Annotated in this window: 93 protein-coding genes (2 of these 93 only partly in view); 48 read left to right on the forward strand and 45 right to left on the reverse strand. The window is 71.6% G+C overall.

Translation table 11 applies throughout. The annotated features are described in order from the left end of the window. Positions 1–1269: the 3' portion of a lysyl oxidase family protein gene (locus ACFRKB_RS10310; protein WP_383104904.1), read on the forward strand. 423 nt of this gene lie to the left of the window's left edge; 1269 of the gene's 1692 nt are visible here — the last part of the coding sequence; its start codon lies off the left edge, out of view; its stop codon occupies positions 1267–1269. A gap of 65 nt (positions 1270–1334) precedes the next feature. Here ACFRKB_RS10310 and ACFRKB_RS10315 read toward each other — a convergent pair whose 3' ends face one another. Beyond that, a complete protein-coding gene (locus ACFRKB_RS10315) occupies positions 1335–4202 on the reverse strand; it encodes a glycoside hydrolase family 3 C-terminal domain-containing protein (protein WP_383104906.1) in 2868 nt (955 codons plus the stop codon). A gap of 339 nt (positions 4203–4541) precedes the next feature. Here ACFRKB_RS10315 and ACFRKB_RS10320 point away from each other — a divergent pair, with 339 nt between their 5' ends. From ACFRKB_RS10320 to ACFRKB_RS10345, 6 genes are all read left to right on the forward strand, one after another. Then, positions 4542–6215 carry an extracellular solute-binding protein gene (locus ACFRKB_RS10320; RefSeq protein WP_383104907.1) on the forward strand — a complete coding sequence of 558 codons (1674 nt, stop codon included), beginning with the start codon at positions 4542–4544 and terminating at the stop codon, positions 6213–6215. Positions 6216–6243: 28 nt separating this feature from the next. After that, on the forward strand, positions 6244–7281 hold the full coding sequence (locus tag ACFRKB_RS10325) for an ABC transporter permease (protein WP_383104909.1): 1038 nt from the start codon (positions 6244–6246) through the stop codon (positions 7279–7281). Further along, positions 7278–8255 carry a carbohydrate ABC transporter permease gene (locus ACFRKB_RS10330; RefSeq protein WP_383104911.1) on the forward strand — a complete coding sequence of 326 codons (978 nt, stop codon included), beginning with the start codon at positions 7278–7280 and terminating at the stop codon, positions 8253–8255. Before ACFRKB_RS10325 ends, ACFRKB_RS10330 begins: the two co-directional genes overlap by 4 nt. A 79-nt stretch (positions 8256–8334) precedes the next feature. Beyond that, on the forward strand, positions 8335–10542 hold the full coding sequence (locus ACFRKB_RS10335) for a sialidase family protein (protein ID WP_383104913.1): 2208 nt from the start codon (positions 8335–8337) through the stop codon (positions 10540–10542). Then, positions 10542–12539 (forward strand): beta-galactosidase, encoded by a 1998-nt coding sequence (locus ACFRKB_RS10340; RefSeq protein WP_383104915.1) that lies wholly within the window; start codon positions 10542–10544, stop codon positions 12537–12539. Before ACFRKB_RS10335 ends, ACFRKB_RS10340 begins: the two co-directional genes overlap by 1 nt. Before the next feature lie 72 nt (positions 12540–12611). Beyond that, entirely contained in the window at positions 12612–13319 is a 708-nt protein-coding gene (locus tag ACFRKB_RS10345; RefSeq protein ID WP_383104917.1) for a GH12 family glycosyl hydrolase domain-containing protein, read from the forward strand. Positions 13320–13336: 17 nt separating this feature from the next. Here the strand turns inward: ACFRKB_RS10345 and ACFRKB_RS10350 are convergent, their stop codons facing one another. The 3 genes from ACFRKB_RS10350 to ACFRKB_RS10360 form a co-directional block, all read right to left on the reverse strand. Continuing rightward, complete coding sequence (locus ACFRKB_RS10350) at positions 13337–14365, reverse strand: LacI family DNA-binding transcriptional regulator (RefSeq protein WP_383104918.1); 1029 nt, start codon at positions 14363–14365, stop codon at positions 13337–13339. Positions 14366–14550: 185 nt separating this feature from the next. Then, complete coding sequence (locus ACFRKB_RS10355) at positions 14551–15768, reverse strand: NAD(P)/FAD-dependent oxidoreductase (protein WP_383104920.1); 1218 nt, start codon at positions 15766–15768, stop codon at positions 14551–14553. A 14-nt stretch (positions 15769–15782) separates the two neighbouring features. Further along, on the reverse strand, positions 15783–15929 hold the full coding sequence (locus ACFRKB_RS10360; RefSeq protein WP_383104922.1) for a ferredoxin: 147 nt from the start codon (positions 15927–15929) through the stop codon (positions 15783–15785). Positions 15930–16278: 349 nt separating this feature from the next. Here ACFRKB_RS10360 and ACFRKB_RS10365 point away from each other — a divergent pair, with 349 nt between their 5' ends. Then, positions 16279–17106: a M23 family metallopeptidase gene (locus tag ACFRKB_RS10365; protein ID WP_383105128.1), complete on the forward strand. Its 828-nt coding sequence runs from the start codon at positions 16279–16281 to the stop codon at positions 17104–17106. Positions 17107–17114: 8 nt separating this feature from the next. Here ACFRKB_RS10365 and ACFRKB_RS10370 read toward each other — a convergent pair whose 3' ends face one another. Both ACFRKB_RS10370 and ACFRKB_RS10375 read right to left on the reverse strand, forming a co-directional pair. After that, on the reverse strand, positions 17115–17558 hold the full coding sequence (locus ACFRKB_RS10370; protein WP_383104923.1) for a DUF6114 domain-containing protein: 444 nt from the start codon (positions 17556–17558) through the stop codon (positions 17115–17117). Positions 17559–17560: 2 nt separating this feature from the next. Further along, positions 17561–18202, reverse strand: coding sequence for a DUF6230 family protein (locus ACFRKB_RS10375; protein ID WP_383104925.1), 642 nt, complete (start codon positions 18200–18202; stop codon positions 17561–17563). Between the two features lie 520 nt (positions 18203–18722). On the opposite strand from ACFRKB_RS10375, the gene ACFRKB_RS10380 reads away from it, so the two are divergent. Beyond that, on the forward strand, positions 18723–19424 hold the full coding sequence (locus tag ACFRKB_RS10380; RefSeq protein ID WP_383104927.1) for a Tat pathway signal sequence domain protein: 702 nt from the start codon (positions 18723–18725) through the stop codon (positions 19422–19424). 105 nt (positions 19425–19529) lie between these two features. Here ACFRKB_RS10380 and ACFRKB_RS10385 read toward each other — a convergent pair whose 3' ends face one another. Further along, entirely contained in the window at positions 19530–20345 is an 816-nt protein-coding gene (locus ACFRKB_RS10385; protein WP_365971293.1) for an SAM-dependent methyltransferase, read from the reverse strand. Between the two features lie 261 nt (positions 20346–20606). On the opposite strand from ACFRKB_RS10385, the gene ACFRKB_RS10390 reads away from it, so the two are divergent. Next, on the forward strand, positions 20607–23852 hold the full coding sequence (locus tag ACFRKB_RS10390; RefSeq protein WP_383104929.1) for an alpha-L-rhamnosidase: 3246 nt from the start codon (positions 20607–20609) through the stop codon (positions 23850–23852). Positions 23853–23923: 71 nt separating this feature from the next. Here the strand turns inward: ACFRKB_RS10390 and ACFRKB_RS10395 are convergent, their stop codons facing one another. Next, positions 23924–25336, reverse strand: coding sequence for a hypothetical protein (locus ACFRKB_RS10395; RefSeq protein WP_383104931.1), 1413 nt, complete (start codon positions 25334–25336; stop codon positions 23924–23926). 340 nt (positions 25337–25676) lie between these two features. Here ACFRKB_RS10395 and ACFRKB_RS10400 point away from each other — a divergent pair, with 340 nt between their 5' ends. Beyond that, positions 25677–27212, forward strand: a complete 1536-nt coding sequence (locus tag ACFRKB_RS10400) for a helix-turn-helix domain-containing protein (protein ID WP_383104932.1) — start codon at positions 25677–25679, stop codon at positions 27210–27212. A 225-nt stretch (positions 27213–27437) separates the two neighbouring features. Here the strand turns inward: ACFRKB_RS10400 and ACFRKB_RS10405 are convergent, their stop codons facing one another. Both ACFRKB_RS10405 and ACFRKB_RS10410 read right to left on the reverse strand, forming a co-directional pair. Continuing rightward, positions 27438–27653: a ferredoxin gene (locus ACFRKB_RS10405; RefSeq protein WP_365971297.1), complete on the reverse strand. Its 216-nt coding sequence runs from the start codon at positions 27651–27653 to the stop codon at positions 27438–27440. A gap of 3 nt (positions 27654–27656) precedes the next feature. Next, positions 27657–28856, reverse strand: a complete 1200-nt coding sequence (locus ACFRKB_RS10410; RefSeq protein WP_383104933.1) for a cytochrome P450 — start codon at positions 28854–28856, stop codon at positions 27657–27659. A gap of 195 nt (positions 28857–29051) precedes the next feature. Between ACFRKB_RS10410 and ACFRKB_RS10415 the strand changes: the two genes are divergently transcribed. Next, positions 29052–29720, forward strand: a complete 669-nt coding sequence (locus tag ACFRKB_RS10415; protein ID WP_383104935.1) for a TetR/AcrR family transcriptional regulator — start codon at positions 29052–29054, stop codon at positions 29718–29720. A gap of 32 nt (positions 29721–29752) precedes the next feature. Here the strand turns inward: ACFRKB_RS10415 and ACFRKB_RS10420 are convergent, their stop codons facing one another. From ACFRKB_RS10420 to ACFRKB_RS10435, 4 genes are all read right to left on the reverse strand, one after another. Then, positions 29753–30130: a toxin Doc gene (locus tag ACFRKB_RS10420; RefSeq protein ID WP_249953644.1), complete on the reverse strand. Its 378-nt coding sequence runs from the start codon at positions 30128–30130 to the stop codon at positions 29753–29755. Further along, positions 30130–30369 carry a hypothetical protein gene (locus tag ACFRKB_RS10425; protein ID WP_383104937.1) on the reverse strand — a complete coding sequence of 80 codons (240 nt, stop codon included), beginning with the start codon at positions 30367–30369 and terminating at the stop codon, positions 30130–30132. The genes ACFRKB_RS10420 and ACFRKB_RS10425 overlap by 1 nt, the downstream gene beginning before the upstream one ends. 77 nt (positions 30370–30446) lie before the next feature. Beyond that, positions 30447–31817 carry an SLC13 family permease gene (locus ACFRKB_RS10430; protein ID WP_383104939.1) on the reverse strand — a complete coding sequence of 457 codons (1371 nt, stop codon included), beginning with the start codon at positions 31815–31817 and terminating at the stop codon, positions 30447–30449. 92 nt (positions 31818–31909) lie between these two features. Then, entirely contained in the window at positions 31910–32695 is a 786-nt protein-coding gene (locus ACFRKB_RS10435) for an IclR family transcriptional regulator (RefSeq protein ID WP_383104941.1), read from the reverse strand. 98 nt (positions 32696–32793) lie between these two features. Here ACFRKB_RS10435 and ACFRKB_RS10440 point away from each other — a divergent pair, with 98 nt between their 5' ends. Further along, a complete protein-coding gene (locus ACFRKB_RS10440; protein WP_383104943.1) occupies positions 32794–33960 on the forward strand; it encodes a pyridoxal-phosphate-dependent aminotransferase family protein in 1167 nt (388 codons plus the stop codon). Between the two features lie 28 nt (positions 33961–33988). Continuing rightward, complete coding sequence (locus ACFRKB_RS10445; protein WP_383104945.1) at positions 33989–36955, forward strand: FAD-binding and (Fe-S)-binding domain-containing protein; 2967 nt, start codon at positions 33989–33991, stop codon at positions 36953–36955. A gap of 69 nt (positions 36956–37024) precedes the next feature. On the opposite strand, the gene ACFRKB_RS10450 is transcribed toward ACFRKB_RS10445, so the two are convergent. Genes ACFRKB_RS10450 through ACFRKB_RS10475 form a run of 6 tightly spaced genes read right to left on the reverse strand, consistent with a single transcriptional unit; the run spans position 37025 to position 43088 of the window. Next, positions 37025–37882: a phosphogluconate dehydrogenase C-terminal domain-containing protein gene (locus ACFRKB_RS10450; protein WP_383104947.1), complete on the reverse strand. Its 858-nt coding sequence runs from the start codon at positions 37880–37882 to the stop codon at positions 37025–37027. Between the two features lie 2 nt (positions 37883–37884). Continuing rightward, complete coding sequence (locus tag ACFRKB_RS10455; protein ID WP_383104948.1) at positions 37885–38682, reverse strand: sugar phosphate isomerase/epimerase family protein; 798 nt, start codon at positions 38680–38682, stop codon at positions 37885–37887. After that, on the reverse strand, positions 38682–39467 hold the full coding sequence (locus ACFRKB_RS10460; RefSeq protein ID WP_383104950.1) for a triose-phosphate isomerase family protein: 786 nt from the start codon (positions 39465–39467) through the stop codon (positions 38682–38684). The genes ACFRKB_RS10455 and ACFRKB_RS10460 overlap by 1 nt, the downstream gene beginning before the upstream one ends. After that, positions 39467–39955, reverse strand: a complete 489-nt coding sequence (locus ACFRKB_RS10465) for a ribose-5-phosphate isomerase (protein WP_383104952.1) — start codon at positions 39953–39955, stop codon at positions 39467–39469. Before ACFRKB_RS10465 ends, ACFRKB_RS10460 begins: the two co-directional genes overlap by 1 nt. A gap of 27 nt (positions 39956–39982) precedes the next feature. Continuing rightward, positions 39983–41713 (reverse strand): dihydroxyacetone kinase family protein, encoded by a 1731-nt coding sequence (locus tag ACFRKB_RS10470; protein WP_383104954.1) that lies wholly within the window; start codon positions 41711–41713, stop codon positions 39983–39985. Position 41714: 1 nt separating this feature from the next. After that, positions 41715–43088: an MFS transporter gene (locus ACFRKB_RS10475; RefSeq protein WP_383104956.1), complete on the reverse strand. Its 1374-nt coding sequence runs from the start codon at positions 43086–43088 to the stop codon at positions 41715–41717. Between the two features lie 266 nt (positions 43089–43354). Here ACFRKB_RS10475 and ACFRKB_RS10480 point away from each other — a divergent pair, with 266 nt between their 5' ends. Then, on the forward strand, positions 43355–44125 hold the full coding sequence (locus ACFRKB_RS10480) for a FadR/GntR family transcriptional regulator (RefSeq protein ID WP_383104957.1): 771 nt from the start codon (positions 43355–43357) through the stop codon (positions 44123–44125). Between the two features lie 67 nt (positions 44126–44192). Here ACFRKB_RS10480 and ACFRKB_RS10485 read toward each other — a convergent pair whose 3' ends face one another. Further along, positions 44193–45485, reverse strand: coding sequence for an amidohydrolase (locus ACFRKB_RS10485; RefSeq protein ID WP_383104959.1), 1293 nt, complete (start codon positions 45483–45485; stop codon positions 44193–44195). A 167-nt stretch (positions 45486–45652) separates the two neighbouring features. Between ACFRKB_RS10485 and ACFRKB_RS10490 the strand changes: the two genes are divergently transcribed. Next, the gene (locus tag ACFRKB_RS10490) at positions 45653–45829 is read left to right on the forward strand and encodes a thiazolylpeptide-type bacteriocin (protein WP_365971312.1); all 177 of its coding nucleotides are present in this window, start codon (positions 45653–45655) and stop codon (positions 45827–45829) included. A gap of 146 nt (positions 45830–45975) precedes the next feature. On the opposite strand, the gene ACFRKB_RS10495 is transcribed toward ACFRKB_RS10490, so the two are convergent. From ACFRKB_RS10495 to ACFRKB_RS10555, 13 genes are all read right to left on the reverse strand, one after another. Next, positions 45976–47928, reverse strand: a complete 1953-nt coding sequence (locus ACFRKB_RS10495) for a TOMM precursor leader peptide-binding protein (protein WP_383104961.1) — start codon at positions 47926–47928, stop codon at positions 45976–45978. Further along, on the reverse strand, positions 47925–48680 hold the full coding sequence (locus tag ACFRKB_RS10500; protein WP_383104963.1) for an ABC transporter permease: 756 nt from the start codon (positions 48678–48680) through the stop codon (positions 47925–47927). Before ACFRKB_RS10500 ends, ACFRKB_RS10495 begins: the two co-directional genes overlap by 4 nt. Further along, entirely contained in the window at positions 48677–49684 is a 1008-nt protein-coding gene (locus tag ACFRKB_RS10505) for an ABC transporter ATP-binding protein (RefSeq protein WP_383104964.1), read from the reverse strand. Before ACFRKB_RS10505 ends, ACFRKB_RS10500 begins: the two co-directional genes overlap by 4 nt. Before the next feature lie 29 nt (positions 49685–49713). Further along, positions 49714–50829, reverse strand: a complete 1116-nt coding sequence (locus tag ACFRKB_RS10510) for a peptidase M50 (RefSeq protein WP_383104966.1) — start codon at positions 50827–50829, stop codon at positions 49714–49716. Further along, positions 50826–51917, reverse strand: a complete 1092-nt coding sequence (locus ACFRKB_RS10515) for a lantibiotic dehydratase C-terminal domain-containing protein (protein WP_383104968.1) — start codon at positions 51915–51917, stop codon at positions 50826–50828. The genes ACFRKB_RS10510 and ACFRKB_RS10515 overlap by 4 nt, the downstream gene beginning before the upstream one ends. Continuing rightward, positions 51905–54763, reverse strand: coding sequence for a lantibiotic dehydratase (locus ACFRKB_RS10520; protein WP_383104970.1), 2859 nt, complete (start codon positions 54761–54763; stop codon positions 51905–51907). The genes ACFRKB_RS10515 and ACFRKB_RS10520 overlap by 13 nt, the downstream gene beginning before the upstream one ends. A gap of 20 nt (positions 54764–54783) precedes the next feature. Next, positions 54784–56403 (reverse strand): SagB/ThcOx family dehydrogenase, encoded by a 1620-nt coding sequence (locus tag ACFRKB_RS10525; RefSeq protein ID WP_383104971.1) that lies wholly within the window; start codon positions 56401–56403, stop codon positions 54784–54786. 73 nt (positions 56404–56476) lie between these two features. Beyond that, complete coding sequence (locus tag ACFRKB_RS10530) at positions 56477–58432, reverse strand: TOMM precursor leader peptide-binding protein (RefSeq protein WP_383105130.1); 1956 nt, start codon at positions 58430–58432, stop codon at positions 56477–56479. 28 nt (positions 58433–58460) lie between these two features. Beyond that, positions 58461–60740: a TOMM precursor leader peptide-binding protein gene (locus ACFRKB_RS10535; RefSeq protein ID WP_383104972.1), complete on the reverse strand. Its 2280-nt coding sequence runs from the start codon at positions 60738–60740 to the stop codon at positions 58461–58463. Positions 60741–60805: 65 nt separating this feature from the next. After that, a complete protein-coding gene (locus tag ACFRKB_RS10540; protein ID WP_463291728.1) occupies positions 60806–62644 on the reverse strand; it encodes an AfsR/SARP family transcriptional regulator in 1839 nt (612 codons plus the stop codon). 502 nt (positions 62645–63146) lie between these two features. Then, positions 63147–63941, reverse strand: coding sequence for a DeoR/GlpR family DNA-binding transcription regulator (locus tag ACFRKB_RS10545; protein WP_383104976.1), 795 nt, complete (start codon positions 63939–63941; stop codon positions 63147–63149). 35 nt (positions 63942–63976) lie between these two features. Continuing rightward, positions 63977–65008 (reverse strand): 4-hydroxythreonine-4-phosphate dehydrogenase PdxA, encoded by a 1032-nt coding sequence (gene pdxA, locus ACFRKB_RS10550; protein ID WP_383105132.1) that lies wholly within the window; start codon positions 65006–65008, stop codon positions 63977–63979. 23 nt (positions 65009–65031) lie between these two features. Then, the gene (locus ACFRKB_RS10555) at positions 65032–66339 is read right to left on the reverse strand and encodes a four-carbon acid sugar kinase family protein (protein ID WP_383104977.1); all 1308 of its coding nucleotides are present in this window, start codon (positions 66337–66339) and stop codon (positions 65032–65034) included. A 231-nt stretch (positions 66340–66570) separates the two neighbouring features. Here ACFRKB_RS10555 and ACFRKB_RS10560 point away from each other — a divergent pair, with 231 nt between their 5' ends. From ACFRKB_RS10560 to ACFRKB_RS10620, 13 genes are all read left to right on the forward strand, one after another. After that, positions 66571–68193 carry an ABC transporter substrate-binding protein gene (locus ACFRKB_RS10560; protein WP_383104979.1) on the forward strand — a complete coding sequence of 541 codons (1623 nt, stop codon included), beginning with the start codon at positions 66571–66573 and terminating at the stop codon, positions 68191–68193. A 3-nt stretch (positions 68194–68196) separates the two neighbouring features. Further along, positions 68197–69126, forward strand: coding sequence for an ABC transporter permease (locus ACFRKB_RS10565; RefSeq protein WP_383104981.1), 930 nt, complete (start codon positions 68197–68199; stop codon positions 69124–69126). 3 nt (positions 69127–69129) lie between these two features. Beyond that, complete coding sequence (locus ACFRKB_RS10570) at positions 69130–70122, forward strand: ABC transporter permease (protein ID WP_383104982.1); 993 nt, start codon at positions 69130–69132, stop codon at positions 70120–70122. 3 nt (positions 70123–70125) lie between these two features. Then, on the forward strand, positions 70126–71001 hold the full coding sequence (locus ACFRKB_RS10575) for an ABC transporter ATP-binding protein (RefSeq protein ID WP_383104984.1): 876 nt from the start codon (positions 70126–70128) through the stop codon (positions 70999–71001). After that, positions 70998–71891: an ATP-binding cassette domain-containing protein gene (locus ACFRKB_RS10580; protein WP_383104985.1), complete on the forward strand. Its 894-nt coding sequence runs from the start codon at positions 70998–71000 to the stop codon at positions 71889–71891. The genes ACFRKB_RS10575 and ACFRKB_RS10580 overlap by 4 nt, the downstream gene beginning before the upstream one ends. Continuing rightward, complete coding sequence (locus ACFRKB_RS10585; protein ID WP_383104987.1) at positions 71888–72868, forward strand: aldo/keto reductase; 981 nt, start codon at positions 71888–71890, stop codon at positions 72866–72868. Before ACFRKB_RS10580 ends, ACFRKB_RS10585 begins: the two co-directional genes overlap by 4 nt. 76 nt (positions 72869–72944) lie before the next feature. Continuing rightward, on the forward strand, positions 72945–73742 hold the full coding sequence (locus ACFRKB_RS10590) for an HpcH/HpaI aldolase family protein (protein WP_383104988.1): 798 nt from the start codon (positions 72945–72947) through the stop codon (positions 73740–73742). Positions 73743–73744: 2 nt separating this feature from the next. Then, on the forward strand, positions 73745–74953 hold the full coding sequence (locus tag ACFRKB_RS10595; protein WP_383105134.1) for a sialidase family protein: 1209 nt from the start codon (positions 73745–73747) through the stop codon (positions 74951–74953). A 69-nt stretch (positions 74954–75022) separates the two neighbouring features. Further along, positions 75023–75715: an NADPH-dependent F420 reductase gene (locus tag ACFRKB_RS10600; RefSeq protein ID WP_383104990.1), complete on the forward strand. Its 693-nt coding sequence runs from the start codon at positions 75023–75025 to the stop codon at positions 75713–75715. Between the two features lie 197 nt (positions 75716–75912). After that, the gene (locus ACFRKB_RS10605; protein WP_383104991.1) at positions 75913–76653 is read left to right on the forward strand and encodes a class I SAM-dependent methyltransferase; all 741 of its coding nucleotides are present in this window, start codon (positions 75913–75915) and stop codon (positions 76651–76653) included. After that, complete coding sequence (locus tag ACFRKB_RS10610) at positions 76650–77714, forward strand: pyridoxal-phosphate dependent enzyme (protein WP_383104993.1); 1065 nt, start codon at positions 76650–76652, stop codon at positions 77712–77714. The genes ACFRKB_RS10605 and ACFRKB_RS10610 overlap by 4 nt, the downstream gene beginning before the upstream one ends. Beyond that, positions 77711–78943 carry an ATP-grasp domain-containing protein gene (locus ACFRKB_RS10615; RefSeq protein ID WP_383104994.1) on the forward strand — a complete coding sequence of 411 codons (1233 nt, stop codon included), beginning with the start codon at positions 77711–77713 and terminating at the stop codon, positions 78941–78943. The genes ACFRKB_RS10610 and ACFRKB_RS10615 overlap by 4 nt, the downstream gene beginning before the upstream one ends. 31 nt (positions 78944–78974) lie before the next feature. Beyond that, the gene (locus tag ACFRKB_RS10620) at positions 78975–80246 is read left to right on the forward strand and encodes an MFS transporter (RefSeq protein WP_383104996.1); all 1272 of its coding nucleotides are present in this window, start codon (positions 78975–78977) and stop codon (positions 80244–80246) included. A gap of 46 nt (positions 80247–80292) precedes the next feature. On the opposite strand, the gene ACFRKB_RS10625 is transcribed toward ACFRKB_RS10620, so the two are convergent. Both ACFRKB_RS10625 and ACFRKB_RS10630 read right to left on the reverse strand, forming a co-directional pair. Then, entirely contained in the window at positions 80293–80916 is a 624-nt protein-coding gene (locus ACFRKB_RS10625) for a sigma-70 family RNA polymerase sigma factor (RefSeq protein WP_383104998.1), read from the reverse strand. A gap of 326 nt (positions 80917–81242) precedes the next feature. Further along, entirely contained in the window at positions 81243–81917 is a 675-nt protein-coding gene (locus ACFRKB_RS10630; protein ID WP_383104999.1) for a hypothetical protein, read from the reverse strand. Positions 81918–82073: 156 nt separating this feature from the next. Here ACFRKB_RS10630 and ACFRKB_RS10635 point away from each other — a divergent pair, with 156 nt between their 5' ends. Further along, positions 82074–83093: a ferric reductase-like transmembrane domain-containing protein gene (locus ACFRKB_RS10635; protein WP_383105136.1), complete on the forward strand. Its 1020-nt coding sequence runs from the start codon at positions 82074–82076 to the stop codon at positions 83091–83093. 124 nt (positions 83094–83217) lie between these two features. After that, positions 83218–84585, forward strand: a complete 1368-nt coding sequence (locus tag ACFRKB_RS10640) for a CAP domain-containing protein (protein WP_383105001.1) — start codon at positions 83218–83220, stop codon at positions 84583–84585. A gap of 30 nt (positions 84586–84615) precedes the next feature. Here ACFRKB_RS10640 and ACFRKB_RS10645 read toward each other — a convergent pair whose 3' ends face one another. Next, entirely contained in the window at positions 84616–85260 is a 645-nt protein-coding gene (locus tag ACFRKB_RS10645) for a DUF4232 domain-containing protein (RefSeq protein ID WP_383105003.1), read from the reverse strand. Between the two features lie 266 nt (positions 85261–85526). Between ACFRKB_RS10645 and ACFRKB_RS10650 the strand changes: the two genes are divergently transcribed. Further along, the gene (locus tag ACFRKB_RS10650) at positions 85527–86783 is read left to right on the forward strand and encodes a PP2C family protein-serine/threonine phosphatase (protein WP_383105004.1); all 1257 of its coding nucleotides are present in this window, start codon (positions 85527–85529) and stop codon (positions 86781–86783) included. Here ACFRKB_RS10650 and ACFRKB_RS10655 read toward each other — a convergent pair. From ACFRKB_RS10655 to ACFRKB_RS10670, 4 genes are all read right to left on the reverse strand, one after another. Beyond that, the gene (locus ACFRKB_RS10655; RefSeq protein ID WP_383105006.1) at positions 86695–88059 is read right to left on the reverse strand and encodes a glycosyltransferase 87 family protein; all 1365 of its coding nucleotides are present in this window, start codon (positions 88057–88059) and stop codon (positions 86695–86697) included. The two genes, ACFRKB_RS10650 and ACFRKB_RS10655, sit on opposite strands and share 89 nt — an antisense overlap. Then, positions 88056–89483 (reverse strand): polyprenol phosphomannose-dependent alpha 1,6 mannosyltransferase MptB, encoded by a 1428-nt coding sequence (gene mptB, locus ACFRKB_RS10660; RefSeq protein ID WP_383105007.1) that lies wholly within the window; start codon positions 89481–89483, stop codon positions 88056–88058. The genes ACFRKB_RS10655 and mptB overlap by 4 nt, the downstream gene beginning before the upstream one ends. A 170-nt stretch (positions 89484–89653) precedes the next feature. Then, positions 89654–92386: a ThuA domain-containing protein gene (locus ACFRKB_RS10665; RefSeq protein ID WP_383105009.1), complete on the reverse strand. Its 2733-nt coding sequence runs from the start codon at positions 92384–92386 to the stop codon at positions 89654–89656. A gap of 20 nt (positions 92387–92406) precedes the next feature. Next, positions 92407–95307, reverse strand: coding sequence for a carbohydrate-binding protein (locus ACFRKB_RS10670; RefSeq protein ID WP_383105010.1), 2901 nt, complete (start codon positions 95305–95307; stop codon positions 92407–92409). Between the two features lie 417 nt (positions 95308–95724). Between ACFRKB_RS10670 and ACFRKB_RS10675 the strand changes: the two genes are divergently transcribed. Then, positions 95725–96870 (forward strand): inorganic phosphate transporter, encoded by a 1146-nt coding sequence (locus ACFRKB_RS10675; protein ID WP_383105012.1) that lies wholly within the window; start codon positions 95725–95727, stop codon positions 96868–96870. A 14-nt stretch (positions 96871–96884) separates the two neighbouring features. After that, entirely contained in the window at positions 96885–97136 is a 252-nt protein-coding gene (locus ACFRKB_RS10680) for a hypothetical protein (protein WP_383105013.1), read from the forward strand. On the opposite strand, the gene ACFRKB_RS10685 is transcribed toward ACFRKB_RS10680, so the two are convergent. Next, positions 97130–98710 (reverse strand): PstS family phosphate ABC transporter substrate-binding protein, encoded by a 1581-nt coding sequence (locus ACFRKB_RS10685; protein ID WP_383105014.1) that lies wholly within the window; start codon positions 98708–98710, stop codon positions 97130–97132. The genes ACFRKB_RS10680 and ACFRKB_RS10685 overlap by 7 nt on opposite strands. Positions 98711–99028: 318 nt before the next feature. On the opposite strand from ACFRKB_RS10685, the gene ACFRKB_RS10690 reads away from it, so the two are divergent. The 8 genes from ACFRKB_RS10690 (at position 99029) to ACFRKB_RS10725 (ending at position 106613) form a co-directional block, all read left to right on the forward strand. Further along, on the forward strand, positions 99029–100117 hold the full coding sequence (locus ACFRKB_RS10690; RefSeq protein WP_365971448.1) for an NADH-quinone oxidoreductase subunit B family protein: 1089 nt from the start codon (positions 99029–99031) through the stop codon (positions 100115–100117). 108 nt (positions 100118–100225) lie between these two features. Further along, positions 100226–102010 carry a nickel-dependent hydrogenase large subunit gene (locus tag ACFRKB_RS10695; RefSeq protein WP_383105016.1) on the forward strand — a complete coding sequence of 595 codons (1785 nt, stop codon included), beginning with the start codon at positions 100226–100228 and terminating at the stop codon, positions 102008–102010. 52 nt (positions 102011–102062) lie between these two features. Then, complete coding sequence (locus ACFRKB_RS10700) at positions 102063–103001, forward strand: NifU family protein (RefSeq protein ID WP_383105017.1); 939 nt, start codon at positions 102063–102065, stop codon at positions 102999–103001. After that, a complete protein-coding gene (locus ACFRKB_RS10705) occupies positions 102998–103714 on the forward strand; it encodes a DUF5947 family protein (protein ID WP_383105019.1) in 717 nt (238 codons plus the stop codon). The genes ACFRKB_RS10700 and ACFRKB_RS10705 overlap by 4 nt, the downstream gene beginning before the upstream one ends. Further along, complete coding sequence (locus tag ACFRKB_RS10710) at positions 103711–104349, forward strand: DUF6084 family protein (RefSeq protein ID WP_383105021.1); 639 nt, start codon at positions 103711–103713, stop codon at positions 104347–104349. The genes ACFRKB_RS10705 and ACFRKB_RS10710 overlap by 4 nt, the downstream gene beginning before the upstream one ends. Next, positions 104346–105881, forward strand: coding sequence for a hypothetical protein (locus ACFRKB_RS10715; protein WP_383105023.1), 1536 nt, complete (start codon positions 104346–104348; stop codon positions 105879–105881). Before ACFRKB_RS10710 ends, ACFRKB_RS10715 begins: the two co-directional genes overlap by 4 nt. A 1-nt stretch (position 105882) precedes the next feature. Continuing rightward, a complete protein-coding gene (locus ACFRKB_RS10720) occupies positions 105883–106449 on the forward strand; it encodes a hydrogenase maturation protease (protein WP_383105024.1) in 567 nt (188 codons plus the stop codon). Between the two features lie 5 nt (positions 106450–106454). After that, entirely contained in the window at positions 106455–106613 is a 159-nt protein-coding gene (locus ACFRKB_RS10725) for a DUF6893 family small protein (protein ID WP_383105026.1), read from the forward strand. 22 nt (positions 106614–106635) lie between these two features. Here ACFRKB_RS10725 and ACFRKB_RS10730 read toward each other — a convergent pair whose 3' ends face one another. Beyond that, positions 106636–107034, reverse strand: a complete 399-nt coding sequence (locus ACFRKB_RS10730; protein ID WP_383105027.1) for a helix-turn-helix transcriptional regulator — start codon at positions 107032–107034, stop codon at positions 106636–106638. Positions 107035–107188: 154 nt separating this feature from the next. On the opposite strand from ACFRKB_RS10730, the gene ACFRKB_RS10735 reads away from it, so the two are divergent. The 6 genes from ACFRKB_RS10735 (at position 107189) to hypE (ending at position 113557) form a co-directional block, all read left to right on the forward strand. Continuing rightward, entirely contained in the window at positions 107189–107611 is a 423-nt protein-coding gene (locus ACFRKB_RS10735; protein WP_383105029.1) for a hydrogenase maturation nickel metallochaperone HypA/HybF, read from the forward strand. Next, positions 107595–108413 carry a hydrogenase nickel incorporation protein HypB gene (gene hypB / locus ACFRKB_RS10740; protein ID WP_383105030.1) on the forward strand — a complete coding sequence of 273 codons (819 nt, stop codon included), beginning with the start codon at positions 107595–107597 and terminating at the stop codon, positions 108411–108413. Before ACFRKB_RS10735 ends, hypB begins: the two co-directional genes overlap by 17 nt. Beyond that, a complete protein-coding gene (hypF, locus tag ACFRKB_RS10745; protein ID WP_383105032.1) occupies positions 108410–110830 on the forward strand; it encodes a carbamoyltransferase HypF in 2421 nt (806 codons plus the stop codon). Before hypB ends, hypF begins: the two co-directional genes overlap by 4 nt. Before the next feature lie 51 nt (positions 110831–110881). After that, positions 110882–111241, forward strand: coding sequence for a HypC/HybG/HupF family hydrogenase formation chaperone (locus ACFRKB_RS10750; protein ID WP_383105034.1), 360 nt, complete (start codon positions 110882–110884; stop codon positions 111239–111241). Positions 111242–111306: 65 nt separating this feature from the next. Continuing rightward, positions 111307–112449 carry a hydrogenase formation protein HypD gene (hypD, locus tag ACFRKB_RS10755; RefSeq protein ID WP_383105036.1) on the forward strand — a complete coding sequence of 381 codons (1143 nt, stop codon included), beginning with the start codon at positions 111307–111309 and terminating at the stop codon, positions 112447–112449. A 118-nt stretch (positions 112450–112567) separates the two neighbouring features. Continuing rightward, positions 112568–113557 (forward strand): hydrogenase expression/formation protein HypE, encoded by a 990-nt coding sequence (gene hypE, locus ACFRKB_RS10760; protein ID WP_383105138.1) that lies wholly within the window; start codon positions 112568–112570, stop codon positions 113555–113557. A 93-nt stretch (positions 113558–113650) separates the two neighbouring features. Here hypE and ACFRKB_RS10765 read toward each other — a convergent pair whose 3' ends face one another. Next, a complete protein-coding gene (locus tag ACFRKB_RS10765; protein WP_383105038.1) occupies positions 113651–115099 on the reverse strand; it encodes a GH1 family beta-glucosidase in 1449 nt (482 codons plus the stop codon). A gap of 77 nt (positions 115100–115176) precedes the next feature. Continuing rightward, positions 115177–115343: the end of a carbohydrate ABC transporter permease gene (locus ACFRKB_RS10770; protein ID WP_383105039.1), read on the reverse strand. The gene runs 760 nt beyond the window's last position; 167 of the gene's 927 nt are visible here — the last part of the coding sequence; the start codon falls outside the window, past its right edge; it ends in the stop codon at positions 115177–115179.

The raw sequence follows: 115343 nt of genomic DNA on the forward strand, positions 1-115343 counted from the left end.
ACGTTCTGCCCGAACAACGCCTCGGGCCGGCTCCGTCCGGACGCTCCGTCCGTCTCGAAGTATCCCGAGAGCTGCTCCACGAACCCCTTCACGCTGGGTTCGGTGTGGGGCGTCGAGAAGGGCTGGGCGACCAACACCAACCTGGGCTACTACTCCGAGCCGGTCGACCTGCCGGCCGGGGAGTACACCGCCAAGGTGTCCGTCGCCAAGAAGTACCGCGAGCTGTTCGGCATGCCCAACACGTCGAAGTCGGTCAAGGTGACGGTGCGCGACCGCAAGTGGGACGAAGGAGGCGGGGTCGGAGCGGCGCCCTCGGCGGCCAGGGCCGCCGGTCACGGCGGTGGCCATGGCGGTCATGGCGCCCCGGCCGGGCATCCGGGCGCCTCGGCGCACATGAGCAGCAACGGCCGCGGGGCGGATGCCCCGGCGCCGCCCGCGCTGCCGAACGCGCTCATGTCCGGCAAGGCGGCGGCCCATCTGGGCGACGGCCCCGGGCACACCGACGGTTCGCGGATCGCGCCCGCTCTCAAGCCCAACTCGAAGCGTCCGGCCGGCCGCGCGAGCGTGCCCGACGTACCGAAGCCCGATCTGCGCGCGCTGCCGGCGTGGGACATCTCCATCACCGACGGCGAGGACGGGGACATCCCGGGCAAGGACTATCTGGCCTTCAGCGCCAATGTGTGGAACGCCGGTCCCGCGCCGCTGGTCGTGGACGGCTTCCGCGGTCCCGGCAAGGACCTGATGGACGCCTATCAGTACTTCCACGACGCCAAGGGCAAGCAGGTCGGCTACGCGCCCGCCGGCACCATGGAGTGGGACGCGCGACAGGGCCACGAGCACTGGCACTTCACCGACTTCGCCAGCTACCGGCTGCTGAGCGCCGACAAGAAGGAGGCCGTGCGCAGTGGCAAGGAGGCCTTCTGCCTGGCCAACACCGACGCCATCGACTACACCGTGAAGAACGCCAACTGGCACCCGAACAACACCGATCTGTCCACCGCCTGCGGTGTGCAGAGCTCGGTCTCCGTACGTGAGGTGCTGGACGTCGGCTCCGGCGACACCTACACCCAGTACCGCCCCGGCCAGTCGTTCGACATCACCGACCTGCCGAACGGTACGTACTACATCGAGGTGCTCGCCAACCCCGAGCGCCGGCTCCACGAGACCAGCCTGGCCAACAACACCGCGCTGCGCAAGGTGGTGCTGAGCGGCACGACCGGCGCCCGCAAGGTGACCGTGCCGCCGCACGATCTGATCAACGCTCCCTGATTCGCGGCTCTCCGGCGGCGAGGGGGTCCGGGCGGTGCGAGCCGTCCGGGCCCCCGTGCGCGTGTTCATCCGGTGATGTCGATCCGCGCGAGGCGCACCGGGCCGCGCAGGGTGACCCGCAGGTCGTGCACGCCCGAGAGCGTGATTCCGGCGCGCGCGGTGGTGCGGTAGTCGTACGGTCCGCCGGTCGCCCGCACCTCGATCACCGCGAGTGTGCCGCCGTCGGCGGTGGTCAGGGTGACCTCGCCCTCGCCCGCCGCGTCGAGGGTGACTCCGCTCGCGCCGTTCCCGAAGTCGCAGTCACGGAAGAGCAGTTCGCCCGCCTTCCGCTCACCGCCCGGGCCGAGCGGGGTCACCGCGTCGCCCGACACCTTGGTGCGGTCGACGATCTCGGTGCCGGTCTGCTCGTCGTAGTCGGCCGCGGCCAGCCCGTTCCGCCGCGGATCCCTGGCGCGCGGGGTGTCGCCGGGGACGGTGAGCCGGACGGAACGGCGGATGTCCGCGCTGGAGGCCGCCGCCTCGAAGACATACGTGCCGCCCGGTACGGTCCAGACGCCGTGCGCCACGTCGTAGTGGCCCAGTTCCTCTCTCCTGACGGCCAGTTCGACGGTACGGGACTCCCCCGCCGCCAGGGATACGCGGGCGTGGGCGACCAGCTGGCGGTGGGGACGCGGGACGCGCGGGGCGTCCTGCCTGGCGTACAGCTGCACCACCTCGTCGGCGGCGCGGGAGCCCGTATTGACGAGCGTGACGTGTGCCCGCAGATCCGGGCCGACCTCCAGTCCGTCGTAGCGGAAGGCCGCGTACGACAGTCCGTGGCCGAAGGCGTACAGCGGGGTGCCGTCGAAGTAGAGATAGGTCTGCCGCGAGCCGATGATGTCGTAGTCGAGCAGGCCGGCCGGATCCGCGTCGTCCGCGTACCAGGTCTGGGGCAGCCGTCCCGCCGGTGAGATATCGCCGGCCAGTACGCGCGCCAGCGCGGTGCCCGCCGCCTGGCCGCCATGGGCGGTCCACAGCAGCGCCGGGAGCCGGGCCTGCGCGTCGGCCACCGCGTAGGGATAGCCCGAGGTCAGCACGAGCACGGTGCGCGGATTGGCGGCGTGGGCGGCCCGCCACAGCCGGTCCTGGTGCGCCGGGAGGGCGAGGGTGCGGCGGTCCTCGGTCTCCCGGCCGTTGATGTGCGGGTCGTTGCCCGCCACCACGACGACCACCTCGGCGCCGGCCGCGGCGCGGGCCACCGCGTCCTCGCCGCGCTCCCTGACGACGATCTCGAACGATGTGCCGTGGCCGGCAACCTTCAGGCCGTCGGCGGCGACCGATACGTACCCGCCGGTCCCCGCGTGTGCAAGGAGGTGCCCGCTCTCGTGCTCTTCGAGCCGGAAGGTCTCCTGGACCACCCAGCCGCCGGGCTGGTCGGCGGAGGCCCGTACGTACCCGTCCTGGGCGACGGACAGATAGCGGCCGTCGGGCGCGCGCAGGGTGATGAGCCCGTTCCCCCAGTCGGTCAGGGCCAGTTCGGTGGCCTCGCCGGCCTCGTCGGCGTCGCAGGTCAGCGGTGCGAGATCGGTGCGTCCCGCCAGCAGTGCCGGATCGAGCGCGCCCTCGGCGCCGCGTGCCCCGCTCGCCGTCCCCTTCGCCGCCTCGTCCGCCCTCCCGGACGGGGGCACCCGGACCCAGCCGCCCGTCATGGCCCTGAGCGTGACCCGGTCCGCGCCGTCGGCGAAGGTGACGCGCTCGGCGCCGAAGCGTTCACGGAGCCCGTCGAGCGGGGTGTGGCGGCGGATCAAAGTGCCGCTGTACCAGTCGAGTTTGCACTCGTCGGCGAGCGGACCGACCAGCGCGACGCGGCGGCCGGGCGCGATCGGCAGCAGGCCGTCGTTCTTGAGCAGGACGACGGCCTGCTCCGCCGCCTCCTGGGCGAGCGCGCGGTGTCCCGGGGTGTCGAAGGCCGAGATCTCCCGGTGCGGATCGCGTTCCGGGTCGAACTCCCCGAGCGCGAACCGCACCGTGAGCTGACGTCGTACCGCCGTGTCGATATCGGACTCACCGATCAGGCCCCGCTCCAGGGCGCCCCGGATCCGGCCGGTGATCACGGACGCGTCGGTGCCGTGGTCGGTGAAGCTGTCGACGCCGGCGCGCAGTGCCGCCGCGGTCGCCTCCTCATGGGTGTCGAAGTACGCCTCGGCGTCGACGAGATTGCTGGGCGCGCCCGCGTCGGAGCAGACCAGCAGCTCGTGTTCGGTCCAGCCGCGCAAATGCTCCCGCAGCGCGGGCGAGAGATGGTTGGGACGCCCGTTGACCAGGTTGTACGCGGGCATGACCCCGGCCACCGCGCCCGCCTCGACGGCCCCGCGGAACGCGCGCAGATCGTATTCGTGCAGGACGCGGGGGCGGATGGACGAGGAGGTGGTGGCCCGGTCCGTCTCATTGTTGTGCGCGAGCCAGTGCTTGAGCACCGGAGCCGTACGCCAGTAGTCGGGGTGGTCGCCGCGCAGGCCCCGGGTGTAGGCGGTGGCGAGGACGGAGGTCAGCCGGGCGTCCTCCGCGTACCCCTCCTCGTTGCGTCCCCACAGCGGGTTGCGGAGCAGGTTCACCGTCGGGGCCCAGACGTTGAGCCCGACCCGGCCGTCCCGCCCGCGCATCGTCCGTATCTCGTGGGAGACGGCCTCCCCGACCCGGCGCACCAGTTCCTCGTTCCAGGTCGCGCCGAGCCCGACGGCCTGCGGGAACACGGTCGCGGGCCCCATCCAGGCGACACCGTGCAGCGCTTCCTGTCCCGTGCGGAACGCCGCGACGCCCAGGCGCTCGACCGCCGGGGCGAACTGATGCAGCAGGGCGGTCTTCTCATCGAGTGTCAGCCGCGCGAGCAGATCCTCGACACGCGCGGTACGGGTCAGCCCGGGGTCACGGAAGGGCGGCTGGTCCTCGGTCACGGGCGGTTCTCCCTGGAGAAGGTCGGTAAGGCCGAAAGAGCCGCGAGAGGCCCCCGATCGACTTTCGAAGCGCTTCGATGCTCCGAGTCCACCGGTCCGCTGTCAAGACATCCCGAGGTGCCGGTCACCCTACCCACACCCCGACAACTTCCCTTCTTCTGCGCCTTGTTGAACGGGACTGACCCTGCGGTAAGGAATCTTGAGAGTGGAGTCTTGTGCCTCCTGAAGGGTTCATTTAACCTCGCAGCAACATCGAAGCGCTTCGACAAATCTTCGACTCCGCAGCTGACCGGTGGGCTTCCGCCGGATGTTGCTGCGCACCACGAAGGGTTTGACGCAATGACGCCGAAGTCCTCCTCCGTACCGAGCAGGAGAAGCTTCCTCGCCTCCACCGCGGTCGCCGCCACCGCCGTGGCCGGCGGCGCGCCCCTGCTCACCGCCTGCGGTGGTACGCGGAGCGGCAAGAAGGAGGGCACCACCTCCGGGAAGGAGGCGCGGAAGATCCTGCCGGCCTTCGTGGCACAGAACGTCGTGGCGCCGGACATCCCGCCCGAGAACGGCTCCTCCGCCGGATTCACCCGGGCGGTCGCCGCCGCGGATCTCAAGGACTCGGTACCGGAGAAGCTCGGCACGGGCAGCCGCATCACGATCATGTCGCCGTACTGGGGCACCCCGCCGGCCGGTGACAACCCGTACTACGCGGCCATGAACGACGCCATCGGGGTACGGACCGTCTGGCAGAACCAGGACGGGAACACGTACGACGAGAAGCTCGGCGCCGTGCTCGCCTCCAGCGGGATCCCCGATGTGGTGGTCGTGCCGGGCTGGAATCTGACCGGCAAGATCCCGGGCGCCGTGAACGCCAAGTTCGAGGACCTCGGACCGTACCTCTCCGGTGACAGGGTCAGGGACTTCCCGAATCTCGCGGCCGTACCGACCGACGCGTGGCAGCGCTCGATCTTCGGCGGCGCGCTCCGCGGCATCCCGATGCCCGCCTCGTACGTGGTGAACATCGCGCCCTTCTACCGCGAGGACCTCTTCGAGAAGCGGGGATACGAACCGCCGCGCACGGCCGAGGAGTTCCTCGCGCTCGCGAAGGAGATCACCAGCGCCAGAGCGAAGGTCTGGGCCTGCGACGACATGAAGTGGACCGCCTTCAGCCTGTTCGGGGTGTTCTCCGGCAACGACAAGGCCCTGGGCTGGGACCTGGTCGACGGCAAGCTGGTCAACCGCGTGGAGACCACCGAGTATCTGGAAGCCCTGGAGTGGACGCGCAAGCTCTACGCCGCCGGGGTCGTCCACCCCGACGCCAAGGCCGTCCAGGGCGACGCCGGCAACCGGTTCACGGCCGGTCAGGTCCTGATCTACAACCAGGACCTCTCCCACTGGTACATGAAGACCGTCGAACAGGCGGCCACCCCCGGGTTCGCGATGGGCGCCCTGGACCTCTTCGACCACGCGGGCGGCGACCCGACGCTCTACGCCGTACAGCCCGCGGGCATCTGGGCCTTCGTCAGGAAGGGCTCCTCGGAGAAGCTGGTCAGGGATGTGCTGGCCATGGCGAACTTCACGGCCGCGCCGTACGGCACGAAGGAGCGCATGCTCACCGACTACGGCGTCGAGGGCACGCACTACACGGTGGAGAAGGGGCTGCCCGTCAAGAACGACAAGGGCACCATCGAGGTCGCCGGCACCTTCGACTACACCGGTGACCCGGCCGCGTATGTCGCCCACCCCGACCGTCCCGACATCGCCAGGGCGCAGGTGGAATGGCAGCAGCGCATGGGGGCCTTCACCAAGAAGACCGCCTTCTACGGGCTGACCGTCACCGAGCCCACCCGCTGGACCAACCTCGCCGACGACTTCGAGCAGCTGGAGGACGACATCGTCCGCGGCCGCAAGAAGATCGGCGACATGCAGCGGGCCGTCTCCGACTGGAAGAGCGGGGGCGGCGACCAGCTGCGCGACTGGTACAGAAAGCTGCTCGACGAGTCCGGACCGGCCGCGAACTGACACACGGCACACGAAACAGGGAGTTCAGGTGTCGCAGAGCACGGTTCCGGACGCGGACGTACGCGAGCGGGCGCGGAGCGCACCCCGGCCGCCGCGGCGGAAGGGCGGGAAGCCGCCGCCGAAGCGGAAGCGGGGCCCCGGACTGTCCCTCCGGGTCCGGCTGCGCCGGGACCGGGCGCTGCTCCTGATGACGCTGCCCGCGGTGCTGCTGGTGCTGGTCTTCAGCTATCTGCCGATCCTCGGCAACGTGGTGGCCTTCCAGGACTACGACCCGTATCTCAGCGACAACGGCTTCGTCGCGATGCTGGAGAGCCCCTGGGTCGGCTTCGAACAGTTCGCGCGGATCTTCGGCGACTCCGCGTTCTGGGCGGCCGTGCGGAACACCCTGGTGCTGTTCTTCCTCCAGCTGGTGCTCTACTTCCCGGTGCCGATCCTGTTCGCGCTGCTGATCAACAGCGTCGTACGGCCCAGGGTGCGGGCGGTCGCCCAGGCCGTGCTGTATCTGCCGCACTTCTTCTCCTGGGTCCTGGTCGTCACCGTCTTCCAGCAGATCTTCGGCGGCGCGGGCATCATCGCCCAGACGCTGCGGCGGCACGGCGTCGAGGGCTTCGACCTGATGACCGACCCCGGCCTCTTCAAGTTCCTGCTGACGGCCGAGGGCGTCTGGAAGGACGCCGGGTGGGGCGTCATCGTCTTCCTCGCGGCGCTCGCCTCCGTCAACCACGAGCTGTACGAGGCCGCGGCGATGGACGGCGCGAACCGGTGGCGCCGGATGTGGCATGTCACTCTGCCCGCGCTGCGTCCGGTGATCGCGCTGCTGCTGGTGCTGCGCGTGGGCGACGCGCTGACCGTCGGCTTCGAGCAGATCCTGCTCCAGCGCGACGCGGTGGGACGCGACGCGGCGGAGGTGCTGGACACCTTCGTGTGGTGGACGGGCATCCGGAACCAGGACTTCGGTTACGCGGCCGCCGCCGGTCTGGTCAAGGGCGTCATCGGACTGGGGCTGGTCCTCACGGCCAACAAGGTCGCCCATCTCATGGGCGAGCAGGGGGTGTACAAGAAGTGAGCGCCACCGACACCGCCACCGACGCGGGCACCGCCGCCGACGCGGGTGCCACCGCCGCGCGCGGGCGCCGGCGTGGTCATTGGGTCGCCCCGCCTCGTCCGGTCTGGGAGGAGAAGCCCACCAGGACCGGACTCGCGGGCAAGGCCATCGCCCTCTCCGCCGCCTGTCTCGCGATCCTGTTCCCGCTCTGGATCGTCATCGTCACCAGTCTGTCCTCGCGGAGCGCCATCGACGCGGCCGGCGGTCTGGTGATCGTGCCCAGGGACCTCACCCTCATCGCGTACCAGGAGCTGCTGAGCGGTGGTCAGGTGCAGCGTGCCGCGCTGGTCAGCCTGGGGGTGACGGTCGTGGGCACGGCGTTCAGCATGGTGGTGTCCGTCCTGTGCGCGTACGGACTCTCGCGTACGCACTCCCTCGGCCACCGCTGGATCCTGATGACCCTGCTGGCCACCATGTTCTTCGGGGCCGGTCTGATCCCGACCTATCTGCTGGTCCAGGCGCTGGGGCTGACCGACACCTATCTGGCGCTGATCCTGCCGGGCGCGGTGAGCGTCTTCAATGTCCTGGTCCTGCGCTCCTTCTTCATGAACATCTCCCCGGAACTGCTCGACAGCGCGCGGATCGACGGCGCGGGCGATCTGCGGATCCTGTGGCAGATCGTCATACCGCTCTCCCGTGCCGTGATCGCGGTCATCGCGCTCTTCTACGCGGTCGGCTACTGGAGCGCCTGGTTCAACGCGTCGATATATCTGACGGACCAGCAGATGATGCCGCTCCAGAACGTCATGATCCAGCTGGTGCAGAAACAGGAACCGCCGACGGGTCTCGGCCAGCAGATCAAGACCGGCCGGCTCTCCCCCCTCTCGGTGCAGATGGCGGTCATGGTGCTGGCGCTGCTGCCGGTCGCCGTCGCCTCGCCCTTTGTCCAGAAGCATTTCAGGAAGGGCATGCTCACCGGCGCTGTCAAGGGCTGACGCGTCCACGGGCCTGCTCGCGCACGACCTCACCAGGTGCCGCCCCGGCGCGCACTCCCCCACGACGGAAGGTGACGTCATGTCCGATCCGACGCATGGACCCCGTAGACGAACGGTGCTCAGCACGGCCTCGGGGGCTGCGGCGGCCCTCGCGCTGACCGGCTCCCCGGCGATGGCCACGCCCCGGCACTCCCCCGCCGCCGCCGGCCGGGCGTCGGCGGAGCAGCCCTACCGCTGGCGCTCGGTCACCATCGGTGGCACCGGCTTCCTCACCGGCGTGCTCTTCCACCCCGCGGTGAAGGGGCTGGCCTACGCCCGTACCGACATCGGCGGCGCCTACCGCTGGGACGAGGCGGTCCGCGGCTGGACACCGCTCACCGACCATCTCGGCTGGGACGACTACCATCTGCTCGGCGTCGAGGCCATGGCCGTCGACCCGAACCAGCCCGACCGGCTGTATCTCGCCCTCGGCGCCTATACGCAGTCCTGGGCCGGCAACGGCGCCGTGCTGCGCTCCGCCGACCGGGGCGCCACCTGGAGCCGTACCGCTCTGTCCGTGAAGCTCGGCGGCAACGAGGACGGCCGGGGCGCGGGCGAGCGGCTGCTCGTCGACCCGCGTAACGGTGACACCCTCTATCTCGGCACCCGCCACGACGGGCTGCTCACGTCGACGGACCGGGGTGCGACCTGGAAGGCCGCCGCTTTCCCCGCCGCCGCGAGCGCCACCGGCCAGGGCATCACCTTTTTGGTGGCCGCGGGGCGCGTGGTGTACGCGGGGTGGGGCGACGGCGGCAGCGCGCTCTACCGTACGGGCGACGGTGTGGCGTGGGAGGCCGTCCCCGGCCAGCCGTCGGGCGCGGCGGCGCGGCTGCCGGTCCGCGCGGCCTTCGACGCGAACTCCCGTTCCCTGTATGTCACGTACGCCAATGGGCCGGGCCCCAACAACCAGACCGACGGGTCCGTCCACCGGCTCGACACCACCACCGGCGTCTGGACGGAGGTGACGCCCGTCAGGCCCTCGGGGGGCGATCCCTTCGGCTACGGCGGCGTGGCCGTCGACGCCCGGGTCCCCGGTACGGTCGTCGTCTCCACCAACAACCGCTGGGGACCGGTGGACACCCTCTACCGGTCCACCGACGGCGGCGCGCGCTGGACCTCGCTCAAGGACACCGCCACGCTCGACATCCGGGAGACGCCGTATCTCGCCTGGGGTGCCACGCCCAAGTTCGGCTGGTGGATCCAGACCGTCGCGATCGATCCGTACGACTCGAAGCATCTGGTGTACGGCACGGGCGCGACGCTGTTCGAGACCCGCGATCTGGTGCGCTGGGCACCCTGGATCAGGGGACTGGAGGAGTCCGCGGTACGGCAGTTGCTCTCGCCCGCCACCGGGACCGCCCCTCTCCTCAGTGGTCTCGGCGACCTCGGGGTGATGTACCACGAGTCGCTGACCGTCTCCCCGTCCCGGGGCATGGCCACGAACCCGGTCTTCGGCTCGGCGACCGGTCTGGCGCTGGCCGCGCTGAAGCCGTCCTATGTGGTGCGCACCGGCTGGGGCGACCAGGGGAACGGCGCGTCCTCGACGGACGGCGGCCAGAGCTGGCGCCCCTTCGCCGGACAGCCCGCGATCGCCTCGACCGCTCCCGGGCCGATCGCGGTGAGCGCCGACGGTGCCACGCTGCTGTGGTCGTTCGTCCACTGGGACGGTACGCGCCATCCCGGTTTCCGCTCCACCGACGGGGGCGCCACCTGGAGCGAGGTGGCCACCTTCCCCAAGGGCGCGGTGCCGGTCGCGGACCCCGTCGACCCGCGGCGTTTCTATGTGTACGACACGGACGGCGGCGCCGTGTGCCGCTCCACCGACGCGGGCGCGACGTTCGTGCGCGGCGCGGGCGGACTGCCGTCCGGGGATGTCCAGTTCCGGATCGCGGCGGCGCCGGGACGGACCGGTGACCTCTGGCTGTCGGGCAAATGGAACGGGCTGTTCAGGTCCACCGACGGCGGCGTCTCCTTCACCAGGGTCACCAGCTGCTGGGCCTCCTACGCCCTCGGCTTCGGCAGGGCGGCCCCCGGCGCGGCCTATCCCGCGGTCTTCCAGACCGGCGCGACGGAGAACTTCGTCGGGGTGTACCGCTCCGACGACGCGGGGGCCGGCTGGATCCGGATCAATGACGACGCCCATCAGTGGGGCTGGACCGGTGAGGTGATCACCGGCGATCCGCGCGTCCACGGCCGGGTCTATCTGGGCACCAACGGCCGCGGTGTCCAGTACGGGGACCCGGTCTGATGCCGTCCCTGGACGACGCCACGCGCGGTCGCGTGCTCTTCGGCGGCGACTACAACCCCGAGCAGTGGCCCGAGGAGACCTGGCCGGAGGACGTGCGGCTGATGAAGGAGGCCGGGGTCACCTCCGTCACCCTGGGCGTCTTCTCCTGGGCGCGGCTCGAACCCCGTCCCGGCGCACGGGACTTCGGCTGGCTGGACCGGCTGATGGACCTCATGGCGGAGAACGGCATCGGGGTCGTCCTGGCCACCCCGACCGCCTCTCCGCCGCCATGGATGGGCTCCCGCCATCCGGAGACGCTGCCGCGTGACGAGGACGGCCGGATCGTGTGGTGGGGCTCGCGGCAGCAGTTCTGCCCCAGCTCACCCGTCTACCGCGGGTACGCCGCCGCGCTCACCCAGGATCTCGCGGCGCGGTACGGCGGCCATCCGGCGCTGCGCATGTGGCATATCAACAACGAGTACTGCACCCACTGCTGGTGCGACGGGACGGCCCGGCACTTCCGCGACTGGCTGCGCGCCCGGCACGGCACTCTCGACGCGCTCAACGAGTCCTGGGGCACCGCCTTCTGGAGCCAGCGCTACGACAGCTGGGACGAGATCATCCCGCCCCGGCGCGCCCAGTACCTGCGCAATCCCGGACACACCCTCGACTTCCGCCGCTTCACTTCGGACGCGCTGCTGGAGTGTTACACCGCGGAAGGCGACATCGTCGTGTGGCACACCCCGGACACCCCGGTGACCAGCAACTTCATGCCGTTGTGGAGCGGCCAGGACGGCTGGGGGTGGGCGGAGCGCGAGGATGTGGTGTCCGTCGACATCTACCCCGACCCGAGGGATCCGTACGGCGGTCAGTACAACGCGATGCTCGGCGATCTGACGCGCTCCCAGGCGCGGGGTCCCTGGGTACTGATGGAGCAGGCTGCGGGACCGGTCAACTGGCGGGGCGTCAACCACCCCAAGCCGGCCGGTCTCAACCGGCTCCAGTCCTGGCAGTCGGTGGCACGCGGCGCCGACGCCGTCTGCTACTTCCAGTGGCGCCAGTCCCGGCAGGGCGCGGAGAAGTTCCACTCCGGGATGCTCAGCCACGCGGGCGAGCGGGGCCGTACCTTCCGGGAAGTCAAGCGGATCGGCGCCGAACTGGCCCGGCTGGGGCCTGAGATGGCGGGTACCCATACCGCTGACGAGATCGCGCTGCTGCACGACTGGGACTCCTGGTGGGCGGACCAGCAGGACGGCCGGCTCTCGTCGCGTCTCGACTACCCGGCGGTCCTGCGCGCCTGGCACCGGGCCCTGTGGGAGTCGAACCTCCGCACCGGCTTCGCCCGTCCCGACCACGATCTGAGCGCGTACCGGCTCGTGGTCGTACCGCACTTGTATCTGCTGACCGACGCCGCGATCGACAATCTGGTCCGGTACGTGCGTGACGGCGGCACCCTCGTGTCCGGCTTTCTGACGGGCGTCGCCGACGAGGACGACCGGGTGCGGGCGGGCGGAATGGACATCCGGCTGCGTGAGCTGTTCGGCATCGGCACGGTCCACGAGTGGTGGCCGCTGGACGCGGACGAGACCGTGGAGTGCGACGGCTTCCGGGCCACCCTGTGGTCGGAGGAGCTGGAGGCGTCGACGGGCGAGACCATCGCCTCGTACAGAAGCGGGGAACTGGCCGGGCTTCCGGCCGTCCTGCGCGACGGCCGCGCCTGGTACGTCTCGACGCTCCCCGAACCCGGCGCGCTGCGTGCGCTGCTCGCCCGGGTGGCGCGGAGCGCCGGGGTCCGGCCCGTGCTGGAGGGGCTGCCGGACGGGGTGGAGGCGGTGCGCCGAGGCGGGCTGCTCTTTCTGTTCAACCACGGCGCGAAGGACGTCACCGTCGCGGCCGGCGGCCGGTACCGGGAGCTGCTCGGCGACCGGACGGTGGACGGCCCGGTCGAGCTGGGCCGCCACGGTGTGGCGATCCTCCGCGAGCTGAGTCACTCGGCCACCGAGTCACCGAACCACTGAGCCACCGAGCCACCGATGAATCGCCGACCCGCTGCACCACCGGCTCACTCCAACCCTCATGGAAGGGACGCCATGAACCTCCGTACACCGGGCAGGCTGCTGCTCGCCCCCGCCGCCGCGTTCGCCGCGCTCATCGGCTTCGCCGCCGCCCCCGCCCACGCGGCCATCTGGTCCTCGTCCGACCAGTGGGGCTCGTACACCACCTCCGACGGCTACACGCTCTACAACAACATCTGGGGTCCGGGCGCGGGCTCGCAGACCATCTGGGCCAACTCGTCCTCGAACTGGGGAGTCTGGGCCGCCCACCCCAACACGGGCGGCATCAAGTCGTACCCCAACGCGAAGAAGGTGATCAACAAACCCCTGGACTCCCTGTCCTCGCTCCGGAGCGGCTACAACGTGTCCGTGCCGTCCTCGGGCGCGTACAACACGTCGTACGACATCTGGGACACCGACTACGACTACGAGGTCATGCTCTGGGTGAACCACAACGGCGCGGTCGGCCCGCTCGGCACCTCACAGGGCACCGCGACGCTCGGCGGCCACACCTGGAACGTCTACAAGGGGAACAACGGCGGCAACGAGGTCTTCTCGTTCCTGCGCACCTCGGACTCCACCTCCGGCACGGTCGACATCCTGCCCATCCTGAAGTGGATCAAGAACACCAAGGGCTGGTGGGGCAACGAGACCATCGGGGACGTCCAGTTCGGCTACGAGATCACCTCGTCGTCCGGCGGTCTCGACTTCCAGACGAACAGCTTCTCGGTCACGGGTGGCTGACGACGCGTCAACACGGCCTATCCAGCCAGCGGGTCCCCGGGGACGGCCCGGGGGCCCGCGCTCTCCCGTACGGTCAACTCGGGCCGCAGCAGTACGACTTCGTCCGTGCCCCGGCCCGCGAGTTTGGCGACCACCTGCTCGACCGCGTGCCGTCCCATCTCCTGTGCCGGGACGGCGACCGAGGTGAGGGGGACGGAGGCATGGACGGCGACCTGATCGGGGCAGATGGCGACCACCGAGATGTCCTCGGGGACGGCACGCCGCTGCTGGCGCAGCAGGGCCAGCAGCGGGTCGGTGGCGGCCTCGTTCTGGACGATGAACGCGGTGGTGCCGGGACGTTCGTCGAAGATCCGGCCGACGGTGGCGGAGACGGCCGCGTAACTGCCCTCGCAGGGCCGGTGCAGCAACCGCAGCCCCAGCTCCCCGCTGCGCTCGCGCAGCCCGCTCAGCGTGCGTTCGGCGAAGCCGGTGAGGCGCTCGTACACCCCGGGGGCCTCGCCGATCACCGCTATCTCGCGGTGGCCGAGCCCAGCCAGATGATCCGCGCACACGGCGCCGGCGGCGGCGAAGTCGAGGTCCACACAGCTGAGTCCGGTGGTGTCGGCGGGCAGCCCGATGAGCACCGAGGGACGCCCCGCCTCCCGCAGCAGCGGCAGCCGGTCGTCATGCAGCTCCACATCCATCAGGATCATCGCGTCGGCGAGGGCGCTGCCCTCGATCCGGCGCACCGCCGCGGGACCCTCCTCGCCGGTCAGCAGCAGCACGTCGTAGCCGAAGGTACGGGCCGTGGTGGCGACCGCGATGGCGATCTCCATCATCACCGGTACGTACATGTCCGTACGCAGCGGCACCATGAGCGCGATGATGTTCGACCGGCTGCTGGCCAGTGCGCGGGCACCGGCGTTGGGGTGGTAGCCGAGCTGTTCGATGCTGCGCTCGACCCGTTCCCGGGTCGAGGCCGAGATGGACCGCTTGCCGCTGAGGACATAGCTCACCGTGCTGGCGGAGACTCCGGCATGCTGAGCGACATCGGCGAGGGTGACCATTCAGCTCTCCAGGCAGGCCGGTTGAGAAGTGAAGCGCTTCGACGGATGCGCCTTCGAGGCTAGAGGGTATGTCTATGACCTGTCCATAGTCGGATCGAAGCGCTTCGACAGCCTTCGACACCCGGCCCGCGAAAAGCGGGTCCGGCCGACCGGCCGGACCCGCTCGCGGGAGAGTGCGGCTCCTTCTATGTCACCAGCTCCGTGCGCGCCCCGACCGCGGTCTCCCAGTCGGTGCCCTCGGCCACCAGCGCGCGGTAAGGACGGGCCGCCCGCGCCATGTTGACGGAGACCGCGCCGCAGACCCGGCCGTCGCGCCCGTAGAGCGCGATGAGCTTGCGGTCCGCGACGGCGCCCTCGACGACGCTCATCCGGTCGGCGTCCCGCGTGCGGCCGAAGATCTGCACCTTCAGGTCGTACTGGTCGGACCAGACATAGGGAACGGGCGCGAACGGCACGGCGTCCCGGGGCCCGGCCAGGATGTTCCTGGCGACGGCCAGTCCCTGTTCCGCGGCGTTCGTGCGGTGCTCGATCCTGGTCGGCGCGCCGGTGCGCGGGTGCAGCCAGCAGGCGACATCGCCGGCCGCCCAGACCCCCGACCCCGCGTACAGGGTGGGATCGCACTCCACACCGTCGCCGACCGGAAGACCGCTCCCCTCCAGCCAGCCGGTGCTGGGGCTGGCACCGATCCCGACCAGCACCGCGTCCGCGGGGAGCGTACGGCCGTCGGCCAGCCGCACCCCGGTGACACGGCCGTCCTCGGAGCTGATCCCCTCGACGAGCACGCCCGTCTCCAGCCGTACTCCGTGCTCGCGGTGGACCTCGGAGAGCATCGCGCCCAGTTCCGGACCGAGTACGTCGGACAGCGGCATCGGGACGTCGCTGACCATGGTGACCTCGGCGCCCAGATCGCGGGCGACCGCGGCGGCCTCGCAGCCGACGAAGCCCGCCCCGACGATGACCAGCCGTGGCCGGCCGCGCAGGGCGTCCCGCAGACCGAGGGCGTCCTCCAGGGTGCGCAGCACATGCACGCCCGCGATGCCGTCCGTCCCGGGCAGCCGCCGGGCGGCGGCGCCCGTCGCCACCACGAGGGCGTCGTAACCGATCCGTTCACCGTCGGCCAGGACGACCTGGCGCGCCGTCGTGTCCAGGGACGCCGCCCGGACACCGAGCCGCAGATCGAGCCCGAGGTCCGTCAGCACGTCCTCGCCGCGCAGCCGCAGCCGCTCGGGCTCCCAGGCGCCCGACAGCAGTTGCTTCGACAACGGTGGTCTGTCATAGGGGAGATGGACCTCCTCGCCGATGAGGGTGATCCGCCCCTCGAAGCCGGCCCGGCGCAGCCCTTCGGCGGTGGACACACCCGCCGCCGAGGCGCCGACAACGGTCACATGCCGGACTTCGCTCACTCCCGCTCCGCTCACTATGGCTCCAGTCGGATCGCGGCGGCCGGACAGAGGAGCGCGGCCTCGCGTACCTGCTCGTGCGGCGCGGCCGGCGGCCGCGCGTCGCGTACGAATGCTATGCCGTCCTCGTCGCGCTGGTCGAACACCTCGGGGGCGACGAGCACGCACTGTCCAGCTGCGTCCGGGGGTGAGGAAGGGGAACCCGGGGCGGGTGGCCTCGGCGCTGAACCTCGGGTCGCCGAGGACCGCGCGGAAGGGGAGGGAGGCGCGGGTTCCACATTGGCCGAATCCCGAGGGAAGGGGCATTCGGGAAGCCGGCAGGTCCACACCATGGCATTCTTGTCGTGAACATGGCGTGACCGGATCGCCGTGGCGCCGCGGATCGCGCCGCATGACCGCCCCGAGTCCCCCATGCTGAACGCCCGTACCGCGCAAGCCCACTTCGGCAGAGGAGCCCGTATGCGTCGCAGACGCCCGTTGTCCCTACAGTCGGCGCAGCCCTTGGTGTCCTTGCTGTCCCGGCTGACCCGGCTGTCCGTACCGGCCGTGCTCGTCGCCGCACTCCTCGCGGCGACCGGCCTGACCGCCGCCTCCGCCCAGGCCCTGGACCAGTCGCCGCGGCAACGCCAGGACGCCCCGCTCGCCGCCCCGAACTTCAAGGCCCCCTATCCGTGCGGCCAGCGGTGGACGCTCAGCCACCACTCCGCCGAGGTGCGCCGGGCGCTGGACTTCGTACGGGCCGACGGCGGTTCGACGGCCGGCACGCCGGTCCTGGCCTCCGCCGCCGGTACCGCCACCCGGATGTCACAGCCCAGCGGCGCGGGCAACTACATCGTGATCGACCACGGCGCGGGCTGGAAGACGTACTACTTCCATCTGGCCTCGTACTCCGTGCCCAGCGGCGCCTCGGTCGGCCAGGGACAGCAGATCGGGGTGACGGGGTCCTCCGGCAACTCCTCCGGCGCCCATATCCACTACGAGCAGCTGCTCAACGGCGTGGGCCAGAACATCGTCATCAACGGCGCCGGTCTGCCCTACCCCTCGCAGTACAACCAGTCGTATCTGACCAGTGACAACGGCTGCGGTGGCGGCGGAAGCAACTTCCGTACGTGGGGGTCGGACATCCGGGTGCGCGCGGACGCCTATCTCAATTCGGCGGTGGTGAACGTGCTCGCGGGGCCGACCGCTGTCACGGTGGTGTGCCAGAAGCAGGGCAGCACCGTGACCGCCGAGGGCTACACCAACAACTGGTGGAGCAAGCTCCGTGACCAGGGCGGCTTCATCTCCAATATCTATATCGACCATCCCGCGGCCCAGCTGCCGGGCGTCCCGGTCTGCTGACCCCTCCGTCACGCCGTCTCGCGTGGAGCCCGCCGCCGCCGGCGGCGCGGCTCCTGGTCGGGCAGCCAGCCGAAGGCCAGCGAGCTGCCGATGACACCGAGCAGCAGTCCGACGAAGAACCCGCCCAGGTTGGACGTGACCCACGTACCGAGGGCGACCAGCACACCGATGACCGAATAGAACAGCCGCTGACCCGGGTTCAGCAGCACCAGCAGCCCGCATACGGCCATGACCAGCGGAAGCAGATAGGCGGCGACGCCTCCCGCGCCCGCCTGCAGGACGACCGAGACCGAGGCCTGTTCGGTGATCAGGATCTCGACTCCGCCGAGCAGCAGGAGCGTCCCGCCCCAGAAGGGCCGGCGTCCGCGCCAGGCGGTGAAGGCACGCAGCGGGTGGCGGCCCCCGGCCGGGACGGCGGTCCCGGCCGGGGGGTTCGTTCCGAAGGGAGCCACGGTCAGCAGCCCTTCGAACTGAAGCTGAGATGGAGGTTGGGCAGCCGGAACCTGGCGGCGGTGGTCGCCCAGTTGGTCTGCCGCAGGTTGGTGATGGTGACGGTGTCGGCCTGCTGGCCGAAGACACCGAGGGGACCCTTGACGCCCGCCTTGGTGAAGGTGCTGGCGTCTCCGCCGATCTCGATGTTGTCGAAGTCCGCCTGATCGCCCGACAGGACGGTGGAGTCGGTGGCCAGATCGGTCGCGGACACCGGTGTGCCCTTGTCGCCCGCGGTGATGCGCAGATAGGTGCCGCCGATTTCGACGCTCTGACAGAGCTTGGTGAGTCTGGCCTTCTTGATGGCGGAGACCACCACCAGGACCTGGCCTCCGGTGTCACCGGCGTTGGGGCTGCCCTCCGCCATGTTGTCCATCCCGCCGAACTGCTCGAAGCCCTCGCCCTCCAGACGGTCGGCGGTGACCGTGAAGGGCATGCCGGAGATGGCGAACTGGGCGGCGATGGCGCCCTGCGCCGTGAGAATCACGAGGGTGGCGGCAGCGGCGACCGCCGGTACGCCCATGAGCGCGGCGCGGCGGAACCGCACTCTCCCCCGCCGTTCGGCTCTCTCCGGCGCTTGACCGCCGGATATTTCGGACGTGGCCATGAGCTGCTCCTGAGGGTGTGATGACCGGAACGAGCTTGCGCGGCGATGTCCTGGCGCGGACGGCTCCCGGCGCCGGCTGGGTTTCCCCGGGGCGAGGCGACGGCGCGGCCATGGGAGTCGACCGGAAAGTTACTCCCAGGTATCCCATCGGGTCAACCACCGTGTGAACATTGGGTGTTGATCATGTGTGCGAGCTGGGCCGGGTCTGCCACCGCTCGGCCCCGCGGCCGGTGCGCGACCCCGACGCACCCCTCTGACGTCCGGGTACCGTGGGTAACATTCCTCGGCGACTTCGCTCTCGGACCCTTGACTCCGTGCACCGGACAGGCTTACAACCCTCTTGGGTTTCCTTCTGCGCCGCGCTCGTTCGCGGCGCGGTGCGGGTTCCGTGGCGCCGGTCCCGCACCCGCAACCGTCCACCCCCCACCCTCTCCCGGCGCTGCCCCGCGGAGGCGCTCGGCCGAGCCGCCACAGCGCGTACGTACACACCTCACCTCACCGCTCGCGAAAGGGACTTCGCATGGGTACTCGCACGGGCTTACGGCGCACCGTTCTCGGCGCCGCCGGCGTCAGCGCCGCCGTCGCTCTCCTCACCACCGGAACCGCATCGGCCACCGGCACGGCGCCCGCCGCCGGGGCCGCCGCCGGCAATGTGCTCACCTACGGCAGCGCGGCGGGCTCCGCCGTCGCGGCCGGGGATGTCCTCACCTCGTCGCTGAGCAGCGGCGCGAGCGTCGCGATCCGTACCACCGCCGGTGGATCCACCGGAATCACCTGCACGGCTTCGCAGTTCACCGCGACCGTCACCGGCAATCCGGCCGCCCCGGGCACCGCCACCGAGTCGCTGACGGCGCACACCTTCGGCGGCTGCACATCGAACATCCTGGGTACTACCGGGGTGCAGAGCATCACCGTCGACCGGCTGCCCTACACCACCACCGTCACCTCCGGGGGGCCGCTCACCGTCGGCGCCGGAGCGGCCGGCGCGGTGCAGACAACCGTCAAGCTGAACACCCTGCTCGGCCTGACGACCTGCGTCTACACCTCCACGGGGCTGAGCGGCGCCACCTCCAACGCGGACAACTCCATCACCTTCACCAACCAGTTGTTCAGCAAGTCGTCGGGGCCGGCCACCTGCCCGGGCTCCAGCTACTTCTCCGCGAAGTACGGCCCGGTCAAGGACACGAGCCAGTCCGGCAGCCCGTCCGTCTTCGTCAACTGACGTATAGCTATGACGCGTTGACAGGCTGACACGCAGACGCACTGACGCACCGATGCCCATGCGAGAGCCCCCGCATGGGCATCGGCCGCCGACCGCGCCGGAGACTCAGGCGTTCTTGCGGGCGACGCCTCCGTACATGGCGATGTCGCGGTCGTCGATGTCGTCCTGGTCGGCGTCCGGCCGCCAGTGGTGGACCTGGGTGACCCCCGGCTCGACCAGGTCCAGACCGTCGAAGAACGCCTCGGCCTCGGCGTGGGTGCGCAGCTGCATGGGCATGCCGCGGCGCGCGTACTCGGCGGCGACGCGGCCCACCTCCTGCGGGGCGAAGTCGGCGGTGCCGATCGTCATGGCCAGGAAGCTGCCCGCGGGCAGCGGGTCCAGCAGACGCCGGACGAGACCGTGGTCGTCGTCGGTGTCGAGGATGAAGTGCAGAATGCCGATGATCAGCAGCCCGACCGGTTCCCGCAGATCGAGCAGCTCCTGGAACTGGGGCGAGCCGAGGATCGCCTCGGGGTCCCGCATATCGGCGTCGACATAGGCGGTGCGGCCCTCGGGGGAACTGGTCAGCAGCGCCCGCGCGTGCGCGAGCACGATCGGGTCGTTGTCGACGTAGACGATGCTCGCGTCGGGGCGTACTTCCTGGACGACCTCGTGCACATTGGGCGAGGTGGGCAGGCCGGTGCCGATGTCGAGAAACTGCCGGATGCCCTCCTCCCGCGCGAGATACCGGGCCGCGCGGTGCATGAACTCCCGGTTGGCCCGCATATGCACCGGCAGCGCCTGCCACTCACGGCACATCGCGTCTCCGGCTTCCTTGTCCACCGGGTAGTTGTCTTTCCCGCCCAGGATGTAGTCGTAGACGCGGGCGGAGTGCGCCTCGCCCGTGTTGATCCGCCGTACTGGATTCTCCTGCTGCGTCATCTTCACTCCAGGTCCCGATCGAAGCCTTGGCCAGGAGTCTAGGCACTGAGACATCCCAAGATCACGTGACCTGCGGACATGAAAGGTTTCAACCGACCCTCCAGGGAAGTTAGAGCAACGCCAACCACCCCGTCAATAGGGGAACTTACCCCTTCTCACGACTGCGCCGAGATCGTTCCGGAACCCTTGACAGGTCACACACGTCTCCCTACTTTCGCAAAAGTGAAACGATTCATCGTCGAGTCGTAACGGAGCCGCATTGTGATCAGCAGAAGACGACTGCTCGGCACGTCCGCCACCGCCCTGGGAACAGCGCTAGTCGCCGGTACCGTTCCGGCCGCCGGAGCCGATGCGTCCGTGGCCCCGGCCGTGGGGCCGGGCGCCCCGGCGGGCGCCCGCGTCACCGAACCGACCGTCGAGTACGTGCGCCATCCGCTCGGACTCGACACCCCACGCCCCAGGCTGAGTTGGCCCGTCGTGTCCGACCGGCCGGGACAGGAACAGAGCGCCTATCAGATACGCGTCGCCACCACCCCGGAACGCCTCGCCAAGCCCGACGTCTGGGACAGCGGGCGGATCACCTCAGCGCAATCGGTCCTGGTCCCGTACGCGGGTCCGGCGCTGACGGCACGTACGCGCTACCACTGGTCGGTACGGGTGTGGGACGCCGACGGCGCGGCGTCCGGCTGGAGCGCGCCGTCCTGGTGGGAGACCGGACTCACCGACGCCTCGGACTGGTCGGCGCGCTGGATCGCCGCGCCCGCCGCGCTTGTCGGCGCCCCCGCGCTGGACCGCGCCTCCTGGATCTGGTTCCCCGAGGGGGATCCGGCGAGCAGCGCCCCGGCGGCGACCCGCTGGTTCCGGGGCCGGGCCGACATCCCGGCCGGCGTCATCCGCGCCCGGCTGGTCATGACCGCCGACGACGGCTACACCGCCTCGGTGAACGGCGTCCGGGTCGCGCACACCGAGCCGGACGGTGCCGCCCAGAACTGGAGACGCCCCGTCGTCGTCGATGTGACCGGCCGACTGCGCCCGGGCGCCAATGTGATCGCCGTCGCCGCCACCAACGCGACCACCGGGCCCGCGGGTCTGCTCGGCCTGCTGGAGCTGACAACGGCGGACGGCACCACCGTCTTCGCCACCGGCGGCAACTGGCGGGCCACCGACCGGGAGCCCTCCGGCGACTGGCAGGGCACCGACTACGACGACACCGCGTGGCCCGCCGCCAGGACACTCGCCGCCTGGGGCTCGGGCCCCTGGGGCACGGTGCGGGCCTCCTTCTCCCCCGCCGCGCAGCTGCGCCACGAGTTCCGGCTGCGGCGCGGGGCGAAGGTCGCGCGCGCCCGGCTCTACTCCACGGCCCTCGGGCTGTACGACGCGTATCTCAACGGCGAGCGGATCGGCGAGGACCGGCTCGCGCCCGGCTGGACCGACTACCACAAGCGCGTCCAGTACCAGACGTACGACGTGACGGGGCTGCTGAAAGCCGGTGCCAACGCGCTCGGGGCGACGGTCGCGGCGGGCTGGTACGCGGGGAACATCGCCTGGTTCGGCCCGCATCAGTACGGTGAACGGCCCGCCCTGCTGGCCCAGTTGGAGGTCACATACACCGACGGCACGGTCGAGCGGGTGCTGTCGGGCACCGACTGGCGCGCCACGACCGGACCCGTCACCAGCGCCGATCTGATGGCGGGCGAGGAGTACGACGCCCGGCTGGAGACCGACGGCTGGACGCGCGCCGGGTTCGACGCGACCGGCTGGGTGCCCGCCGAGGCCATCGACAAGGTCGGCGCCGAACTCGTGGCGGAGGTGGACGGCCCCTCGCGGGTGGCGGGCGAGCTGCCCGCGAAGAAGGTGACCGAGCCCAGCCCGGGGGTCTTCGTCTTCGATCTCGGCCAGAACATGGTCGGCGCGGTCCGGCTGACCGTCTCCGGCGCGGCGGGCACCACCGTACGGCTGCGCCACGCCGAGGTGCTCAACCCCGACGGCACGCTCTACACCGACAATCTGCGCACCGCCCGCGCCACCGACACCTACACCCTCAGGGGCCGCGGCGAGGAGGTCTACGAGCCGCGCTTCACCTTCCACGGCTTCCGCTATGTCGAGGTGACGGGCTATCCGGGGAAGCCGCCGCTCGGCGCGGTCGTGGGGCGGGTCATCCACACCTCGGCGCCGTTCACCATGGACTTCAGGACGAACGTCCCGATGCTCAACCAGCTGCACAGCAACATCACCTGGGGCCAGCGCGGCAACTTCCTCTCCATACCCACCGACACCCCGGCACGCGACGAACGGCTCGGCTGGACCGGCGACATCAATGTCTTCGCCCCCACCGCCGCCTACACCATGGAATCGGCGCGCTTCCTCACCAAGTGGCTGTGGGATCTGCGTGACGCGCAGGAGGACGACGGCGCCCTCACCCATGTCGCCCCGGACATCGCCGGGGTCGGCAGCGGCGCGGCCGGCTGGGGAGACGCGGGGGTCACCGTGCCCTGGGCGCTGTACCAGGCGTACGGGGATGTGCGGGTGCTGGAGCAGTCCTGGACCTCCATGCTGAAGTGGCTCGACTATCTGGAGGCGCACAGCAGCGGCTATCTGCGTCCCGCCGACGGTTTCGGCGACTGGCTCAACATCCAGGACGAGACGCCCAAGGACGTCATCGGCACGGCCTACTTCGCGCACAGCGCCGACCTCGTCGCCCGGACCGCCGAGGTCCTGGGCAAGGATCCGGCGCCGTACACCGCGCTGTTCCGTGCCGTACGCGACGCCTTCCGCGCGGCGTATGTCTCCGCGGGCGGACGGGTGAAGGGCGACACGCAGACCGCGTACGTGCTGGCGCTCTCCATGGACCTGCTGGCCGACGCGGACCGCGGGCCCGCCGCCGGCCGGCTCGTCGAGCTCATCAGGGCCAAGGACTGGCATCTGTCGACGGGCTTCCTCGGCACGCCGCGACTGCTGCCGGTCCTCACCGCCACCGGCCACAACGATGTCGCCTACCGGCTGCTGACGCGGCGGACGTTCCCGAGCTGGGGCTACCAGATCGACCAGGGCGCCACGACGATGTGGGAGCGGTGGGACTCCATCAGGCCGGACGGCAGCTTCCAGGACGCCGGGATGAACTCCTTCAACCACTACGCGTACGGCTCGGTGGGCGAGTGGATGTACGCGAACATCGCCGGTATCGCCCCCGCGGGCCCAGGGTTCCGCAAGATCCTCGTCCGGCCGCGGCCCGGTGGCGGGGTGACGGAGGCCGAGGGGCGTTACGACTCGCTCTACGGCCCGGTCACCACCCAGTGGAAGACGGACGCCGACGGCTTCCGGCTCACCGTCTCCCTCCCCGCCAACACCACCGCCGAGGTATGGATCCCCGAAGGTGGCGGGGCGACCGGGGCGGGTGCGCGGGGCGGCACGGACGTACGGAACGGAACCGCCACGTTCCTGCGACGCGAGGACGGCTGCGCCGTGTTCGCCGCCGGTTCGGGGAGGCATCACTTCACCGCTGGGTGAGCCGACAGGCCGGCACGGCCGGGCAGGGGGGAGCTGGACGAGTACGTCCGAAGTCCCGTCTGCCCGGGGCGTCAGCGCGGTCCGCTCCACCGGACATGACCGTCGAGCAGATAGGCGGCGCAGTCGCGCACCAGCTCCAGCAACGGACGCCGGGCGGACGCGGTTCCTGATGGCCACGGTGCGTGGAGGAGCGCGCCCAGGGCGCGTACATCGTCCGGGGTCAGCGCGGCGAGCGGCAGCCTGAGCGCGGCCGACGGATGGCGCAGATCGTGCACGGTGGTGGCGGACCGGGCGGGGCGCTGTCCCGGCGGCGCGTCGCCGCGCGACCGGTCCGGCCGGACGAGGTAGCGGCCGTCGGGCGACGCGGTGATCCACTGGCCCGCCGCCCCGGCGAGGGCGGCGGGCACGGGTACGGCGGAGAGGTCCGCGCTGTCGAAGAAGTACGGCCGGCCCCGCTCCGCGGCCCAGCCGCCGACCACGCGCAGAGCGGGGACGGAGAACAGCTCCGACAGAGGCGCGGCGTCCGTCCTGGCCACCGGCAGGAGGCGCCCGCCCGCCGGCTCCCACATCGACAGCCCGCCGCGGACACCGGAGGTGACCAGCCGCTGCGGCCCCGCGAAGGCCAGGGCCAGGATGTCGCCGTGCGAGCCGGGGAGGGTGGCCCCGGCGAGCACCGCCGACACCCGGGCGTCCGTCACGACGAGCCGGGCCCGGTCCCCGAACGCCAGACGGCCGCCGGTGGGGCCGATGGCGAGGAGGTCGCCGCGCCCCAGTCCGAAGGGGGCGAGACCGGCACGCTCGACCGGTCCGGCCGGGGTCCCGGTCAGCGCGACCGGCGCGGTCCGCAGCCCGGTGACGAAGCCGTGGGCGGTGGCCACGGCCCGACCGCCGGTCAGTTCCGCACCGTCGGCGAGGATCCGAGTGGTACCGGAGGTGTAACGGACGAGTTCGGCCCCGGCCGCGCCGGCGCGGCGGAGCGCTATCAGATCGCGAGGGCCCAAGCAGCTGACCGACTCGTGTCGCCGCGTACCGGAGTACACCGGCGACAGCCCGGTGCCGGGAAGGCCGGCGAGGGCCAGACGTTCCCCGTCGCCCTCGGTGGAGAACAGGAGCGCCACGGCTCCCCCGCCCGGCGCGAAGGACACCTGGCCCGCGCGGGCGACCGCCTCCGGGAACACCCGGCTCGCGTCGTTCCACGCGTCGTCGGTGACCCGGTCGGCCGTGCGCGGATCCTGCGCCGCGAGACGCCCGGCGAGAGCCCTGCCGTACTGGTCGGGCGGGCTCCAGCGGCCAAGACGCAGCCGGCGCGCCGCCCGTACGGCGTCCGCGACCGGCACCGAACAGGTCAGCGCCCACAGGGCGGGCCAGGCTCTGGTACGGGCGAGCCGTGCCGCGGCCCGGTCGATCTCCTTCGACGTGCCCCAGGGCAGCCGCGCGCCGTCGTCGCGGCCGGCCGGATCCCGCCGCGCGTCCCGCCCGGTCATGGCAGCTCGGTGGCGGGCCTCACCGTCCGAGGTCCTGTCCGGTCGGTCTTCGCGGGCCCCGCCTGGGCCGCGGACATCGGCGCTCGCGTACCGGCTCAGTCATGATCCCGCCCACCCCCGTGGCACAGCCTGTGACCAGTCTGGCACGCCCGGTGGGGAGGGGGAAGCGTCCGTCCCGAGCCGGGGAAGCGTCCGTCCTGCCCCCCTCCGGATGGGGACATCGGCGACACTCCCTGGAGCCGGCGCACCCGTAGACTGAACGCCGTTCCGATCCGCCGGCCGGATCCAGCACCGCACACCAGTCCCGTACGGACCGTACGGACTCGGAGGGAAGGACCAGATGGAGCGGGACCCGGAGAGACGGGCGCCCGACGGCCGGCTCGATGAATTCCTCTACGTGATCGCGCAGTTGGCATGGCGGCCGGACGCCGGGATGCAAGGCGTGATCGACTGGCTGCACCGCCAGCTGGGCACGGAGATCGCGCTCATCGACGGCGCGGGCGCGGTGGAGCTGTCCACCCCGCGCTTCCCCGAGGAGGTCCTCGGCCCGCTCGGACCGATTCTCGGCAGGCTGGCCACCGGCCGGATGGCCTCGGCCGTCACGGAGATCGGGCCGGCGCATCTACGCCTGGAGGCGGTCGGGGCCGAGTCACCGCGCCGGGTGCTGGTGCTCGCCGGGCCGGCCGGCCTGAGCCGCCGGGCGGCGTCCCTCGCGTCGCACACCGGAAGCGTCATCGGCATCCTGCACCGCGCCCGCGCCGCCGACTCGGCGCTCCACGGGTATCAGGAGAAGGCGCACCAGCTGCGGGTGGCCCTCTTCATGGCGTTGATGGCCGGGGATCCGGTGCTGGCGCGGCGGATGACGACCGGGGCCGTACCCGCGCTGCTGGACTGCGACCGGATCCGGGTCCATCTGCTGCGCTGCCCGCCGGAGGACCGGGACCGGCTGGTACGTGCCTATCAGGACCCCTCGGGCTACCACGGCCGGGGCCTGATGGTGCGTTGCCCCGTCTATGACGAGCATCTGATCTGCCTGGTCGCCGAGGACGACGGACCGCATGACCGCGACACGGGGGCTCCCGGCGGTCCGGCCGGTCTGGGCGCGGCGCTGCGCGAGCTGGCCGGGGAGAGTCCGCGTTACGCGCTGGGTATCAGCGGCGCGCATCCGCTCCGCGCGACGGCCGAGGCGTACGAACAGGCCAGGCACGCCCTGGCGGTGGCGGGCAACGCCCCCGGCAGGGTGGCCGGTTACCGGGGTCAGGAGCCGCTGGAGCGGCTGCTGCCGCGCGACGCGGCCGTCGGCTGGGCCCGTTCGTTTCTCCGGCCGCTGCGCTCGCTGCCCGGACTCACCCTCGAAACGACCCGGCTGGCGATGCACTTCCCGCGATCCGGTGTGGCGAGTCTGCTGGGCATCAGCCGCAACACCGTCACCGCCCATCTCACACGCGCCGAGAGCGCACTCGGTGTCGACCTCCGGGAGGTCCGCCACCGCGCCACCGTCGCACTGGCCCTCGCCATCACCAGCCTGTATCCGGACGCCGGGCCCGTCACCGGGGACCCCGCCGTTCCCGGCGCGGAGGCGCTGTTGCGTACCCGGACCGCCGCCGCGTGGGCCGAGGACTTCCTCGCGCCCCTGGACGGCGCCGGACATCGCCGGGTGCGGACCACCCTGCGTACCTGGGTCGAGACGAACACCGACGCCCAGCGGACCGCGCGACGCCTCGGCAACAGCCGCACCACGGTCGCGGCCCATCTGCGTACCGCCGAGCGCCTGCTCAACCGGGATCTGCTGACGACCGGTTCCGGCGTCCACGATCTCGTGTACGCGTTCGGTCTGCTGGGCGAGATCGCGCTCGCCCCCGACCGTGCGCCGTGACCAGCGCGCCGTCCCCCCGGCCGCGCACGACGCACCGCCCGCGCGCCGCCCTGTGCGTTGTGCACACCCCCACCGGGGAGACCGGGCACCGTGACCAGTGACCCGGCCTGTCATTCGTCCGGGTGAAGTGATCTCCTTCCGGTGTCGAGTCCGGCCGCCCCGCTTCGGGGGACGGGGTGGCCGGAACGCACGGGGATTACGCGGGTCCCGGAGCACGGGGCGGTCTCAGGGACGCGGGGCGATCTCGCGTCCTCCGTCCACGACGGTGATCGCGAGCGCCGGACAGGAATCGGCCGCGTCCAGCACGGCCTCATGGGGATCGACGCTCCCGGCGAGGGGCCGCGCCCGGTCGTCCTCCAGGGTGAAGTGGTCGGGCGCCATCCCCGCGCACATGCCCGACCCCATACAGCGTTCTCCGTCGACGCGCAGCTGCCAGGCCATCGGTCACCACCCGACCGGCATGGTGCGCGGGCCCCGGACGATCATCTGCTGCTTCCAGACGATGTCCCCGGCCAGTCGCAGACCGGGCAGCCGGGTCAGCAGCGCGCGCAGCGCCTCCTGGAGTTCCACCCTGGCCAGCGGCGCGCCGAGGCAGTGGTGGACTCCGTGTCCGAAGCCCAGATGCTGGTTGACCTCGCGCTCGACGTCCAGCACACCCGGTGAACTGAACCTGAGCGCGTCCCGGTTGGCCGCGCCCACCGCGACCAGTACCGGCTCCCCCGCGTGGACCAGCGTGCCGCCGACCTCGATGTCCTCGGTGGCGTAACGGGGGAACGCCGCGCCCGCGCCGAGCGGTACGAAGCGCAGCAGCTCCTCGACGGCGCCCGGGATCAGCGCGGGCTCCTCGCGCAGCCGCCGCAACTGCTCCGGGTGTTCGAGCAGCGCGTAGACGAAGTTCGGGATCTGGGTCGCCGTGGTCTCGTGGCCGGCGATCAGAATGCCGACGCACAGATCGACGAGCTCCGTCTCGGAGAGCCGGTCGTCCACGTCACGCGCCTGGATCAGCGCGGACATGAGATCGTCGGCGGGCTCCTCCCGGTGCCGGGCGATCAGCCCGCCCATATACGCGCGCAGCTCCTCGCGCTTGGTGGTGAACTCCTCGGGGGTGAGCCCGCTGGTGGACAGCGCGGCGTCGCTCCACTCGCGGAACAGCGGGCGGTCCTCCGCCGGCACACCGAGCAGCTGGCAGATCACGGCCACCGGGATCGGCAGCGCGAAGTCCTCGACGAGGTCCGCGGGCGGCCCGGCGGCGATCAGATCGTCCACGAGCCCGTCGGCGAGCCGGGCGATGTCGGGCCGCATCTTCTCGACGCGGTGGACGGTGAACGCCTTGGCCACCAGGGTGCGCAGCCGGGTGTGGTGCGGCGGGTCCATGCTGAGGATGCCGCCGACGCGCTGCTCCGCCCACTGGCGGGGACCGTCGTGCCGCTGCTCCTCCGCACGGCTGAACCGGCGGTCGCCCAGCACGAGCCGGGCGTCGGCGTAGCGGGTGGCCAGCCAGGCCGGTTCCCCGTACGGCAGCTGGACCCTCAGCAGTCCCGGGAGGTCACGGGCGTGTGCGTATGCCTCGGACAGCCCGATCCCGTCGGTCCGGTTGAAGGGGTAGCTGACGGGTCCGGGGGGTGCGTTCTGTACGTCGGTCATCGGAGAGCCCCGATCACGAGTCGTTGACGCGGCTCGTTTCACGCACGGTCGACGCGTGCACGGGCCGCAGAATGTAAGCGCTCGATTACAAACGGTAGGAGGGGCGTCCGGCTCCGTCAACTGGGCCTCATGACCAGTGGATTCGGCCGGTCACGGCACTACCGTGTCCGGTGCACGGAGTACGGGAGGTGCGACATGGCCCACCAGGGGCCCGAGCGACGGCGCAACGCCGCGGAGACGAGACGGGCGCTGCTCGACGCCGCCACCACGCTTTTCGCCGAGCGCGGTTTCGACAGCACCACGGTGCGGGACATCGCCGGCCTGGCCGAGGCGAACCAGGCGCTGGTCTTCCGCTACTTCGGCTCGAAGGAGGCGCTCTTCGAGGAGGTCATGGCGGGGGTGGGGCGGGAGCAGCTGGCCAGCACGCCCGCGGAACGCCTGCCGGCCACGGTGCTGCGCGATCTCCTGGCGCCCGCCGCCGACCGGGACCGGTCCCTGGAAGCGTTCCTGCGGTCGGGGGGCGGCGGCGGGGCGGTCTCCGCCGTGCGCGAGCAGCTGGGCGAGGAGTACGCGCGGGTGCTGCGTACGCTGACCGCGGGCCCGGACGCGGCGTTGCGCGCGGATCTCGTGCTGGCCTGGCTGCTGGGCATCGGTCTGCTGCGGGTGGTGGCGCCCAAGGAGCCGCTGTCGACGGCGGACGCCGCCGAGGTGACCACGCTGGTGCTGGGCGCGGTGAGCACACTGCTGGAACGGGTCGACCGGGCCCCGGCACCCGCACGGGCTCAGGTCACCGCGCCCGCACCGGCCGCTGTTCCCGCCCAGGCTCCCGCTCCGGCTCCGGGGCGGCAGCCACAGGGGACCTGATCGCGGACCTCCCGCTCGGGGCGCCGCGCGTGTCAGATGCGCCAGCCCCGGATCTGGTCCGCCGCCTGGTACACGCTGGCCTTGCCGGACTGGATGGCCCGGACGAGTTCGACGAGCGCCCCGTACGGCGGATCGATCCCCTCGCCGGACGCGTGCATGTACGCGGCGGCGACCTGGCAGGCGTACAGGCTGTTGCGGTACGGCAGGGGCTCCAGGCGCACCAGCGTGTGAATGAGCGCCGCCGCGCGCCAGGCCACATCCGGCTCACTGGTCGCCGGGCGCGGGATGCGGGTCTTGTGGCGGGCCACGGCGGCGACCAGCGCCGAGTAGTCGGCCACCGAGACATCTTCCGGAACGGCCTGTTCCTGCACGTCCAGGAGCCAGGCCACGTCGATGTACAGCACCGGCATCAGGCGGCTTCCGCCCGCCTCCCGCGCCGCGTTGGTGGGACCTCGTTGGCGAAGGCCTCGTCGAACTCGCTCCGGTGCTGCTCGCCCCAGCTGACGGCGTAGCGGACGAACTGGAGACGCTGCTGCTCGCGGAGGGGCAGGTCATGGACGTACTGCTTGAGCGACTTGCCCTCGGCGGCGGCGGCTGCGCGGACCGCCTCCAGCTCGTCGTCGGTGAAGCTGATGTTGAGTGACGGCATATCCGTACGGTACCTAACTGGTACCGAACAGGGAAGCGGCGTGTTCACGGCGTATTCACCGGGCTCCGGCGCCGCCCTCAGAACCAGCCCGGGACGACGAACACTCCCCAGGTCACGGCGGGCACCACCACGGCCATCGCGAGACCCCAGACCATGAGACCGCGGAAGACCGTGTCCCGCCGGGCCTCCGGCGCATTGGCGACCACCAGGGCGCCACTGGTCGAGAACGGCGAGGAGTCCACCACCGACGCGGAGATCGCCAGCGCGACGATCAGCCCGACCGTGCCGACCTGGCCGCCGAGCAGGAAGGGCACCGCCAGCGGGATCAGCGCGCCCAGGATGCCGGTGGTGGAGGCGAAGGCGGAGACGACCGCCCCGATGAGACAGATGAGCAGGGCTCCCAGCAGTGGGGTACGGACCGACGCGACGCCCTCGCCGAGGTAGTCGATGGTGCCGATCCGCTCCATCAGGCTGACGAACGTGACGATGCCGCAGACGAGCAGGACGGTCGACCAGGCGCACTTGTCGACGGCTCCCTTCGCCGACTCCGGTGAGACGAGGGAGAGGACGACCGTCACGGTGAGGGCCATCAGCCCGACGTTGAGGTCGAAGAAGAGGGCTCCGACGACCAGGCTGAGCAGGCCGAGGAGGGTGAGCACCCGGGCACGGTCGAGGGTGGGCGGCGGCTCCTCGACGGGCTCGTCGACGACCGCGACGGCCGGCCCGCCGCCGCTCGCCGGCGCCACCGCCGTGGCCGGCGCCGAGGACCCGGATGAGGAGGAGGGGCCGGAGGACGGGGAAGACCCGAAGGACCCGGAGGGCTCCGGGGACGCCTCCCGCCGCCCCAACAGGGTGCGTCCGCCGAACAGGAAGAACACGAAGAGACTGAGCGCGACATTGAACAGGAACGAGCAGAGGAACAACAGCGCGGGATTCCCGGGCAGATCGTTCCGTGCCATCACACCGTTGGTGATGCTGCCGAACACACTGATGGGCGAGAAGCCTCCCGCGCTGGCGCCGTTGATGATGAGCAGGCCCATCAGAAGCGGATTGATGTGGTAGCGCTTCGCGAATCCCAGGCCGATCGGGGCGACGAGCGCGACGGCCGCCGGTACCACCGCGCCGACGGCCGTCAGCACGGCGGTGACCAGGAACATGATCCACGGGATGAGCGCGATCCGGCCACGCACCGCCCTCATGGACCCGTGGACGAGCCAGCTCACCGTGCCGTTGCTCTTCGCGATCGCGAAGAGAAAGGTCACGCCGACCAGCACCACGAACAGATCCCCGGGGAACCCCGCGAAGATATCGTCTGCGGATTCATGCACGAACACGGTTCCCACCACAAACGCGACCACGATGGCCAGTGCGCCCATGTGCACCGAGAAAACGGTGGCAACTGTGAATATCAGTACGAGACCGATGAGGGAGATGACGTGATCTGACACAAGGCTTCCTCGCCTTCAGTCCGGCTCCAATGTTTCCGCGATACGGAATCCCGTTTCCGCAGTCGGAAGTATGGGAGCGGTGTCAGAAGGCGTCAAGAGTCATGACCTGACGGTCCGTCACCTCCGGGCGGGGTACGGGCGCCCCCCAGCGCGGAGCCGACCGCCGCCGCGGCCTCCCGCACCAAGAGGCCGTAGGCGGACTGGTTTTGGCTGGTCAGACGACTGGTCGGGACATTGACACTGATGCTCGCGACCGGCTGCCCCGAGCCGCCGATGACGGCCGCCGCGACCGCCGAGACATCCGTACGCCATTCGCCGCCGTTCGTCGCGTATCCGCGCTCCCGGATCTCGGCCAGCTCCGCGAGCAGCCGCTCCGGATCGGTGATCGTCGTGCCGGTGAAGCCGGACAGTCCCTCGGCGAGCCGCCGGTCGATGACCTCGGCGGGGCTCGCCGCCAGCACGGCCTTGCCGTTGGCGGAGGCGTGCAGCGGCAGGATCTGGCCCAACGGCAGGATGATGCGCACCGGTTGGGCCGTCTCCAGACGCTCGATGAGCACGACCTTTCCGCCCTCGGGCACGGCCAGATGGACCGTCTCGTCGGTACGACGGCGCAGGTCCTCCATCACCGGTACGGCGACATCACGCAGCCCCAGTTCGCCGGTGGCGTGCCGGCCGACATGCAGCGCCTTGGTGGTGACCATCCACCGGGTGGGGGCGCCGCCCGCCGGGCGGATCCACCCCGCGGTGTGCAGCGTGACCAGCGCGCGCTGGACGGAACTCTTCGGGAGTTCCATGGCCCGCGCCAGGTCCGCGACCCCGACCGGCTGACGCGCCGCCACCTCCTCCAGCGCCCGGAGCGCGTTGAGGACGTTCTGCATCCATTGACTCCTTCCACAACCGAACCCTATGCTCCGCCGTGCCATCACACGATACGCCGTGCCGTCTTACGGCACAACTCTTGAGGGGAGCCGTTCGCATGACCTCCCGTACCGGCCGCCACTTTCTCCAGATCCCGGGCCCCACGAACGTCCCCGACCAGGTGCTCCGCGCCATGTCGGCGCCCACGATCGATCACCGCGGCCCCGAGTTCCAGGCCCTGACCCTGCGTCTGCTCGACGCGGTCAAGCCGGTGTTCGGCACCTCGGGCCCGGTGGTGATCTATCCCGCCTCCGGTACCGGCGCCTGGGAAGCCGCGCTGGTCAACACCCTGAGCCCGGGTGACCGGGTGCTCTGTTTCGAGACCGGCCACTTCGCCACGCTGTGGCGGGACATGGCCCTGAGCCTCGGTCTGGAGGTGGAGTTCGTGCCCGGGGACTGGCGCCACGGCACCGACCCGGAGACCGTGGCCCAGCGGCTGGCGGCGGACCTCACCCACACCATCAAGGCGGTCTGTGTCGTCCACAACGAGACCTCGACCGGTGTGACCAGCCGGATCGCCGAGATCCGGCAGGCGATCGACGCCTCGGGTCACCCGGCGCTGCTGCTCGTGGACACGATCTCCTCGCTCGGCTCGATCGACTACCGCCATGACGCATGGGGCGTCGATGTCACGGTGGCGGGATCGCAGAAGGGGCTCATGCTGCCCCCCGGCCTCAGCTTCAACGCCGTCAGCCAGAAGGCGCTCGCCGCCTCGCGCACCGCCGGGCTGGCCAAGTCGTTCTGGGACTGGCAGCCCGTCATCGAGTTCAACCGGCGCGGCTTCTTCCCGTACACCCCGGCGACCAATCTCCTCTACGCCCTGGAGGAGGCCCTTCGTATGCTCGCCGACGAAGGTCTGGAGGCGGTCTTCGCCCGGCATGCCCGGCACGCCGCGGCGACCCGGGCCGCCGTCCGGGGCTGGGGACTTGAGGTGCTCTGCGCCGACGAGCGCGAGCACTCGGGGTCACTGACCGCGGTGCTGCTGCCCAGCGGCCAGGACGCCGACAAGGTGCGCGAGATCATCCTCGACCGGTTCGACATGTCCCTCGGCGCGGGCCTCGGCAAGCTCAGCGGCCGGGTCTTCCGGATCGGGCATCTGGGCCACTTCAACGACCTCACCCTGGCCGGGACGCTCGCCGGGGTGCAGATGGGCCTCGAACTCGCCGGCGTACCCATCGACCGGCGCGGTCTGGGAGACGCCCTCGACGTGCTGCGTTCCCGCTGACGGTCCGGACCATGTGGAGCGAGTGAACATGACAATGATCAACTCGGACGCCCCCGCGACCGGCGGTGCGGCGGCAGCGGACCTGGCACACCGTCTCCGGCGGGAGCTCGACGGTGATGTGCGGTTCGACGACTACACCCGGCATCTGTTCTCGCGGGACGCGAGCATGTACGCCATCACCCCGGTGGGTGTCGTCTTCCCACGCCACGCCGACGATGTGCGGGCGGCGGTGGCGGCGGCCGGGGAGTACGGCGTACCGCTGGTGCCGCGCGGGGCCGGGACCAGTCTGGCCGGCCAGACCGTGGGCCCGGGACTCGTCCTGGATCTGTCGCGCCATATGAACCGCATCCTGGAGATCGACGACGGCCGCCGCACGGCGCTCGTCCAGACCGGGGTCGTCCAGGACCAGCTGAACAGAGCGGCGGAACCGCTGGGGCTGATGTTCGGTCCTGACACCTCCACCAGCAACCGCGCCACCGTCGGGGGGATGATCGGCAACAACTCGGCGGGCAGCGGCTCGCTGCGCTACGGCATGACCATCGACCATGTCCGGGAACTCGACGTCGTCCTCTCCGACGCGAGCCGCGCGCTGCTGGCGCCGGTGGACGAGGCGGAGCGCGCGCGCCGGGCCGCGCGGCCCACCCTGGAGGGCAGCCTCTACCGGCGGCTGCCGGAGATCGTACGCGCCAACTCCGAGGCCATCGCGGAGGGTTTCCCGGAGTTCTGGCGCCGGGCGTGCGGCTACCGGCTGGACCGGATGGCGCGCCCGGACACCCCGTTCGACCTCGCCAAGTTCGTCGTCGGCTCCGAAGGCACGCTCGTCATCGCCACCGAGGCGCTGGTCGATCTCGTACCCAAACCGCGCCACACCATGATCGCGGTCGGCCACTTCACCAGCACGGCCGCCGCCATCGAGGCCACCGAGGACGCGCTGGCCTGCGATCCGGCCGCGGTGGAGCTGATGGACCGGACGATCCTGGACCTGTCCCGGCAGAAGATCGAGTACGCCTCGCTGAGCACCATCCTCGAAGGCGACCCCGACGCGCTGCTCTTCGTCAGCTTCACCGGGAACGACCAGCGGGAACTGCTCGCCGGCATGGAGCGGCTGACCACGCTCTGGGCCCGGCACGGCCACGGCTATCACACCCTCCAGGCCATCACCCCCGACCAGCAGACCTCCCTGCTCAAGGTCCGTAAGTCCAGCCTCGGTCTGCTGATGGCGGCCGGTGAGGGCACCCGCCGTCCGCTGGCCTTCGTGGAGGACACGGCCGTCGATCCGGTCCATCTCCCCCAGTACACCAAGCGTTTCAAGGAGGTGCTCGACCGGCACGGGCTGACGGCCGGCTTCTACGGCCACTGCTCGGTCGGCTGTCTGCACATCCGCCCGTTCGTGGATCTGACCGACCCGGGACAGGTCGACACCATGCGCGCGGTGGCGGTGGAGATCAAGGACCTGGTCACGGAGTACGGCGGCGTCAACTCCAGCGAGCACGGCGACGGTCTGGCCAGGAGCGAGTTCAACCGGGAGATCTTCGGCGAGCGGCTGTACGAGGCGATGCGCCAGGTCAAGCAGGTCTTCGACCCGGACAACCGGATGAACCCGGGCAAGATCGTGGATGCGCCCTCGATGACGGACAACCTCCGTGACCGGGCGCTGCCCCCGGCGGAGCCGCTGCGAACCCGCCTCTCCTTCGAGGTGGTGGGCGGGATGCGGGGCGCCGCGGACCGGTGCATGAACATCGGGCTGTGCCGCAAGAGCGGTACGGGCGCCATGTGTCCCTCGTACATGGCCACCCGCAATGAGGAGGACTCCACCCGCGGCCGGGCCAACGCCCTGGTCAAGGCGCTCTCCGAACCCGATCCCGGTAAGGCGCTCGGGGACGAGCGGCTGCACGAGATCCTTGATCTGTGCCTCATGTGCAAGGCGTGCAAGAGCGAGTGCCCGCTCGGTGTCGACATGGCCACCCTCAAGGCCGAGTCGCTGTCCCACCATCACGATCTGCACGGAGTGCCGCTGCGGTCACGGATCTTCGGCTCGATCCGGCTGCTGAACCGGCTCGGTTCGCTGGCGGCGCCGCTGTCCAATCTGCCGGGGCGGCTGCGCCCGCTGCGGCTGCTGCTCGACCGTCGGCTGGGCATCGCCTCCGAGCGTCCGCTGCCGGTGTTCGTACGGCGCGATCTGGTGCGCTGGTTCCGTAAGCACACGCGCGGCGCCGGCGCACCGGGCCGTCCGGTGGCCACGCGGGGGACGCTCACGTTCCTCGCCGACTCCTTCACCACCTTCACCGAGCCGGACATCGGCCGCTCGGCGATCGAGCTGCTGGAGCTGGCGGGGTGGCGGGTCCGGCTGGAGAGCCGGGGCTGCTGCGGCCGGTCCAGTCTCTCCAAGGGACTGGTCGACGACGCCAGGGACAAGGCGTTCGCGCTCGCCCATCTGCTCACCGAGACGACGGAGCCCGGCTCACCGATCGTGGGCTGCGAGCCGTCCTGTCTGATGACGCTGCGCGACGAGCACAAGGCGCTGCTGCCGAACGACTCTGCCGTCAGGGACATCTCGGGGCGGGTGCGCCAGGTGGAGGAGCTGCTGGTCGAGGCGGTGGACGACGGCCGGCTGCGGCTGCGCGAGGACTCCTGGCTCGCCGGACGCAGACTGCTCTACCACGGGCACTGCCACCAGAAGGCGGAGGTCGGCACCGCCGCGACGATGAGCCTGCTCAGCCGTATCCCCGGGGTGCGGGTGTCCGAACTGGACGCGGGATGCTGCGGGATGGCGGGGTCCTTCGGCTTCGAGTCCGAGCACTACGAGGTGTCCATGACGGTCGGCCGGGACCGGCTCTTCCCGGCCGTCGAGGCGGAGCCGCCGGAGACGGTGGTGGTGGCGACCGGGGTCTCCTGCCGTCAGCAGATCTTCCACGGCACGCGCCGCGACGCGTGGCATCCCGTCCAGTTGCTGCGGGAGGCGGTGGAACTCACCGGTCCGTCCTCCGGACGCTGAGGCCGGTACGTACCGACGGCCTCCCCGGCGGGCGCGCCGGGGAGGCCGGGAGACCGGTGACGGGCGTGGTCAGCGCTTGATCTCCTTGATCCGCAGCATGCGCGTGATGACCTTGTCCAGCTCGTCGTCCTCGAAGACCTTCTTCCAGTCGTCCTTGACGATCGACTCACGGCCGTAGTCCATGGCGATCAGACAGGCGTCGGAGAACGGGTTGTCGCCCTTGAGGGTGTTGGCCAGCGCCACCTGGGTGTGGCCGAGGAGCATCGCGCGGGCGGCCTTCTCGGGCACGCCGACGGTGTGGACGGTCTCGTGCAGCGCTTCGGTGAGCAGCGCGCCGACCATGCAGGCGATGGTCTCGACCAGGGTCGGTTCCAGGACGGCGAGCTGCTTGACCGTCACCCAGTGCACATCCACGACCGGTGCGTACATGGTGCGGATCACGGACTCGGCGAGCTCCTGGACGGCCGGGTCGGGCCCCTCGAAGGAGGCGACGACCTCCTGCGGCGCGGCGATGCCGCCGAAGGTGTCGGCGTACTCCTCCTTGGTGGTGCGCTCCAGGAAGACGGAGGGGTGGCACGGGTGCGCGACGGCGTTGTGCACGTCGTCGCGGCGGGTCAGCAGACCCGCGTACGCCGCCGCCGGGTCGAGGGTGAGCAGGACGGAACCGGGCTTCATCACCGGCACGAGCTGCTCGGAGACGACGCCGAGCACGACGTCCGGCACGGCCAGGATGACCACGTCCGCCCGCGCGGCGGCCTCGGCGGAGTCGGTCAGTTCGCGGCCGAGGCCGCGGATCAGCTCCTGGCCCTGGGGCGAGTTCTCGGCGAAGAGCACCCGGAAGTCGCTCTTGACGAGGTTGTCGGAGACGCGCCGGCCCATCTTTCCTGCGGCACCGATGACGGCGACGGTCTTGTTCTCGATGGCCATGACTAACTCCTCTGAAGTGTGCTGATGCAGTGCCGGGTCCACTGGTCCTCGATCCCGGCAGTGGTCTCGAATCCGTCGTCCTGCCACGGAAGCCAGTGCTCCACGATCTGGTTGATCCCCCGCTGCTCCGGCCGGACGGTCGCGGTCAGATGGGCGTAGTCGAGCTGTCCCTCGCCCAGCGGACAGCCCGCGTAGGTGAAGCCGACCCAGCCGTCCCGCCGGGTGAAGGCGAAGTCCTTGACATGGATGTTGACGACATGGGGAGCCGTCGCCTCGACGACGTCCCGGGGACGTTCCAGCCGTGCCACACAGTTGCCCGGGTCGAGCACGACACCCAGATGGGGGTCGTCGACCGCGCGGACGACGGCGAGGAGATCGTCGGTGGAGACCTGCTCGTAGGTCTCCAGGCCGAGCGTCACGCCCCGCTCCGCGTACGCGGGGACGCTCGCGCGCAGCAGCGCGGTCGCCTCGACGGTGTCCGGCCGGTGCCCGGCGGTGTTCATCATCGAGCGGACGAGCGTGACGTCCAGCTTGCCCGCCAGTTCGAGATAGCGCGCGAGATGGTCCCGTCCGATGCCGCGGGTGCCGAGTTCCAGGGTGATTCCCAGGTCCTCGGCGGTGGCGCGGATGTCCGCGAGCCGGACGTCGTCATAGGTCTCGATCAGCGGGTAGTCACAGATCTGGAAGACCTCGCCGCCCAGTTCCCGGGTGTTGACGAGCATCCGCTCGACGGTCAGGGGCTTCGGCGCGCGGGACGAGATGCGCCAGAAGTACGCGTAGGTGCTGAGTCCGTACGCCATCAGATGCCCGCCTTCGCGGTGCGGCCGCTCATCTCGTCGAGGATGCTCTCGACGGCGCCCGGATCGTGGGCGAAACGCCCGAGGAACAGTCCGTCGACGCCTTCGCCGAGGCTGCCGAGGAGTCCGGGGCCGGCGCTTCCGCCGTAGATCACCCGGCTGCCCGCGTAACCGGGGCGCTCGGCCAGCCAGGAGGTCAGGGCCGCGCAGACGGTGGTGATGTGTTCCGGGGAGGCGGGCTTCGGTGCGCCGATCGCCCACTGCGGTTCATAGGCGACGACGACTTCGCCGCCGTCACCGCCGTCGTGCTGGGCGGTGGCCAGGATCCGTTCCAGCTCGGCGACGGTACGCTCGGCCGCCTCCGCCGGGCCCGCCGGGTCGAGTTCGCCGACGCAGAGCACCGGCGTGAGGCGGTTGCGCAGCGCGGCGGCGGTCTTGGCCGCGACGACGGTGTCGCCCTCGCCGAAGAGACGGCGCCGTTCGGCGTGGCCGACCTCCGCGTAGGAGCAGCCGATCTCCTTGAGGTACGGGCCGGAGACCTCGCCGGTGAAGGGGCCCCGGTCGTCGGTGGCGAGGTCCTGCGCGCCGACGTGGACGCCCGTACCGGCGAGGAGGGAACGGAGCGGGACGATCGCCGGGAAGGCCGGCAGGACGAACACCTCGGTGCGGCCCTCGGTGACGGCCGGGTGCCGGGCGGCGATCTCGCCGATGCGGCGGGCCCAGTTGAGGGTTTCGTGATGTCCGAAGTACATCTTCAGACTCACCCCGAGCAGGGTGGCGGCGGACATCAGGCGGCGGCTTCCTCGTCGGTCGCGTCGTCGGTCTCGTAGTCGTTCATCAGCTGGACCTTGGCGGCGGAGGCGGACGACTCGTCGAAGCGGTAGGTCAGCCACTCGCCGGCCAGCCGGCGGGCCAGCTCCAGACCGACGACGCGCTGGCCGAAGGTGAGGACCTGCGCGTTGTTGGAGAGGACCGCGCGCTCGACGGAGAAGGAGTCATGGGCGGTGACGGCGCGGATGCCCTTGACCTTGTTGGCGGCGATCGCCACCCCGAGGCCGGTGCCGCAGACGAGCAGCGCGCGGTCGGCCTCGCCGCGCGCGACCATCTCGGCGGCGGCGATGGCGATCGTCGGGTACGCGGTGTGTCCGTCGCTGTCCACACCGACATCGGTGACGGTGGCGACCAGATCGCTCCGCTGAAGGTCGTTCTTCAGTGCTTCCTTGTAGTCGAAGCCGGCGTCGTCCGAGCCGACGACGATCCGCAGCTTGTCGCTCATGGGGTGTTGCTCCTCGGTGGGTGGTGGTCAGTGCGTGGCGAGTACGCCGTGCACGGCGCGGACGATCAGGGCAAGGGAGTGGGCACCGGCGTCCGGGGTCCCGAGGGACCGCTCGGCGTGCGGCCTGGCCCGTCCGATACGGGGGACGAGACCGGCGGTGGCCTTCGCCGCGTCCTCAGCGGCGGTCGCGGCGCGGTCCCAGGCGGCGGTGAGCGCCGCGCCGTCGGCGACGGCCCCGGCGAGGGTGTCGGCGAACGGTACGAGGACGTCCACCATCGTCTTGTCGCCGACCTCGGCGCCGCCCAGCCGGCGCACCGCGGCGGATGCCTCGGACACACCGTCGGCCATGGCCTGGGCGGTGGGCGCTTCGGTGTCGCCCAGCGCGGCGCCGACCGCGTGGAGCAGTACGCCCCACAGGGCGCCGGAGGTGCCGCCGGCCCGGTCCGCCCAGGCGTCGGCGGCGGCGGCGACCGCCGTACCGGCGCCCGCGCCGGCCCCGGCCGCGCGGACGGCTGCCGTATGCGCGGCCTCGGAGCCGCGGCGCATCCCGATGCCGTGGTCGCCGTCACCGGCGACGGCGTCGATACGGCCCAGTTCCCCGGCGTGCGTGTCCACCGTGTCCCTGATGGCCCGCAGCGCGGCGACGGCCGTGGTCGCGGCGGTGCGGGACGCCTCGGTGGCGGCCGGAACGGCCGCGTCCGGCGCGTCGGTCCGTATCTCCTGAGCGGATCCGGCGGCGGGCGCGGCGGTGACCTCGCCCTTGCGGTAGGCAGGGGTGTCGGCGCCGGCCGTCCACAGCGGTTCGAGTTCCCCGTCCAGCCAGCACAGGGTGAGCGAGACGCCCGCCATGTCGAAGCTGGTCACCAGCTCGCCGACCTCGGGGTCGACCACCTCGACACCGGCCTCGTCCAGCAGTTGGGCCACCCGCCGGTAGACGACGAAGAGTTCCTCGTACTTGACGGTGCCGAGCCCGTTGAGGATGACGGCGGCGCGCTCGCCGCGCGGGTCCGTGACACCGTCGGGCAGTTCGGCGAGCAGCGCGGAGACGAGCAGTTCGGCGGCGCCGTCGGCGCTGGGCACCTCGCGCTCGCCGATGCCCGGCTCGCCGTGGATCCCGAGACCGACCGCCATCCTGCCCTCGTCGACGGTGAACAGGGGGTGATCGGCGCCGGGGAGCGTACAGCCGCTGAAGGCGATCCCGAAGGAGCGGGTACGGGCGTTGGCGTGCCGGGCGGCGGCGGCCACGCCGTCCAGGTCGCGGCCCTGTTCGGCCGCCGCGGCGGCCGCCTTGAACACCGGGAGGTCACCGGCGATGCCGCGCCGCTTGTCCAGGTCGGCCCGGTCCGCGCTGGAGATGTCGTCGGTGACGGAGACGCAGCGGGTCTCGATGCCCGCCGCGTTCAGCTGCTCGGCGGCCTGCCCGAAGTGCAGTACGTCGCCCGCGTAGTTGCCGAACATCAGCAGCACTCCGCCGCCGGCGTGTGCCTGTTCGGCGACGGTACGGACCTGCCGGGCGGACGGCGAGGCGAAGACATTGCCGACCGCGGCGCCGTGCGCCAGCCCCGGGCCCACCAGACCGGAGAAGGCCGGGTAGTGGCCCGAGCCGCCGCCGATGACGACGGCGACCTGGCCCCGGGGGGCCGGTGCGCTCCGTACGACCCCGCCGGACACGGGCCGTACCCAGCGGCGGTGGGCCGCGACGAAGCCTTCGAGCGCCTCGTCGGCGAAGGCGGCGGGAGCGTTGAACAGGCGGGTCATGTCAGTGCACCTCAAGAAGCGGCTGGTCCGCGGGGTGGGAGGGGTCGGCGGGCCGGCGTCGGGAGAGGGCGACCATCAGGGCGGCGGACAGCAGCATGAAGCCGCCCACGACGAACATGGGGAGGGTGTAGCTGCCGCTGAAGTCCTTGAGCCAGCCCGTGATGTAGCCGGCGGCGAAGCCCGCGACATTGCCGGCCGTGTTGATGAGGGCGATGCCCGCCGCCGCTGCCGCGCCGGCGAGGAAGCGGGAGGGGATCGACCAGAAGACCGGCAGCGCGGCGAAGATCGCGCAGGCCGTGACGGTGATGACGGCGATGGTCGCGGCCGGGGAGCCCATGTAGAGCGCGAGCGGGATGGAGATTCCGCCGACGACGGCGGGGCCCGCGACATGCCAGGTGCGGGTTCCGTGCCGGGTGGCGTGGCGGGACCAGAAGAAGAGGACGACGGCGGCCGGCAGATACGGGATGGCCGTGATCAGTGCCTTGTCCATCACGCTGAACGACGTGCCGAAGCTCTCCTGGAACCCCTCGATGATCGTCGGCAGGAAGAAGGCGAGCGCGTACAGACCGTAGATGAAGCCGAAGTAGACCAGCGCGAGGACCCAGACCCGGCCGCTGCGGAATGCCTCCTTCAGCGCCTCACGGCCATGGCCGCGCTCCGGGCTGCCGGTCTTGGTGGCGTTCTCCGCGGCGAGTTCGGCGGTCAGCCACTCCTTCTCGGCGGTGGAAAGCCACTTGGCGTCGGCGGGGCGGTCGATCAGATAGAACCAGGCGACGACGCCGAGCACGATCGCGGGGATCGACACGAACAGGAACATCACGCGCCAGCCCTCAAGGCCGAACAGACCGTGGTGGCCGATCAGCCAGCCGGCCAGCGGGGCGCCGATGACGGTGGTGAGGGGCTGTGCGAGGTAGAAGAGCGCGAGCACCTTCGTGCGGTGCCGGGTGGGCACCCACAGGCTCAGGAAGAGGATCGCCCCGGGGAAGAACCCGGCCTCGGCGACCCCGAGCAGGAAGCGCAGGACGTAGAGCTGTTCAGTGTTCTGCACCCAGGTGAAGAGGAGGGAGACGATGCCCCACGTGACCATGATCCTGGCCAGCCAGCGGCGGGCACCGAAGCGGTGGAGCGCCATATTGCTGGGGACTTCGAGGACGATGTACCCGATGAAGAAGACGCCGGAGGCGAATCCGAACTGCGCCGCGGTGAGCGCCAGATCCTTCCCCATGCCGTTCGGTTCCGCGAACGAGACGGCGGTGCGGTCCAGATAGTTCACGAAGAACATCAGGGCCACGAAGGGGACAAGCCGGATCGAGACCTTCTTGATGGCTGATCTCTCGACGGCGGATGGCGCGGACGGCAACGCGGTGGCACCCATGGCGACTCCTCGGCTGCGCCGGACAGCTCTGTCCGGACTCGGGGCACAGTCGGCAGCGATCGTGGCTGAAACAGGGCGCAGCACCTGCTCGACCGACTGATGTGTCTTCAACGTAACCCCCGGAAGAAAATTGGTCACCAATTGACCAATGTGGCGAGGGTCACTCTTTGAGTGACCTACATCTCTCTTGACAAAGGCGTTCGCGACGCGCCGACGGGGTACTGGCGGACACCCGTGAGCAGCGGGAATACCCATCTGGTGTACTGGTGACCGTGACCAGTCAGCCCGATCAGCATCCGTCCGGTTCACCGGATCTCGCCCAGCTGCTGCGCCCGGTGGTGCGCGAGTCCTCGGTCAGCGAGGTGGCCAAACGGCTTCTCGATCATCTGTCCGCGGGTGACATCAAGCCCGGCACCCGGCTGCCCGCGGAGCGCCAGCTCGCGGAGGCGCTGGGGGTCGCGCGCTCCAGCGTGCGCGGCGCGCTCTCCGCGCTCGATGTGCTCGGCATCATCGAGATCCGCCCCGGCTCGGGCTCGTATGTACGCGAGGGGACCTCGGAGTTCCTGCCGCGCGCCATCAACTGGGGCCTGATGCTGGGGCAGCGGCGCACCCAGGACCTGGTGGAGGTGCGCACGCACATGGAGGGCGTGTCGGCACGGCTGGCGGCGGAGCGCGCCACCGAGGAGGATGTGGCGCGGCTGGAAGCGCATCTCCAGCGGATGCGCGACGCGGGTACCGATGCCGCGGCGTTCATCGACGCCGATATCGCCTTCCATCTGGAGACGGCGAACATCGCGCGCAACTCGGTGCTCAGCGACATCCTGCACAGCATCCGCGCGCTGCTCCAGGTGTGGATGGAGCGGGTCAGCGATCTGGAGGGGACCGTCAGCGGCACGCTCTGCGAGCACGACGCCGTGCTGGACGCGATCCGCGCCCATGACCCCGACGCGGCGAACGAGGCGATGGCGGAGCACATGCGCATGGCCAACGCGCGCCTGCGGGAGTCCATCGGCTCGGACGGTCAGCCGGCCGGCTGACCGCCGCCGGCCTCAACTGCCCGCGCCCCGGGCCCGTTACCCGTCCGATCGCGGAGTGCCCCGCGGCTCAGTCCGCGGGTCCCGTGCCGCCCTTCAGCCAGCAGAGCGCGGCCGCCGTCATCGCCGTGATCCCGGCGGGCAGCGCGGTACGGACGTCCGGGGCGAACTCCGGCGAGTGATTGGGCGGGAGGGCCGCGAGCTTCTCCTCGGCCGATCCGGGAGTCCGCGCCCAGGTCCGCGGACCCACCGCGCCGAACATCCAGTAGGCGAGCGGAATCCCCGCCATTCCGTGGACGGACACCCCCGCGTCCCCGTACAGCGGGAAGTCCTCGCTCGCCATGGCGGGCGGCCAGAGCGCCACCCGTTCGCGGCCGTAGAGCCGCAGATGGGCCTCGCGTACGCGCTCCGTGGCCCCGGGGTCGGGATGGGTCACCGGGGAGCGGGAGACGACCGTGATCTCCGGGTCGCGGGGACAGCCGGACGCGGCGCACTCCGCCCGTACGATCCGCTCCACCGAGGCCGCCATCCGGTCGAGCGCGCCCTCCGACATGGCGCGGACGGTGATGCCGAGCGCCGCCCGGTCGGGGATGAGGTTGCCGCCGGTTCCGGAGTGGAAGGAACCGACGTTCAGCGCGGCCGGTTCGGTGGGGGCTGACTCGCGCGACACCACACTCTGGAGCCGCAGGACCGCCGCCGCCGCGGTGACCACGGGATCCACCGCCAGTTGCGGGGTGCCGGCATGGCCGCCCCGGCCGTGGATGACGGCCTCGAAGCCGACGCTTCCGGCGAGCATCGGACCGTACCCGTGGGCGACCATGCCGCCCGGCAGCGGGGCGGTGTGCTGCGCCAGGACGACATCGGGCCGGCCGAAGCGCTCGTACAGTCCGTCCGCCAGCATGGCCCGCGCCCCCGAGAGGGTCTCCTCCGCGGGCTGGCCGACGATCACGACCGTCCCGCGCCACTGGTCCCTGGCACCGGCCAGCAGCGAGGCCGCGCCCGCCGCCGCCGCCAGATGCAGATCGTGGCCGCAGGCGTGCATGACCGGGCCCTCGCTCGCGTACGGCAGCCCGGTCCGCTCCGTGACCGGCAGCGCGTCCAGTTCCGCGCGGATCAGCACGCGCGGTCCTTCGCCATTGCGCAGGACGCCGACGACGCCATGGCCGCCGACCTCGCCCGTCACCTCATAGCCCGCTTCCGCCAGCCACTCCCCCAGCCGGGCGGCCGTGCGCCGTTCCTCACCGGAGAGTTCGGGATGGCGGTGCAGGTCCAGATAGAAGGCGACCGCCGGACGGAGAATCCGCCGCACCCCGTCCAGGACGGGGGTGTTCTCGCCGGGGTACGCGACGGGTACGTGGTTCACCCGGCCCATCGTGCGGCACGGGCACGGCGGGTGACCTACAGACCGCTGACACGATCGGTCAGTGGAAGACCTGCCGATGTGGAAGTGGGGTGGGCTGGAATACCTGTGGCACGACAAGGGACCGCCGGGGAAAGCCCGGTGGCCCGGCCTCCCTCTTAGGAGTCACCATGGCTGACAAGAGCACCCTCATCTCCCTCGCCGACGAGATCATGGAGCTGGAGTCGGAGACCTTCGAGATCTCGGACTACTCGGACGCCAGCGAGGTCGTGCTCGCGGGCTCCACCAGCTGCAGCTCGACGTCGACCTGCTCCTCGACCACCAGCACCACCTCCTGCAGCGCCTGATCCAGCGCGCCCCGCACAACGGGCGGGCGGTACCTGCGACCTTCCGCGCAGGTACCGCCCGCTTTGCTGTGTCCGGCTGCTCTCCCGGGCTGTGATGCCCGGCTGTGGTGCTGTCCGGCTGTGGTGCTGTCCGCCGCCGGTCCGGTTTACGGGAACGGATGCGGCACGAGCCGGATCTCCGCCTCCGTCAGCTCCCGGTCGCGCAGCCCCGCCCGGAACGCGGCGCTCCGCAGTCGCGGCATCCGCGGCGCGCGCTGACGTGACCAGCCGAAGTCGATCGGCAGCAGACCGGGGACGATCGTGGCGACCGTACGCAGTCCGATGCGGTGCTGCTCCGGGGTGGTCTGGTCGACGACGATGACATCGTGTCCCGCCCCCGCCAACGCGTCACGGCAGTACGCGACATCGTCACGCAGATCGCCCGTACGCGGTCGCTCCCGCTCCTCCCAGTCGCGGTACACCTCCGTCATCGGCCGCACGGCGGAGGGCTCCAGATAGCTGCGCACATGCTCCGCCATCCTCGGCAGACCGTAGAGCTGGGCGTGGTCCTTGAGGTGCAGTACCTTCCCGAAGTCCTCGGCCATGGCCTCCAGTTCGGCCCGGCGCTCGGCCACCTGCCGGGGCAGATGCGGGATATACGTGAGCACTTCGGAGAGCGCCCCCTCCAGCGCCGCCGCCGGGTCCAGGCTCGCGCCGGCGCCGAAGGAGAAGGTGCCGGGGCCGCCGTCGCGCCGTACCGCCAGGCCCGTGACGACCGGTACGCCGAGGTCGATCCGGTTGTCGAAGGCGTGGACGTCATAGCCCTGGAGCGCGGCCCGGTCGATCATGGTGCGGACGGTACGGTTGTCGAGCGAGCCGAGATCGATCTCGGTGAGCGGGGTGGCGCCGTACCAGGCCACCAGGAACGCGTCCCGCTCGATGAGTTCGAGGAGCCCGCCGAGGATCGCCTCCTCCAGACAGCCGCCGATCGCGCAGCCGTTGGAGCATTCGAAGACGAAGTTGTCGGAGGCGAGGCCCGCGCTGTAGTGCACGAGCCGGGCCGGGACCAGGACGGGCCGCTCGTCGCGCAGGGAGTGGCCCCAGACCCAGGGGATGGGCCGGTCCGGGTCGAACGGGCTGACCATCGGGTCGTCACGGTAGGTCTCGGGCGCGTAGAAGCCGCACGTGGCGGGGTCGAGGGCGTCCTCACCGAGGTCGCTGTAGGCCGCGGTGAGCAGTGTGGTGCCGGTGCGCCGGTGCGTGCCCGCGTACCGCTCCAGGCCCTCCAGATAGGCCAGATCACGGCTGGCGTCGAAGCCGTTGGCCTGGCCGCTCCAGGTGACATCGGTCAGCCCCGCGTAACCGCGCATGAAGACGCTGCCGGCGACCGGCGCGGTGGTCGGTGAGGTGACATTGATCCAGGTGCCCGCGCCGAGGACCCCGGAGACCGGGTTGGCGAGCGCCATGGCCGGCATCGGGTACGCGGACGCCGGGCGCAGCCGGTAGGTGTCAGGAGCGGGCTTCGGCCGGCTCACCGGACCGAAGCCCTCGGCGGCCGGAGCGTCCGTGCCGCGCGGCCCGCAGTGCGGGCAGAGCGGATCGGCGAGCAGTGGATAGGTCCGCACCTCAAGCGTGGCGAGGTCGAGCTGCGAGACCTGCGGGAGGGACCGGTCGGCCGCGCCGGGCCCCGGCGGGAGCACGGTGTCCGGGAGGAACACGGCGCGGTGCAGTGCCTCCACCGCGTCCAGGGCGTACGGGGTGAGCCGCGGCCAGTGGCCGGCCGCGCGGGTGCGTGACCCGGTCTCCAGGGCATCCCGCTCGGTGCGGGTACGCAGCCGCTGCCAGCGCATGGCGAGACACTGGCCGCAGGCGGCGGACGCGTCGTCGCCGCCCCAGGGGCCCACCAGCACGGCCCGCGAGGTGAGATGGACGGTGGCCCCGGGGCGTACGGCGGCATGGCGGTCCTCGCCGCGATGGCCGAGTACGTCACCGGCGCCGAGCGGGACCACGGTCGGCGCGGCGGCCGGGGCGAGCCGTTCGGCCAGCTCCCGCCGCAGCAGCTCACGCGCGGCCTCCAGCGGAACGCCGTCCACCGCCGCTTCGGTCGTCGTCGTGGTCATGTGGAGTTGCTCCAGCGGAACGTCTTCAGGGCCAGCGCCCCGAAGATGACGGTGAAGACGGCGAGTCCGCCGCAGCCAAGGGCGATGTCCCCGAGGTCGCCCTTGCCCGAAAGGGCCGCGGACACCGCGTCGTTGAGATAGCGCAGCGGCAGCACCCGCGAGACCGACTGGAGCCAGGACGGCATCATGTCCAGCGGCAGGAACGAGCCGGAGAGGAAGGCCATCGGCACCATCAGACAGTTGGCGATGGCCGCGACCGCCTCGGGCGTGTTGGCGTACGAGCCGATGACCACGCCGATGGTGAGGAACGCCGTGATACCGAGCACCAGCACGGGCAGCGCCAGCGGCCACCGCGCGTCCAGCTCCAGGCCGAACAGCGGCAGCATCGCCACCGCGATGAACACCACCGCCTGGAAGATCCCCACGCCGAGGGCGAGCACATAGCGCGAGCCGAGGACCGACGACAGCCGGGTGGGGGTCATCCGGATCAGCCGCAGCAGATCGTCACGGCGCCACTGCATCAGGGTGAAGGCCACACCGAAGACGGCGGCGTTGGCCACGCCCCAGGACATCACACCCGGAGCGATGTAGGAGATGTACGGGCGGCCGGTCTCCCCCACCTCCTGGCCCCGGAAGATCAGTCCGAAGACGACCAGGAAGAGCAGCGGAAAGGCGAAGGTGAAGAAGAGGGTCGCCTTGTCCCGGACCTGTGCCCGGTAGCCGGCCCCCGTCAGTGCTGCGTACGCGCTCATCCCTGCTGCTCCGTGTCGTTGGTGTCCGTGGTGGCTGTGGTGACTGGGGTGGCTGTGGTGTCGGGGGTGGCGGCGCCGGTCAGTTCGAGGTAGACGTCCTCCAGCGTGGCGGTGCGGGTCTGGACACCGTCCAGGCCGCCGAGGGCGTCGACCGCCTGGAGGACCTTCCCGGACTCCGCCGTCTCCAGGACGAGGGAGCCGCCCTGCTCGGTGACCCGGTCGACCCCCGGGATGGCCGCCGCGTCCTCCTGGCTCATCCGTTCCGCCGGGATCAGCAGTCGGGTCGGCGCGCCGGCGGCGGTCACCAGATGGTGCGGGGAGTCCAGCGCCACGACCGAGCCGCCGACAAGGATCGCCACCCGGTCGCAGAGCGCCTCGGCCTCGTCCAGATGGTGTGTGGTGTAGACGATGGTGCGGCCCTCGCTCTTCAGCTCGCGCAGCACCTTCCACAGCTCACGGCGGGCCTGCGGGTCCAGGGCCGCGGTCGGCTCGTCCAGGAAGATCAGCTCGGGGCCGTGGACCAGGGCCGAGGCGATGGCCAGGCGCTGGCGCTGGCCGCCGGAGAGGTTCTCGACCATGACATCACGCTGATCGGCCAGCCCGACCGTGTCGAGCGTGCTGTCCGCGTCGGCGCCGCTCGCCCCGTACAGGGCGGCGACAGTACGCAGATGCTCGCGCGCGGTCTGGCGCACGAAGAAGGCGGAGGACTGGGTCTGGACGCCCAGCCGCGGCAGCAGCGCCACATTCCGCGGCCAGGGGGACTGGCCGAGAACCGAGACGGTTCCGGAGTCCGCCTGCCGCAGGCCCTCCATGATTTCGACGAGGGTGGTCTTCCCCGCGCCGTTGGGGCCGAGGAGTCCGAAGAACTCCCCGCGGCCGACCTGGAGTGACACCCCGTCGACGGCCTGCCGGTCCCCGTATCGTTTGCGTACGTCCTCGACGACGATCGCCGCTCCGGTGGCCGTCTCGTGCGGCACGGACGCCATGGTCCTGGCCTCGCTCATGTGGTTCTGCGCCCCTCGGGGGTTGTGGGTCAGTGAACTAGTAGGAAGTAGAGGCCTGTTGCCAGAGCCGCCACCAGGACAAGGACAAGCAGGGCCGACCCCACCCCGTAGCCGAGGTAGACGGCCCGTGCCCGGCGCGGGTACGCGGCGGCGGCCGGCCGGTCGCTGAGACACAGCCGCAGATAACGCCCGCTCTCCGGCGCGAGACCGGAGACACGCAGCGTGTGGCTCAGCATCGTGTAGCCGTCGAGCGGAGGCAGCGGCAGCAGGTTGACGAGTGCCTGGAGACTGCCGAGCAGCAGCAGCCCCGACAGCACCCGGCGGGTCGGGTCCCCCTCGGGGAGCGCGGCCCACCAGGCCAGGAACGGCAGCAGGAACAGCAGATTGGCGAAGGCACCCGCCCCCGCGACCGCGAGCTGATGCCAACGGGTGCGTAGGTAGCGGTAGTTGTCGACAGTGCAGTACATCACGGCCATGGGCAGCCGCCAGCGCAGCCCGATCTCGCTGACCGTACCCCCGTAGTGCCTGGCGCTCACTCCATGGGCCAGTTCATGCAGGGCAGTGCTCAGCCAGAGCAGGGTGAACACCGCGATCAGCGCGACGGGCTGGTGGAACAGCCACCAGGTGTCCTCGGCCAGTTCGGGCAGCGCCGTCGCGAGCAGGATCTCCATCGCCACCATGAGGCCGGTCAGCGGGAGCAGGACCGCGGTCCGCAGGGCGGGGCGCAGCCGCCGGTGCAGGCGTGTGGTGGTGGCGTTGGCGTCGGCGACCAGCCGGAGGGTGCCCCGCAGCGGGGTGCCGCTGAACGGTCTCCCGGGCGGGGCGGCGGCGGGTGCCGGCCGGGGCGGTGCGCCGGCCAGCAGGCTTCGGGTGCCGAGCAGGTGGAGCAGCCGCTGCCAGTGCGCGGCGCCGAGGCGCTTGCCGAAGGTCTCGGCGTACTCCTCTCCGATCTCCGCCAGGCTGCGGCTGCCGTCGAGCCGGGAGATCAGGAAGTACTCCTTGGTCCCGACCTCGAAGGCCGCGCCGCCCTCCGGCTCCTTGATCAGATGCACGGTGGCGGGGCCGTGCAGCAGGGCGGGGCTCAGCAGGATGTCCGGGCGCAGCGCCGGGCGGTGCGAGAGCAGCTCCCCGGGAGTGGCGGTCATGGGATCGCCGCCGGGGCGGGTGGGGCGGCGGTGTCCTCGCGCAGGACCCGGCCGAGCACATGCGAGAGATACGCCTCGTCGCGGATCGTCACATGCAGCCGGTTGTTGGTCATGTGCATATACGGCGAGAGCAGCAGCGGCAGCGCCACGGCGGGGTCGGTGACGCGTTCGTCGCGCGTGCCGTCCCAGGAGCGGAACACCAGCTCGCCGCCCGTGGTCAGCTCCTCGGCGCGGGCCCGCAGTTCGAGGCAGTGCTCGGCCCAGCCGCGCAGGAAGGCGGGCAACGTGCCCAGTTCACCGGTGCGGACGGCCCGGCGGATGCCCTCGAAGCGGCGGCCGAGGCCGGGAGCCATCGCGGCGTAGTTCTTGTCGTACTCCTTCGACCCGATGAAGCCGGTGCCGGGGAAGGCGTTGTGCCAGAACTCGTAGTAGCGGTCCAGATACGCGCCCAGCTCCTCCCGTTCGGGCAGGAAGCACCCGGCCATGACCATCATCAGCTGGGCGGAGGTGCCGAGCAGCACGGTGCGCAGATGCAGGTTCATGGTGCGGAAGGCGTCCATGACGAGATCGCTGGAGTGCGCGAAGTGCCACTCGGCCAGCTCGATCCCGGCCGGGCCGCCGTACTTGCCGTACTCGGGTTCGTACGGCTCGTACGAGAAGGAGTTGTTGGGCCGCAGGTTCATCCGGCCGTCCTCGTTCATGAACGCGCCGCGGTCGCCCTCCGGGAACTCGATCTCGAAGAGGGTGTTGTAGAACTCGTTCAGGAACCCGGAGTCCACCTCGTAGAGGGCGGGGCGGGTGCGGAGGAAGCCGCTGATGGCCTCCTCTGCGCGGCGCCGTACCTCCGGGGTCGCGGCCGCGTCGACGGGCTTGAGCCGGAGGCGGACATGCGGCCCCTCCAGCCAGTAGTTGATGAAGAAGTGACCGGCCAGCAGGCCGTCGGCGGTCAGCCCGGCCACCAGCGGGCGGACACAGTTCACCAGCAGGGGCTGCGGATTGGCCGCGTAGAAGATGTGGATGGCCTGCCAGTCGCCGGCGGCGGGTGCGGCGGCCGGGGCGGGGCTCGGCGCGGGGGTCAGCTCTGGCATGTCGGTGCGCCCTCTCTGCGTCGGGTCGAGGTGAAGGTCTCCACGGCCAGCTCGGCCACATGGCTGCCGCGCGCGGAACGGACATGGAGCCCGTCGCGCCCGGGGAGCATTTCCCGCAGGACGACCCGGTCGTCCGGGTCCGTCGGCAGGGCTTCGAGGGCGGTGAGGGAGAGAACGCTGTCGAAGTCCACGTACTGCGGTTTGGCCCCCGCGCCGCCCCGGGGGCCGCTGGACACGGTGGCGAACACCTGGTCGGGCAGGGCGTGTTCGCGCCGCCAGCGCTGCCAGCCGAGGAACCACTCCTCGTCGCCGGTACCGGGCCGGCGGACGGGCAGCGTACCGGCCGTCATGGTCCAGCTGCGACGGCTGAGGACGACCTCGCCGTGCAGCACCCGGGGGCGCCTGGTCACACCGTCGTGCGCCTCGCCCGCCGGGACGCCGCCCCAGACGTCCAGCGGCGCCATCGAGGTCGGGGACATCAGCAGGAGCGTACGGGGGATCTCGGGCAGCGCGAGCGGCACCAGATAGCCGAGATAGACGGGGACGACCTCGCGGCCGAGCCGGGTGGAGCGCAGCACCAGCCGGTCCGTCTCCGCGTCGTGCTCGACATGGAGATCGTCGAGGTGGATGCGCCGGTCCTCGGGGACGGTGCTGGATTCTCCGGGGCAGACGATCTGGTAGTCGGTGAGCGGGCTGTGCAGATTGAGATTGCTGGTGACCGCTCCTCCGGTGATCTCGGCCAGCACCGCTCCTTCGGGGGTGACGGCGGCGGCGGTGTCACGCAGCCCCCGCGAGAAGGCCCCGGCCGGCTCCGCGGCGCCGGCGGTGTCGTAGACATGGGTGAAGCGGCTGAACGGGAAGGAGAGCCCGCCGTACGAGCGGTTGAGCACGACGAGCGGGGCGCCGTCCCTCTCGGTGAGCTGGACATGGTGGGACTGTGGCGCGAAGTCGGCCGCGACCGGGGCGAGTTCGTCCGCCACGGGCCCGAGATCCCGTTCGTCGAGCCGGATCTCGTCCGCGTCCGCGTGCTCCTGCCAGAGCTGCCGCATCCGGTCGATGAAGGCGCGGCGCGCCGCGTCGATCGAACGGATCCCCGGCAGACCGAGCCAGTTCTCCTCCGGCACATACTCGCCCCGGTCGTCGAACGGCCGCCGCTTGCCCGCGAAGGAGAGGTACTGGTCGAAGAAGTCCTCGTGGAAGTCGTGGACGAGGCCCAGGAGGTCGTCGCACCGGCCGCCACGACCGTAGCGCGCGACGAAGAAGCCCTTGAACGTGACGCGCTGAGGGAGCGTCAGGTCGAAGGCGGGGAGGATGCGCTCGACGGATCGCAGCGCGCCGCCGGCCGCCCCGGTCCAGGCGCCGAGCCCGCAGCTCACCTCACGGCCCGCGCTGACGTCCTCGTAGAGCAGGGTCTGCGGCAGTGTGGCCTCCGCGGCGCCCAACTGGGCCTGGCCTTCCCGCAGTCCGGCGCGCAGTTCACGCAGGAGTTCCGCCCGTTCGGCGCGGTCGGCGGAGGGGAAGCGGTCGATGGCGCGGACGGGCCCCTCGAAGGCGGCGGCCAGCCGGTCCGCCCAGGGGCGACCGAGGGTGCGCAGCGCGCTCTGGAAGGAGCGCAGTGGATCGGGGCTGTGGACGTCGGTGTCCAGGCACGGCACCCGCACCAGGCCGAGCTGGAGAAGCGCGGCCACATAGGTCTCGCACTGCGCGGGCTCGGCGTCGTGCTCGGCACCGAGCCACTCCACCAGCTCGCCGTAGCGCAGCTCGTCCCGTCCCTCGAACAGACCGAGCAGCCGGTCCAGCGTGCCGCTGCGACGGAGGAAGAACAGCCGGTCCTTGACCGCGTCGAAGGTGACCGCGGCCGAGTCGTCGCCCGCGCTGATCCACTGGCGTACGTAGCGGATCCGGTCGTCGTCCCGCTCCCAGCCGGAGGCCGGCCGTACGGGCAGATCGCCCCGCCGGGCGGGGTCGGCGAGGATCAGTTCGGCGAACCGGCCCAGCACGACGACATTGAGCCGCACATGGCTCGACCAGGCGTCGTCGATACGGATGGTGGCGTCGGTGGCATCGCGGCCGGGCTCCCGGCCGTGGTCACCGTTGTCGCCGTCGTGGAAGACGCCGGTGGCGACACCGGTGAACGTGCTGAACGGGCTGGTCTTGCAGGCCGTCCGGTACAGATACGACAGCACCGACCGCTCGATCTTCCGCATCCGCTTGTCCGGGGACACCCCGGCCGCGGCCCCCGCCCCGGCCTTGGCGATATAGGCGTCGAGCTGTCCCTCCAGCGTCGGGGAGGCCAGCAGGAGCCCGCAGCGCAGCCGGTCCTCGGCGAGGAGCCCGCGCAGCGCGGCCCGGGTCCTGTCGAGGTCGGCGGCGAGCAGGGGCGCTCCCTCGGCCCGCAGCTTCTCCAGATGGCGCCGGTCGCGCAGCCACTCGGCGGTCGCCTCCGCCGCGCGCGGGTCGAGTTCCGCGACCAGCCGGACGGCCGCCTCGGGGTCGGCGGGAAGCCGGTTGTTGAAGATCTGGCGGCGCAGGCCGAGCAGTTCACGGCGCTGCCCGGCGCCCGCGCCGTCCGGGGCGACGTCGGTGGTACGCACCACGTCGTGCAGCAGATCGCTCAGCCCGGCCGCACGGGCCCGCAGCCGGTCCTCGGCCGCGAGGACATCGTCCGCCCACTGACGGCCGGCGCCGCAGCGCAGCGCCTCGACGGACTCGACCGGCAGCCCCGCGACGCGCAGCATGAAGCGGCGGCCCGGTGCCCAGCCGGCGTCCGCCGTGCCCGTATCCGGCGTGGTGGGTGTATCCGGCCTGGTATGTGTATCCGGCGGCGTGTGTCTGTCCGGTGTCATCACTCGTTCCCCCATCCCGCTCAGCCGATCTCGTAGCGGAAGTCGGCGGGCCGTGGCCGCTCGTTGCCCAGCAGCATGATCAACAGCGGCTTCTCGCCGGTGCGTTCGAGACCCAGCTCCTCGATGTACGAGATGTTGTCGAAGCCCAGGGCGACGCCCGCGCCGAGCCCGAGGGCGGAGGCCACGGTGTAGAAGGTCTGCGCCACGGCCCCGATCGTGCCGTTCACCAGCCGGTAGCCCCGGTCCCCCACCGCGTCCAGGACGGCGGCGGTGCGGATGGTGGGGACGATCACCACTCCGGCCTGCTCCAGGTTGTAGTTGGAGAGGAAGTAGTTGCGCTGGAGGAACGGTCCCGGCGGGCCCGTCACCACCGGGCGCAGCGTGTGGCCGACAGGATCGTAGGCGTACGCGCCGGGGGCGACGCCCTCGACATGGTTGATGAACGCGTACAGCGTGACGAGGCCCGGCGCGGCGGAGCCGTCCGGTGCGACGTCCTGTCCCGCGTCGCCGCCGAGCGAGGCCGCGGCGCAGGCGTCGAGGGTGGCGGCGAGTTGCGCGGTGGTGACCGGGCGGGCCGCGTCGAACCGCCCGAAGCTGCTGCGCCGCTCCCGCAGGGCGTCGCGCACACTCACCGGCGGCAGTCCGGGCTCCGGCAGGGCGACCGGCGTGCCCGTTCCGGTGGGCGGGTTCGCGGCCGCCGGGGCGAGCGCGCCCGGCTCCGGGCGGTCGACGGCGGCTTCCATCGTCGCCGCGTGGATCCGCTGGAGTGTGTCGAAACGCAGCACCGTGCGCGAGCGTTCGACGTCGGTGTGCCGGACGGCGGGGACATCGGCGAGCGCGGCGGTGGAGAGTCCGGCGGTGGGCTCGGCGCCCTCCCAGGCCAGCGGGACGACGGCGAAGATCCCTTCTTCCTCGTGAGGCACACCCAGCAGGTGGCTCAGCCTCTCCTCGTCGAACCACAGCGCCGGTTCGACAGCCAGCCCCTGTGCCCGCGCCCAGATACGCCAGGTCCCGACGATCGCGCCGAGATCCATGCTCACCGCGTGGAAGGAGAAGCTGTTGTACTTGAACGCGTTCTGCCAGTACTTGATCCCCAGGACCAGGAACTGGTCGCGGTCCGCGCCCGCCGCCCCCTCGCCGAGCGCCGCCCGCACCTCACCGGTCACATCGCCCGCGAGCAGCCGCTGCATGGAGTGGTGCGGGGCCGAGTAGTAGTGGATACCCGGGGCCCGCGGTCCGCTGGGGCCGGAGACCCAGTAGACGCTGACCGGGTAGAGACCGCCGCCGGAGGCGGTGCCACGGGACCAGTTGGCCTGGGTGTAGTGCGGCAGCGCGGCGAGGTCGGTATTGGTCTGGACACCGAGCCGGCGTCCGGTCAGCCCGTAGGAGTCGCGCAGCATCCCGGAGAGCGAGTCCAGCGTGAACGGCCGCTGTCCTTCGGGCGCTTCGGTACGCAGACAGCCGGCCGCCACGGTCGCCCCCTCGGGGAAGTCCGTGTCCGGCAGCGGGAAGGACTCGACACCGGGGTAGAACTTGGCCTTCCTCGGCCGATCCGCCCAGTCGGGGACGAAATCGGCGGGCTCCATCGGGACCCGGCCGCGCTGCATGATCGCGGCCGCGTAGTCATGGGCGTAGCCCACGGGACCCTCCTCTCTGCTGGACGGTGCTGTGCTGGACGGTTCTGTGGTGGATGCTGCTGTGCTGGACGGTTGCTTACGGGAAGGGGTGCGGCGCCGGGTTGATGTCGTCCGGCCCCAGATCGTGGTCGCGCAGTCCCGCCGTACGCAGGGCGGTGCGCAGCCGGGGCATGGTGCGGGCGCGCTGCCGGGACCAGCCGAAGTCGATCGGCAGCAGCCCCGGGACGAGCACGCTCACGGTGTGCAGCCCGAGGGTGCGCTGCTCGGGCATGGTCTGGTCGACCACCACCACGTCGAAGCCGGCTCCGGTCACCGCGTCGACACAGCGCCGCAGATCCTCGCGGAGGTCCCCGGCCGCCATGGCGCCGGAGGCGTCCGGCCAGCGCAACTCATGAACGGCGCGCGGGGGTTCGGGGGCGATACCGCGACGCGGCGGGCTGTCCGGGTCGAGCAGGAAGCCGGCGTGCTCGCCCATCTCCGGTACGCCGTACACCAGGGGATGGTCGTGCAGCGCCGTCACCCGGTCGAAGTCCGCGGCCATGGCACGCAGCCGGGGCCCGTCGCGCTCGGTGCGGTCCTGAAGGTTCACCGCGTCGGTCGCGATCTCGCAGAGCGCCGAGTCGAGCGCGGACTCGGGGTCGAGTCCGGCGCCCGCGCCGAAGCACATCCGGCCGGGTCCGCCGTCGAAGCGCTCGGCCACGGCGGTGACGACCGGGACCGGGAAGGTGATCCGGGTGTCGAAGAACCGTGCCCGGTAGCCGTACATCGCGAGCCGGTCGACCATGTGCCGGGTGGAGGCGCGGGTGCTGGTGGCCGGGTCGATCTCGGGCAGCGGCTGCTGCCCGTACCAGGCGAGCAGGAAGGCGTCGCGCTCGATGACCTCCATCAGCCCGAAGTAGACCGCCTCTTCCAGACAGCCGCCGGAGGCACAGCCGTTGGAGCTCTCCTGCACGAACCGGTTCTCCAGGCCCGGCGCGTGATAATACGTCAGCACCTCGGGGACCAGCCTCGGCTCCTCGTCGCGCAGGGAGTAGCCCCACACCCAGGGGATCTCCCGGTCGGACGCGAACGGGCGGACCCGGGGGTTGTCCCGGTAGAAGTCCGGTGCGTACAGGCCGACTTCACGGGGGTCGACGGCCTGGGCACCGAACTCGTCGAGCGTTCCGGTGACGCTGGTGATCCGGGAGCGCGCGCGCATCCCGGCGTAGCGCTCCATGCCTTCGAGCACACCGATCCGGTTGCTGTGGCCGAAGGAGTCGGCGTGGCCGCCCCAGAACGTCTCGCGCAGATACTCACCGGAGCGCATCGAGAAACAGCCGATGGTCGCGGAGGTGGAGGTGGAGGAGACGTCATGGACCACGGACGGCCCGAGCGCGCCGCACACCGGGTTGGCGAACGCGGCCACGTCGATGTCGTACGCCTCGATGGGCCGCAGCCGGAAGGAGCCGGGACGGTGTTTGGGGGCGGGACGCAGGGTGATCCGGGCGTCTTCGGCGGTGTCGGTGCGGGGTGTGGCGCAGCGCGGGCATTCGGGGTCGGGCACCAGCGGGTAGTGCCGGACCGTCAGGGTCCGCAGATCCATCAGCCGGATCTCGGGGAACGGCCCCCCGGGGGCCGGTGGCCGTTCGCGCAGTGCGGTGACGAGCGCGGCGACGGCGTCCGCCGCGAACGGTGTGGCATAGGGCCACTCCCCCGCCGCCCGGGTCTCCCCGCCCAGTTCGAGGGCGTCGCGCAGCGCCACGGACCGTACGGCCTGCCAGCGGCGGGCCAGACAGTGGGAGCAGGCCGCGGCCGGCGCGCCGTCGGCACCGGGCAGGGGCCCGATGACGGCGTGCGCGCCGTACAGCCGCACCGGGACCGACGCGTCGGGGCGCGCGGTGGCGTCCGGCCCGGTCCTCTCCCGTCCGGCCGCCTCCCGCCCGGCGGTGTTCTGTCCGGTGGCGTCCTGTCCGGCGGCGAACGCGTCGTGGGTGCCGAGCGCGCCGATGCTCACCTCGGGTCCGCCGAGCCGCCCCAGGGCCTGACGCAGCAGATCCTCCGCCGGGCCGGTGTCGAGTGTGCTAAGCCCCACGGGACGCCTCCGTGGTGAGAAGCACACGGGCGGTTCTGATGCCCGCGGTGGCCAGGTCCGCGGAGCCGGTGTCCACCATCAGGGCGTCGCGTCCCGCCGCCCGGAGCCGGTCGAGCACCGCGGACCAGTCGGTCACCGCCCGCGAGACGACGGCGCCCGTCCCCTCGGTGTCCGTGGCGTGGATCGTCGTCGCGTCGAGGTCACGGAGCAGCGGGTCGCCGAGGTCGAACGGCGCGGCCGTCTCCTCGCGGCCCAGCTGCACCTGTCCGAGCAGATCGCGCAGCGCGGCGACCGCGGCGCGCTGTGCGCTGATGTCGCTGCCGACGGCCCAGTGCCCGGCTCCGCGAGCGAGCAGCACATGCGCCCCGGAGCGGTCGCCCTCGCCCAGGTCGAGCAGGTCCAGTTCGATGTCGAGGACGGCGGCGGACCGGATGAGGAAGGTGAGTTCGGCATCGGCCGTCTCCCCCTCCGCGAGCGGCTTCAGCGGCACCCTGCTCGCCGTACCGCCCCGCAGCGTGCGGCACAGCGCGTCATGGGCGAGGGCGGAGAGCAGGCCCTCGGCGGCGGCGTCCGCCGCCGTGGCTCCGGCTCCGGTCCCGGCGCGCGTCGGCTCGATCAGCCGGTCGGCGTTGTGCGGGCCGAAGGTGCGAACGGCCGCCGCCGGTACGAGAATCCGCTCCTTGGTGAGCAGCGAGACGGCTCCGGTCCAGGCCGTCACCCGCGCACCGCCGGCGGCCGTACCCGTGCCCGTTCCGCCGAAGAGAGTGAGCGCGGCGGGCTCCAGAGCGCGCACGCCGTCGGCCGCGTTGACCTGACTGTCCGTCAGGATGCCCGTGGTGGGCACGACATGCTCCGCGTATACCCCTGCCGCCGCGTTCAGCGCCCGCAGTCGGGCTCCGGCGACATGGTGCACATCGAAGGCGGCGATCCGACGCGCGGCGCCATGGCCGATGCCGAGTTCGACGAGGGTCGCCTTGAGCGGAATCTGCGTGAGCGGCTCGTCCGCGAACCGGCCGAAGACTCCGGCGCGCGGCCGGACCAGGACCGAGCGGCGGTTCAACTCCTCCACCAGCGCGTCGGCTTCCCGGGCCGTGTCGACCGTCGGCATCCGCGGGGTCTCGCTGCCGGCCGCCGTGAGGTCCACGGGGAGGTCCAGCGGGAGATCGACTCCACCGGCCGGGGCGTCGTCCTCCGCCGCTGCGGCGCAGAACGGGCAGCGCGGGTGCGGCAGCAGGGGTTCGGCCGTGACATCGAGGGACTTCATGTCCTGGATGATCAGCTGGCCCGCGGTCTCGGCGGGCAGCGCGCCGGTGGTGACACGGAAGATCTCGTAGCCGAGGAGATTGCCGATCATCGCCGCCAGGGGCCGGCTCGGAAGCTCACCGGCCGGTACGGACCCGGGCAGCGCCAGACCGCTCCAGATGTCGGCGGCCGCGGCGGCCCCGTCGTGGGAACCGATCCGCAGCACCGCGCAGGACCAGCAGCCGGTGGTGTCGGGCGTCATCAGCGGTCCCACCACGGCGTACTGGCCGTAGGACCAGGCCGGCAGGAGCGTACGGCCCTCGGGCACACCGGCCCGGAGCAGCGGGAACAGCCGCTGCGGGGCCGCGGGGCCGCCGGTGACCACCACGAGGTCGTACGAGGCGAGGTCCGCCCAGCTGACGGGGGACCGGTCGTCGTCCGTCTCGATCCGGCGGAGGTCCACGGGGCAGCCGTCGGCCGCCGCCTCCCGCGCCTCGGCCTCTATGGTCTCGATGCTCTCGGCTCCCAGTCCCGCCTGTACGCCGATGGTGGCGCAGCCGTTGCGGATCAGGCTGAGCACGCACCAGCGGGCCACGAGGTCGTCGCCGAGCACGGCCACCCGTGCCGTACGGAAGCGGTCGAAGCGGCGCTCGGCGTCGTCGGAGTAGTGGTCCACATAGGCGATCTGCGGGGCGAAGCGCCGGGCCACCTCGGGCGGTGTCTCGTGCGCCTCGCCCTCGGTCACCGGGACCGGCCGGGCGAAGTCCCTTTCGTACAGGCTCTTCACCAGTTCGCCGACCATGGCGCGCTGCTGGTCACCGAGGCCCTGGCAGATCTCGGAGACCGAGTGGTCGCCGGTGAGATGCGGGACGATCAGTGTGGCGAACCGGTAGGCGGACTTGGCGGTCAGCTGGAATCCGCCGTCCGCGTTGTGGAAGAGCACCCCCTCCGGTGTCTCGGTGAACAGCACGTCGCGACGGATGCGCGGGCGGGTCGAGGCAACGGTTTCGTAGGTGGCTGAGCCCATGAGAATGACACCCCTGGATGCTTGGTCAAGGTGGCCTGATCGTGCTGGAGTTCGGGCGTCGCCCGTCAGTGGCGTGCTGTCGCCGCCTGGCTGTTGTGTCTCTCGCGCGCCTGCTGACGCGCGTAGATTTTCAGCAGTCGATGGATGCGGTACGGACCGGGAGGCCCTTCTTCGAGCAGTCCCGCGTCGGCGAGCCGCTCCAACGCCTCTTCCGCCTCGGGTGAGTTGCCGAGCGCGTGCGAGGGGAGCAGCAGTCCCTCGTGGTCGCCGAGCCGGTGGAAGGCTTCCCGCCACCGCGGCTCCAGCCGGCGCAACGCGCCGCCGAACACCTGCGGTACGGAGAGCCGCGGATCGTCGGCGAGGGAGAGCCTGGCCGGCAGATCCTCCGCCAGCCAGGCCACGCAGTCCGCGATGCGCAGCCCGGGACGGGTGAGCAGCCGGGCCGTGGCGATCCGCAGACTGAGCGGGAAGTGGCCGCAGATACGGGCGAGTTCCCCGGCGGCGGCCGGTTCGGCGGCCACGCGTTCGGCGCCGAGCACGGCGGCCAGCAGCTGATGGGATTCCGCCGGTTCCAGGGTGGAGAGCCGGTGGACGCTGCCGCCGTGGGTGGCCATCAGCCCGGCCAGACCGCGTCTGCTGGTGACGATCGCGGCGCTGCCCGGCCGGGCCGGGAGCAGCGGGCGGACCTGGTCGGGGCTGGTCACATCGTCGAGGACGAGCAGCGTCGCGCCGTCGGCGGTTCCGAGCGGCGGCAGCTGCGCCAGCGCCTCGGCCGGGGTGACGGAGGAGCCGTCCTCACGCGTCATGGCCAGGATGAACACGCCGCCGGGGAAGCTGTCCTGGGTGTCATGGGCAGCTTGCCGGGCCAGCGCGGTCTTTCCGATGCCCGGGGCTCCGGAGAGGACCACGACGGTGGTGTCCGGGGATCCCGCGGCGAGACGGGCGGTGATCGCCGCCCGCTCGGCGGTACGGCCGGTGAAGGACGGCACCGGCGGCACCGGGCGCACGGCGGGCGCGAGCGGCAGGGACGGTACGGAAGCGGGTGCGGGGGCCGGAGCCGGGGAGGCGATCGCCAGGGGCTCGGCGCGTGGCGCGAGGGCCACCGCGGTGGGGCCGCCGGGCAGCGGCGCCGTCCGGTCGAGGGCCGGATCGAGTGTGGACGGGCCGAGGTCGTCGCCACGGAGGATCGACAGTTCGAGCCGCTGGAGCGACGGGCCGGGATCGACGCCCAGTTCCTCCTTCAACCGGCCTTTCACACTGCGGTACTCGGAGAGCGCCTCCGACTGCCGGCCGGTACGGTAGAGCGCCTCGATGAGCTGTTCGGAGAACCGTTCGCGGCCGGGGTGACGGCGAGCGGCCTCCCAGAGGTCGACCAGTACCTGGCGACATCGGCCCAGCGCGAGCTCGATGTCGCAGGCCCGTTCGAGCGTACGCAGCCGCTCCTCCGTCAGCCCCGGCACCTCGTCGCGGTGCAGCATCGGGGAGGGCACGTTCGCCAGCAGGGGCCCCTGCCAGAGCGTGAGCGCCTCCTTGAGCCGGTACAACTCGCCCTCGGCGTCGTCGGCTTCGTCCGCCGCCCGTACCAGCGCGCGGAACCGCACCAGGTCGAGAGTGTCGGCGTCGGCGTTCATCCGGTAGCCGCCGGGCACCGCCTCGATGACATTGCGGGTGACCCCGTATTTGACGAAGAGCCGGCGCAGTCTGAGCACACAGCTCTGGAGCGCGGCCCTGGCCGTGGCCGGCTGGTCCTCGTCCCACAGGGCACGCAGCAGATAGCCGGTGGACACGACGGATCCGGGATGAATGAGGAGAGCCGCCAGCAGGCTGGACGGTTTGGACGGTTTAAGAACAACAACGTCATGGCCCTCGGCGATACTCAAAGGGCCCAAAAGCTGAAAACGCACGCGGCCTCCGCCCCCGAATCAGTACTCGTGTCCGCGACGCATGAAAGTGCCGAATCCTGGGCACCTCACGACATCGGGACATCCGTGGACGGAAATGGTGCACATTTTTCGGTGGTACAGACCTCTGCCAGGCCCCACTGACTTCCTACTCCCCCGTAGCCACGCTGCGGAGTTGATCCATCGTCATCGACGAGGGCCAGCTCAGCGGTGTGGTACGTACCGCTGCCCCAGAGGCAATTAACAACGCTTTACCAAGAGATGAACAGATCGGCAATGTGCGTCTGACCGTTTCCAATACAATGCCGCACCCACAACTTGTTGGGCATCCTAGTAACTCCCCCATGGAAAGTCGACCCTTCGCCCCCGAGGCATTCCGGGACGGCGAACCAAAGGGAAAGAAGCCCTTATTGAGTGTGAATACGGCCCGCCGCCCCGAACACGCACAAAGGGGAGGTCCCGTGGAGCACGCTCCACGGGACCTCCCCTTGACCTGCTCGCGCGGTCAGCCCACCGTGTCCGTCCGCCCCGCGGGTGTCAGGACGACCGTGACTCCGCGCGCGCGCAGCCCCTCGACGACGCGGGGGTCCGCTCCCTCGTCGGTCACCAGCGTCCAGTCGGGCCGCAGCGGGGTCCAGGTGTGGAACGGCCGGCGGCCCAGCTTCGCCGCGTGGGCCAGTACGTACACCCGGTCCGCGCGCCGGGCCATGAGCTCCTTGAGGCGCGTCTGCCGCAGATCGGCCTCGCAGATGCCGTACTCCGCCGAGACGCCGTCCGTGCCCAGGAAGAGCCGGTCGAACGTGAGGCGCTCCAGGGCCGCTTCGGTGAGCGGTCCCACGAATCCCTGGCTGAGCGGGCGCAGCGTACCGCCGAGGCATTCGACATGGACCGACTCGACGTCCGCCAGCTCCTGAAGGGCCGTCAGACCCGTGGTGGCGACGGTGACATCCTTCGCCGTGCGCAGTTCGTGCGCGAGCGCGCCGACGGTCGATCCCGCGTCCAGCAGCAGCGACTCCCCGGGCCGTACCTCCGCCGCCGCCCACCGCGCGATCGCCTGCTTGGCCTCGAACGCCTCGCCCGTGCGCTGCCGCAACGACGCCTCGGGGTGGGCGGCCAGCGCCATCGCGCCGCCGTAGGTACGGGCGAGCTGTCCGTCCGAGGTCAGCTTCGCGAGATCGCGCCGGATGGTGGAGGCGGTGACCCCGAACAGCTGGGACAACTCCTCCACACTGGCCAGTCCGGTGGTCGTGGCGAGATGGACGATCCGGTCGCGCCGGGCCTTCGATCCGATCGCAGACATCAGTCTTCTGCCCTCCGGTGCGGACGATCGGGTGGTCAACGGGCCGGAGCGGTGGACATCTCGGCGGCCTGGCGCAGGGCCTCGACCATGCTACCGGCCTCGGCCCGGCCCGTACCCGCGATGTCGAAGGCGGTGCCGTGGTCGACGGAGGTACGGATGACCGGCAGTCCCACGGTGAGGTTGACGCCCGCCTCGATGCCCATGACCTTGACGGGGCCGTGGCCCTGGTCGTGGTACATCGCGACGATCAGGTCGTAGTCGCCGCGCGAGGCGAGGAAGAAGGCGGTGTCGGCGGGGAGCGGTCCGACGGCGTCGATGCCGTCGGCGCGCAGCACCTCGATGGCCGGGACGATCTTCTCCTCCTCCTCGCCGTAGCCGAACAGGCCGTTCTCGCCCGCGTGCGGATTGATGCCGCACACCCCGATGACGGGCTTCGCGACCCCGGCCCGCACCATCGCCTCGTGACCGCGGCGCACGGTCCGCTCGACGAGTCCGGGCTCGATGCGGCGTACGGCGTCGATCAGCCCGATGTGGGTGGTGACATGAATGACCTTCACCTTGGGGGTCGACAGCATCATCGACACCTCCTCGACCCCGGTGAGATGGGCGAGGAGTTCGGTGTGCCCGGGGTAGAGATGGCCGCCCGCGTGCAGGGCCTCCTTGTTGAGCGGGGCGGTGCAGATGCCCTGTACGTCGCCGCGCACGGCGAGTTCGGCGGCGACCCGTACGTACTGGTACGCGGCGTCGCCGGCGACGGCGGACAGCTGTCCCCAGGGCAGGTCGGCGGGGAGCAGTCCGAGGTCGATGACATTGATACGGCCGGGGCCGAACACGGCGTCGGCCGGGGTCTCGACGGAGACGATCTCGCAGGCGACGCCGAGGATCCGGGCCGCCTGGCGCAGCCGTTCCGCGTCGCCGATGACGACGGGGCGGCAGCGGCGCGCGGTGTCGGCGTGGAGCAGCGCGGGGACGATCACCTCGGGGCCGATGCCGGCGCCGTCTCCCATGGTGACCGCGATGATCGGGAGCGGCGCGCCGGCCGTCTCTGGCTGCACGGGGGCCTCCATGGGGGCGGTCGTCGGGGCTGCGTTCACAGGACTTCTCCTTGCGGTACGGATGACACGGACGGCGGGGGGACGGGCGCGACGGACCCCACGCCCGGTACGGCGGGACGCTCGCCCGGTACGGCGGGGTGAACCGGCCGCAGGGCGCGGGCGATCCGCAGCAGGGACCCGGTGTCGCCGTAGCTTCCGGGACGGGTGACGACCGAGCGGCCGTCGTCGGTGCGGCTGTGCACGGCTCCGTGGTGGATCTGTCCCACCGGGTGGAGCCGGGTGATCCCGAGCGCGTCCAGGACGCGCCGCGCCGTCTCGCCCCCGGTGAGGACGAGGTCGGCGGGGTACGGGACGGCGGCGACGGCACGGGCGAGTCCGGCCACCACACGACGGGCCGAACCGGTGAGGAAGCCGGGGGAGTTGTCGACGCTGACGACCGTGATGCCGTGGGCGTCGACGGGGAAGGAGAGCGCCGGGCCGGCCTCGGCGAGCAGAGCGGCCGGCAGTGCGGTGTGCCGGGCTCCGGCCTCGGTGAGTTGCGCGATCTGCGCAACGGCGGTGGGTTCCGCCGTGCCGACCACGACGAGCAGCGGCCGGTCGGGCCGCACCGCTTCGCGCGGTGACGGTACGTCAGCGCCGTCGACGACAGGGCCGAGCACCCGGCCGAGCGCGGCGGCGAGCCCGCCGGTTCCCATGAGCCGTACGTCCGGTCCCAGCGGGAGCGCGGCGGCGACCACCGCGTCCAGGTCCGCGTCCGTCTCGGCGTCGCAGACGGGGCTCAGCCCGGCCGCCATCAGGTCGCGCAGGCGGCCCGTGAGTCCGGGGCGGGAGGAGCGTACGGCGCCGAGCGGTACGACGGCCGTCCGCAGGCCGCCGAGGGCGGCGGCCACCGAGGGCGGTGCGGGCCGGGACTCGGCGCGCCAGGCGTCGGTGGCGTGCAACGGAGTGCCGCGCAGCTGGACGACGCCGTCGCGGACGGTACGCCCGGCCACCGGCAGGGCGGGGGCGATCACGAGTCCGGCCGCGCCCCGCGCGTAGGCGGCGGCCTCGGCGGCGAGGTTGCCGCGCAGCAGGGAGTCCGTCTTCTTGATGAGTACGGTGCCGGTGGCGGCGGCGCGCACGGCCTCGCGGACGATCCGGGCGGCCTCGTCGGCGGGGAGCTGGCGGGTGTCGAGATCGAGCACCAGCGCCTCTCCCCCGGCGGGGGGAGCCGCGGGCGCCGGACCGAGGACGATCCGGCCGGGGAGGCGCAGCGCGGCAGCCGTCTCGGCCGCGCCGGACAGATCGTCCGCGAGGGCGAGTACGCGGCACGGTTCACGCCCGCCTCGGGGCTTGATGACCACGGATACCTCCTCCGGGCGGCCCGGGCGGGCTGCCTCGGTGCCTGATGATGACATACGTTGCGCGAAGTGCGCGAGACCTCTTGCGCGGAACACGCAATCGTGCCACCTTGTGCGGCGCGACACCTGTCACCGCCGGACAGACCGGACTCCGGGAAAACACGCCCCGGCGTCCGCCCGGCCCGGCACCGACAGCTTGAGCCGGTCGCTTCCCAGCACCCGAGAAGGTCGACGATGACCCCTACTCCTCAGAGCGCTCCTCCCGACGCTCCGCCGCGTGAGCCCTCGCCCGAGCCCGCACGTGAGGGTTTCGGCCGCCGCACCCTGCTGCGCTGGGGCGCCGCCGGTGGCGCGGGCGTGGCTCTCGGCCCGCTGGCCGCCTGTGCGGGCCCCACCGGGGCCCCCGGCCCCGGCACCCTCACCCTCGGCCTGAACCGCTCTCTGGTGAGCCTGGACAACAAGCTCAACCAGTTCGACGCCGCCGTCACCGTGCAGCGCGCGGTACGGCAGGCACTCACCCGTATCGGTCCCGGGATGAAGCCGCGGCTGATCCTCGCCGACCGGTTCGAGATGGCCGAGCCCACCGCCTGGTCCGTGCGGCTGCGCGACGGCGTGTGCTACTCCGACGGCAGCCCCGTCACCGTCGAGGACGTCGCCACGGCCCTCGGGATGTACGGGAAGGTCAACGGTTCCTTCCTGCTCGGTCTCTTCCCCGAACTGCCCACCGTCGAGAAGACCGGCCCGCGCACCTTCCTGCTGCACACCCGCGAGCCCGTGCCGGTGCTCGACCGGCTGATGGCCAACATCCACATCACCCCGGCCGCCGCCAACCGGCCCGAGGAGCTGCAGACCGGTCTCGGCTCCGGCCCGTACCGCGTCCTGAAGGCCAACGCGGGCGCGGGCGAGTACACGCTCGGCCGCAATCCGGCGTACTGGGGCACCCGGCCGCGGATCGATACCGTACGGGTCCGGTTCGTACCGGAGGAGTCCAGCCGGGTCGTCGCGCTGCGCAGCGGCGAACTCGATGTCGTCGACACCCTCACCCCGGACTCCGCCGAGCAGCTCACCGGCCTGCCCGGCGTCCAGGTCGAGGAGACCTCCGGCGTCCGGATGTGCCAGCTGTTCTACAACTTCCGCAAGCCCGAGGGCACTCCGCTCGCCGACCCCCGGGTACGGCGCGCGCTGACCTACGCCATCGACGGCGACGCCCTGGTCAACGATGTGCTCAACGGCTCGGCGGAGGAGGCCGGCGGTGTGGTGCCGCTCGCCCTCGAAGGCGCGGTGCGCACCGGCACGTACGCGTACGACCCCGGCAAGGCACGCGCGCTGCTGAGGTCACTGGGCGCGACGGACCTGCGGATCAAGATCATCTGGGAGTCCGGCGAGTTCGCCGCCGACACCTCCGTCATGGAAGCCGTCCTGGACATGCTGAAGGCGGTCGGCGTACGCACCTCGCTCCAGCAGTTCGAGCCGGGCGGCGACATCCTCACCTGGCGTCAGGGCCGGGCCGGTGACTGGGATGTCATCGGCAACGGCTACGGCAGCCCCACCGGCCAGGCACTCACCACACTCCAGGGCATGTACGGGGGCACGGCCGAGAAGGAACGTGACCGCGACGCCTTCATGGGGTACGTGATCCCGCGCGTGGAGCGGCAGCTCACCGCCGCCTCCACCGAGGTGGACGACACCGCGCGCGACAGGAAGCTGGCCGTGGTGCAGAAGGCCATCTGGGACACGTGGCCCAGCCTCTGGGCCTTCGCGCCCAAGACACTGCTCGCCCGCAGAACCCGCGTCCGGGGCCTGTCGCTGCTCCCGATCAACTCCTATGACCTGTCCGCCGTACGGCTGGAGGGCTGAGCCGTGCCGACGTATCTCGCCAAACGGCTCGGCCAGAGCCTGCTGACCGTCTTCCTCACCCTGACCACCGTCTTCCTGCTGGTACGTCTCGCTCCCGGCGACCCCGCCGCCGCCTACGCGGGACCCACCGCGACCACCGCCGATCTCGCCCGTATCCGCGCCCAGTTCGGGCTGGACCAGCCGCTGCTCACGCAGTACGGCATCTTCCTGCGCGATCTGCTCACCGGAGACCTCGGCACCAGCTACTCCTTCCGCGCCCCGGCCCTCGATGTGGTGCTGGACCGGATGCCGTACACCATCACGCTCGCCGTCTCCGCGATCACGGTCACCGCCGTGGTGGCCGTGCCGCTGGGCGTGTGGATGGCGCGCCGTGCCGACTCGAAGCGCGAGCTGGGCGGGAATGTGCTCACCATCGCCGGGCAGTCCATGCCGGACTTCTGGACCGGTGTGATGCTGCTGACCGTCTTCGCCGTACTGCTTCCCGTGCTGCCCGCCTCCGGATTCACCTCGTGGAGCGGTCTCGTCCTGCCGACGGTCACCGTGGCCATCCTGCAACTGGCCCTGATCTCACGGCTGGTACGGCGCGAGATGACCACGGCGCTCGGCTCCCCGTACCTCACCGTCGCCCGCTCGCGCGGCTTCTCCGAGCGCGCCCTCACCTGGCGGTACGCCCTCGCCAACTCGGCGGTGCCGCTGCTCACCGCCATCGGTACACGGTTCGCGGCGCTCCTCAACGGCGTGGTCGTGGTCGAGGTCGTCTTCGGCTGGCCCGGCGTCGGCTCGCTCGTCGTCCGCGCGCTGGAGACCCGGGACTATCCGCTGATCCAGGCCACCGTGCTGGTCACCGCGACCCTCGCGATCCTCGTCCAACTCCTCGTCGACCTCGCCTACCCGCTGCTCGATCCGCGGGTGCGTCTCGGAAAGGCGGCCTGAGACATGACCACCGCCCCGCGTACCGCCGCTTCCCCGGGCGCCCCGCCCGCCGGCGCGGCTGCCTCCGGCGGCCGGCCGAGCGCCGTCACCGCCCGCGATCTCGCCCGTGCCACCGCCACCCGGCAGCGGCGTGGCGCCCGCTTCAAGCTGTGGGCGGGGGCCGTCTGCACCGCGCTCGTCGTACTGCCGGTCGCCCTCGCGGGTCTGCTGCCGCTGCCCGGCGCCGACGCGCAGGATCTCTCCCGGCGCCGGCTGCCCCCGCTCAGCGACGGGCATCTGTTCGGCACCGACCAGCTGGGCCGCGATCTGCTCTCCCGTGTGCTGCACGGCGGCCAGGTGTCGCTGACGGTCGGTATCCTCGCCGTCCTCGTCTCCGGACTGATCGGTATCGCGGCGGGCGCCGCGGCCGGATTCTTCGGCGGCTGGGTCGACGCGGTCGTCTCCCGGCTGCTGGAGGCCCAGCTCGCGCTGCCCCTGCTGATGATGCTGCTGCTCGTGGTCGCCCTGTTCGGTCCGTCCGTCACCGTCATCACCTGCGTGATCGCGGTCGCGCAGTGGCCCGAGGTCGCGCGGCTCACCCGCTCCCTGGTGCTCGTGGAACGGGAGAAACCGTATGTCGCCGCCGCCCGGGTCCTGGGACTGCGCGGCTGGTCGGTCCTCGGCCGGCATGTCGTCCCCAATGTGATCCGCCCGGCGAGCCTGGTGGTCCTGCTGCTGCTCGCCCAGGCCGTCCTGCTGGAGAGCGCGCTGAGCTTCCTCGGCGCGGGCCCGCAGCGGCCGTTCGCCACCTGGGGCCGGATCATCTCCGACGGCCAGGACTACATCACCACCTCCTGGTGGCTGGTCACCCTGCCGGGTCTGGTCATCGCCCTGCTGGTGGTCGGCGTCAACCTGCTCGGCGACGGGCTGCGCGACCGTACCCGTGCGACGAAGGCGCCGCGCGGGGCACGTGTGCCGCGTGGCACCCGCGCCGCACGCTTCAAGAAGGGAGCCTGAGCCATGACGGATATCCCGCCGAAGGACGCCGCACCGAAGGATGTTCCGCTGCTCGACGTCGAGGACCTGCAGATCGAGCTCATCACCGCGCACGGAGTGGTCCGCGCCGTGGACGGAGTGAGCTTCACCGTGGGCAGGGGCGAGACCGTGACACTCATCGGCGAGTCCGGATCCGGCAAGTCCACCACCGCCATGGGCGTGCTGCGGCTGCTGCCGGAGGGCCTCGCGGTGCTGTCCGGGAGCGTACGGATCGCCGGGCGGGACGTCCTCGCCGACCCCGGCGCGGCGCGCGCGGTGCGCGGGCGTACCGTCTCGCTGATCCCGCAGGACCCGATGACGGCCCTCAGCCCGGTCCATACGATCGGCCGTCAGCTCGGCGACGCGCTGCGGCTGCGGCACCCCGGGCTCTCCCGCGCGGCGCTCAGGGAGCGCGGCACGGATCTGCTGGCCCAGGTCCGTATCCCCAGGCCGGAGACCCGCTGGAAGGCGTATCCGCACCAGTTCTCCGGCGGCATGCTGCAACGCATGCTGATCGCCGTCGCGCTCGCCGGGGAGCCGGAGCTGCTGATCGCCGACGAGCCCACCTCCGCGCTGGACGCCACGGTGCAGGCGAGCGTTCTCGATCTGCTGATGGAGCTACAGGAAGAGGAGTCCCTCGGGATGCTGATGATCACGCACGATCTGGGGGTGGCCCGGGTCGTCTCCGACCGTATCCATGTCATGAGGGAGGGCAGATTCGTGGAGTCGGGATCCGCCGGGCAGATCGTGGACCGGCCGGCCGCGCCGTACACCCGCGACCTGCTCGCCGCCGTGCCCCGGCTCGGCGCCTGGGACGAGGACTCCCGCACGGAGACCGCGACACGGGGAGCACGGACATGACCCGTACGCGGACCACCGGCGCCGGTCCGTTGCTGAGCGTCGAGGACCTGGTGGTCGAATACCCCACCGCGCGGGGCCCGTTCCGCGCGGTCGACCGGGTGAGCTTCCAGCTGGAGCGCGGCGGCTCGCTCGCGGTCGTCGGCGAGTCGGGGTGCGGCAAGTCGACCCTGGCCCGCGCCCTCGTACGGCTGCTGAAGCCCACCTCGGGCCGGATCGCGCTCGACGGTACGGATATCGCCGGGCTCCCCGAGCGGCGGCTGCGTCCGCTGCGGCGGCGGGTGCAGATGGTCTTCCAGGATCCGTACGGTTCGCTCGACCCGCATCTGACCGCCCAGCAGATCGTGGCCGAGCCACTGCGCCTCTCGGGTGTCGGGGACAGGACGGAGCGCGCGCGGCGCGCGGCCGAGCTGATCGACCGGGTCGGGCTGCCGGCCACGGCCCTGCACCGCCGGCCGCCCGAGTTCTCCGGGGGCCAGCGCCAGCGCATCGGGATCGCCCGCGCGCTCGCGTCCCGGCCGGAGCTGCTGGTGTGCGACGAGGCGACCTCCGCGCTCGATGTCTCCGTCCAGGCGCAGGTGCTTGAGCTGCTGCGCGAACTCCAGGCCGAGACGGGCATCGCCTATCTCGTCATCGCGCACAACCTCGGGGTGGTGCGCGAGATCAGCACCGATGTGCTGGTGATGAACGCGGGCCGGATCGTCGAGAGCGGTCCGACCGGCGCCGTACTCGCCTCACCGGCCGAGCCCTACACCCGGGCGCTGCGCCGCGCCGCCCTCGACCCCACGGCGATCCGGGGCGTGAAGCCCCGCCATGTGCTCAGCGTCGCGGCTGACAGCGGCACGGCCGGCTCCAGCACCGTCACCCACGCATCGGAAGGCACCCGCCCGTGACCACCGGCATCCCTCTGCCGCACCTGCCCGTCCCGCTGTCCCGGCTCGTGCTGGGCACCATGACCTTCGGCGACACCGTCGACCGTACGGGCGCCGCCGCCATGCTCGACACCGCGCTGGACGCGGGCATCACCGGTGTCGACACCGCCAACGGGTACGCGGGCGGTGAGAGCGAACGTATCCTCGCCGGGCTGCTGCCGGGCCGTCGCGACCGGATCGTGCTGGCCACCAAGGCCGGTATCCCCCACCCCGACCAGGGCGAGCACGCCCCGCTCTCCGCCGCCGGAATGCGGGCCGCGCTGGAGGGCAGCCTCAAGCGGCTCGGCACCGACCGCGTCGATCTCTTCTATCTGCACCAGCCCGACCGCGCCACACCGCTCGCGGAAACCCTCGCGGCCGTCGCGGAGTTCGTCGCCGAGGGCAAGATCCTCGCGCTCGGGGTCTCGAACCACGCGGCCTGGCAGATCGCCGAACTCGTCCGTACGGCGGGCGAGGTGGGGGCGCCGCGCCCCGTGATCGCCCAGCAGCTGCACAATCTGCTCGCGCGCCGGCTGGAGGAGGAGTACGTCGAGTACGCGACCGCCACAGGGCTGCGCACCATGGTCTACAACCCGCTCGGCGGCGGTCTCCTGACGGGCCGTCATACGTTCGCGCAGGCGCCGGACTCGGGCCGGTTCGGGGACTCCAGGCTCGCCGCGATGTACCGGCGGCGTTACTGGGACGAGCGGCTGTTCGCCGCCGTCGGTCAGCTCACCGCGATCGCGAGCGAGGCAGGTATCCCGCTCACCGAGCTGGCGCTGCGCTGGCTGCTCGACCGGCCCTCCACCGACGCGCTGCTGCTCGGCGGCTCACGCACCGAGCATCTGCGGGCCAATATCGCCGCCGCGCAGGCCGGTCCGCTGCCCGCCGGGGTGACCGCCGCCTGCGACGAGGTCGGCGCCGTGCTGCGCGGCCCGATGCCCGCGTACAACCGCTGACCCCGGCCCCACCGCCGGAGCCCAGACCCGGCCCGCTGTCGGGCCGGCCATCCCGCCCCACCTCGAAGGGACTTCCATGACCCGCCCCCCGTCCGGTACGCCCGCCGCCTTCGCCGCCGCCCTGCGCGCCCGCGAACAGCTCATCGGCTACTGGTCCGTCCTCGACTCCCCCGTCTCCACCGAGCGCATCGCGCGCCTCGGCTACGACTATGTGGCGCTGGACGCCCAGCACGGCCTGATCGAGTACACGGGGCTGCTCGCCTCCCTCACCGCCATCGACACCAAGGGGAGCACCGCCGTCGGTCTGGTGCGCGCCGAGGCCAATGACCCGGCGCCGATCGGCCGCGCGCTGGACGCGGGCGCGGCCGGGGTCATCGTCCCGCTCATCGACACCGCCCAGGACGCCGTCGACGCGGTGGCCGCCGTACGCTACCCGCCGCTCGGCCGCCGCTCCTACGGCCCGATGCGCTCCGGGCTGCGGATCGGCCCCGACCCGGCCGACGCGCATGAGCAGACCGTCGTCCTCGCGATGATCGAGACGGCGGACGGCCTCGCCAATGTCGCGGAGATCTGCGCGACCGAGGGGCTCGACGGTGTCTATGTCGGCCCGTCCGATCTGCGGATCGCCCTCGGCGGCGCCACCTCCACCGACCCGGCCGTGGACGAGCGGTTCGAGGCCGCGCTCGTCACCGTGCGCGAGACGGCCGCAGCCGCCGGAATCGCCGCGGGTATCCACAACGCGGACGGCGCCAGTGCGGCCCGGCGGCTGGCGGAGGGCTTCACCTTCGCCACCGTCTCCAGCGACCTGACGCATCTGGCGCAGATCGCGGGCAGCCACCTCGCCGCCGCCCGTGGTACCGAAGAGGCCCGGTGACCATGACGAACCCGGCCGCCGACGGTGTCCTGCGCCCGCACCCCGCCGAGCCGGGCCGTACCGAAGCCACGCTGGCCGCGCCCGCCGCGCAGAACCACGCCGCGAATCTGACCGTGCTGCCCGGCGGGGATCTGGGCTGCGTCTGGTTCGGCGGCACGCAGGAGGGCGTCGCGGACATCTCCGTCTGGTTCTCCCGGCTCGCTCCCGGGGCCGACGGCTGGTCCGCGCCGGTCCGCCTCTCCGACGACGCCACCCGCTCCGAGCAGAACCCCGTCCTGTTCCCGACACCCTCCGGTGAGCTGTGGCTGCTGCACACCGCGCAGCACGCGGGCCACCAGGACACGGCGGAGGTCCGGCGGCGGGTCAGCCGCGACAACGGCGTGACCTGGGGCCCCTCCCATGTCCTGTTCCCGGCCACGGCCGGGGGCGGCGTCTTCGTACGGCAGCCGGTCGCCGTGCTCCCGTCGGGACGCTGGCTGCTGCCCGTGTTCCGCTGTGTCACCACGCCCGGCGAGCGGTGGTCGGGCGGCCGGGACACCAGCTCGGTCATGATCAGCGACGACGCGGGCGCGACCTGGGCCGAACGGCCGGTGCCCGGCTCCACGGGGCTGGTGCACATGAACATCCACGCGCTGCCGGACGGTTCGGCGCTCGCGCTGTTCCGCAGCCGCCGGGCCGATCATGTGTACCGCTGCCACTCGCAGGACGACGGGGAGACCTGGACGGCGCCGGAGCCGCTGGCCGTGCCCAACAACAACTCCTCGCTCCAGTACGTCCCGCTGGACGACGGCCGGCTCGCGCTGGTGCACAACCACAGCAGCGCCGCCGACGCCACCGAGCGGCGGGTGTCGCTGTACGACGAGATCGACGACGACGGTGTGAGCGACGCCGCGCCCGCGGACGGCACCGGAAGCGGTGCCACGCCTCCCCCGGACGACGCCGCCTTCTGGGGCGCGCCCCGCGCCCCGCTCACGCTGTCCCTGTCGTCGGACGGCGGCCGTTCCTGGCCGGTGCGCCACGACCTGGAGACGGGCGACGGCCACTGCCTCACCAACAACTCCCGGGACGGCCTCAACCGCGAACTGTCCTACCCCTCCATCGCCCGCTCCCCCGACGGAACACTGCACATCGCCTACACCCGCCACCGCCGCGTCATCACGTATCTGCGCCTGAGTCCCGCTTGGACGGCCGGGGAGGGGATGAGCGGCTGAGGCTGGGCCATTCGTGGCCCGTCGCGTGCGCGCGGGAATACCGCGGCCAACTGTCCGGCTGGGATCACCATGAGCACTCTTGGACTGATCGGCAGTGGACACATCGGCGGCACCCTCGCGAGGCTCGGCGTCGCCGCCGGGCTGGATGTGGTCCTCAGCAACTCACGCGGCCCGGAGACCCTGGCCGGACTCGTGGCGGAGCTGGGACCACGCGCGCGGGCCGCGACGCCCGCCGAGGCGGCGGCGGCGGGGGACTGGGTCGTGGTGACCGTCCCGCTGAAGAACTACCGCCAGGTGCCGGTGGCACCGCTGGCGGGGAAGGTCGTTCTCGACACCAACAACTACTACCCCGAGCGCGACGGGCGGATCGCCGAGCTGGACGCGGAGGAGACCACCACCAGCGGACTCCTCCAGCGGCATCTGCCGGACGCCAAGGTCATCAAGGCGTTCAACAACATCTTCTTCAAGCATCTGGCCGCGCTCGCCCGGCCCACGGGCGCGGCCGACCGCTCGGCCCTCCCGATCGCCGGTGACGACCCCGGGGCGAAGGCCTCCGCGACCCGACTGCTCGATCTCCTCGGGTTCGACGCCGTCGACGCGGGATCCCTCGCCGACAGCTGGCGCTTCCAGCGCGACACACCGGCGTATGTCGTGCCGTACGCGGAGAATCCGCAGGGTCTCGGCCTCACCGCCGACGACCCGGGCAGGAGCGCGGACGCCGCGGCGCTCCGTACGGCCCTGGCCGCCGCCACCCGCGGCTGAGCCGCGGAACGGAGAGCCCCCGGACGCGCCCGGAACCACTGCCGCGCGCGTCCGGCATCCGTGGACCGCCTGTCCGCCGCGCGCGGGTTCAGGAACTCTCCGGGAACCAGCCGGGCCCGACGGCCGACTACTGACACGAAAGCGAGTGCCAGCGCTCAGGTCAGGGGCCGTCGCGGCTCCGGAGGAGGACAGCCGGTTTGCAGTGGTACGAGGATGACTCCCTCTGGTCCGACTTCGCGCCCACGATGTTCTCCCCCGGCCGCGCCGAGCAGGCCGCCGGCATCGTGGCGAGTTCCCCCCTCCTCGACTTCCCGCCCGGATCCCGGGTGCTCGATCTGTGCTGTGGTCCCGGGCTGTTCCTGGTGCCGCTGGCGCGCCGGGGTTACACCGTCACCGGCGTCGATCTCAGTCCGTCCATGCTGGAACGGGCACGGGCCGCTTGCGCGGAGGCCGGCGCGGACGTCCGGCTGGTGCGGGCCGACATGCTCGACTACGTCCAGCCGGGCTCCTTCGATGTCGTGCTGAACGTCTTCACCTCCTTCGGCTACTTCGACGATCCCGACGACAATCTGCGGGTCCTGCGCAACGCCCGCGAATCGCTCGCCCCCGGCGGCCGGCTGGTGGTCGATGTGATGGGCAAGGAGGTGCTGGCCGGCTGGATCGGGCGGCCCCAGGCCGTGGATCTGCCCGACGGCTCCTATGTGGTGCAGCGCGATGTGGTGCTGGACAGCTGGCGCCGGCTGCGCACCGACTGGACGCTGGTACGCGGCACTTCGGCCCGTACGGCGTCGCTCACGTCCTTTCTCTACAGCGCCGCCGAACTGCACGATCTCTTCGTGGCGGCCGGGTTCACGGATGTCGAGTGCTTCGGTGGCTTCGACGGCGGCGGCTACGACCAGCACTCGCGCCGGCTGATCGTCAGGGGGGTACGGAAGTGACGGACGTACGCGTACACGAGCATGTCACCGACGCGATAAAGCCCCCGGACCTGATCAGGCTGAGCCCCAATGTGGTGCTCGCGCGCTTCGAGACGATGAAGGTCTACGCGGCGCTCGGAGCGGTCCGTACGCTGCTGCGGCGCGGCCGGATCGTGCCCGGACAGACGCTCATCGACAGTTCGAGCGGTATCTACGCGCTGGCGCTCGCGATGGCCTGCCACCGGTACGGACTGCGGTGTCACATCGTGGCGTCCACCACCGTCGACGCCGTGATGCGGGCGCAGTTGGAGGTGCTGGGCGCGACGGTCGACCAGATGCCCCCGTCGGAGAGTCTGCGGCTCGACCAGGAGCGGCGGGTGCGGCACGTACGGGAACTGCTGGCCCGCAGGCCGGACTACCACTGGATGCGGCAGTACCACGACGCGGTGCACTACGCGGGCTACCGGGAGTTCGCCGAGCTGGTCACGGCGGCGCTGCCGGACCGGTCGCTGACCGTCGTCGGCGCCGTCGGCACCGGCGCCTCCACCGGCGGTCTGGTCAGGGCGCTGCGGGAGCCGGGGCACGGCTCCGGGCGGGCGGTGCGGCTGGTGGGCATCCAGCCGTTCGGGAGTGTGACCTTCGGAAGCGAGCGCTTCAGCGATCCGGAGGCGATCATCGCGGGGATCGGCAGCTCGATCCCGTTCGGCAATGTCCGGCACGAGCTGTACGACACCATGCACTGGGTGGACTTCCGGCATGCCATGGCCGGCGCGGTGGGTCTGCTGCGCGAACACGCCGTGTTCGCGGGGCTGTCGACGGGCGCCGCGCATCTGGTCGCCTCGTGGGAGGCGGAGCGCGATCCCGGACGGCAGCATCTCGTCATCGGCGCGGACACCGGACACCGGTACGTGGAGCGGGTGTTCGCGCGGCACGCCGAGGCCCTGGACCGGCGCACGCTGCGGCCGCGCCGGATCCACGCCCTGGACGATCTCGGTCCGCCGTGGTCGGTGATGGAGTGGGCGCGACGCCCGCACAAGGAGCCCGTGGTGGCGGAAGTCGGTTCGGAAGGAGACGCGCTGTGACCATCGCCGCGCTGGAGTCACTGTCGTTCGGACTGGCCCGGATGGCCGCCGCGGCGGCCGGGGCCGGGCACGGGCTGACCCTGCTCACCCGCGACCGGTCGGTGTACCGGCACGAGCTGGACACCCTGCCGGACGACGCGCCGCTGTCCGTCGTCGAGGTCGACACCTTCGACCTGGCCGAGTCCCGGCGGGCGCTGGCCGCCCTGCCCGGACTGGCCGGTCTCCTCAACACCACGGACACCTGGAGTGTGCCGGCCGCCGGTCTCGCGGCCGAGTTCGGCCTGCCGGGCCCCGATCCCGAGGCGGTACGGCTGCTGCGGGACAAGTCACGGGTTCGCGGACTGCTGCACCGTCACGGGCTGAGCAAGAGCCCCGCCGTGCCGGTGGCGCCGGATCCCGGCAGCGCGGACGAGGTGCTCCGTACGCTCACGCCGCCGCTCGTCCTCAAGGACTCGGCGGGCACCTCGTCGCGTAACGTCTGGGTGGTCGGGGACGAGGAGGAACTGCGCGCCGCGCTCGGCGAGGCGTCCCAGCAGGCCCTGGCCGGCGGGCTGTTCGCGGAGTCGTTCCTGGCCGGGCCGCTCTACAGCGCGGAGACCCTGAGCTGGGCCGGCGAGTCCCGGCTGCTGGGGGTGCTCAGCCGGCAGACCTCGCGGGACATCGCCGTACGGGAGGAGGCCGCCGCCTTTCCCGTCGCGCTGCCCCCGGCCGGGCGGGGTGAGATCGAGGCGTGGGTGGGCCGTGTGCTGCGGACGGCGGGTCATGACAGCGGCTTCGCCCATGTGGAGTTCATCCTCACCCAGCACGGTCCCGAACTGGTCGAGATCAACCGCAGGATCGGCGGCGCCCTGGTCGGGGAGGCGCTGTGCCTGTCCCTGCGGACGAATGTGTACGACGCGATGATCGAGGCGGCGCTCGGGCGCCGGCCCCGGCTCATGGATCAGCCACTGGACCACTCCGGCCCCGCGTGCGGTTTCCTGCTCGTCTATCCGGACCGGCCGGGAACCCTCACGGGCTGGCAGGGGCTCGATGAGCTGGGCGCCTATCCGGGCGAGGTGCGCTGGTACCCCGTCAGGGCGCCGGGGGACGTGATACACACCGTGGCCGACCAGCGTGGCTGCACCGGCATGGTGCTGGCCGAGGCGGCCACCGCCGAGCTGGCGCTGCACCGGGCCGCTAGCGCCGCCGCGCGGGTGCGTCCCGTGCTGGTGGCCGAGGGCGGTACGTGAGCGCGGGCCGACGCGCGGCGCGGGCGGGACGTTGACGGCACGTCCGAGCGGTCCGCGGATTTTTCTGCTGGTCTGCTCGTTCCTGATCACGCTGGGCAGCTTCGCCGTACTGCCGTACATGTCGGTGCTGCTGCACCAGCGGCTGGGGCTCGGGCTCGGCACGGTCGGGGTCGTGCTCGCCGTCGCCTCGCTGGTGCAGTTCTCCGGTGGTGTGGTGGGCGGCGCGCTGGCCCGGCGGATCGGGCTGCGCGCCACCATGCTGGTGGCACTGGCCGTGCGTACGGCGGGGTTCGCCGCGTTCGTGCCGGGGCTCGGCAGTCCGACGGCCGCGATCGGCGCGCTGTTCCTGGTGTCGTGCGGGGCGGCGCTGTATCTCCCCGCGAACAAGGCGTATCTGGTGGAGGGGGCGGCGGAGTCGGAGCGGCCCCGGCTGCTGTCCGCGAGCGGCTCGGCGTTCAACGCGGGCATCGCGCTGGGCCCGCCGGCGGCGGCGCCGTTCATCCTGACCTCACCGGGCGCCCTGTTCGCCGGTGTCACCGCGCTGTTCGCGGTGGTCGGGCTCGGGCACGCGCTGCTGCCCGCCGTGGCAGCCACGCCCGGTGCGCGCGATGCGCACGGTGCGAGCGGTGCGCCCGGTGCGCGCAGTCCGCGGAAGGACGAGGATCCCGTCGGACCGGCCGGACGTCCCGGCGCGGGCGGGCTGCCGTTCGTGGTGACCGTACTGAGCGTGTACGTCTTCATGTTCTTCCAGCACTATCTGGCGCTCTACGCCGTGCCCCGTACCTCGGCGTCGTTCTACGGCGGGGTGCTGATGGGGTACGCGTGTCTGCTGGTGGTCGCGCAGCCCCTGGTGTCGGAGTGGATCGCCGGGCTCTCCTACCGGCGTGCGATGCGGGTGGGCTTCGGCGCGATGGCCGCCGGGACCGCGGTCATCGGTGCCGGCGGGCGGGTTGGGATCGGCGTGGGCGCCGCGTTGATCTGTCTGGGCGAGATCGTGCTCTTCCTCAAGAACGATCTGGAGGCGCTGGCCCGTTCGTCCGCCGCGCCCGCCGTGGTGTTCGGCCGGCAGCGGCTGGCGGCGGGGATCGGCGCCTTCGCCAGCGGGGTGGCGGGCGGTCAGTTGTACGGCGCGGCCGAGGATCTGGGGACGGCGCGGGGCTTCTGGTTCGCGGTCTCGCTCCAGGCCCTGGTCCTGCCGGTGCTGCTGGTCCCGCTGGCCGGTGCGGTGCGCCGCCGGTACGACCGCTCCCGCACCCGGCCGGAGAAGCACGCGGCGGCCGACGGCGGTCCGCGCCGTACCTGAGCCCGACGTGCCTGGGCTTCGGGTACGTCGCGGACCGGGCCGTCCGTTACCGGGGCGCCGCTCGGCCGGGCAGCGGCCCCGGGTCCCGGTCCGCCAGCCATACGGCGGTGAGTTCGCGCCGCGCCCGTGCGACGCGGGAGCGCACCGTACCGACGGGGCAGCCCGCGGCGTCGGCGGCCTCCGCGTAGGAGAGCCCCAGCACCTGGGTCAGCACGAACGCCTGCCGCCGCGCCGGGTCCAGCGCGCCCAGCGCGTCGAACACCGCGACGCGCTCGTCGAAGCCGGGCAGATGGCGCGGCTGGGCACGCTCGGCGTCGCTCTGCCAGTCGGTGGAGTCGGCGAGCCGGGGCCGTGCGGCGGCGCCGCGGTAGCGGTCGATGACCACACACCGCGCTATCGACAGCAGCCAGGTGCGCGCGCAGGAGCGGCCCGCGAACTTCGCCAGGCTGGTCAGGGCCCGCAGATAGGTCTCCTGGGCCAGATCGTCGGCCCCGGGCACATCGGCGCTGAGATGCGCGACGAACCGGCGCACATCGTCGTATGTCGCGTGCACGAACCGCTCGGCGGCCTCGCGGTCGCCGGTGCCCGCCGCCAGCGCCCAGGCGGTGATCTGGAGATCGCGCTGCGCGGATCTGACGCCCGGTGAGCCGCCTCCCCGGACGGGGGACATGGCGGCGGGGGTACGGGATGTGACGACGGGAGCGGTGGGTCTCGCGGTGCGGGCGGGGGGATTCATCGTCGGAGCAGGGCACATCGCGGGTCGTCCTTCGTGTCCTCGCGGAGCCACGCCGGACTGGACGAGCAGGCCCGAAGCAGCGTCGTCCGCCCCCGGGCAGAAGGGACTTCGGACGTACTCGTCCAGGCGTCCGCGCGGCTCCCATCGGTGGCCGGCCCCCGCGACAGCGGCGCTGGTGACCGGCATGCCTGTGAACAGGCACGCGTACGTGCCTGAAGGGACCCTCGGCCGCGCGCGGCACAGCGCGGACGGACGGAGGGTCAGCGCGGTGACGGAAGGACGGGCGGACCCCGGCGGGTGATGCCCCGCAGGAGGACGAGCGGGCGCGGCCCGCGCCGCGGCCTGCCCGGGGTGCGGATCCGCGTACACGGCGGGGCGAACCCGATGCCGGTCAGCACCCGCCAGGCGAGCAGCAGCGGAGCGGCGACGAACAGCGCGAGCGTGCGGCCCAGTTGGAGGACCGCCGACTCGCCGCGCCACAGCCACCAGCCGCACAGCAGCCCCGCGACGCAGTGGGCCGCCGCCATGCCCGAGGTCAGGGAATGGCCGTCGTAGGCCAGGACGAGGGCGAGGATATCCGGCGGCGCCTCACTCATCCCGGAGTGGGCGTGCGCCATCGCCATGGCGGACCGGTCCCCGCCCGGCATTCCGGGCGCGGACGCGGTCCCGGCGGGCGGCGGAAGCGTATGGGTCCAGCTGAACAGCGTGTGCAGGACCAACTGACCGGCGCCGCTCGCCCCGGCGATGGCCAGAACCCCGCGCTCCCGCCCGGCCAGCCACCATCCCGCGCCACCCGCCAACACGAGGGCGACGGCCAACGCCGTCCGTGGAAGCGGCACTTCGGAGCGCAGAGCGTGGCCGAGACCGGACACCGCTACGCACACGACCGCGAAGATCGCGGCACGTGTGAGGCGGAATGCGGGCCCGGCTCCCATGGCTGACATCGTGTCACCCGGCACCGAGCTTCGGAAAAGAGCTGCTGATCCGGATACGTCGATGATTCACCCGTTATAGAACGACACCAAGAGATGTGATCCATGTCACAGGACATCGCCGGGAACTTTCCCGGCCCGGCGGCCGACTGCTCCGGTATGAAGTCGTCCCCCGCGTCCGCCGCCGCCCCCGAGCCGAGCGAGCCCGCCGAACCGGCCGAACCGGCCGAAGAGCCCGCCGGCGCCCCGGGCCCCCGGCCGTCCCGGCCCACACTCCGGTCCGATCTCCGGGCCTCGGTCCCCGACGGTCTGATCGCGCTGGTGGTGACCGCCGCCGTCTTCGCGCTGCTCTATGCCCGGATCCGGGCGAAGACCTCGTCGACCGTGTCCGTCATGCCCTTCATGGCGGACGCGGGGGGCTTCTGGATGTACTTCCTCAGCCAGGCGTTCGGCTGGGCGGCGCTGCTGTGGGCGTGGGGCACCGTGATTCTCGGGCTGCTGCTCTCCGGGCCCCGTCCGCAGTGGCTGCCGCTGTCGGGACCGCGGCTGGAACGGCTGCACCGTACGACGAGCCTCAACACGATCGCGCTGATCGCCGCTCACGCCCTGCTGTTCGCCGCCGAGCTGGTACGGCACGACACCGCGCGGTGGAACTCCCGGCTGTGGACGGCCTTCATCGAGGCGTTCGTGCCGGGCGGCTACGACTCGGGCACGGGGCAGATCGCGATGCCGGTCGGCCAGGCCGCCCTCTATCTGGCGATCCCGCTGGGACTGCTCTTCTACGTCAGGCACCGCATCGGCCCCAAGACCTGGCGTGTACTGCACCGCTTCGTGATCGTCGTCTACATCCTGAGCGTCTGGCACACGCTGCTGTACGGAACGAACGTCTGGTACGACGGATGGTTCCGCACCTCGGTCTGGCTGCTGCAACTGCCCATCGCGGCCCTGCTGCTCGTACGGCTGCTGCGCCCCGCCCGCCGCTCCGAGCGGCTGTCACGCCCCGGTACCGGAACCGGTGGCACGGGCTGGCGGATCTGGTCCGGCTGGTCCCTGCGTCTCGTCGGACGCCTGGCCGTGGCCGGTGTCGTCGTCGCCATCCTGGCGGTCGTCCTCAGCGGGAGGGACGGCGGTCGCACCATCCCTCCCGCCGACACGTCCTCCACCCACAATCACGACTGAGCCGCTCCCCGTTGTACGAGACCGCCGCGCCCGTGCGGAACCGTCGCACCCTCCCGCGACGTTCCCCGTACAGCGTCGGCACCGGGCTGACGTGATCCGACCCCGAGCCGGACGGACGGTGCCGATGAGCGAGTTGGTCCCCGGCGGAAACATGCCCCTGCCGGACTCGGAGCTGTGGTTCCGGGTCCCGGGGCCCTTCGATCTCTCCGTACTGATCACCGGCGACAGCGGGAAGGTCGCCGGTGACGGCGACTTCGTCTTCTACAACCAGCCATCGGCCCCCGGTGCCCGGCTGCGTGCCGACGGGATCGGGGTGGATCCCGGGCGGCTGCGGGCGGGCGCGAGCCGGGTGACCGTGGTCGTCAGCCCCGCCGAGCCCGGCATCCCTCTCGGGCGGCTGCCCGTCCCCGCACTGACGGTCGCCGGGGCCGGCGGACGCGTCCTCGCCCGGTTCACCCCCGCGCGCCCGGCGGATGAGACGGTGCTGCTGCTGGCGGAGATCTACCGGCGCGGCGCCACCTGGAAGCTGCGCGCCCTCGGTCAGGGGTACGCGGACGGACTGGCCGGAATCGCCCGTGACTTCGGCGTCGCGGTCGCGGAGGAGGCGGCCGGACCCGTACCGCCGTCACCCGGCCGGGCGGCGGCGCCGGCCGTATCCTCGTCGGCGGTATCCGCGCCGGCCGTCGCGGTGCCGGCCGTTCCGGCGAGCGGTATGGAGGCGGAGTTCGCCGGGCTCGTCCGGGCCGCACGGCTCGGGGCGGGCGTCGCGCCGGTGACCCTGGACGGGCGGCTCTCGGCCGCCGCGCGCGCCCACGCGGCGGTGATGGCGGGACAGCGGCGGCTGAGCGCCGAGGGCCCCGACGGTCTCTCGGTCTTCCAGCGGATCACGGCCGGCGGTTACCGCTATCTCCGTATCGACCAGCAGCTGGTCTCCGGGCCGCGTACCGCCGCCGAGTTCCTCGACTACTGCCTGACCGACGGCGAGACCCGGCGCCCGCTCCACGACCCGGCCCTGACGGACGCGGGCATCGCCCATCACCACGACTCCCGTTCCGGGGACGTCTACTGGACGGCGCTGTGGGCGGCGCCGTTCACCGCGGACGGTCTGCTGCGGACCGTGGCGGAGGTCCTCGCCCTCACCAACGCCGAGCGGACCCGCGCCGGGCTCCGTCCGCTGGCCGACGACCGGCAACTGGCGGCGGCCGCGCAGGCGTACAGCGCCGACATGGCCGCGCGCGCCTTCTACTCGCACACCTCGCCGGAAGGGCTCGCGCCCTGGGACCGCGCCGGCGCCGCGGGGGCCGCGCACCGCGGCATCGGTGAGAACATCGCCTGCGGTCAGCGCGATCCGCGCGAGGTGGTCCGGGGCTGGATGGACAGCCCGGGGCACCGGGCCAATATCCTCAAGCCCGACTTCAGCCACCTGGGAGTCGGCTTCGCGGGCGGCGGCCCGGCCGGGACGTACTGGACACAGCTCTTCGGCCAGACCTGACAGCTCCTGACACCTCCTGACCGCTCTGGCTCAGCCGGACCGCACCGCGGTCACGGTGAAGGTGTCACCGCAGACGACCGGTGCCGACGTCCGCAGCGTCATGGCGTCCTTGGAGCCGGGCGGATAGATCCTGAGGAGGCTGGGCGCGGCCCAGCAGGAGGAGCCCTTGATGCCCCTGTTCAGGGTGTGCAGGGTGACGTCCGCGGTGCCGCCGGGAGCGAGCGTCACGGCGGGCAGTCGCTCGCCCTCGCGGGTGGCCGGCTTGCCTATGAGCGCGCCGTCGCCCGCGAGGAGGGAGACCCCGGGGAAGCCCCGCAGCACGCACGCGCCCGCCCCGTTGTTGACGAGCCGCAGGTCATAGCGGATATTGCCCGCGCCCACGTCCGGGGCGCTCAGGCTCAGCCCGAGCTGATCCGCCGTACACCGCGACGACGCGACGGCCGCCTGCCCCCCACCGCTCCGCCCCGCCGAGGGTGCCGACTGGACCGAGGCCGTGGACGAGGGCGGCGCGCCGGAGGCCCCGTCTCCGGCGCTGTCCACGGGGGCGGAAGCGGACGGGACAGAGGAGGCGGACCCGCCGGAGCCCTCGGGGGCCGACACCGGGGAGCCACCGGAGCCGCCACCGCCACCGCACGCCGCGGTCGCGACGGCCAGCAGCGTCACGGACGCCGCCATGGCGCCCCTCCGCCACGCCCGCCGGGCCCGCGCGGGTCGTGACCTGCCCGCGGTCTGGCGCCGGTCCCGGGATGACGTGCTGAACGTCTGGAAGTGATCGGACACTCTGCCCACCTGCCCCTCGCGTCGTACGTGGACCCCACGTACGTATACCCGGAAAAGCGGGGAGCGCTCGCGTCCGTGGACGGAGCACCGGACGCGCACGGCCTCCGGCCAGGCGGAACCGCGGCGGCGGTGTGAGACTTCAGAGGAGGAGGTGATCGGCGATGGCGACCGGATCCCCCGCCCCCGGCAACGATCCCGCACTCGCGTCCGCGCCCCCGTCCGCGCCCCCGCCCGGCGACATACCCGGCTCCAGGGAGCGGCTGCTCGAAACGCTGCTCTCCGAGGTCCACACCGCGGCGCCGATGGATCTGCCCGCCCTGGTCGACCGGTGCGCGGCCATGATCGACGTGGAGAGCGTCGTCGTCTACCTCGTCGACATCCAGCAGCGGTATCTGATCCCGCTGACGCGTGGGCTGCCCACCATCGAGCTGGACATCTCCACCCCCGGGTGGGCCTATCGCACGATCGATCTCCGGGTCGAGGAGAACCCCGGGGGAGGGCTCATGGCCTGGCTGCCGCTGGTCGACGGTGCGGAGCGGCTCGGCATCCTCGGTATCCGGACGGCGGTGCTCGACCCCACCCGGCTGCGCCGCTGTCGCATGCTCGCGTCCGTGCTCGCGATGGCGATCACCTCGAAGCGCGCCTACAGCGACAGCATCGCGCGGCAGTCGCGTACCGAACCCATGGATCTGCCCGCGGAGATGCTGCGCTCTCTGCTGCCGCCGAGGACCATCGGCAACAACCACGCCGTGTCGACCGCGGTGCTGGAACCCGCGTACCACATCGGCGGCGACGCCTTCGATCACTCGCTGACGCAGTCCACCCTGCATGCCGCGATCTTCGACGCCATGGGCCACAACCTGGCCTCGGGGCTGACCACCGCTGTGGCCGTGGCGGGCTGCCGCAACGCCCGCCGCGCGGGCGCCGAGCTGCCCGAACTCGTCGCCACCATCGACCAGGCGCTCGGCCAGTGGCTGCCCGACCAGTACTGCACCGGCATCATCACCCAGCTGGATCTCGCGGAGGGTGTCTTCCGCTGGTGCAACTGCGGCCATCCGCAGCCCCTGCTCATCCGGGGCGGGCGGGTGCTCGACGCGGCGCTGGAGCGGCCCGCGCAGCCTCCGATGGGGCTGCCCGCGCAGTTCGCCACGGCCCCGCGCGCGGCCTACGAGGTGATGCTCGAACCCGGTGACCGGGTGCTGCTGTACACGGACGGGGTGACGGAGGCGCGGATCGAGAGTGGTGACCGGCTCGGGCTCCGCCGCTTCACCGACTCCATCATCCGGGGCGCCGCCGCCGGCGAGCCGGCGCCCGAGGCACTGCGCCGGATCATCCACTCGATCCTCGACCACCAGAAGGATCAGCTGCGCGACGACGCCACCCTCCTGCTGATCGAGTGGCGGCCACCCCGTCCGTGACGACGGCGGCCGTCGCCCCGGGCAGCCGCCTGGCGCCCGGTCCCGGGCCCGGTTCGGGTACGGGGAGCGCCGCCGGGCCCGGGGACACGAACAGCAGGCCGAGGGTGATCCACACATAGGCGTTCGCGCCGAGGAAGGCGTCCAGGCCGGTCGAGTCCCACCGCCAGAGCCAGACGACGCTGCTGCACAGGACGACATAGAGCGCGGCGCACACCGCCAGCGGGCCCCGGCGCGCGCCGGGGCTCCTGCTCAGGGCGGAGTCCGTCAGCACGAGCAGGGCCGGAATCAGCCAGACCAGGTGATGCACCCAGGTGACCGGGCTGACCAGACAGGCGGCGAGGCCGGTCAGGGCGAATCCGGCCCGGTCGTCGCCGTCGCGGGCCGCCGCGCGGGCGCGGTACGCCCAGACGGCGAGGACGGCCAGGACGCACGCCAGCCACAGCGCCCGGCTCGGATGATCGGGCTGGAGCCGGGCCAGGACGCCTTGCAGCGACTGGTTGGAGACATAGCTGAGCGAGCCGACCCGGTCGGTGTCCCACAGGGCGCCGGTCCAGAAGGCCCGGGAGGCGCCGGGGTCGATCAGGGCGGCGAGCAGGGTGGCTCCGCCGGCCGTGCCCGTCGCCACCGCGGCCTGCCGCCGGCGGCCGGTGACCAGCAGATAGCCGATGAACAGCGCGGGCGTGAGCTTGATCGCGGTGGCCAGCCCGATACCGATGCCCGCGTACCGGCCGCGCCCGGTGGCGAGCAGCCGCGCGTCGGCGAAGACGAGCGCGACGAGCAGCAGATTGACCTGGCCGAAGCTGAAGGTGTCGCGGACCGGCTCGAACAGGGCGAACAGACACCCGGCCACGACGAACACGAACCACGGTCGCCGGTCCTCGCGCGGCGCCGCACCGGGGCTCGCGTCCGCGCGGTGCGCGACCAGGCGCCGCACGGCCGGACCGGCCAGCCAGCGCAGCAGCAGCGCCGAGGCCACGGTGCTCAGCACGGCGCTGATGGCGATGGCCACGTGCCAGGAGACCAGCGACATCGGCAGCATGACGACGGCGGCGAAGGGCGGGTACGTGAAGCCGTACTGCGTGCCGGGGCGGAGGTAGTCGTAGATCCGGCCGTCGTCGTGGATCCAGTCGTTGACCGTGCCGTAGTAGACGCCGACGTCGAAGAAGCCGCGGTGCAGCGGAACGGTGGCCAGGAAGACGGCGGTGGCCACGACGAGGAGCACCGCGATGGCCGGCCGTCCCCCGTCGGCGGTCAGGGCGTCGCGCAGTCGTCTCATGACGCCACCCGCGTCCGGGAGTGGACCGTGGTGGAGTCGGACATCTCGAACATCCAGTACAGCGCGATCAGGGCGAGCGCGCCGCCGCCCACGGCGAGTGTCAGCTGCATGCCGTCCGGCGGGGATCCACTGGGCAGCAGCCCCAGCGCGAGGACGCCGCTGCCGGCCGCGGCCCAGCGCCGTACCCGTCCGTCGGGCGCGGCGGCGGCGATCAGGAACAGCCCCCACAGCGCGTACCACGGCCGGAAGGCCGGGCCGAGCGCGAAGACCGCGAGCAGACTGAGCGCCAGCGCGTAGACGGGTCCCAGCGGCACCCGGCGCAGCCAGAGGACCACCACGGCCGCGGCGGTGGCCAAGAGGCCGAACCACCGCCACGCCGGTACGGCGCGATCGGCGAGCCCGCTGCCCACGGCGTCCAGCAGCGCGCCGCTGAGCCGGCCGAGTGCGCTGGTCAGCGACCAGTTGTCGGGCGACACGGGGGTGGAGAGCGTGCCGAGCCAGCCGTATCCGGTACCGGTCGCGGCTGTCACCAGGACGGTGGTCGCCAGGGCGACGGCGCACGTCAGCGCGGCGGCCCGGACCGTACGTGCCCGGCCGGTGAGCCGCCCTGCCCACAGCGCCGCGACAGCGAGCAGCCCGAGCGCCGCGGGGGCCTTCACCAGCGCGGCGAGCGCGACGAGGACGGCGGCTCTGGCCGGCCAGCCCCCCAGGGCCGCCACGAGGCCGGCGCCGAGGAGGCCCAGCATGAGGGCGTCGTTGTGGGCTCCCGCGACGAGATGCAGCAGGACGAGGGGGTTGAGCGCGCCGAGCCAGAGCGCGGCGGACCGGTCGACGCCGCAGCGGTCGGCGAGCAGCGGCAGGAAGACGATCATGAGCGCGACACCGAGCAGCGCGACCAGCCGCATGCCGAACACCCCGGCGGACATGTCGACATGGGCGAGATCGGACGCCTTGGCGGCGACGGCGAGGAAGACCGGGCCGTACGGGGCGGGGGTGTGCTGCCAGACGGGCGCGACCTCGGTGGCGAGCGGGCCGCCCAGCTGCGCGGGCCCGTGGGTGTACACATCGATGCGCGCGTCGACCATCGCCCCCTGCGCGAGGTAGCTGTACACGTCCCGGCTGAACAGGGGCGGCCCGATCAGCAGGGGCGCCGCCCAGATCGCGAGCGTCACCAGCAGTTCCCGGGGCGCGGGCGGACGGGGGCGGCGTACCGCGCGGCCGAGCCACCACCAGGCCGCGATCAGCAGGACGAGCCCGAAGTACGCGCAGAGCACGCCCAGGGCGGCCCGGCCCGAGGAGGGGAGCAGCGCGTCACGTACCGGCAGCGCGCCCGCGGTCAGCCCGCCGGCGGTGAGCGCGACGGATCCCGCGAGCCCCAGCGTCCGGCATCGGTTCGGGTCCACATCCGCGTTCAGGGCGAGCATCTGTGGAGGCTCGCAGGAGGGGGTGGCCGGGAAGCGACGTGATCACCACGGCCGGGTGGCAGGCGCATAGCCGCCGTGTTAAGCCGGGACGGGCCCCGGTGGGGTCGGGGCCCGTCCGGTGGGACCGCCGCTCGGGCGGTCCCCGCGTGGGATGTCAGCCGGTCATGACGTCAGCGCACGCGCCGTGCGGCGAACTGGTCCACCCAGTACTTCGTACGGTCGAGATAGCTGGTCTCGGCGTCGGTCCCGGTCTTCCCGTACGCGCCGGAGAAGGTCTGGTAGCCGAAACCGGCGGGCGGGTTGGCGGCGGCGGGCTCGATCGAACTGCCCTCGTGCCACTCGTTGAAGGAGGTGACGGAGACCCAGGTGGGCGATCCGCCGATGGCCGGGTCGAGCGCGTTGTTCCACTCCTTGTCGTAGGTGGCGCCGTTGTCCCGGCCGAGTGTGGGCGTGGTGTTGCCCGGCACCGCGCGGTCGTCGATATAGCCGGGTGCCACCGAGGGCGCCCAGATCAGACCGTTGGCCTTGGCGTAGTCGCCGGCCTGCTTCCAGCCGGGGGCGGTGGCGCCCGCGATGCCGTCGTAGGTGTAGAGCCCCGAGAAGTGCGCGATCTTCGAGGTGTCGGTGGTCTGCGCCAGGACCGTGTTGTTCTGGGTGACCTGGTCGAGGGCGGACCAGTCCGTGATCCTCAGACTCTCGAAGACGTAGAAGGCCGGGCGGTTGTTGTGTTCCGCGTCGCGGTAGTAGGCGGGATGGCTGCCGTAGGTGGCATTGAGGTACTGGATGTCGGAGACGACGGAGGCCGCGGTGCGTCCCGAGTACGGCTCGATGTGCCAGGCCACCTTGACGCCCTGCTGCTGGGCCGCGTCGAGCACGCCCTTGGCGAGGGTGTCCTCGTAACCGCCCCTCCCCCACCAGCTGTAGACGATGACACCGGCGCCCGACTGCTTGACCCACCGCATGTGCTGGGCGACGGCCCCTGCGAAGTCACCGGAGTCGTACGCACCCAGCTTCGGGTAGAGGTCGGCGCCGATGTCCTGCGGTGGGGTGCGTCCGCCCTGCTGCCAGTGGCGGTAGCTGCCGTTCTTCACCGGGCTGCCGTACCACGGGTAGTAGAAGAGATGCACATTCGACGACAGGGCGGCGGTCGCCGCCTGCTTCTCCAGGGTGAAGGTGTCGATGTCGAAGAGGGAGCCGGCCCCGCCGGTGAAGGTGAGGAAGACGGCTCCGGTCGGGGTGCCGGTCAGCGCGGTGGAGACGGTGCGGAAGTTCTCCCAGCCGCCGGTGTTCGGTACGGCCAGTGAACCGAGCACTGGTCCGGTGGCTGATCCGGAGCGGACCTGGATGGTGCCGCCGGAACCGCCCGAGGAGATCTTCGCGGTGAACGTCCTGGTCCCGGTGAGCGAGGCCTGCGCGTAGCCGGCCCAGTCGCCGTTCTCGATATAGCCGAGGGTCCTGCCGCCGCTGGCGGAGGCGTGGTCGGCGGGCTGCACCCCGGAGGACGAGGTGTACGACTCGCCCTCAAAGGTCGTCGACGGCGTGCCGGTGCCGCCGAGTTCCTTGATCCGGATGTTGCGGAAGGAGACATCGTCGCCGGTGCCGTGGTTCTGGATGCCGATATGGCCCTGCGCCAGGGACCGGGCGGGGTCGGTGTTGGTGAAGTCATTGATCTTCACACCGTTGAGGAAGACCTGGAGCCGTTCCCCCTCCACCCGGATCTCGTAACCGTTCCACTCCCCCGGCGGGTTGAGCGCGCCGTCCCGGGCCGCGATGTCGGCCGACTTGAAGCCGTAGACGGCGCCTGTAGTCCTGTCCGCGGTGTCGGTGGCGTCGATCTGGATCTCGTACCCCTGGTTCACCGCCGAGTTGGGGTCGTCGGAGGCCGGGAAGCCCACGAACACACCGGAGTTGTCGTCTCCCTGCATCTTCCAGTCGAGCTTGAGGGAGTACGCGTTGTACTCCTTCGCGCGGTACCAGAACAGGCCCATGCCGCCCTGCGAGGTGAGGGTGGCGTCGGTGTTGGTGAAGCTGCCGGGGCCGGCCTGCGACCAGCCGGTGGTCGAGCCGTTGTAGAGCGGGGTGTAGCCGCTCTCCGGCCGGCAGTCGGCCTTGGCGAAGCCCGCCGCGTACCGGATTCCGCCGAGGAGCAGGGAGCGGAAGGCGGGGTCGGCGTACGACTCGGCGGTGTGGCCGAGGCCGGTGTAGAACGACCGGCCGCTGCCCTGGGCGTGGCACCAGGTGATGGGGTGGTCGCCGCTCATCTCCCCGCCGCTGTAGCTGCTTTCGTCGAGGCTCTGGAGCACGCGCACGTTGGCACGCGGATTGGTCCGGTAGTTGTACCACTCGTCGGTCCTGGACCAGGTCTGGCCGAGGTGGGCGGTGGCGGCGTGGGTCCGGTCCTCGGTCTTCAGCGTGGCCTGCTGGATCGCCGGGTGGCTCTTGAACCAGGCGCCGACGAGCTGTTCGTACTGTGGCCAGTCGTACTCGGTGTCGGCCGCCGCGTGGATACCGAAGTAGCCGCCGCCTCCGTCGACATACGCCTGGAGGGCGGACTGCTGGGTGGCGTTGAGTACGTCGCCGGTGGTGGAGAGGAACACCACCGCCTTGAAGCCGGCCAGATTGGCCGGGGTGAAGGCGCCGCTGTCCTCGGTGGCCGTGACCGTGAAGTTGTTGGCCGCGCCGATATCACGGATGGCCTGGGTACCGGCCGGGATGGAGTCGTGGCGGAAGCCCGCCGTCTTGGAGAAGACGAGCACCTTGTAGGCGGGGTCGGCGGCCTGCGCGGTCACGGCCGGTGTCAGGAACGCCCCGATGAGGGCGAGTGCGGTCACGAGCGCCGAGGCGAGCGCCGCCGGTATCCGGCGTCGGCGTGCGGACGGCCGGTGGGGGGTCTGGTGGAACATCACGGTCCCTTTCCCGCGCTTCACTTGGTGAGGGTGAGGGTGTCGATGTCGAACAGGGAGCCCGCGCCGCCGGTGAAGGAGAGGAACAGCGGTCCGGAGGCGGCGGTGCCGGTCAGGGCGGTGGAGACGGTGGTGAAGGTCTCCCAGCCGCCGGTGGGCTGGACGGCGACGGAGCCGAGCAGGGCGCCGGTCGCCGATCCGGAGCGGATCTGGATGGTGCCGCCCGCGCCGCCCGAGGAGACCTTCGCGCTGAAGGTCTTGGTCCCGGCCGTGGGCACGGACGCGTATCCCGCCCAGTCACCGTTGTCGATGTAGCCGAGGGTCTTGCCGCCGCTGGCCGGGGCGTGGTCGGCGATCTGGACGCCCTGGGACGAGGTGTACGACTCTCCCTCCACCGTCTGGCCGGTGGCACCGCTGCCGGTGGTGAAGGTGAAGGCGTCCACGTCGAAGAGGTTGCCCTGTCCCGTGGGGCCCTTGAAGACGAGGAACAACTCCGTTGTCCCGGCGGGCGCGTTGGCCAGGTCGGCGGAGACATCGGTGAAGGTCTCCCAGCCTCCGGTCACCGGTACGGTCATCGTGCCGAGCAGGGTGCCGGTGGCCGATCCGGTGCGTACCTCGATCGTGCCGCCGGCGCCGCCGGAGGAGACGCGGGCCGTGATCTTGTTGGCGTTCCCCACCGCGTAGGGCTTGAAGGAGATCCAGTCGCCGTTGTCGGTGAAGCCGACCGTGTTGCCGCCCTCGGCGGGGCCGTGAGCGGCCACCTGGATGCCGGACTGGGCCGAGAAGTGCTCGGCCTGCCGGTGGCGGGGCTGGAGGATACGGGCGCTGTGCGTGGTCAGTCCGGCGCCGTCGGTGTACTCGGCGTCGAAGACACCGTAGATATTGGCGGCGCTGTCGTGCTCACCGTCGGTCGGCACGGCGATCGTTCCGGTGCAGCCGTTCTTCGAGGTGATCGCGTGACGGTGCTCGTCATGCCCCAGGAGATAGGTGACCTTGACCTTGGCACAGTCGATGGCCCCGTCCTCGGGGTCGCTGACGGTGACCGAGAAGGGCACGGTGTCGCCGAAGGAGAACAGCTCACCGTCCTTGGGGCCGGTGAGATTGACGGTCGGCGCCGTGTTGCCCGCCGTCACCACCAGGCTCGCCGTGCCGGTGAGCCCCTCCGGGTCCCTGACCGTCAGCGTCGGCCGGAAGGTGCCCGTGGTGGTGTAGGTGTGCGAGGGGTTGGCGGCGGTGGACGTGGTGCCGTCGCCGAAGTTCCAGGAGTACGTCAGCGCCTTGCCCTCGGGGTCGGAGCTGCCCGCCGAGGAGAACGCGACGGTGAGCGGGGTCGGTCCCGAGGTCTTGTCGGCCGACGCGACGGCGATCGGGTTGCGGTTGCTGCCGCCGACGTACTCGACCCGGTACAGGGCCTGGTTGTTGGCGCCGGTGCCGTAGTCGAGCACGTACAGCGCGCCGTCCGGGCCGAATGCCTGGTCCATGACCTGGGTGCCGGTCCAGGGGAACGCCTCGATGACGCCGGGGGAACCGTCGGCCTTCACCTCGATGGCCTTGATCCACTTACGGCCGTACTCACCGGCGAAGAAGCGGCCGTCGAGGGACTGCGGGAACTTCACATTCGAGTTCAGATTGGCGTCGTAGCGGTAGACCGGTCCGCCCATGGGCGATTCGGAGCCGCCGCCGAACTCGGGCGGGGAGCCGGCGTCGCCGCCGTATCTGATCCAGCTCGGCTTGGCCGGGGGCAGCGTGGCCTGACCGGTGTTGCGGAAGGAGTTGTTGGCCGGGCCTCCGGCGCAGTTGTACTTCGCCCCGGTGGGACCGCTCGGGAAGGTGTACTCACCGTAGGTCTCGGCGGCGGTGTTCGTACCGGTGCAGTACGGCCAGCCGTAGTTGCCGGGGGCGGTGATGCGGTTGAACTCGACCTGGCCGCTGGGTCCGCGCCCGCCTCCGTCGGTGCCTCCGGCGTCGGGTCCGTAGTCGCCGAGGTAGACGATGCCGGTGGCCTTGTCGACGGACATCCGGAAGGGGTTGCGGAAGCCCATGGCGTAGATCTCGGGGCGGGTCTGCGCCGTGCCGGGGGCGAAGAGGTTCCCGGCCGGGACGGTGTAGCCGCCGGCCGCCGTCGGCTTGATCCGCAGGACCTTGCCGCGCAGGTCGTTGGTGTTGCCGGAGGAGCGCTGGGCGTCGAACTGCGGGTTGCGGTCGGTCCGTTCGTCGATCGGCGAGTAGCCGCTCGACTCGAACGGGTTGGTGTCGTCACCGGTGGTCAGATAGAGGTTGCCGGCGGCGTCGAAGTCGATGTCCCCGCCGACGTGGCAGCACTGGCCGCGGTCGTTGGGCACTTCGAGGACGACCTTCTCGCTGGCCATGTCGAGGGTGCCGTCGGTCTTCAGGGTGAACCGGGAGAGATTGAGATGGCCCTTCCACGGTTCGAAGGAGGCGGCGGAGCCGGTGACCGGGGCGTCGCCGGCCGGGGTGTTCAGCTTGGGCGAGTAGTACAGGTAGAGATACCGGTTGGAGGCGAAGCCGGGGTCGGCGGCTATGCCCTGGAGCCCTTCCTCGTCGTGGGTGTAGACGTCGAGCTTCCCGGCGGTCTTGGTGTTGCCCGCGGCGTCGGTGAAACGGACCGTGCCGTCGCGGGCGGTATGCACGACCGCGCGGTCCGGCAGCACCGCGAGCGACATCGCCTCGCCCAACTCGGCTGCGCCGAGCGCCAGTTGTACCTGCTGGTAGTCGCCCGGCGGGATGGCCGCGGGGGCGGCGGGCGCGGCGGGCGCCACCGTGGCGGAGCCGGGGGCGGGGGCGCCGGCCGCGGGGCCGGTGACAGCGCCGCCCGCGACGACCAGCGCGAGCACGGCGAGCCATCGCGACCAGGTCCGCCTCCGTTTCGGCGGTCCTGACAGTCCTGACGGTCCAGACATGGAGCTTCCTTCCTGACCTGGTGGGGGCGTGAGCAGGTATGCGGGCACGCGAAACCGCACTGCCGTCTCACTGGGGGGCGAAGCCTGCGTCCACGGGTGATGTCCCGTCACCCGAGCAGCAGTGGAACCGTTGTGGCGGAGTGTTTTCGATGCGGCATCAACGTATTGCGAAAACTCGCGAGAGTTTTGCATGCTGGCAACGGCCCGGGAATTTGTCAAGGCCGTGTCAAAATTCCGGTCCCGCCCCTCGGAGCCCGTTCGGGCACGCCCCCGGGACACGCCCCCGAAGGATGCGCCGGGCACCCGTCGGCGCCCAACGCGAAGTGGCTGATCCACCATCACCCTTTGGGAGGAAGCGCCTGGTGTCCCCGCTCCGCCCGGCGCCCGGCCACCGGCGCCTGCGCTTGTATGAGGTCAATGGACCACATCACGTTTCTGGTGACAGTGGTGATCTTGACCGCCCTGGCGTTCGACTTCACCAACGGATTCCATGACACCGCGAACGCGATGGCGACCTCGATCGCCACCGGAGCGCTGCGCCCCAAGGTCGCCGTACTGATCAGCGGTGCGCTGAATCTCGCGGGCGCGTTCCTCTCCACCGAGGTGGCCCGAACGATCTCCGGCGGCATCGTGAACGACTCCCTGGTCACGCCGGGCATGGTCTTCGCCGGGCTGATCGGCGCCATTCTGTGGAATCTGACGACCTGGCTGCTGGGCCTGCCCTCCAGTTCCTCGCACGCGCTGTTCGGGGGTCTGATCGGCGCCGTGTGGGTGGGCGCGGGGCGGCACGGCGTACATTTCGACGAGGTGATCGAGAAGATCATTCTTCCGGCGATCGCTTCACCGGTGGTGGCCGGGCTCGCCTCGCTGGCGGCCACCTATCTCGCCTACCGGCTGACGGTGCGGGGCCGGGGCGCCTCGGTCGACCGGGGGTTCCGGCTGGGGCAGGTCGTCTCCGCCTCGCTGGTCTCCCTGGCGCACGGCACCAATGACGCCCAGAAGACCATGGGCGTCATCACCCTCACGCTGATCTCCGCGGGCGCGCTGGCACCGAACTCGGGACCACCGCTCTGGGTCATCGGCTCGGCCGGGCTCGCCATCGCCCTCGGTACCTATGTCGGCGGCTGGCGGATCATCAGGACCATGGGCCGGGGCCTCACCGATATCCGCGCACCCCAGGGGTTCGCCGCCGAGTCGTCCGCCACGACCGTGATCCTCACCTCCGCCCATCTGGGCTTCGCCCTCTCCACCACCCAGGTCTGCTCCGGCGCCATCCTCGGCGCGGGGCTGGGCCGGCGGCTGGCGGAGGTCCGCTGGGGCATCGCGGGGCGGATGCTCATCGCCTGGTGTGTCACCCTGCCCGCGGCGGCGGCCGTCGGCGCGCTCGCCGCCGTGATGGTCGTCTACGGCGGAACCATCGGCACCGTCGTCATCTCCCTGGCCGCCGCTGCCGTGGCCACCTTCATCGTGATCGTCTCGCGGCGTCATCCCGTCACGCCGGGCAACGTCAATGACGAACGCACCGTCACCGTCCGCTCGGGACCGGCCAAGGCGAACGCCTGAAGGGAGCAGACCGCATGGCTCTGAACTGGAGCGGCTTCGGGGAGGTGGCCCTCGTCAGCATCGGCGCCACCGTGGGGGTCGTGATCGTCTTCTCACTGGGCGTGCGTGCCCTGGTGCCACGGGACGTGAACGGTGTCCGGCGCAGGGACGGAGCCCGGGTCCGGCGGGCGAGCGCGGGGGCGAAGGCCGTCGCCGCGCTCTGTTTCCTCGCCTGCGCGGCGGCGGTCGCGTACGGCCTGTATCTGATCGTCCCGCAGTTTCACTGAGCGTCCCCGCCGGCGGGAATGCCCGAGCCCTCGGCGACGGCCCCGCCCGCGCAGATGCGCTGTCCCTTCGGCGAGGAGCACGGCAGATGGCCGTGTGTACGGACCACGTCCTGGCCGCTGCCGCGCAGCAGATAGTTGAGGAAGCTGGACACGAGCGAGTCGGCGGGCGGATTCCCGTAGGTGTACGCGTACTCGATCTCCCGGAACGGATAGGCGCTCTCGGCGATGGTGTCCGCGGAGGCCGACAGTCCGTCCAGACTCAGCGGATGCAGCCCCTTCGGCATGCTGCCGGAACGCAGCTCCGTGTAGCCGATGGCCCCCGGGGTGTCCGCCACGGTGGCCAGGACGCGGTCCGTCTTGTCGAGTTCGCAGCGGAAGACCCGGGCGCGCGTGTTGTCCTTCCCACGGCAGTCGGCCGAGGATTCGGCCTGTTCGAACTCGCCGCCGAGCACGGTGCGCTGGAAGATGTCGCGCGTCCCCGAGCCGGATTTCCGGCTGGCGAGGATGATGGGCAGATCGGGGCCGCCCAGCTCGGGCACGTTCCATCGGGTGAGGTCACCGCGGTAGATACGGCGTACCTGATCGGCCGTCAGACCGGGCAGCGCGACGGAGTCATTGACGACCAGGGTGTAGACCGAGACGGCGACCGGGTTCTCCCGCAGCCGGGGGAAGCCGTCGGTCTTGGGGCCGTCGGAGAGCGCGATCAGCGCGGGAGAGCCGTCCTTCGCGGCGGCGCCACGCTCGTTGAGCTCCTGGATGCCCTCGCGGCTGCTGCGCGAATCGACGCGCACGGTGGAGCCGGGGCAGTCCTTCATGTACTTGTCCGCGAGTTCCCGGGCGACCGGCTGGAAGGCGGTGGAGCCGGTGACGGTCAGCACGCCCTTCGCGCACCCCATCGGCGGCCGGGCGTCGTCGCGTATGACGATGATCGAGGCGAGCGTGACCACACAGACGGTGAGCAGGACGATGATCCACCGGGACGCCCTGCTGAACAGGGGCGGGGTGTCGTCGGGCGTCGTACCGCGGTTCGGGAAGACCCCGCCGTCCCTGATGCCGCCGGTCACCCGTATCGCGTCGCCGACCTGGCCCCCGGTGAGCAGGACGAGCAGTTTGAAGTGCTGGCCGCGGTTGAGCGGCACCCGGGGCAGGTAGACGTTGTCGTCGGCGTAGCGCAGCCCGGCGGAGGGGGTGAAGTGGTCGAGCAGATGCTCGTCGCCGCGCGGCGCGGTGACGGCGATCCCCCGGATCGTGCGGGTGGTGAACTCCGCTGTCAGGCCGTGGAGTTCGCGTCCGGTGTAGTCGGCGTCGGCGATGCTCTGCGAGCCGTCGTTCTCGATGCGCAGCAGTACGAGTGTGGCGTCGGAGAGCTGTGGATTGTCCTGGAAGAGGCCGAGCCTGACCCCGGCCCGGCCGCTGCGCTCCGCGCTGCTCACCGGGGTGTCCAGCTGGACCCGGTAGCCGATGCGGGTGCGCCGCGGTACGCGCCGCTCGTACCAGAGCACCCCCAGTGAGGCGACGATACCGAGCAGCGCGGTGCCGACGGCGATGATGTTTTCCGCGCTGAGCCATTCCATGGCCGTGCGCCCCCCTCGAAAACCGGACTCGAACATGAGACCGATGGTGAAATCGTCCGGTCACCGTACGGTCGCCATGGGCGACGGACCGCCCACTTCGCCGCTCCGTGCGCTGATGTTCGCCAAAGGTTCAGCGGGGCGGGGGCCGGATCCGGTCTTCCCGTGGGCGGTGGTGAAACGACTCATAGGTCCATCCCGCACTTACCCAAAGCCCTCCTTTGCGGATATCCAGATAGGGAGGCTCGTGGGAGAGGCTCGCCGCTCGTGTGCGCTCCGCTCCCCGGAAGGCCTCGCCCCGATTCCCGCGAGGAGGGGATGATGGATACCGCCACACCGGCCTCCAAGGGCGGCGCGACGCCCGGCGGAGAGAACGAGACAGAAGACCCGACGGTCCATATTCTCTGGATCAACGCGGGTCTGAGCTGCGACGGAGACTCCGTATCGCTCACCGCGGCCAGCCAGCCGAGCATCGAGGAAATCGCCCTCGGTGCCCTTCCCGGTCTGCCCAAGGTGGCCGTGCACTGGCCCCTGATCGATTTCGAATGCGGCCCCGCGCAGGGCGCCGACAATTTCGTCGAGTGGTTCTTCAAGGCGGACCGCGGAGAGATCGAACCCTTCGTGCTGGTCGTCGAGGGATCCATTCCGAACGAGTCGATCAAGAGCGAGGGCTACTGGTGCGGGTTCGGTGACGATCCCGAGACCGGGCAGCCGATCACCACCAGCGAGTGGATCGACCGGCTCGCCCCCAAGGCGCTGGCCGTCGTGGCGATCGGCACCTGTGCGACCTACGGCGGGATCCACGCCATGGAGGGCAACCCCACCGGCGCGATGGGCGTGCCCGACTATCTGGGCTGGGACTGGAAGTCCGGGGCGGGCATCCCGATCGTCTGCATCCCCGGCTGTCCGGTGCACCCGGACAACGCGTCGGAGACGCTGCTGTATCTGCTCTACCAGGCCGCCGGATCCGCGCCGATGATCCCGCTCGACGAACAGCTGCGCCCGACCTGGCTGTTCGGCGCGACCGTCCATGAGGGATGCGACCGGGCCGGCTACTACGAGCAGGGCCAGTTCGCGACCGAGTACGGCTCGCCGCAGTGTCTGGTGAAACTGGGCTGCTGGGGTCCGGTCGTCAAGTGCAACGTCCCCAAGCGCGGCTGGATCAACGGCATCGGCGGCTGCCCCAACGTCGGCGGCATCTGTATCGCCTGCACGATGCCCGGCTTCCCGGACAAGTTCATGCCCTTCATGGACGAGCCGCCCGGCGGCCATGTGTCGGCGGCGGCCAGCGGGGCGTACGGCAAGGTCGTTCGCGCACTGCGCGGTGTCACGGCCAGGACCGTCGACAAGGAACCGAAGTGGCGCCGCAAGGGCGACAAGGTCCTGACCGGCTACCACCCCCCGTGGTGAGCCGCCCCGTACGGTGAGCCGGCCCGTCCCCCACCCGCCCCGCCTCCCACCCCGTGGTCCCCCCGTGGTGATCCAGTCCCCCCACCGTTGAGGAAAGGTGCGCACCCCATGGCGCCGAAGACGAAGCGAGCCGAGGACAGCAAAGGCCTGATGGAGATGTCCTGGGATCCGATCACCCGGATCGTGGGCAGCCTCGGTATCCACACGAAGATCGACTTCAAGCAGAAGCGGGTGGCCGAGTGCTACAGCACGTCGTCCGTCTTCCGTGGCTACAGCGTCTTCATGCGGGGCAAGGACCCCCGGGACGCGCACTTCATCACCAGCCGGATCTGCGGCATCTGCGGTGACAACCACGCGACCTGTTCGGTGTACACACAGAACATGGCGTACGGCGTGAAGCCGCCACACCTCGGCGAGTGGATCATGAACCTCGGTGAGGCCGCGGAGTACATGTTCGACCACAACATCTTCCAGGAGAACCTGGTCGGGGTGGACTACTGCGAGAAGATGGTCCGCGAGACCAACCCCGGCGTCCTGGAACTGGCCGAACGCACCGAGGCACCCCACGCGGGCGACCACGGCTACCGCACCATCGCGGACATCATGCGCTCGCTCAACCCGCTGGAGGGCGAGTTCTACCGCGAGGCGCTCCAGGTCAGCCGCTACACCCGGGAGATGTTCTGTCTGATGGAGGGACGGCATGTCCACCCCTCCACGCTCTACCCCGGCGGCGTCGGAACCGTGGCCACCATCCAGCTCTTCACGGACTATCTGACCCGGCTCACGCGCTACGTGGAGTTCATGAAGCGCGTCGTCCCGCTCCACGACGACCTGTTCGACTTCTTCTACACGGCGCTGCCCGGGTACGAGGAGGTCGGCCGGCGCCGGGTGCTGCTGGGCTGCTGGGGCGCCCTCAACGACCCGGAGCACTGCGACTTCACGTACCGGAACATGTCCGACTGGGGACGGCGCATGTTCGTCACACCGGGCATCATCGTCGACGGCAAGCTGATCACCAACGATCTCGTCGACATCAACCTCGGCATCCGGATCCTGCTCGGCAGCTCGTACTACGACGACTGGGCGGGCCAGGAGAAGTTCGTCGAGCGCGACCCGCTGGGCAATCTGGTGGACGGACGCCACCCGTGGAACCAGCACACCATCCCCGCACCGCAGAAGCGGGACTTCGAGGACAAGTACAGCTGGGTGATGTCCCCGCGCTGGTTCGACGGTACGGACCATCTCGCGCTGGACACCGGCGGCGGTCCGCTGGCCCGGCTCTGGTCCACCGCGCTGTCGGGACTGGTCGACTTCGGCTATGTGCGCTCGACCGGACACAGCGTCCAGATCAATCTGCCGCGCACCATGACCAAGCCGGAGACCACCTTCGAGTGGCGGATCCCGCGGTGGAGCAACGCGCTGGAGCGCAACCGCGCGCGCACCTACTTCCAGGCGTACGCCGCCGCCTGCGCACTGCACTTCGCCGAGCAGGCCATGGAAGAGGTCCGCTCCGGCCACACCCAGACCTGGGAGAAGTTCGACGTGCCGGACGAGTCGATCGGCGTCGGCTTCACCGAGGCGGTACGCGGTGTGCTCTCGCACCACATGGTGATCAGGGACGGCAAGATCGCCAACTACCACCCGTACCCGCCCACTCCGTGGAACGCCAGTGTGCGTGACTCCTACGGCACACCGGGCCCGTACGAGGACGCGGTGCAGAACACCCCGATCTTCGAGGAGAACCCCCCGGAGTCCTTCAAGGGCATCGACATCATGCGGGCGGTGCGCAGCTTCGACCCGTGTCTGCCGTGCGGCGTCCATATGTACGTCGGCGGTGGCAGGACCATCCAGGAGACCCATATGCCCACCGGGCTCAGCGGGTTCGCGGGCTGATCCGCGAACATCCGCCCCGGAGCCGCCCCCACCGCAGGAAAGGCGCCGTCACATGGCAGCAACGGCCAAGGAGCAGCAGACGGGTGAGCATATCGCCGCGCTGCTCGACGAGCTCGGGAGATCGATGGGGCCCACCGGGCGCGATCTCGCGGACGAACTGGTACACAGCATCGTCGAGTTCTACGGGAGCGGACTGGCCCGGGTGGTCGAGCTGCTGCGCGACGCACCGGACGGCGCCGACCCGCTGACCCTGCTCGGCGGTGACGAACTCGTCGGCGGGCTGCTGGTGCTGCACGATCTCCACCCCGAGGACACCCTGACCCGGGTGGGCCGCGCGCTGGACGAGGTCCGCCCGTATCTGGGGTCGCACGCGGGCGATGTGGACATCGCCGGGATCGACCCCGAGGGCGACGAGGGAGCGGACGGGTTCACGCTGCGGCTGCGGCTGCGGGGCAGCTGCGACGGCTGTCCGTCCTCCGCGCAGACCGTGCGCTGGACGATCGAGGAGGCCGTGGCCCGGCGCGTCCCCGAGATCGCGAAGGTGGAGGTCGAGGGCGTGACGGCGGAGGAGCCGCGGTCGAAGCTCCTGCAGATCATGTCCCGGCCCCCGGACGCGCCGGAGGGTGACATCCCCGCCGGTGACGGCGCCCGGCCCGGGGGCGCCCCGGCCGAGTGGCAGCCGCTGACGGGGCTGCCGGCGCTCGCCGACGGCGAGTCCGCCGTGTACGAGAGCGTGGGCATCCCGCTGCTGCTGATCCGGCTGCCCGGCAATCTGTACGCGTACCGCGACCACTGTCCGGGGTGCGCGGGCCGGCTGGGCGAGGCGGTGGTGGACGGCGAGCGGCTGCGCTGTCCGTCGTGCGCCGCGGAGTACGACATCCGCCGGGCCGGCCAGGGCGAGCGCGGCCATCTGGAGCCCGTACCCCTGCTGGAGGAGAACGGCTCCGTACGGGTGGCGCTGCCGGGCATCCTGCTGGCGGCGGGGCCATGACGGCCCGCCCGGCCCCGGCAGGGGGCACCCCCGTCACAGCGGCGCAGCGGGCCGCACGCGGACCGGCCCCCGTATCGGGCCCGGCCGGTCTGCGCGGCTTCACCCGGCGCCGGCCGCCCGCGCGGGAGCGGTGCGAGCTGTGCGCCGAGCCGCTGTCCGGTGAGCACCGGCATCTGGTCGACACCCGCAAACGGTCGCTGATGTGCGCCTGCACCGGCTGCTATCTGCTGTTCACCCGGCCGGGCGCGGGCGCGGGCCACTTCCGCGCGGTGCCCGACCGGTATCTGACGGATCCGGACTTCACCCTGGACGAGGAGAGCTGGAACCGGCTCCGGATCCCCGTCGGCCTCGCCTTCTTCTTCCGCAACTCCGAGCTGGACCGGCTGGCCGCGTTCTACCCCAGTCCCGCGGGCGCCACGGAGAGCGAGCTGGACCCGGAGACCTGGCGCGCCGTCCTCGGCCACAGCCGGCTTGCGGCGGCGCTGCGGCCCGACACCGAGGCGCTGCTCATCCGGCGCGAGCGCGAAGCCGGGGGAATGGGCGCGGGTGAGTGCTATCTCGTGCCGGTCGACGCCTGTTACGAACTGGTGGGCCGGATGCGGCTGCACTGGCAGGGGTTCGACGGCGGCGCCGAGGCGCACGCGGATCTGGCGGACTTCTTCGCCCGGGTCCGGGCGAAGGCACGCCCCCCGGCGGAGGAGGACGGTCCATGACCGAGGTGGAGTTCTCCTGTCTCGATGTACGGCCGGAGCCGTACGGGAGCGGCCCGACCCTGCTGTTCCGGCTGCGGATCGAGGCGGCCGGCGGTGTGCGGGTGCACGCCGTGGCGCTGCGCTGCCAGCTCCGGATCGAGCCCGTCCAACGGCGTTACGCCCCGGCCGAGATGGAGATGCTCGGCGATCTCTTCGGCGAGCCGGACCGGTGGAGCAGCACGCTCAAACCGCTCCAGTTCGCCCATGCCTCGGTGACCGTGCCCGGCTTCACGGGCGCCACCGAGATCGACCTGCCGGTGGTCTGTACGTACGACATGGAGGTGGCGTCCGCCAAGTACTTCCGCGCTCTCGCGGACGGTGAGGTCCCGCTCCTGCTGCTGTTCTCCGGCACGGTCTTCACCGGTGAGCGCGGCTTCACCGCGGAGCCGATCCCCTGGCACAAGGAGTCCGGCTTCCGGATGCCGGTCAAGGTCTGGCAGAACATGATCGAGCAGTACTTCCCCGGCTCCGGCTGGCTGCGGGTACGCGACGACTGTCTGGAATCCCTGCGCCGCTATCGCTCGGAGCGGGCCCTGCCCTCCTGGGAGCGGGTCTTCGAGGAGCTGCTGCGCACCGCCGAAGGAGAGCAGCGATGACCGGGGACACCGTGGACCGGGTGACGGCGGGCTTCACCGAGGCCCGCCGGGTCGCGGACGCGCTGCTGTTCGAGGGGTATGTGCTGTATCCGTACCGTGCCTCCGCGCGGAAGAACCAACTGCGCTGGCAGTTCGGCGTGCTGGTGCCGCCGGCCTGGCGGGACGCGGGCGGGGAGCACGCCTGGCAGCGTACGGAATGCCTCCTGGAGCCCCGCCGCGCGGACCGGCTCCTGGTGGAGCTGCGGTTCCTCCAGGTGCGCCGCCGTTCGGTCGAGCGTCTGACACCGGACGGCGAGAGCTGGACCGAGGTGTCCGAACTCGACCTGCCCGACCGGGTGCTGGTGCCCTGGGACGAGGGTGAGGAGGAGCGCGTCGAACTCGACGTACCGCTCGGCCGGCTCGCCGGGGAGGGGCACACGCTGCGGTTCGAGCTGCCCGGCGGGGTGGAGCACGAGCCGGTGCGCGACGGCACGGCCGGGGTCGTCGGACGACTGGTACGCCACAGCCGGCCGCTGGCGGGCGAGATCCGGCTCACCACCGAGCCGCTGCCCGGTCCGTACGGGGCGCTGCGGCTGACCGCGACCGTACGCAATGTGTCGGCCTGGACACCCGGTCCGGGTGAGCGCGGCGACCGCGAATCCGCCCTGCCGCACAGCCTGATCGGGGCGCATCTGCTGCTGGGTCTGCCCGGCGGGCGGTTCCTGTCGATGGCGGACCCGCCGGAGTGGGCCCGGCCGGCGGCGCGCATCTGCCGCAATGAGCACACCTGGCCGGTACTGGCCTGCGAGGAGGGCCGGGACGACGTCATGCTGTCCTCGCCGATCATTCTGGACGACCACCCCGCGGTCGCGGCGGAGAGTCCGGGTCCGCTCTACGACGCCACCGAGATCGACGAGATCCTCTCGCTGCGTACGGCCGCGCTCACCGAGCGGGAGAAGCGCGAGGCGCGCGGGACGGACGCCCGCGCCGCCGAGGTGATCGACCTGGTGGACGGTATGCCGGCCGAGGTCTGGGAGCGGCTGCACGGCGCGATCCGCGGACTGCGCGAGGTGACCGGCGAGTTGACGGCCGGGCCGGCGGACCGGATGCCGGCCGGGGGCGTCACCGACGGCGCACTCCCCGGCGACCCCGGTATCGATCGTGCCGTCGTGCCCCCGGCCGCCGCGGGCCTCCGGCTGCCCACCGGTCCGGGACTGCCCTGGTGGGACCCCGCCCAGGACACGGCATCGGCGCCCGGCCGGGGAACGGTCGCCATTGACGGGCAGCAGCTCGGAACCGGAAGCAGAGTCGTGCTCAAGCCGGGACCGCGCAGGTCCGACGCGCAGGACATCTTCCTCGCGGGCCGTACGGCGACGGTCGAGGCGGTGCTGGAGGACTTCGACGGCGAGACCCATATCGCGGTCACCGTGGACGGGGATCCCGGCGTCGATGTACGGCGCGAGCAGGGCCGGTTCCTCTACTTCCGCCCCGACGAGGTGGAGCCCGTGCCGGAGCCCGCACGGGCCCCCGCGCGGGACGAAGGCGGGGTCTGACATGGCCGCGACGGGCTCCGTCTCCGTACCGCTGCCGGACAGTTCGCACGGCAGGACCCTCATCGCGGGCATCGGCAATATCTTCCTCGGCGACGACGGGTTCGGCGTCGAGGCCGTCCGCAGGCTGACCGGCCGGCCGCTGCCGCCCGGTGTCGATCTGATGGACGCGGGCATCCGGGGTGTCCATCTCGCCTACCGGCTGCTGGACGGCTACCGCAGGCTCGTCCTGGTCGACACCGTCGACCGCGGCGCTCCCCCGGGGACGGTCTATGTGATCGAGGTGGACCCGGCGGGCGCCGCGCGGGAGGGGGCACCGCCCGCGGCACTGGACGGGCACGGCATGGACCCGGCGGCCGTGCTCCGGCTGGTCGGGGATCTGCACGCCGGGGCCGGCGGCACCCTCCCCGAGCACGTCCACGTCGTCGGCTGCCAGCCGCTCTCCGCCGAGGAGGGCATCGGGCTGAGCGAGCCGGTGGCCGCCGCCGTCGGACCGGCGGCGGACCTCGTACTCGACCTCGTACGGCGCCCGCCGGGCGCGGTCGCCGGCACGGCACACCGAAGGAGATGAGTTCCATGCACACAACGCGTCCGATGAAGGGGATGAACCACACCAAGGACGCCGATCTGACCTGGTTGTGGGTCTGCGCCGGCGTGGTCATGGCGGGAGTGGCGTACGAGACGGCGAAGTCCGTACCCGACCTGCGCCGCTATCTGCGCATGCGGCGCATGTGAGCGGTGGCGGAGAGAGGCGGGATCAGGTGGCGGGCGGGTGCCCGGACAGCGGCCGCGCACCGGCCTCGCTCCCGGCGAGGTCCTGGCCGTTCAGCTGGACGTAGCGCTCCAGGAACAGATGCAGCGTGCTGTGCAGTTCCCCCAGCCGGACGAACCACAGCGCCAGGCTCATCGACCCGGCGGAGGTGATCTCGTACTCCCGGCGGGCCGGCCCGGAGGCGGACGCCCGCCACTGGGAGGAGATCTGACCGCACTTCTCCATGCCGCGCAGCAGCCGGTAGACATGCGCGGACTCGGCCTCGGCCCAGCCGAACGTGCCCAGCCGCTGCGTCAGTTCGTATCCGTGTCCACGCCGTTCGGAGAGCAGCAGCAGGATGACGGGGGTCATCAGCGCCCGGCGTTCGGTGTCATGCGTCGTCATGGCGGTGGTCTCCTGCGGGTGGCCGTGCGACGGTGCGGTGGGAGAGCGGCCCTTTCCCACGCTAACCAGCCAGGTCCGGCCGGGCCAGCCGTCGCCCACCGGTGCGGCCGTGACCCGACGGGCCGTACGGGGACTCCTTGACGAGGTGAGAGCCGTGCATGAACTGTCCATCGCCACCGCCGTGGTCGCCCAGGTGGAGGAAGCCGTCCGTACCAACGGCGGCGGTCGTGTCACCGCGCTGCGGCTGAGGATCGGCGAACTGGCGGGTGTGGTGCCGGAGGCGCTCCGGTTCTCCTTCGGGCTGGCGAGCGAGGGGACCGTACTCGCCGGGGCCCGGCTGGAGGTGGAGACCGTCCCGGGCCGCGCCCGCTGCGGCGGCTGCGGCCGGGAGAGTGACACCGGCGTGCCGCCGATGCTGTGGTGCGCCGACTGCGCGCGCCCGCTCGGCGAACTGCTGTCGGGGCGAGAGCTGGAGATCGCCGAGGTCGTCCTCACGGATCCCTCGGATGCGCCGAGCCCCGTCTGCGGTGACGATCGGGATACGCCCGAGGAGGCAAGCCATGTGCCGAGTGGTTGATCTGCGCCAAGCCGTGCTGGCCAAGAACGACGCCAGCGCCGTGGAACTGCGTGAACATCTCGCCGCCCGTGGGACGGCGGAGGTGAATCTGCTGTCCAGTCCCGGCAGCGGCAAGACGGCCCTGCTGGAGCTGCTGCTCGCCCGCGCCGTCGCCGGGGGCGTCACCGTCGCCGCGGTGACCGCCGATCTGGCCACCGAGAACGACGCGCGGCGGCTCGCCCGTGCCGGGGCGCCGGTCAAGCAGGTGCTCACGGACGGGCTGTGCCATCTGGAGGCCGGGATGCTCCGGGAGCGTCTGGACGGCTGGCTGCCGCGGGACACCCGGGTGCTCTTCGTGGAGAACGTCGGCAACCTGGTCTGTCCGGCCTCCTACGACCTCGGGGAGAGCCTGCGGATCGTGCTGGGCTCCGTCACCGAGGGCGAGGACAAACCGCTCAAGTACCCGACGGCGTTCGGCCTGGCCCATCTCGTGGTGATCACCAAGACGGACATCGCCGAGGCCGTCGAGTTCGACGCGGCGGCGTTCCACCGCAATGTGCGGCAGGTGAACCCGGGCGTGCCGGTGCTGGAGACCTCGGCCCGTACCGGCGCGGGGGTGGACGAACTGCTGGCCCTGATCCTCAGGGTCGCCGACGGGGCTCCCGTACACCGGCCCGTGCTCGCGCATCAGCACGAGCGGTATCTGCACCACCATCACGGCGACGAGGACGGCCATGCGCACGACGGCGCCGAGCACGGCCATTCCCACGAACACCCCGCCGCCACCCCCGTCCCCGTCCCCGGAGCGGCAGACGCGCCATGAGCCGACCCGTCACCGACACGGACACCGGCGCGGGCGCCGCCGCTCCCCCGGGGTCGCGCCGCGCCTCCCTCGAACGACGGCGTGTCGTCGTGCACGGGGTCGTCCAGGGCGTCGGCTTCCGGCCGTTCGTGTACGCGCTCGCCAGTGAACTGGGCCTGACGGGCTGGGTCACGAACAACGCGGACGGTGTCGAGACGGAAGTGGAGGGGGCGGGCCCCGATGTGGCGGCGTTCTGCCGGCGGCTGGCCTCCGACGCTCCCCCGCTGGCCGTCGTCGAATCCGTCCAGCTCCGGACCGTACCGACCGCGGGCGGCAGCGGGTTCACGATCCGTCCCTCGGCGGGCGGCGGCGGCCGTACCCTCGTCTCCCCCGACATGGCGACCTGTGACGACTGTCTGTCCGAACTGGCCGACCCGGGCGACCGCCGCTACCGCCATCCGTTCATCAGCTGCACCCACTGCGGCCCCCGGTTCACGGTGGTGACCGGGCTGCCGTACGACCGGGCGCTGACCACCATGGCCGGCTTCCCGCTCTGCGCCGACTGCGCGCGCGAATACGCGGACCCCGCCGACCGGCGCTTTCACGCCCAGCCGGTGGCCTGCCATGCCTGTGGTCCCCGACTCACCCTGGTCACCAGGGGATCCACCGGTCCGCCGCCGACCGGTGAGGACGCCCTGGCGGGGGCACGACGGCTGCTGGCGGCCGGAGCGGTCGTGGCGGTGAAGGGGCTCGGCGGCTATCACCTCGCCTGCGACGCCTCCGATCCCGCCGTCGTACAGACGCTGCGTACGCGCAAGAACCGTGGCGCGAAGCCGTTCGCCGTGATGGCCGGCTCGCTGGAGACGGTGGAGCGCCTCGTCTTCACCAGCCCGCTGGAGCGTGAGCTGCTGCTCGGCCGGCGCAGACCCGTCGTCCTGCTGCGGCGCCGTGACGGAGGCGGGGCCCGGGGCAGAGCCGGCTCCGGGTCCCGGTCGCTCGTCACGGACGGGGTCGCGCCCGGCAGTCCCGATCTCGGGGTGCTGATGCCGTACACGCCCGTGCACCATCTGCTGCTGGGTCTGCCCGGCGATCCGGCGGGCCCGGCCGTGCTCGTGATGACCAGCGGAAACCGCTCCGGGGAACCCATCGTCACCGATGACGAGGAGGCGCTGGTCCGGCTGGACGGTCTCGCGGACGCCTGGCTGACGCACGACCGGCCGGTGCGGGTGCCGTGCGACGACTCGGTGGTACGGGTCTGCGCGCGGCAGGAGCTTCCGGTACGGCGCTCCCGCGGCTACGCCCCGCTGCCGGTGGCGCTGCCCGTCCCGGTGGAGCCGGCGCTCGCGGTCGGCGGCGATCTGAAGAACACCTTCTGTGTCGCGGACGGCCGGTACGCGTGGCTGTCCGCGCATGTCGGCGACATGGACGACCTGGCGACGCTGACCGCCTTCGAGAGCGCGGTGGGCCAGCTGTCCGAACTGGCGTCGGTCACCCCCCGGTTGCTCGTCGCGGACAGGCATCCCGGCTACCGCTCGGGCCAGTGGGCGGAGCGCCACGCGGAGGGCCGTCCGGTGCGCCGCGTCCAGCACCATCACGCGCATGTGGCGTCCGCGATGGCCGAACACGGTCTGGACGGCTCGGCGCCGGTGATCGGCGTGGCGTTCGACGGCACCGGTTACGGCGACGACGGCGCGGTGTGGGGCGGTGAGGTGCTGCTCGCGGATTACGACGGCTTCCGGCGGTTCGCGCATCTGGCGTACGTACCGCTGCCGGGCGGCGACGCGGCCGTACGCAACCCGTACCGCATGGCGCTCTCCCATCTTCGGGCGGCGGGTCTGCCCTGGTCCGGGGAGCTGCCGTGTGCCGCCGCGTGCCCGCCCGCCGAACGGCGGCTGCTGGAGCGTCAGCTCGACCGTGGGCTCAACTGCGTGCCCACCTCCAGCATGGGGCGGCTGTTCGACGCCGTCGCGTCGCTCGCCGGAGTGTGCCATCGCGTGGAGTACGAGGCCCAGGCGGCGATGGAGCTGGAGCACGCGGCGCTGACGGCGGCCGGGGACATACGGTCCTCCGGCTACCGGTTCGGACTGCCCGCCGCCGCGCGGTCCGCGGACGCGCCGCTGATCGCCGACCCGGCCCCCGTACTCGCCGCCGCTGTCGAGGACCTGCGGGCGGGCGCGGACGCGAGCACGGTGGCCGCCCGGTTCCATGGCGCCGTCGTCTCGCTGGTGCACGAGGTGTGCCGGGCGGCCCGTGACCGTACGGGGCTCGGCACTGTCGCGCTGACCGGCGGGGTGTTCTGCAACGCCCTGCTGACCAGCGGCTGTGCGCAGCGGCTGGAGCGCGACGGATTCACCGTACTGCGGCACCGCACGGTGCCGCCGAACGACGGCGGGCTGGCGCTGGGCCAGTTGATGGTCGCCGCCCGGACGACGGGCTGAGCCACCGGCCGGGGTTCCGGCCGGACCACCGGTTGATGTGAAGGAGGAGCGATGTGCCTTGCCGTGCCCGGCAGAGTGCTGGAGATCGAGGAGCGCGAGGGGACCCGGATGGCCCAGGTCGACTTCGGCGGCGTCATCAAGGACGTCTGTCTGGAGTACGTGCCGGAGATGAAGGTCGGTGACTACGCGATCGTCCATGTCGGCTTCGCGCTCCAGCGGCTCGACGAGGAGTCCGCGCGGCAGACGCTGCGGCTCTTCGAGAATCTGGGCGTTCTGGAGGAGGAGTTCGGCGACGCGTGGGGGCGGGCCGCGCGGGAGGCGGGGGCCGAGCGTCCGGCCGGCACGCCGCCGTCGCCGGGCGCGGCGCAGGCCGGCCCCGCGCACCCGGGCCCCCTCGGACCCCGGCCCTGAACGCCGGTTCCTGAGTCCTGAGTTCTGACTTCTGCGTTCTGAGTCCTGAAGGAGAAGACCATTCGATGAAGTATCTCGACGAATTCAGCGATCCCGAGCTGGCCCGGCGCCTCTTCGACGACATCCACGCCACCGTCACCCGGCCCTGGGCCCTGATGGAGGTGTGCGGCGGCCAGACCCACTCGATCATCCGCCATGGCATCGACCAACTGCTCCCCGAGGGCCTCGAACTGATCCACGGCCCCGGCTGCCCGGTCTGTGTGACCCCGCTGGAGACCATCGACAAGGCGCTGGAGATCGCCTCCCGACCGGATGTGATCTTCTGTTCCTTCGGCGACATGCTGCGCGTGCCGGGCAGCGGCCGCGATCTGTTCAAGGTCAAGGGCGAGGGCGGGGACGTACGGGTCGTGTACTCCCCGCTCGACGCGCTCAGGATCGCCCAGCGCAATCCGGACCGTCAGGTGGTCTTCTTCGGGATCGGGTTCGAGACCACGGCCCCGCCGAACGCCATGACGGTCTACCAGGCCAAGAAGCTCGGCATCGCGAACTTCAGCCTGCTGGTCTCGCACGTACGCGTGCCCCCGGCGATCGACGCCATCATGAACTCGCCCGACTGCCGCGTGCAGGCGTTTCTCGCGGCGGGGCACGTCTGCACGGTGATGGGGCTCGGCGAGTACCCCGAACTCGCCGAGCGGCACCGCGTCCCCATCGTCGTCACCGGCTTCGAACCGCTGGACATCCTGGAGGGCATCCGGCGCGCCGTACGGCAGTTGGAGTCCGGCGAGCACACCGTCGAGAACGCCTATCCGCGCGCGGTCCAGGCGGCGGGGAGCCCGGCCGCGCAGGCCATGCTGGCCGATGTCTTCGAGGTCACCGACCGGGCCTGGCGCGGTATCGGCATGATCCCGGCCAGCGGCTGGCGGCTGTCGTCCGCGTACCGGGAGTACGACGCGGAGCACCGCTTCTCGGTGACGGGGATCCGTACGGAGGAGTCCGCGGAGTGCCGCAGCGGTGAGGTGCTCCAGGGGCTGATCAAACCGCACGAGTGCGAGGCGTTCGGTACGACCTGTACCCCGCGCAATCCGCTCGGCGCCACGATGGTGTCGAGCGAGGGCGCCTGCGCCGCGTACTACCTGTACCGCAGGCTGGCGGCACCGGGCGCGGCGGGCACCGCCGGTACGCGTGAAGAGGTGACTTCCCTTGGCTGAGACGACCGGGGTCCGGGTGAGCGAGGCGGACGCCGTCCTGCCCGAAGCGCCGCCCGCCACCGCCGACTTCTCCGGCTGGACCTGTCCCGCCCCGCTCCGTGACCACAAGAAGGTCGTGATGGGACACGGCGGCGGCGGACAGCTCTCCGCCGAACTCGTCGAGCATCTCTTCGCGCCGGCGTTCGGCGGTGATGTCCTCGGGGAGCTGGGCGACTCCGCGACCGTCACCCTCGGCGGGGCGCGGCTCGCCTTCTCCACCGACTCGTATGTCGTGCGCCCGCTGTTCTTCCCGGGCGGCAGCATCGGCGACCTCGCGGTGAACGGGACGGTCAACGACCTGGCCATGATGGGCGCGACGCCCGCCTATCTGTCCTGCGGGTTCATCCTGGAGGAGGGCATCGAACTCGCCACGGTCGGCCGGGTGGCCGAGGCGCTCGGAGCCGCCGCCAAGGCCGCGGGGGTCGTCGTCGCCACGGGTGACACCAAGGTCGTGGACGCCGGGCACGGCGACGGCATCTTCATCAACACGGCGGGCATCGGGCTGATCCCCGACGGGATCGACATCCGTCCGCGCCGCGCCGCGCCCGGCGATGTCGTGATCGTCAGCGGTCCGCTCGGTGAGCACGGTGTGGCGATCATGAGTGTCCGGGAGGGCCTGGAGTTCGGGGTGGAGATCGTGAGCGACACGGCGCCGCTCGCCTCCCTCGTCCAGGCCATGCTGAACGTCTGCCGCGATGTGCATGTGCTGCGGGATCCGACCCGTGGCGGGCTCGCGACCTCGCTGGGCGAGATCGCGTCGGCGGCGGGGGTGGGCGTCATCCTGCGGGAACGGGCGCTTCCGGTGCCGGAGTCCGTCGCCAACGCGTGTGCCTTCCTGGGCCTCGATCCGCTGTATGTCGCCAATGAGGGCAAGCTCGTGGCGTTCGTACCGCCGGAGCACGCCGACGAGGTGCTGGCGGCGATGCGGGCGCATCCCCGGGGCCGTGGGGCGGTGGCGATCGGTACGTGTACGACGGACCACCCCGGCATGGTCGTGGCGCACACCGGTCTGGGCGGCACCCGGGTGGTGGACATGCCGCTGGGGGAGCAACTGCCCCGTATCTGCTGACACGGGCCACGGCCCGGACACGACGGGACAGGACCCGGGGCCCGGTGGACCGCGGACGCCGGTGGCGACGGCCGCGGCCCGTCCGGGAGGCGGCTACCGCCCCGCGGGGAGCGTTCCGGTGCGTGTCAGCTCCGCGTACCAGCGCGCGCTGGACTTGAGGACCCGGCGCCGGGTCGCGTAGTCCACGTACACCATGCCGAAGCGCTTGCTGTAGCCGTACCCCCACTCGAAGTTGTCGAGCAGCGACCACAGGAAGTAGCCGCGGATGTCCGCCCCCGATCCGAGGGCGCGGTGCACGGCCGCCAGATGCCCGCGCAGGTAGGCGATGCGTTCCGGGTCGCGTACCTCGCCCTCGGGGCTCATGTAGTCGTCGAAGGCCGCGCCGTTCTCGGTGATCATCACCGGCAGGTCCGGGTGGTCCGCGCGCACCCGCATCAGCAGCTCGTAGAGACCGTCCGGGTCGATCGTCCAGCCCATGGCCGTCCTGTCGCCCGGTGTCCGGTGGAAGGCGACCCCGTCCGCGCCCGGCCAGGGGCTGTGGTCGCTCGCGCCGTGTCCGTCGGAGCCATGGACGGGCGGTCCCGCGTGGTGCGAGACCAGGGTCGGTGAGTAGTAGTTGACGCCGAGGAAGTCGAGCGGCTGGTGGATGAGCGCGGTGTCACCGTCCCGGACGAACGACCAGTCGGTGATCCCCGCGGTGTCGGCCAGGACATCGGCCGGATAGGCCCCGGACAGCATGGGGCCGGTGAAGATCCGGTTGGCCGCGCCGTCGATACGGCGGACGGCGTCCGCGTCGGCCGCGCTCTGCGTCAACGGCCGTACGTGGTGCAGATTGAGCGTGACCGACACCTGCGCGGTGGTGGGCAGCCGCTCGCGCAGCGCCTGGACGGCGAGGCCGTGGCCGAGGTTGAGATGGTGCGCGGCCCGCAGGGAGTCCGCGGGGTCGGTACGGCCGGGGGCGTGGACGCCCGAGCCGTACCCGAGAAAGGCGCTGCACCACGGCTCGTTGAGGGTGGTCCAGGTCGTCACCCGGTCGCCCAGGGCGTCGGCGACGATCCCCGCGTACTCGGCGAAGCGGTGGGCCGTGTCGCGCTCGGGCCAGCCGCCGGCGTCCTCCAGCTCCTGCGGCAGATCCCAGTGGTAGAGCGTGACGACCGGCTGGATCCCCTTCTCCAGCAGGCCGTCGGCCAGCCGCCGGTAGAAGTCGAGCCCCTGGTGCGACACGGGCCCGGTGCCGGTGGGCCGGACCCGCGGCCAGGACACCGAGAAGCGGTACGCGCCCACACCAAGGCCGGACATGATCTCGATGTCCTCGCGCCAGCGGTGGTAGTGGTCGGTGGCGATATCGCCGGTGTCGCCGTTGCGTACCCTGCCCGGGGTGTGGGAGTACACGTCCCAGATGGAGGGCGTACGGCCGTCCTCCGCGACGGCTCCCTCGATCTGGTACGCGGCGGTCGCGGTGCCCCAGAGGAAACCGGGCGGAAAGGTCAGAGGGGCCGCGGGGGCCGGGGCGGGCCCGGAGTCAAGTGCTGAGGTGGCCACGAAGGGTCCTTCCGCAGAGATCGAACGGTGTGCGTGGAGCGGGTGTATGCAGTCGATGAGCGCCGGCAGGTGCCGGGTCAGCCCTTGACGGCGCCCTGCATGATGCCGCCGACGATCTGGCGGCCGAAGACGAGGAACATCGCCAGCAGCGGGAGCGTGCCGAGCAGCGCGCCCGCCATGATCACCGACTGGTCGCGGACATAGCCGGCGCTGAGCTGGGTGAGGGCCACCGGGACCGTGGGGT

Origin of the sequence: Streptomyces scopuliridis (assembly GCF_042790125.1) — a bacterium.
In the GTDB taxonomy this organism is placed as follows: Bacteria; Actinomycetota; Actinomycetes; order Streptomycetales; family Streptomycetaceae; genus Streptomyces; species Streptomyces scopuliridis_A.

What these genes read in the sequence shown, in the direction of transcription:
- ACFRKB_RS10625 (WP_383104998.1), bottom strand. Translation starts at nt 80,916, where the DNA reads ATGTCCCCCGTCCGGGGAGGCGGCTCACCGGGCGTCAGATCCGCGCAG.
- ACFRKB_RS10575 (WP_383104984.1), top strand. Translation starts at nt 70,126, where the DNA reads ATGACGGATATCCCGCCGAAGGACGCCGCACCGAAGGATGTTCCGCTG.
- ACFRKB_RS10690 (WP_365971448.1), top strand. Translation starts at nt 99,029, where the DNA reads ATGGATACCGCCACACCGGCCTCCAAGGGCGGCGCGACGCCCGGCGGA.
- ACFRKB_RS10520 (WP_383104970.1), bottom strand. Translation starts at nt 54,763, where the DNA reads ATGACACCGGACAGACACACGCCGCCGGATACACATACCAGGCCGGAT.
- ACFRKB_RS10460 (WP_383104950.1), bottom strand. Translation starts at nt 39,467, where the DNA reads ATGTCCGCCGCCACCCTGCTCGGGGTGAGTCTGAAGATGTACTTCGGA.
- ACFRKB_RS10680 (WP_383105013.1), top strand. Translation starts at nt 96,885, where the DNA reads ATGGCTCTGAACTGGAGCGGCTTCGGGGAGGTGGCCCTCGTCAGCATC.
- ACFRKB_RS10600 (WP_383104990.1), top strand. Translation starts at nt 75,023, where the DNA reads ATGAGCACTCTTGGACTGATCGGCAGTGGACACATCGGCGGCACCCTC.
- ACFRKB_RS10455 (WP_383104948.1), bottom strand. Translation starts at nt 38,682, where the DNA reads ATGGCGTACGGACTCAGCACCTACGCGTACTTCTGGCGCATCTCGTCC.
- ACFRKB_RS10730 (WP_383105027.1), bottom strand. Translation starts at nt 107,034, where the DNA reads ATGACGACGCATGACACCGAACGCCGGGCGCTGATGACCCCCGTCATC.
- ACFRKB_RS10450 (WP_383104947.1), bottom strand. Translation starts at nt 37,882, where the DNA reads ATGGCCATCGAGAACAAGACCGTCGCCGTCATCGGTGCCGCAGGAAAG.
- ACFRKB_RS10425 (WP_383104937.1), bottom strand. Translation starts at nt 30,369, where the DNA reads ATGCCGTCACTCAACATCAGCTTCACCGACGACGAGCTGGAGGCGGTC.
- hypE (WP_383105138.1), top strand. Translation starts at nt 112,568, where the DNA reads ATGGGACACGGCGGCGGCGGACAGCTCTCCGCCGAACTCGTCGAGCAT.
- ACFRKB_RS10475 (WP_383104956.1), bottom strand. Translation starts at nt 43,088, where the DNA reads ATGGGTGCCACCGCGTTGCCGTCCGCGCCATCCGCCGTCGAGAGATCA.
- ACFRKB_RS10685 (WP_383105014.1), bottom strand. Translation starts at nt 98,710, where the DNA reads ATGGAATGGCTCAGCGCGGAAAACATCATCGCCGTCGGCACCGCGCTG.
- ACFRKB_RS10445 (WP_383104945.1), top strand. Translation starts at nt 33,989, where the DNA reads ATGACAATGATCAACTCGGACGCCCCCGCGACCGGCGGTGCGGCGGCA.
- ACFRKB_RS10545 (WP_383104976.1), bottom strand. Translation starts at nt 63,941, where the DNA reads ATGTCTGCGATCGGATCGAAGGCCCGGCGCGACCGGATCGTCCATCTC.
- ACFRKB_RS10695 (WP_383105016.1), top strand. Translation starts at nt 100,226, where the DNA reads ATGGCGCCGAAGACGAAGCGAGCCGAGGACAGCAAAGGCCTGATGGAG.
- pdxA (WP_383105132.1), bottom strand. Translation starts at nt 65,008, where the DNA reads ATGGAGGCCCCCGTGCAGCCAGAGACGGCCGGCGCGCCGCTCCCGATC.
- ACFRKB_RS10715 (WP_383105023.1), top strand. Translation starts at nt 104,346, where the DNA reads ATGACCGGGGACACCGTGGACCGGGTGACGGCGGGCTTCACCGAGGCC.
- ACFRKB_RS10410 (WP_383104933.1), bottom strand. Translation starts at nt 28,856, where the DNA reads ATGACCGACGTACAGAACGCACCCCCCGGACCCGTCAGCTACCCCTTC.
- ACFRKB_RS10650 (WP_383105004.1), top strand. Translation starts at nt 85,527, where the DNA reads ATGGCGACCGGATCCCCCGCCCCCGGCAACGATCCCGCACTCGCGTCC.
- ACFRKB_RS10630 (WP_383104999.1), bottom strand. Translation starts at nt 81,917, where the DNA reads ATGGGAGCCGGGCCCGCATTCCGCCTCACACGTGCCGCGATCTTCGCG.
- ACFRKB_RS10700 (WP_383105017.1), top strand. Translation starts at nt 102,063, where the DNA reads ATGGCAGCAACGGCCAAGGAGCAGCAGACGGGTGAGCATATCGCCGCG.
- ACFRKB_RS10510 (WP_383104966.1), bottom strand. Translation starts at nt 50,829, where the DNA reads ATGACCGCCACTCCCGGGGAGCTGCTCTCGCACCGCCCGGCGCTGCGC.
- ACFRKB_RS10710 (WP_383105021.1), top strand. Translation starts at nt 103,711, where the DNA reads ATGACCGAGGTGGAGTTCTCCTGTCTCGATGTACGGCCGGAGCCGTAC.
- ACFRKB_RS10570 (WP_383104982.1), top strand. Translation starts at nt 69,130, where the DNA reads ATGACCACCGCCCCGCGTACCGCCGCTTCCCCGGGCGCCCCGCCCGCC.
- hypD (WP_383105036.1), top strand. Translation starts at nt 111,307, where the DNA reads ATGAAGTATCTCGACGAATTCAGCGATCCCGAGCTGGCCCGGCGCCTC.
- ACFRKB_RS10670 (WP_383105010.1), bottom strand. Translation starts at nt 95,307, where the DNA reads ATGTCTGGACCGTCAGGACTGTCAGGACCGCCGAAACGGAGGCGGACC.
- ACFRKB_RS10705 (WP_383105019.1), top strand. Translation starts at nt 102,998, where the DNA reads ATGACGGCCCGCCCGGCCCCGGCAGGGGGCACCCCCGTCACAGCGGCG.
- ACFRKB_RS10580 (WP_383104985.1), top strand. Translation starts at nt 70,998, where the DNA reads ATGACCCGTACGCGGACCACCGGCGCCGGTCCGTTGCTGAGCGTCGAG.
- ACFRKB_RS10655 (WP_383105006.1), bottom strand. Translation starts at nt 88,059, where the DNA reads ATGAGACGACTGCGCGACGCCCTGACCGCCGACGGGGGACGGCCGGCC.
- ACFRKB_RS10470 (WP_383104954.1), bottom strand. Translation starts at nt 41,713, where the DNA reads ATGACCCGCCTGTTCAACGCTCCCGCCGCCTTCGCCGACGAGGCGCTC.
- ACFRKB_RS10380 (WP_383104927.1), top strand. Translation starts at nt 18,723, where the DNA reads ATGGGTACTCGCACGGGCTTACGGCGCACCGTTCTCGGCGCCGCCGGC.
- ACFRKB_RS10505 (WP_383104964.1), bottom strand. Translation starts at nt 49,684, where the DNA reads ATGAGCGAGGCCAGGACCATGGCGTCCGTGCCGCACGAGACGGCCACC.
- ACFRKB_RS10515 (WP_383104968.1), bottom strand. Translation starts at nt 51,917, where the DNA reads ATGCCAGAGCTGACCCCCGCGCCGAGCCCCGCCCCGGCCGCCGCACCC.
- ACFRKB_RS10560 (WP_383104979.1), top strand. Translation starts at nt 66,571, where the DNA reads ATGACCCCTACTCCTCAGAGCGCTCCTCCCGACGCTCCGCCGCGTGAG.
- ACFRKB_RS10340 (WP_383104915.1), top strand. Translation starts at nt 10,542, where the DNA reads ATGCCGTCCCTGGACGACGCCACGCGCGGTCGCGTGCTCTTCGGCGGC.
- ACFRKB_RS10720 (WP_383105024.1), top strand. Translation starts at nt 105,883, where the DNA reads ATGGCCGCGACGGGCTCCGTCTCCGTACCGCTGCCGGACAGTTCGCAC.
- ACFRKB_RS10645 (WP_383105003.1), bottom strand. Translation starts at nt 85,260, where the DNA reads ATGGCGGCGTCCGTGACGCTGCTGGCCGTCGCGACCGCGGCGTGCGGT.
- ACFRKB_RS10535 (WP_383104972.1), bottom strand. Translation starts at nt 60,740, where the DNA reads ATGGGCTCAGCCACCTACGAAACCGTTGCCTCGACCCGCCCGCGCATC.
- hypF (WP_383105032.1), top strand. Translation starts at nt 108,410, where the DNA reads ATGAGCCGACCCGTCACCGACACGGACACCGGCGCGGGCGCCGCCGCT.
- ACFRKB_RS10375 (WP_383104925.1), bottom strand. Translation starts at nt 18,202, where the DNA reads ATGGCCACGTCCGAAATATCCGGCGGTCAAGCGCCGGAGAGAGCCGAA.
- ACFRKB_RS10350 (WP_383104918.1), bottom strand. Translation starts at nt 14,365, where the DNA reads ATGGTCACCCTCGCCGATGTCGCTCAGCATGCCGGAGTCTCCGCCAGC.
- ACFRKB_RS10440 (WP_383104943.1), top strand. Translation starts at nt 32,794, where the DNA reads ATGACCTCCCGTACCGGCCGCCACTTTCTCCAGATCCCGGGCCCCACG.
- ACFRKB_RS10385 (WP_365971293.1), bottom strand. Translation starts at nt 20,345, where the DNA reads ATGACGCAGCAGGAGAATCCAGTACGGCGGATCAACACGGGCGAGGCG.
- ACFRKB_RS10640 (WP_383105001.1), top strand. Translation starts at nt 83,218, where the DNA reads ATGAGCGAGTTGGTCCCCGGCGGAAACATGCCCCTGCCGGACTCGGAG.
- ACFRKB_RS10465 (WP_383104952.1), bottom strand. Translation starts at nt 39,955, where the DNA reads ATGAGCGACAAGCTGCGGATCGTCGTCGGCTCGGACGACGCCGGCTTC.
- ACFRKB_RS10420 (WP_249953644.1), bottom strand. Translation starts at nt 30,130, where the DNA reads ATGCCGGTGCTGTACATCGACGTGGCCTGGCTCCTGGACGTGCAGGAA.
- ACFRKB_RS10345 (WP_383104917.1), top strand. Translation starts at nt 12,612, where the DNA reads ATGAACCTCCGTACACCGGGCAGGCTGCTGCTCGCCCCCGCCGCCGCG.
- ACFRKB_RS10320 (WP_383104907.1), top strand. Translation starts at nt 4,542, where the DNA reads ATGACGCCGAAGTCCTCCTCCGTACCGAGCAGGAGAAGCTTCCTCGCC.
- ACFRKB_RS10750 (WP_383105034.1), top strand. Translation starts at nt 110,882, where the DNA reads ATGTGCCTTGCCGTGCCCGGCAGAGTGCTGGAGATCGAGGAGCGCGAG.
- ACFRKB_RS10595 (WP_383105134.1), top strand. Translation starts at nt 73,745, where the DNA reads ATGACGAACCCGGCCGCCGACGGTGTCCTGCGCCCGCACCCCGCCGAG.
- ACFRKB_RS10500 (WP_383104963.1), bottom strand. Translation starts at nt 48,680, where the DNA reads ATGAGCGCGTACGCAGCACTGACGGGGGCCGGCTACCGGGCACAGGTC.
- hypB (WP_383105030.1), top strand. Translation starts at nt 107,595, where the DNA reads ATGTGCCGAGTGGTTGATCTGCGCCAAGCCGTGCTGGCCAAGAACGAC.
- ACFRKB_RS10495 (WP_383104961.1), bottom strand. Translation starts at nt 47,928, where the DNA reads ATGACCACGACGACGACCGAAGCGGCGGTGGACGGCGTTCCGCTGGAG.
- ACFRKB_RS10675 (WP_383105012.1), top strand. Translation starts at nt 95,725, where the DNA reads ATGGACCACATCACGTTTCTGGTGACAGTGGTGATCTTGACCGCCCTG.
- ACFRKB_RS10725 (WP_383105026.1), top strand. Translation starts at nt 106,455, where the DNA reads ATGCACACAACGCGTCCGATGAAGGGGATGAACCACACCAAGGACGCC.
- mptB (WP_383105007.1), bottom strand. Translation starts at nt 89,483, where the DNA reads ATGCTCGCCCTGAACGCGGATGTGGACCCGAACCGATGCCGGACGCTG.
- ACFRKB_RS10405 (WP_365971297.1), bottom strand. Translation starts at nt 27,653, where the DNA reads ATGGCCTGGCAGCTGCGCGTCGACGGAGAACGCTGTATGGGGTCGGGC.
- ACFRKB_RS10395 (WP_383104931.1), bottom strand. Translation starts at nt 25,336, where the DNA reads ATGACCGGGCGGGACGCGCGGCGGGATCCGGCCGGCCGCGACGACGGC.
- ACFRKB_RS10635 (WP_383105136.1), top strand. Translation starts at nt 82,074, where the DNA reads ATGAAGTCGTCCCCCGCGTCCGCCGCCGCCCCCGAGCCGAGCGAGCCC.
- ACFRKB_RS10400 (WP_383104932.1), top strand. Translation starts at nt 25,677, where the DNA reads ATGGAGCGGGACCCGGAGAGACGGGCGCCCGACGGCCGGCTCGATGAA.
- ACFRKB_RS10335 (WP_383104913.1), top strand. Translation starts at nt 8,335, where the DNA reads ATGTCCGATCCGACGCATGGACCCCGTAGACGAACGGTGCTCAGCACG.
- ACFRKB_RS10665 (WP_383105009.1), bottom strand. Translation starts at nt 92,386, where the DNA reads ATGTTCCACCAGACCCCCCACCGGCCGTCCGCACGCCGACGCCGGATA.
- ACFRKB_RS10590 (WP_383104988.1), top strand. Translation starts at nt 72,945, where the DNA reads ATGACCCGCCCCCCGTCCGGTACGCCCGCCGCCTTCGCCGCCGCCCTG.
- ACFRKB_RS10415 (WP_383104935.1), top strand. Translation starts at nt 29,052, where the DNA reads ATGGCCCACCAGGGGCCCGAGCGACGGCGCAACGCCGCGGAGACGAGA.
- ACFRKB_RS10435 (WP_383104941.1), bottom strand. Translation starts at nt 32,695, where the DNA reads ATGCAGAACGTCCTCAACGCGCTCCGGGCGCTGGAGGAGGTGGCGGCG.
- ACFRKB_RS10490 (WP_365971312.1), top strand. Translation starts at nt 45,653, where the DNA reads ATGGCTGACAAGAGCACCCTCATCTCCCTCGCCGACGAGATCATGGAG.